The organism is Streptomyces sp. GQFP, from assembly GCF_021545335.1.
Classification (GTDB): Bacteria; Actinomycetota; Actinomycetes; order Streptomycetales; family Streptomycetaceae; genus Streptomyces.
In genome coordinates this window covers 7,774,617-7,889,959 of record NZ_CP089312.1, presented here as the reverse complement: position 1 = coordinate 7,889,959, position 115,343 = coordinate 7,774,617, and the positions used below count along the sequence as shown (strand labels likewise).

The 115,343-nt window shown below is 70.7% G+C and carries 90 protein-coding genes and 3 pseudogenes (2 of these 93 cut by a window edge); 52 read left to right on the top strand and 41 right to left on the bottom strand.

The window, feature by feature from the left end; translation table 11 throughout:
• From LUX31_RS35615 to LUX31_RS35605, 3 genes are all read right to left on the bottom strand, one after another.
• On the bottom strand, positions 1-287 hold the 5' end (the start) of the coding sequence (locus LUX31_RS35615) for a sugar ABC transporter ATP-binding protein (RefSeq protein WP_235479425.1). It extends 1,252 nt beyond the left edge of the window; the window shows 287 of its 1,539 coding nt (coding positions 1-287); the start codon lies at positions 285-287; its stop codon lies off the left edge, out of view.
• A 138-nt stretch (positions 288-425) separates the two neighbouring features.
• A complete protein-coding gene (locus LUX31_RS35610; protein WP_235479424.1) occupies positions 426-1,433 on the bottom strand; it encodes an ABC transporter substrate-binding protein in 1,008 nt (335 codons plus the stop codon).
• Between the two features lie 103 nt (positions 1,434-1,536).
• The gene (locus LUX31_RS35605; protein WP_235480172.1) at positions 1,537-2,532 is read right to left on the bottom strand and encodes a LacI family DNA-binding transcriptional regulator; all 996 of its coding nucleotides are present in this window, start codon (positions 2,530-2,532) and stop codon (positions 1,537-1,539) included.
• Between the two features lie 496 nt (positions 2,533-3,028).
• Here LUX31_RS35605 and LUX31_RS35600 point away from each other — a divergent pair, with 496 nt between their 5' ends.
• The 9 genes from LUX31_RS35600 to LUX31_RS35560 all read left to right on the top strand — a co-directional run bounded on the left by LUX31_RS35600 (position 3,029) and on the right by LUX31_RS35560 (position 15,092).
• Positions 3,029-4,186 carry a mandelate racemase/muconate lactonizing enzyme family protein gene (locus tag LUX31_RS35600; RefSeq protein ID WP_235479423.1) on the top strand — a complete coding sequence of 386 codons (1,158 nt, stop codon included), beginning with the start codon at positions 3,029-3,031 and terminating at the stop codon, positions 4,184-4,186.
• Positions 4,183-5,187: a zinc-dependent alcohol dehydrogenase gene (locus LUX31_RS35595; protein WP_235479422.1), complete on the top strand. Its 1,005-nt coding sequence runs from the start codon at positions 4,183-4,185 to the stop codon at positions 5,185-5,187. Before LUX31_RS35600 ends, LUX31_RS35595 begins: the two co-directional genes overlap by 4 nt.
• A gap of 130 nt (positions 5,188-5,317) precedes the next feature.
• Entirely contained in the window at positions 5,318-6,286 is a 969-nt protein-coding gene (locus tag LUX31_RS35590) for a hypothetical protein (RefSeq protein ID WP_235479421.1), read from the top strand.
• Positions 6,287-6,451: 165 nt separating this feature from the next.
• Entirely contained in the window at positions 6,452-7,564 is a 1,113-nt protein-coding gene (chvE, locus tag LUX31_RS35585; protein ID WP_235479420.1) for a multiple monosaccharide ABC transporter substrate-binding protein, read from the top strand.
• A 32-nt stretch (positions 7,565-7,596) separates the two neighbouring features.
• Positions 7,597-9,147 (top strand): multiple monosaccharide ABC transporter ATP-binding protein, encoded by a 1,551-nt coding sequence (gene mmsA, locus LUX31_RS35580; protein ID WP_235479419.1) that lies wholly within the window; start codon positions 7,597-7,599, stop codon positions 9,145-9,147.
• On the top strand, positions 9,144-10,391 hold the full coding sequence (mmsB, locus tag LUX31_RS35575) for a multiple monosaccharide ABC transporter permease (RefSeq protein ID WP_235479418.1): 1,248 nt from the start codon (positions 9,144-9,146) through the stop codon (positions 10,389-10,391). The genes mmsA and mmsB overlap by 4 nt, the downstream gene beginning before the upstream one ends.
• Positions 10,392-10,464: 73 nt before the next feature.
• Positions 10,465-11,511: an aldose epimerase family protein gene (locus tag LUX31_RS35570; protein WP_443046030.1), complete on the top strand. Its 1,047-nt coding sequence runs from the start codon at positions 10,465-10,467 to the stop codon at positions 11,509-11,511.
• A 210-nt stretch (positions 11,512-11,721) separates the two neighbouring features.
• Positions 11,722-13,308, top strand: a complete 1,587-nt coding sequence (locus tag LUX31_RS35565; RefSeq protein ID WP_235479416.1) for a pyridoxal phosphate-dependent aminotransferase — start codon at positions 11,722-11,724, stop codon at positions 13,306-13,308.
• A 188-nt stretch (positions 13,309-13,496) separates the two neighbouring features.
• Positions 13,497-15,092 carry a substrate-binding domain-containing protein gene (locus LUX31_RS35560; RefSeq protein ID WP_235479415.1) on the top strand — a complete coding sequence of 532 codons (1,596 nt, stop codon included), beginning with the start codon at positions 13,497-13,499 and terminating at the stop codon, positions 15,090-15,092.
• An 18-nt stretch (positions 15,093-15,110) separates the two neighbouring features.
• Here the strand turns inward: LUX31_RS35560 and LUX31_RS35555 are convergent, their stop codons facing one another.
• The 4 genes from LUX31_RS35555 to LUX31_RS35540 form a co-directional block, all read right to left on the bottom strand.
• Complete coding sequence (locus tag LUX31_RS35555) at positions 15,111-15,632, bottom strand: DUF3500 domain-containing protein (RefSeq protein WP_235479414.1); 522 nt, start codon at positions 15,630-15,632, stop codon at positions 15,111-15,113.
• A 50-nt stretch (positions 15,633-15,682) separates the two neighbouring features.
• A complete protein-coding gene (locus LUX31_RS35550) occupies positions 15,683-16,102 on the bottom strand; it encodes a PIN domain nuclease (protein ID WP_235479413.1) in 420 nt (139 codons plus the stop codon).
• Complete coding sequence (locus LUX31_RS35545) at positions 16,102-16,344, bottom strand: type II toxin-antitoxin system VapB family antitoxin (RefSeq protein ID WP_235479412.1); 243 nt, start codon at positions 16,342-16,344, stop codon at positions 16,102-16,104. The genes LUX31_RS35550 and LUX31_RS35545 overlap by 1 nt, the downstream gene beginning before the upstream one ends.
• 95 nt (positions 16,345-16,439) lie before the next feature.
• On the bottom strand, positions 16,440-16,919 hold the full coding sequence (locus LUX31_RS35540; RefSeq protein WP_235479411.1) for an ATP-binding protein: 480 nt from the start codon (positions 16,917-16,919) through the stop codon (positions 16,440-16,442).
• A gap of 159 nt (positions 16,920-17,078) precedes the next feature.
• On the opposite strand from LUX31_RS35540, the gene LUX31_RS35535 reads away from it, so the two are divergent.
• The 5 genes from LUX31_RS35535 to LUX31_RS35515 all read left to right on the top strand — a co-directional run bounded on the left by LUX31_RS35535 (position 17,079) and on the right by LUX31_RS35515 (position 20,325).
• Positions 17,079-17,918, top strand: coding sequence for a helix-turn-helix domain-containing protein (locus tag LUX31_RS35535; protein ID WP_235479410.1), 840 nt, complete (start codon positions 17,079-17,081; stop codon positions 17,916-17,918).
• Positions 17,915-18,157: a DUF397 domain-containing protein gene (locus LUX31_RS35530; protein ID WP_235479409.1), complete on the top strand. Its 243-nt coding sequence runs from the start codon at positions 17,915-17,917 to the stop codon at positions 18,155-18,157. Before LUX31_RS35535 ends, LUX31_RS35530 begins: the two co-directional genes overlap by 4 nt.
• Positions 18,157-18,444, top strand: coding sequence for a hypothetical protein (locus tag LUX31_RS35525; RefSeq protein WP_235479408.1), 288 nt, complete (start codon positions 18,157-18,159; stop codon positions 18,442-18,444). Before LUX31_RS35530 ends, LUX31_RS35525 begins: the two co-directional genes overlap by 1 nt.
• Positions 18,445-18,512: 68 nt before the next feature.
• A complete protein-coding gene (locus tag LUX31_RS35520) occupies positions 18,513-19,427 on the top strand; it encodes a hypothetical protein (protein WP_235479407.1) in 915 nt (304 codons plus the stop codon).
• Positions 19,428-19,554: 127 nt separating this feature from the next.
• On the top strand, positions 19,555-20,325 hold the full coding sequence (locus tag LUX31_RS35515; RefSeq protein ID WP_235479406.1) for an intradiol ring-cleavage dioxygenase: 771 nt from the start codon (positions 19,555-19,557) through the stop codon (positions 20,323-20,325).
• Positions 20,326-20,409: 84 nt separating this feature from the next.
• On the opposite strand, the gene LUX31_RS35510 is transcribed toward LUX31_RS35515, so the two are convergent.
• Positions 20,410-21,051, bottom strand: a complete 642-nt coding sequence (locus LUX31_RS35510) for a DUF4360 domain-containing protein (protein WP_235479405.1) — start codon at positions 21,049-21,051, stop codon at positions 20,410-20,412.
• Between the two features lie 366 nt (positions 21,052-21,417).
• On the opposite strand from LUX31_RS35510, the gene LUX31_RS35505 reads away from it, so the two are divergent.
• Positions 21,418-22,245: an intradiol ring-cleavage dioxygenase gene (locus tag LUX31_RS35505; protein WP_235479404.1), complete on the top strand. Its 828-nt coding sequence runs from the start codon at positions 21,418-21,420 to the stop codon at positions 22,243-22,245.
• A gap of 37 nt (positions 22,246-22,282) precedes the next feature.
• Here LUX31_RS35505 and LUX31_RS35500 read toward each other — a convergent pair whose 3' ends face one another.
• The 3 genes from LUX31_RS35500 to LUX31_RS35490 all read right to left on the bottom strand — a co-directional run bounded on the left by LUX31_RS35500 (position 22,283) and on the right by LUX31_RS35490 (position 26,240).
• Positions 22,283-23,200 (bottom strand): sulfite exporter TauE/SafE family protein, encoded by a 918-nt coding sequence (locus LUX31_RS35500; RefSeq protein ID WP_235479403.1) that lies wholly within the window; start codon positions 23,198-23,200, stop codon positions 22,283-22,285.
• A 108-nt stretch (positions 23,201-23,308) separates the two neighbouring features.
• A complete protein-coding gene (locus LUX31_RS35495; RefSeq protein ID WP_235479402.1) occupies positions 23,309-25,591 on the bottom strand; it encodes a peptidoglycan recognition protein family protein in 2,283 nt (760 codons plus the stop codon).
• 190 nt (positions 25,592-25,781) lie between these two features.
• Positions 25,782-26,240, bottom strand: coding sequence for an RrF2 family transcriptional regulator (locus LUX31_RS35490; protein ID WP_235479401.1), 459 nt, complete (start codon positions 26,238-26,240; stop codon positions 25,782-25,784).
• 63 nt (positions 26,241-26,303) lie between these two features.
• Between LUX31_RS35490 and LUX31_RS35485 the strand changes: the two genes are divergently transcribed.
• The gene (locus LUX31_RS35485; RefSeq protein ID WP_235480171.1) at positions 26,304-29,279 is read left to right on the top strand and encodes a beta-galactosidase; all 2,976 of its coding nucleotides are present in this window, start codon (positions 26,304-26,306) and stop codon (positions 29,277-29,279) included.
• 13 nt (positions 29,280-29,292) lie between these two features.
• Here the strand turns inward: LUX31_RS35485 and arfA are convergent, their stop codons facing one another.
• Positions 29,293-30,807 (bottom strand): arabinosylfuranosidase ArfA, encoded by a 1,515-nt coding sequence (arfA, locus tag LUX31_RS35480; protein ID WP_235479400.1) that lies wholly within the window; start codon positions 30,805-30,807, stop codon positions 29,293-29,295.
• 184 nt (positions 30,808-30,991) lie between these two features.
• On the opposite strand from arfA, the gene LUX31_RS35475 reads away from it, so the two are divergent.
• Genes LUX31_RS35475 through LUX31_RS35460 form a run of 4 tightly spaced genes read left to right on the top strand, consistent with a single transcriptional unit; the run spans position 30,992 to position 34,914 of the window.
• On the top strand, positions 30,992-31,618 hold the full coding sequence (locus LUX31_RS35475; RefSeq protein ID WP_235479399.1) for a transcriptional regulator: 627 nt from the start codon (positions 30,992-30,994) through the stop codon (positions 31,616-31,618).
• Positions 31,615-32,262, top strand: coding sequence for a toxin-antitoxin system, toxin component family protein (locus LUX31_RS35470; RefSeq protein ID WP_235479398.1), 648 nt, complete (start codon positions 31,615-31,617; stop codon positions 32,260-32,262). Before LUX31_RS35475 ends, LUX31_RS35470 begins: the two co-directional genes overlap by 4 nt.
• Positions 32,259-33,524 (top strand): MAB_1171c family putative transporter, encoded by a 1,266-nt coding sequence (locus LUX31_RS35465; protein ID WP_235479397.1) that lies wholly within the window; start codon positions 32,259-32,261, stop codon positions 33,522-33,524. The genes LUX31_RS35470 and LUX31_RS35465 overlap by 4 nt, the downstream gene beginning before the upstream one ends.
• On the top strand, positions 33,517-34,914 hold the full coding sequence (locus LUX31_RS35460; RefSeq protein WP_235479396.1) for an FAD-dependent monooxygenase: 1,398 nt from the start codon (positions 33,517-33,519) through the stop codon (positions 34,912-34,914). Before LUX31_RS35465 ends, LUX31_RS35460 begins: the two co-directional genes overlap by 8 nt.
• Positions 34,915-34,939: 25 nt before the next feature.
• Here the strand turns inward: LUX31_RS35460 and LUX31_RS35455 are convergent, their stop codons facing one another.
• Together LUX31_RS35455 and LUX31_RS35450 are read right to left on the bottom strand one after the other, a co-directional pair.
• A complete protein-coding gene (locus LUX31_RS35455; protein WP_235479395.1) occupies positions 34,940-35,824 on the bottom strand; it encodes an SMP-30/gluconolactonase/LRE family protein in 885 nt (294 codons plus the stop codon).
• On the bottom strand, positions 35,821-36,594 hold the full coding sequence (locus tag LUX31_RS35450) for an IclR family transcriptional regulator (protein WP_235479394.1): 774 nt from the start codon (positions 36,592-36,594) through the stop codon (positions 35,821-35,823). The genes LUX31_RS35455 and LUX31_RS35450 overlap by 4 nt, the downstream gene beginning before the upstream one ends.
• A gap of 159 nt (positions 36,595-36,753) precedes the next feature.
• On the opposite strand from LUX31_RS35450, the gene LUX31_RS35445 reads away from it, so the two are divergent.
• A complete protein-coding gene (locus LUX31_RS35445; RefSeq protein ID WP_235479393.1) occupies positions 36,754-37,320 on the top strand; it encodes a hypothetical protein in 567 nt (188 codons plus the stop codon).
• A gap of 89 nt (positions 37,321-37,409) precedes the next feature.
• Here LUX31_RS35445 and LUX31_RS35440 read toward each other — a convergent pair whose 3' ends face one another.
• Positions 37,410-38,282: an ATP-grasp domain-containing protein gene (locus tag LUX31_RS35440; RefSeq protein ID WP_235479392.1), complete on the bottom strand. Its 873-nt coding sequence runs from the start codon at positions 38,280-38,282 to the stop codon at positions 37,410-37,412.
• Positions 38,283-38,428: 146 nt separating this feature from the next.
• On the opposite strand from LUX31_RS35440, the gene LUX31_RS35435 reads away from it, so the two are divergent.
• Positions 38,429-39,562, top strand: a complete 1,134-nt coding sequence (locus LUX31_RS35435) for a MerR family transcriptional regulator (protein WP_235479391.1) — start codon at positions 38,429-38,431, stop codon at positions 39,560-39,562.
• 47 nt (positions 39,563-39,609) lie between these two features.
• Here the strand turns inward: LUX31_RS35435 and LUX31_RS35430 are convergent, their stop codons facing one another.
• On the bottom strand, positions 39,610-40,896 hold the full coding sequence (locus LUX31_RS35430) for an RNA-guided endonuclease InsQ/TnpB family protein (protein WP_235479390.1): 1,287 nt from the start codon (positions 40,894-40,896) through the stop codon (positions 39,610-39,612).
• A 28-nt stretch (positions 40,897-40,924) separates the two neighbouring features.
• Here LUX31_RS35430 and LUX31_RS35425 point away from each other — a divergent pair, with 28 nt between their 5' ends.
• From LUX31_RS35425 to LUX31_RS35375, 11 genes are all read left to right on the top strand, one after another.
• Positions 40,925-41,128, top strand: a complete 204-nt coding sequence (locus LUX31_RS35425; RefSeq protein ID WP_235479389.1) for a toxin-antitoxin system HicB family antitoxin — start codon at positions 40,925-40,927, stop codon at positions 41,126-41,128.
• A 144-nt stretch (positions 41,129-41,272) separates the two neighbouring features.
• Entirely contained in the window at positions 41,273-42,778 is a 1,506-nt protein-coding gene (locus tag LUX31_RS35420) for an acyl-CoA synthetase (RefSeq protein WP_235479388.1), read from the top strand.
• The gene (locus tag LUX31_RS35415; RefSeq protein WP_235479387.1) at positions 42,771-44,153 is read left to right on the top strand and encodes a carboxyl transferase domain-containing protein; all 1,383 of its coding nucleotides are present in this window, start codon (positions 42,771-42,773) and stop codon (positions 44,151-44,153) included. The genes LUX31_RS35420 and LUX31_RS35415 overlap by 8 nt, the downstream gene beginning before the upstream one ends.
• A 72-nt stretch (positions 44,154-44,225) precedes the next feature.
• The gene (locus LUX31_RS35410) at positions 44,226-44,594 is read left to right on the top strand and encodes a CU044_2847 family protein (RefSeq protein WP_235479386.1); all 369 of its coding nucleotides are present in this window, start codon (positions 44,226-44,228) and stop codon (positions 44,592-44,594) included.
• Entirely contained in the window at positions 44,591-46,264 is a 1,674-nt protein-coding gene (locus LUX31_RS35405; RefSeq protein ID WP_235479385.1) for a VMAP-C domain-containing protein, read from the top strand. Before LUX31_RS35410 ends, LUX31_RS35405 begins: the two co-directional genes overlap by 4 nt.
• Before the next feature lie 29 nt (positions 46,265-46,293).
• Complete coding sequence (locus LUX31_RS35400; protein ID WP_235479384.1) at positions 46,294-47,331, top strand: AAA family ATPase; 1,038 nt, start codon at positions 46,294-46,296, stop codon at positions 47,329-47,331.
• A 5-nt stretch (positions 47,332-47,336) separates the two neighbouring features.
• The gene (locus LUX31_RS35395; protein ID WP_235479383.1) at positions 47,337-52,214 is read left to right on the top strand and encodes an SAV_2336 N-terminal domain-related protein; all 4,878 of its coding nucleotides are present in this window, start codon (positions 47,337-47,339) and stop codon (positions 52,212-52,214) included.
• Between the two features lie 181 nt (positions 52,215-52,395).
• Complete coding sequence (locus LUX31_RS35390) at positions 52,396-53,433, top strand: rod shape-determining protein (protein WP_235479382.1); 1,038 nt, start codon at positions 52,396-52,398, stop codon at positions 53,431-53,433.
• Between the two features lie 21 nt (positions 53,434-53,454).
• Complete coding sequence (locus tag LUX31_RS35385; RefSeq protein WP_235479381.1) at positions 53,455-54,930, top strand: sensor histidine kinase; 1,476 nt, start codon at positions 53,455-53,457, stop codon at positions 54,928-54,930.
• Positions 54,931-55,110: 180 nt separating this feature from the next.
• Positions 55,111-55,572, top strand: a complete 462-nt coding sequence (locus LUX31_RS35380) for a hypothetical protein (RefSeq protein WP_443046029.1) — start codon at positions 55,111-55,113, stop codon at positions 55,570-55,572.
• A gap of 229 nt (positions 55,573-55,801) precedes the next feature.
• On the top strand, positions 55,802-56,806 hold the full coding sequence (locus tag LUX31_RS35375) for a LysR family transcriptional regulator (RefSeq protein WP_235479379.1): 1,005 nt from the start codon (positions 55,802-55,804) through the stop codon (positions 56,804-56,806).
• A gap of 237 nt (positions 56,807-57,043) precedes the next feature.
• On the opposite strand, the pseudogene LUX31_RS35370 reads toward LUX31_RS35375, so the two are convergent.
• From LUX31_RS35370 to LUX31_RS35325, 10 genes and pseudogenes are all read right to left on the bottom strand, one after another.
• A pseudogene (locus tag LUX31_RS35370) lies at positions 57,044-57,826 on the bottom strand (pectate lyase); the annotation flags it as partial.
• Positions 57,827-57,997: 171 nt separating this feature from the next.
• Positions 57,998-58,387: pseudogene (locus LUX31_RS35365) on the bottom strand (RICIN domain-containing protein); the annotation flags it as partial.
• 262 nt (positions 58,388-58,649) lie between these two features.
• Positions 58,650-59,864, bottom strand: a complete 1,215-nt coding sequence (locus tag LUX31_RS35360; RefSeq protein ID WP_235479378.1) for a vWA domain-containing protein — start codon at positions 59,862-59,864, stop codon at positions 58,650-58,652.
• On the bottom strand, positions 59,861-60,595 hold the full coding sequence (locus LUX31_RS35355; protein WP_235479377.1) for an SRPBCC family protein: 735 nt from the start codon (positions 60,593-60,595) through the stop codon (positions 59,861-59,863). The genes LUX31_RS35360 and LUX31_RS35355 overlap by 4 nt, the downstream gene beginning before the upstream one ends.
• Complete coding sequence (locus LUX31_RS35350; RefSeq protein WP_235479376.1) at positions 60,592-61,521, bottom strand: AAA family ATPase; 930 nt, start codon at positions 61,519-61,521, stop codon at positions 60,592-60,594. Before LUX31_RS35350 ends, LUX31_RS35355 begins: the two co-directional genes overlap by 4 nt.
• A gap of 12 nt (positions 61,522-61,533) precedes the next feature.
• Positions 61,534-62,274: an XdhC family protein gene (locus tag LUX31_RS35345; protein WP_235479375.1), complete on the bottom strand. Its 741-nt coding sequence runs from the start codon at positions 62,272-62,274 to the stop codon at positions 61,534-61,536.
• A gap of 9 nt (positions 62,275-62,283) precedes the next feature.
• On the bottom strand, positions 62,284-64,713 hold the full coding sequence (locus LUX31_RS35340) for an aerobic carbon-monoxide dehydrogenase large subunit (protein WP_235479374.1): 2,430 nt from the start codon (positions 64,711-64,713) through the stop codon (positions 62,284-62,286).
• Complete coding sequence (locus LUX31_RS35335; protein WP_328285740.1) at positions 64,710-65,231, bottom strand: (2Fe-2S)-binding protein; 522 nt, start codon at positions 65,229-65,231, stop codon at positions 64,710-64,712. The genes LUX31_RS35340 and LUX31_RS35335 overlap by 4 nt, the downstream gene beginning before the upstream one ends.
• 5 nt (positions 65,232-65,236) lie before the next feature.
• Positions 65,237-66,127, bottom strand: a complete 891-nt coding sequence (locus LUX31_RS35330) for an FAD binding domain-containing protein (protein WP_235479372.1) — start codon at positions 66,125-66,127, stop codon at positions 65,237-65,239.
• Positions 66,128-66,283: 156 nt separating this feature from the next.
• Positions 66,284-67,201 (bottom strand): DUF4231 domain-containing protein, encoded by a 918-nt coding sequence (locus LUX31_RS35325; RefSeq protein WP_235479371.1) that lies wholly within the window; start codon positions 67,199-67,201, stop codon positions 66,284-66,286.
• A gap of 242 nt (positions 67,202-67,443) precedes the next feature.
• Between LUX31_RS35325 and LUX31_RS35320 the strand changes: the two genes are divergently transcribed.
• The 5 genes from LUX31_RS35320 to fxsT (LUX31_RS35300) all read left to right on the top strand — a co-directional run bounded on the left by LUX31_RS35320 (position 67,444) and on the right by fxsT (LUX31_RS35300) (position 76,192).
• Positions 67,444-67,653, top strand: coding sequence for a hypothetical protein (locus tag LUX31_RS35320; protein WP_235479370.1), 210 nt, complete (start codon positions 67,444-67,446; stop codon positions 67,651-67,653).
• Between the two features lie 145 nt (positions 67,654-67,798).
• A complete protein-coding gene (gene fxsBH, locus LUX31_RS35315) occupies positions 67,799-70,051 on the top strand; it encodes a radical SAM/SPASM protein FxsBH, inactivated beta-hydroxylase extension form (RefSeq protein WP_235479369.1) in 2,253 nt (750 codons plus the stop codon).
• Positions 70,044-70,811 (top strand): aminoglycoside N(3)-acetyltransferase, encoded by a 768-nt coding sequence (locus LUX31_RS35310; protein ID WP_235479368.1) that lies wholly within the window; start codon positions 70,044-70,046, stop codon positions 70,809-70,811. The genes fxsBH and LUX31_RS35310 overlap by 8 nt, the downstream gene beginning before the upstream one ends.
• A gap of 108 nt (positions 70,812-70,919) precedes the next feature.
• Positions 70,920-72,263 carry a TIR-like protein FxsC gene (locus LUX31_RS35305; protein ID WP_235479367.1) on the top strand — a complete coding sequence of 448 codons (1,344 nt, stop codon included), beginning with the start codon at positions 70,920-70,922 and terminating at the stop codon, positions 72,261-72,263.
• The gene (gene fxsT / locus LUX31_RS35300; RefSeq protein WP_235479366.1) at positions 72,260-76,192 is read left to right on the top strand and encodes an FxSxx-COOH system tetratricopeptide repeat protein; all 3,933 of its coding nucleotides are present in this window, start codon (positions 72,260-72,262) and stop codon (positions 76,190-76,192) included. The genes LUX31_RS35305 and fxsT (LUX31_RS35300) overlap by 4 nt, the downstream gene beginning before the upstream one ends.
• Positions 76,193-76,215: 23 nt before the next feature.
• On the opposite strand, the gene LUX31_RS35295 is transcribed toward fxsT (LUX31_RS35300), so the two are convergent.
• The 4 genes from LUX31_RS35295 to LUX31_RS35280 form a co-directional block, all read right to left on the bottom strand.
• Positions 76,216-77,091, bottom strand: a complete 876-nt coding sequence (locus LUX31_RS35295; protein ID WP_235480169.1) for an alpha/beta fold hydrolase — start codon at positions 77,089-77,091, stop codon at positions 76,216-76,218.
• Between the two features lie 147 nt (positions 77,092-77,238).
• Positions 77,239-78,627: a hypothetical protein gene (locus LUX31_RS35290; RefSeq protein ID WP_235479365.1), complete on the bottom strand. Its 1,389-nt coding sequence runs from the start codon at positions 78,625-78,627 to the stop codon at positions 77,239-77,241.
• A gap of 113 nt (positions 78,628-78,740) precedes the next feature.
• On the bottom strand, positions 78,741-79,997 hold the full coding sequence (locus LUX31_RS35285) for a sensor histidine kinase (protein WP_235479364.1): 1,257 nt from the start codon (positions 79,995-79,997) through the stop codon (positions 78,741-78,743).
• Positions 79,987-80,664: a response regulator transcription factor gene (locus tag LUX31_RS35280; protein WP_235479363.1), complete on the bottom strand. Its 678-nt coding sequence runs from the start codon at positions 80,662-80,664 to the stop codon at positions 79,987-79,989. Before LUX31_RS35280 ends, LUX31_RS35285 begins: the two co-directional genes overlap by 11 nt.
• Positions 80,665-81,145: 481 nt before the next feature.
• Here LUX31_RS35280 and LUX31_RS35275 point away from each other — a divergent pair, with 481 nt between their 5' ends.
• Both LUX31_RS35275 and LUX31_RS35270 read left to right on the top strand, forming a co-directional pair.
• Positions 81,146-82,243, top strand: coding sequence for a magnesium and cobalt transport protein CorA (locus LUX31_RS35275; RefSeq protein ID WP_235479362.1), 1,098 nt, complete (start codon positions 81,146-81,148; stop codon positions 82,241-82,243).
• Positions 82,244-82,316: 73 nt separating this feature from the next.
• Complete coding sequence (locus LUX31_RS35270) at positions 82,317-82,853, top strand: hypothetical protein (RefSeq protein ID WP_328285718.1); 537 nt, start codon at positions 82,317-82,319, stop codon at positions 82,851-82,853.
• Here the strand turns inward: LUX31_RS35270 and LUX31_RS35265 are convergent.
• A complete protein-coding gene (locus tag LUX31_RS35265) occupies positions 82,844-83,398 on the bottom strand; it encodes a DUF6174 domain-containing protein (RefSeq protein WP_235479361.1) in 555 nt (184 codons plus the stop codon). The two genes, LUX31_RS35270 and LUX31_RS35265, sit on opposite strands and share 10 nt — an antisense overlap.
• Before the next feature lie 278 nt (positions 83,399-83,676).
• Here LUX31_RS35265 and LUX31_RS35260 point away from each other — a divergent pair, with 278 nt between their 5' ends.
• The gene (locus LUX31_RS35260) at positions 83,677-84,432 is read left to right on the top strand and encodes an NPP1 family protein (protein WP_235479360.1); all 756 of its coding nucleotides are present in this window, start codon (positions 83,677-83,679) and stop codon (positions 84,430-84,432) included.
• A 13-nt stretch (positions 84,433-84,445) separates the two neighbouring features.
• On the opposite strand, the gene LUX31_RS35255 is transcribed toward LUX31_RS35260, so the two are convergent.
• A complete protein-coding gene (locus LUX31_RS35255) occupies positions 84,446-85,477 on the bottom strand; it encodes a LacI family DNA-binding transcriptional regulator (protein WP_235479359.1) in 1,032 nt (343 codons plus the stop codon).
• 326 nt (positions 85,478-85,803) lie between these two features.
• On the opposite strand from LUX31_RS35255, the gene LUX31_RS35250 reads away from it, so the two are divergent.
• From LUX31_RS35250 to LUX31_RS35235, 4 genes are all read left to right on the top strand, one after another.
• Positions 85,804-87,009 carry a cation:proton antiporter gene (locus LUX31_RS35250; protein WP_235479358.1) on the top strand — a complete coding sequence of 402 codons (1,206 nt, stop codon included), beginning with the start codon at positions 85,804-85,806 and terminating at the stop codon, positions 87,007-87,009.
• Positions 87,010-87,141: 132 nt separating this feature from the next.
• Positions 87,142-88,032 carry a hypothetical protein gene (locus tag LUX31_RS35245; RefSeq protein ID WP_235479357.1) on the top strand — a complete coding sequence of 297 codons (891 nt, stop codon included), beginning with the start codon at positions 87,142-87,144 and terminating at the stop codon, positions 88,030-88,032.
• Positions 88,029-89,123 (top strand): hypothetical protein, encoded by a 1,095-nt coding sequence (locus tag LUX31_RS35240; protein WP_235479356.1) that lies wholly within the window; start codon positions 88,029-88,031, stop codon positions 89,121-89,123. Before LUX31_RS35245 ends, LUX31_RS35240 begins: the two co-directional genes overlap by 4 nt.
• Positions 89,124-89,199: 76 nt before the next feature.
• Positions 89,200-91,554, top strand: coding sequence for an ATP-binding protein (locus LUX31_RS35235; protein ID WP_235479355.1), 2,355 nt, complete (start codon positions 89,200-89,202; stop codon positions 91,552-91,554).
• A 78-nt stretch (positions 91,555-91,632) separates the two neighbouring features.
• Here LUX31_RS35235 and LUX31_RS35230 read toward each other — a convergent pair whose 3' ends face one another.
• The 3 genes from LUX31_RS35230 to fxsA all read right to left on the bottom strand — a co-directional run bounded on the left by LUX31_RS35230 (position 91,633) and on the right by fxsA (position 96,779).
• Positions 91,633-92,646 carry a hypothetical protein gene (locus LUX31_RS35230; RefSeq protein WP_235479354.1) on the bottom strand — a complete coding sequence of 338 codons (1,014 nt, stop codon included), beginning with the start codon at positions 92,644-92,646 and terminating at the stop codon, positions 91,633-91,635.
• A 74-nt stretch (positions 92,647-92,720) separates the two neighbouring features.
• Complete coding sequence (gene fxsT, locus LUX31_RS35225; RefSeq protein WP_235479353.1) at positions 92,721-96,395, bottom strand: FxSxx-COOH system tetratricopeptide repeat protein; 3,675 nt, start codon at positions 96,393-96,395, stop codon at positions 92,721-92,723.
• Positions 96,396-96,554: 159 nt separating this feature from the next.
• Entirely contained in the window at positions 96,555-96,779 is a 225-nt protein-coding gene (gene fxsA, locus LUX31_RS35220) for an FxSxx-COOH cyclophane-containing RiPP peptide (protein WP_235479352.1), read from the bottom strand.
• A gap of 219 nt (positions 96,780-96,998) precedes the next feature.
• Here fxsA and LUX31_RS35215 point away from each other — a divergent pair, with 219 nt between their 5' ends.
• The 3 genes from LUX31_RS35215 to LUX31_RS35205 all read left to right on the top strand — a co-directional run bounded on the left by LUX31_RS35215 (position 96,999) and on the right by LUX31_RS35205 (position 100,072).
• Entirely contained in the window at positions 96,999-98,324 is a 1,326-nt protein-coding gene (locus LUX31_RS35215) for an FxsB family cyclophane-forming radical SAM/SPASM peptide maturase (RefSeq protein ID WP_235479351.1), read from the top strand.
• Positions 98,321-99,691: an HEXXH motif domain-containing protein gene (locus LUX31_RS35210; protein WP_235479350.1), complete on the top strand. Its 1,371-nt coding sequence runs from the start codon at positions 98,321-98,323 to the stop codon at positions 99,689-99,691. The genes LUX31_RS35215 and LUX31_RS35210 overlap by 4 nt, the downstream gene beginning before the upstream one ends.
• 168 nt (positions 99,692-99,859) lie before the next feature.
• Positions 99,860-100,072, top strand: a complete 213-nt coding sequence (locus LUX31_RS35205; protein WP_235479349.1) for a hypothetical protein — start codon at positions 99,860-99,862, stop codon at positions 100,070-100,072.
• Between the two features lie 18 nt (positions 100,073-100,090).
• Here the strand turns inward: LUX31_RS35205 and LUX31_RS35200 are convergent, their stop codons facing one another.
• Entirely contained in the window at positions 100,091-101,083 is a 993-nt protein-coding gene (locus LUX31_RS35200; protein WP_235479348.1) for an RlpA-like double-psi beta-barrel domain-containing protein, read from the bottom strand.
• 420 nt (positions 101,084-101,503) lie between these two features.
• Between LUX31_RS35200 and LUX31_RS35195 the strand changes: the two genes are divergently transcribed.
• Together LUX31_RS35195 and LUX31_RS35190 are read left to right on the top strand one after the other, a co-directional pair.
• Positions 101,504-102,838 carry a S8 family peptidase gene (locus LUX31_RS35195; RefSeq protein WP_235479347.1) on the top strand — a complete coding sequence of 445 codons (1,335 nt, stop codon included), beginning with the start codon at positions 101,504-101,506 and terminating at the stop codon, positions 102,836-102,838.
• A complete protein-coding gene (locus LUX31_RS35190; RefSeq protein ID WP_235479346.1) occupies positions 102,835-103,083 on the top strand; it encodes a hypothetical protein in 249 nt (82 codons plus the stop codon). Before LUX31_RS35195 ends, LUX31_RS35190 begins: the two co-directional genes overlap by 4 nt.
• A gap of 170 nt (positions 103,084-103,253) precedes the next feature.
• Here LUX31_RS35190 and LUX31_RS35185 read toward each other — a convergent pair whose 3' ends face one another.
• From LUX31_RS35185 to LUX31_RS35175, 3 genes and pseudogenes are all read right to left on the bottom strand, one after another.
• Positions 103,254-103,535, bottom strand: a complete 282-nt coding sequence (locus tag LUX31_RS35185; protein ID WP_235479345.1) for a carboxypeptidase-like regulatory domain-containing protein — start codon at positions 103,533-103,535, stop codon at positions 103,254-103,256.
• Positions 103,532-104,467, bottom strand: coding sequence for a trypsin-like serine peptidase (locus LUX31_RS35180; RefSeq protein WP_235479344.1), 936 nt, complete (start codon positions 104,465-104,467; stop codon positions 103,532-103,534). Before LUX31_RS35180 ends, LUX31_RS35185 begins: the two co-directional genes overlap by 4 nt.
• A 213-nt stretch (positions 104,468-104,680) precedes the next feature.
• A pseudogene (locus tag LUX31_RS35175) lies at positions 104,681-105,199 on the bottom strand (thioesterase family protein); the annotation flags it as partial.
• Between LUX31_RS35175 and LUX31_RS35170 the strand changes: the two are divergent.
• Positions 105,195-105,371 (top strand): hypothetical protein, encoded by a 177-nt coding sequence (locus LUX31_RS35170; RefSeq protein ID WP_235479343.1) that lies wholly within the window; start codon positions 105,195-105,197, stop codon positions 105,369-105,371. The pseudogene LUX31_RS35175 and the gene LUX31_RS35170 sit on opposite strands and share 5 nt — an antisense overlap.
• A gap of 111 nt (positions 105,372-105,482) precedes the next feature.
• On the top strand, positions 105,483-107,963 hold the full coding sequence (locus tag LUX31_RS35165) for a WD40 repeat domain-containing protein (protein WP_235479342.1): 2,481 nt from the start codon (positions 105,483-105,485) through the stop codon (positions 107,961-107,963).
• Positions 107,964-108,078: 115 nt separating this feature from the next.
• Here the strand turns inward: LUX31_RS35165 and LUX31_RS35160 are convergent, their stop codons facing one another.
• Complete coding sequence (locus tag LUX31_RS35160) at positions 108,079-109,806, bottom strand: Imm49 family immunity protein (protein WP_235479341.1); 1,728 nt, start codon at positions 109,804-109,806, stop codon at positions 108,079-108,081.
• A gap of 4 nt (positions 109,807-109,810) precedes the next feature.
• Positions 109,811-115,343 carry the 3' portion of a hypothetical protein gene (locus tag LUX31_RS35155; protein ID WP_235479340.1) on the bottom strand. Its footprint extends 1,367 nt past the window's final position, so only the last 5,533 of its 6,900 coding nucleotides appear in the window; the start codon falls outside the window, past its right edge — the gene reads right to left on this strand; its stop codon occupies positions 109,811-109,813.

The following is a 115,343-nucleotide window of genomic DNA, read 5'->3' as shown; positions in this document are numbered from 1 at the left end:
TTGGGGCAGAGGTTCACCTCCTGGTAGACGGTGCTGATGCCGGCCTGCTGTGCCTGCAGCGGGCTGTCGAAGCGGACGGGTTGCCCGTCGAGGGTGATCCTGCCGCCGTCCAGCGGGTAGACGCCGGTCAGCACCTTGATGAGGGTGGACTTGCCGGCTCCGTTCTCGCCCATCAGGGCGTGGATCTCGCCGGGGAAGAGCCGGAAGTCGACACCCGACAGAGCCCGTACCCCCGGAAACTCCTTGACTATGCCCGTCATCTCCAGGACGGGCCGCGGCTCTGCCATGGCAGCGCTCCTCTTGAATCTTGAATCGCGTAAATCTCGTAATCGCGTTGAGTCCTGAATCGCGTTGAATCGTGAATCGCGTTCAGGCCCGCAGGGAGCCCCCGCTGATGAGGGCTCCCTGCCGATGCGTGCGGTGGGTCAGTACTTGCGGGTGGGGAGCGCGGCCGCCGCCTGGTCCTGCATGAAGTCGCCCTCCTCGGTCTTGATCCAGCGCTCGACCGTCTCGCCGTTCTTGACCTTCTGGACGACCTCCATCAGCTGGGGGCCGAGCAGCGGGTTGCACTCGACGATGGCGTTGATCTTGCCCTCGGACATCGCGATGAAGCCGTCCTTCACGCCGTCGACCGTGACGATCAGGATGTCCTTGCCGGGCTTCTTGCCGGCCGCCTCGATGGCCTGGATGGCGCCGATGCCCATGTCGTCGTTGTGCGCGAACAGCACGTCGATGTCCGGGTTGGACTGCAGGAAGGCGGCCATGACCTGCTTGCCGCCGGCCCGGGTGAAGTCGCCGGTCTGGCTGACGACGATCTTCCAGTCGTCGGCGTGGTCGGCGTCCATGACCTCCTTGAAGCCCTTGGCGCGCTCGATCGCGGGGGCGGCACCGGTGGTGCCCTCCAGCTGGGCGATCTTCACGGCGCCCGTCTTGCCGGCCTTCGCCAGGACCTTCTCCAGGATCTTGGCGGCGCGGCGGCCCTCGTCGGTGAAGTCGGAGCCGACCAGGGTGACGTACAGGGACTCGTCGGAGGTCTCGACGGAGCGGTCGGTGAGGACCACCGGGATCTTCTTGGCCTTGGCCTCCTTGAGCACCGCGTCCCAGCCGGTGACGACCACCGGGGAGAAGGCGATGACGTCGACGCCCTGGGTGATGTAGCTGCGGATCGCGGAGATCTGGTTCTCCTGCTTCTGCTGCGCGTCGGAGAACTTCAGGGTGTAGCCCGCCGTCTTGGCCGCCTCCTTCACCGAGTCGGTGTTGGCGCTGCGCCAGCCGCTCTCGGAGCCGACCTGGGAGAAGCCGAGGACGAGCGCCTTGCTGCCGCTGCCCCCGGCGGTGTCAGAGGCGCTGTCGTCCTCCTTGGCGCAGGCCGCGAGGCCGGTCGCCGCCGCCACGCCGACCGCCGCGGTGAGGAAGTTTCGTCTGCTGAACATGTGTCTTCTCCTTTGAAGAGCCGGCTCGCACAGGGCGTCCAGCATGTCGATCATTGTTCGAGATTTCGACCGTATTGCTGAAGCGAGGACGATCGGGTCGGTGCTAGGGGTTGTACGGGAACGTGCTTGCGCGAACGAGGAGTTGGGGTTCGATGGCGACCTGGGACGTCCCGGAGGGCGTCCGGCCCTCGATGAGGTCAAGGAGCAGGGCGATGGAGCGCGAGCCCACCGCCGAGAAGTCCTGCCGGACGGTGGTGAGCGGCGGGGCGAAGAACTCCGACTCCGGGATGTCGTCGAAGCCGACCACCGCCACGTCCTGGGGTGTGCGCACGCCCGCCTCGCGCAGGGCCCGCAGCACCCCCAGGGCCATCTGGTCGTTGGCCACGAAGACCGCGGTCAGACCGCGGCCCACCCAGCCCGCCAGTTCCTGTCCTGCCCGGTAGCCCGACAGCGGGCTCCAGTCCCCGCGCAGCGGCGAGGGCGGTTCCACCCCTGCCGCTTCGAGGGTCGTCCGCCAGCCGTCGGCCCGGTCCGCGGCCTCCTGCCAGTCCTCGGGCCCGGCGAGATGCCAGACCGTGCGGTGACCCATGGCGAGCAGATGGCCGGTGGCCAGCCGGGCGCCGAGCCGCTGGTCGACGTTGACGCTGGGGATCTCCACGCCGGACCCGGTTCCGACGGCCACCACCGGGAAGGGGTGGCGGAGTTCGGTGAGGGCCTCGACCGCCGAGCGCTGGGGGGCGAGGGCGATCACTCCCTCCACCCCGCCTTCGCTGAGCCGGTCCAGGGCCTCGGACAGTGTCTCGACCGTCAGTTCGCGCAGGCTGACCGTCGAGACGAGATATCCCTCGGCACGCGCGGCGTCCTCCAGCGCGAAGAGCGTGCTGGCCGGTCCGTAGAGCGTGGTGTTGGAGGCGACCACACCCAGGGTCAGGGTGCGCCGGGTCGCCAGGGCCCGGGCGGAGGAGTTGCGGCGGTAGCCCATCTCCTCGATGGCGTGCAGCACCCTGGCCCGGGTCTCGATCCGTACGTTGGGGTGATCCCCGAGGACGCGGGACACGGTCTGGTGGGACACGCCGGCCTGGCGTGCCACGTCGGCCATGGTGGGCGGCCGGAGCTGCGAGCTGCTCTGCGGGTTGCTCACGGCACCTCCCTGGCGATCGTCTGCGGATAAGGCCTGTGCGGGTAAGTCCTGTGGTGCGGGCGGTCGTTTCCGCGCCGCCGACTTCACTCCGGGGCTCCGGATTGCCCCAAGGCACCGGGCGGGAAGGCCATTTGGGGCACTGCCGACATGACTCTCGGACCTCCTTGGATGCCGTCGGGCGACAACTGGTGAACGCGGAGGTCATTGTGAGCGCTAACAATTCATGCCGGTCAAGAGGGCTGCATCAGGAAGGCGTCACGGTTGGATAACGCAGCATGCGGGGGGCGGGAGGGCCGCGGCGCGGCGATGTGGGCGCCGATGACGGCCGTCCACGACACGGCGAAGTGATGTGCGTTCGCCCCATTGACACCCCGGCCAATGCGTCCTTACTGTCGCGACAGCATTTCGAACAGGTGACGATATCTCGAACAGGCCAAAGGACTTAGGGAGTACCGTGCGCATCACGGGAATCAGCACGCACGTGGTCGGGACGCCGTGGCGGAACCTGACCTACGTCCAGGTGCACACCGACGAGGGACTCACCGGCGTCGGCGAGACCCGCATGCTGGGCCACACCGACGCACTGCTCGGTTATCTGCACGAGGCGAAGACCAACCACATTCTCGGCTCCGACCCGTTCGCTGTCGAGGATCTGGTCAAGCGCATGAAGTACGGCGACTACGGCCGGGCCGGCGAGATCGTGATGTCCGGCATCGCCGTGATCGAGATGGCCTGCTGGGACATCAAGGGCAAGGCCCTGGGCGTACCGGTGTGGCAGCTCCTCGGCGGCAAGGTCACCGACAAGGTCAAGGCGTACGCCAACGGCTGGTACACCACGGAGCGCACGCCCGAGGCGTACCACAAGGCGGCGCAGGGCGTCATGGAGCGCGGGTACAAGGCGCTCAAGATCGACCCCTTCGGGACCGGCCACTTCGAGCTGGACCACGAGCAGAGCATGTACGCGGTCTCCCTGATCGAGGCCGTGCGCGACGCGATCGGGCCGGACTCCGAGCTGATGCTGGAGATGCACGGCCGCTTCTCCCCCGCCACCGCCGTCCGCCTCGCCAAGGACCTGGCCCCCTTCAAGCCCGCGTGGCTGGAGGAGCCCTGCCCGCCGGAGAACCTGAAGGCGCTGGAGAAGGTCGCCGCCAAGGTCGACATCCCGGTGGCCACGGGTGAGCGGATCCACGACCGGATCGAGTTCCGGGAACTGTTCGAGAGTCAGGCCGTGGACATCATCCAGCCGGACGTCGGTCATATCGGCGGCATCTGGGAGACCCGCAAGCTGGCCGCGACCGCCGAGACGCACTACGTGCTGGTCGCGCCGCACAACGTGGGCGGGCCGGTCCTGACGGCCGCCTCGCTCCAGGTCGGGTTCACCTCCCCGAACTTCAAGATCCTCGAACACTTCAACGACTTCGCGGACGCGGAGATCAAGAAGGTCGTCTCGGGCGCCCCGGAGGTCGTCGACGGCTACTTCCACCTCTCCGACAAGCCCGGCCTCGGTGTCGAGCTGGACGTGGACGCGGCGGCGGAGTTCCCGCAGCAGCAGGCCCGCTTCGACCTGTGGGCCGAGGGCTGGGAGCAGCGCAAGCCCAAGGGGACCGAGTGAGCAGCGCCGTGGTGATCGAGGCTCCGGGCGAGCACCGGCTGGTGCCGCACGAGCCTCGGCAGCCGGAGGCCGGCGAGGCCCTCGTACGGGTCCACGCGGCCGGGATCTGCGGCAGCGACCGCGAGGTCTACCAGGGCAACAGGCCCGAGGGGTACGTCCGTTACCCGCTCACGCCCGGCCACGAGTGGTCCGGGACGGTGGCGGCGGTCGGGGCCGGGGTTCCGGCAACTCTCGTGGGCCGCAAGGTCGTTGGGGAAGGTTTCCGCAACTGCCAGGTGTGCGACCGCTGTCACGCGGGCGAGACAACGTTGTGCACGGCCGGGTACGAGGAGACCGGGTTCACCGAGCCCGGCGCGATGGCGGCCACGCTGACGCTGCCCGCGCGGCTGCTGCACGTGCTGCCGGAGGACGCGGATCTCACGGCGGCGGCGCTCCTTGAGCCGGCCGCGTGCATCGCGGCCGCCGCGCTCAAGGCGAACGCCGTTCCGGGTGAGCGGGTGGCCGTGGTGGGCACCGGGACGCTCGGGATGTTCGCCGTGCAGTTCCTGAAGGCGGGTTCGCCGTCCGAGCTGCTGGTCGTGGGGACACGTCCGGACCGGGCCGAGCTGTCGAAGAGATTCGGCGCCACGGACTTCCGTACGAAGGACCAGGAGCTCCCGGACGACTTCGACGTCGTCATCGAGACCGCCGGGTCCGCGGACGCCGCGCGTACCGCCGCCGCCCTGCTGCGGCGCGGTGGCCGGCTGGTCCTGACGGGGATCCCGGCGCCGGGTGCGGACGGGCTCGACCCGACGGATCTCGTCGTACGGCAGCTGGAGGTGCACACCGTGTTCGGCGCCGCGCCGGACGCGTGGGCGCACACGGTGCGGGTCTTCGGGGCCGGGCTCCTCGATCCGCTGCCGCTGGTCACGCACGAGCTGCCGCTGGAGGAGTTTCCGCAGGCCATCGAGTTGGTGGGGTCCGGCGACCCGAAGGTGGGAAAGGTCCTGCTGCGGCCATGACACACCCCTGAGCCGTACGCCGGTACGGGGTACCTGACGACCCCGTACCGGCGTACATCCAAAGCCTTGTGCACCCAGAGCCGCGAACCTCGTCCGAAATACCGAACCTGCCGAACCTGAAGGACAGATTGTGACCGACACCACCGCCTCCGCAGCCCGCCGCCCCGGAGAGCAGGCGCTCGCCGCGCTCGGCCTGGACGTGCCCGCACTCGACCCCTCCGACTCCTCCCCGCACACCTTCCCCGGCGGCGGTCGCTGGCGCACCGAGGTGCCCTCCGTGGAGGGGCCCGAGGCGCTCGGCGTCGTCCTCAAGGAGTCCTCGCGGCTCGATGTGCCGATCCACCGGGTCAGCCAGGGCAGCGGTGTCTGGATGCTCACCGACGCCGAGATCACCGAGATGGTGGAGGCGACGGCCGAGCGTGACATCGAGCTGTGCCTGTTCACCGGTCCGCGCGGCACCTGGGACATCGGCGGCTCCACCCGTACCGACTCCAAGGGCGGCGGGCTGCGCGCCCGGGGCCATGACGCGGTCGCCGGGTGCGTCGAAGACGCCGTCAGGGCAACGGAGTTGGGCGTCAAGTGCCTGCTCGTCGCCGACGAGGGCGTGCTGTGGACCCTGCACCGGGCCCGAGTCGGTGGAATCATCCCCGCCGACACGACGCTCAAGGTGTCGGCGCTGATCGGTCCGGTGAACCCGAGCGCGTACGCGGTGTACGAGAACCTCGGTGGCGACTCGATCAACGTACCGAGCGATCTGACGCTCGATCATCTCACCGAGATCCGGCGGGTGTCGGCCGCTCCGATGGACATGTACATCGAGGCGCCGGACGACCTCGGCGGCTATGTGCGGATGTACGAGGTCGCCGAGTTGATCAGACGCGGCGCACCGCTCTACCTCAAGTTCGGGCTGTCCAAGGCGCCCGGGATCTACCCCTACGGGAACCACATGCGCGACCTGACGCTGTCCACGGCCAAGGAGCGGGTGCGGCGCGGCCGGCTCGCTCTGGACCTGCTCGCGCGGCACGGGGCGGACGGCGACATGGCGCCGCTCGGCTCGCGGCTGCCGGGCGCCCTCAAGCGGTTCGAAACGCCTGCATAACGTTACGGACAACTCCCCTTCACAAAACGCGACGGAGTCGAACAGACTCCGACACGACTTCTCTCGGTCTCCTCTCGCTCAGCCTCAAGGGCGCCCGTACCGCCGACCGCTCCCGCAAAAGCTCCAGCTCCAGCTCCTGGCCTCAAGACATCAAGGATGATGATCATGCGTACTCGCAGAGCCGCACTCTCCGCCATAGCCTCCTCCGCCGCTCTCGCCCTCTCCCTCACTGCCTGTGGTCAGAGCAGTGAAGGTGGCAGCGAGGCGGGTTCCGGCGACACCAAGGACGCGACCATCGGTATCTCCATGCCGACCAAGTCCTCCGAGCGCTGGATCGCCGACGGCGCCAACGTCGTCAAGAACCTGGAGGCCAAGGGCTTCAAGACCAAGCTGGTCTTCGGCGAGGACGAGCCGGACCAGCAGGTCTCACAGATCGAGAACATGATCACGCAGGGTGTGGACGCGCTGATCGTCGCCGCGATCGACAACAAGTCGCTGAACAACGTGCTCCAGCAGGCCGCCGACGCCAAGATCCCGGTCATCTCCTACGACCGCCTGATCCTCGGCACGAAGAACGTCGACTACTACGCGTCCTTCGACAACGAGAAGGTCGGCGAGCTCCAGGGCAACTACATCCTGGAGAAGCTCGGCCTGGCGGACGGCTCCAAGAAGGGCCCGTTCAACATCGAGCTGTTCGCGGGCTCCAACGACGACAACAACACGCGGTACTTCTTCGGCGGCGCGATGAAGGTCCTGCAGCCGTACATCGACAAGAAGCAGCTTGTCGTCAAGTCCGGCCAGACCGAGCTGACGCAGGTCACCACCCTGCGCTGGGACGGTGCCACCGCGCAGCGGCGCATGGACGACATCCTCACCGCCTCGTACAAGAGCGGCAAGGTCGACGCGGTGCTCTCGCCGTACGACGGTATCTCCATCGGCATCATCTCGGCGCTGAAGTCGGACGGCTACGGCAGTGCGAGCAAGCCGCTGCCGGTCGTCACCGGCCAGGACGCCGAGGTCGCCTCGGTGAAGTCGATCATCGCGGACGAGCAGTCGATGACCGTCTACAAGGACACCCGCGAACTCGCCAAGGTGGCCGCGAACATGGTCGACTCGGCGCTCAACGGCAAGACACCGGAGACCAACGACACCACGACGTACGACAACGGCTCGAAGGTCGTTCCCGCGTACCTGCTGGTGCCGGTGAGCGTCGACAAGGACAACTACCAGAAGGTCGTCGTCGACTCGGGCTACATCAAGGCGAGCGACCTCAAGTAACCGCCGCACTCTAGGGATTGGAAGGCACGACCATGGCGGGACCCGTCCTGGAAATGCGCTCGATCATCAAGACCTTTCCTGGCGTCAAGGCGCTGTCGGACGTCACGCTGACGGTCCGTCAGGGCGAGGTCCATGCCATCTGCGGGGAGAACGGCGCCGGCAAGTCGACCTTGATGAAGGTCCTCTCCGGCGTCCACCCGCACGGGAGTTACGAGGGGGACATCCTCTTCGAGGGGGAGATCTCCACCTTCAAGGACATCAGGGCCAGCGAACAGCACGGCATCGTGATCATCCACCAGGAACTGGCCCTGGTGCCGTATCTCTCCATCGCCGAGAACATCTTCCTCGGCAACGAGCACGCCACGCGCGGGTTCATCAACTGGAACGAGACCCTTCGGCACGCGTCCCAACTGCTGCGCCGGGTAGGCCTCGACGACCACCCGGAGACCCGCGTCACCGACATCGGCGTGGGCAAGCAGCAGCTCGTGGAGATCGCGAAGGCGCTGTCGAAGAAGGTGAAGCTGCTCATCCTCGACGAGCCGACCGCCGCGCTCAACGACGAGGACAGCGGCAAACTCCTCGATCTCATCCTGGAGTTGAAGAACCAGGGCATCACCTCGATCATCATCTCCCACAAGCTCAACGAGATCCGCAAGGTCGCCGACTCGGTGACCATCCTGCGCGACGGGCGGTCCATCGAGACCCTCGACGTGAAGGCGGCGGAGACCACCGAGGACCGGATCATCAGCGGAATGGTCGGCCGCGACCTCGACCACCGGTTCCCCGAGCGCACCCCGTACGAGGGAGAGGTGGGCGCGGCCCCGGCCCTGGAGGTCCGCAACTGGACCGTGCACCACCCGATCGACCAGCAGCGCAAGGTGGTCGACGATGTGTCGATCAACGTCAAGCGCGGCGAGATCGTCGGCATCGCGGGCCTGATGGGCGCGGGCCGCACCGAACTCGCGATGAGTGTCTTCGGGCGCACCTACGGCCGGTACACGGACGGCACGGTCCTGAGGGACGGCAAGGAGATCCGTACGAAGACCGTGCCCGAGGCGGTCGGCCACGGGATCGCGTACGTCACCGAGGACCGCAAGCACTACGGCCTCAACCTCATCGACACCATCAACCGCAACATCTCGCTCAGTGCCCTGGGCAAGGTCTCCAAGCGCGGTGTAGTCGACGAGCACGAGGAGCGGCAGGTCTCCGAGGGCTTCCGCAAGTCCATGAACATCAAGGCGCCGACCGTCTTCGAGCCGGTGGGCAAACTGTCGGGCGGCAACCAGCAGAAGGTCGTCCTCAGTAAGTGGATCTTCGCGGGTCCCGAGGTGCTGATCCTGGACGAGCCGACCCGCGGGATCGACGTGGGCGCCAAGTTCGAGATCTACACGGTGATCGACAAGCTGGCCGCCGAAGGCAAGGCGGTCGTCTTCATCTCCTCCGAGCTGCCCGAACTGCTCGGTATGTGCGACCGCATCTACACCATGGCCGCCGGGCGGCTCACGGGCGAGGTCCCGCGGGCCGAGGCCACGCAGGAAGTGCTGATGCGCCAGATGACGAAGGACAAAGAGGTATCCCGATGAGCACGGATGTGACCGCCAAGACCCCGGCCCCGGCGCCGCCCGGGAAGTCCGGCGGCTCGGCCACCGGCGGTGGCCTGCTCCAGCTGGTGCTGGACGGCCTGCGCCGCAACATGCGCCAGTACGGCATGCTGATAGCCCTCGGCCTGATCGTCGCCCTCTTCGCGGTCTGGACCGACGGCGACCTGCTGCTGCCGCGCAACGTCTCCAACCTGGTCCTGCAGAACAGCTACATCCTGATCCTCGCGATCGGCATGATGCTGGTGATCATCGCGGGCCACATCGACCTGTCGGTCGGCTCACTGACGGCGTTCGTGGGCGCGTTCGCGGCCGTACTGACGGTGCAGCACGATGTGCCGTGGCCGGTCGCCGTGGTGCTGTGCCTGCTGATGGGCGCGGTGGCGGGCGCGGTACAGGGCTTCTTCATCGCGTACGGCGGCATACCGTCGTTCATCGTCACCCTCGCCGGCATGCTGATCTTCCGCGGGCTGACGGAGATCCTGCTGGAGGGCCAGACCCTCGGTCCGTTCCCGGACGGTCTGCAGAAGATGGGCAACGGCTTCCTGCCCGAGACCGGTCCGGAGACCAACTACCACAACCTCACGCTGCTGCTGGGCCTCGCGCTGATCGTCTTCGCGGTGCTGCAGGAGGTCCGGGACCGGGGGCGCCAGCAGGAGTTCGCGCTGGAGGTGCTGCCCAGGAACATCTTCCTGCTCAAGCTCGTCTCCATCGTCGCCGCGATCCTCGTCGTCACGATGCTGCTCGCCAGCTACAAGGGCGCGCCGATCATCCTGCTGATCCTCGGTGTCCTGGTGGTCGGCTACGGCTACGTCATGCGCAACGCCGTCTTCGGCCGCCACATCTACGCGATCGGCGGCAACCTGCCGGCGGCGAAGCTGTCCGGCGTCCGGGACAAGAAGGTCACCTTCCTGGTCTTCCTGAACATGGGCGCGCTCGCGGCCCTGGCGGGTATGGCCATCGCCGCCCGCCTCAACGCCGCCTCGCCGAAGGCGGGCCTCAACTACGAACTCGAGGCGATCGCCTCGGCGTTCATCGGTGGCGCGTCCATGAGCGGCGGTGTCGGCACCATCCTCGGCGCGATCATCGGCGGTCTCGTCCTCGGCGTGCTGAACAACGGCATGAACCTCCTCAGCGTCGGCTCCGACTGGCAGCAGGTCATCAAGGGCCTGGCCCTGCTGGCCGCGGTCGGGTTCGACGTGTGGAACAAGCGCAAGGTCGGTTCGTAGACAGGTAGTTCGCCGGGGCCTCGCGGGCAGTCCGTCCGCGAGGCCCCTCCGCATGTGGGGAGGCAGGAACACCATGAAGGAACTCTTCGGCAAGCTCGCCGACGGGACGGAGATCCACCGCTGGTCGCTGGAGAACGGCGGTACCCGGCTGAAGGTCCTGTCGTACGGCGGGATCGTGCAGTCCCTGGAGATCCCGGACCGGGATGGCCGGTACGCCAATGTCTCCCTGGGCTTCGACAGCATCGAGGACTACGTCGCCGCCAGCCCCTACTTCGGCGCGCTGATCGGCCGGTACGGCAACCGGATCGGCGCGGGCCGGTTCACGCTGGACGGCACCTCGTACCAACTGTCCGTCAACGACGGCGGGAACAGCCTGCACGGCGGGGCCGAGGGCTTCGACAAGGGGGTGTGGGACATCGAGCCCTTCGAGCAGGGCACGGACGTCGGCCTGCGTCTCCAACTCACCAGTGCCGACGGCGAGATGGGCTTCCCCGGCACCCTCACGACGAAGGTGACCTACACCCTCACCGAGGACGGCGACTGGCGGATCGACTACGAGGCGACCACCGACAGGGCCACCGCCGTCAACCTCACCAGCCACGTCTACTGGAACCTGGCCGGCGGGAGCGGCGGCTCGGTCCTCGGTCACGAGCTGGACATCGCCGCCGCCCGCTACACCCCCGTCGACGCCGGTCTGATCCCGGCCGGTGAGCCGGCCGAGGTCGCGGGCACGCCCTTCGACTTCCGTGCGCCCAAGACGGTCGGCGCGGATCTGCGCGCCGCACACCAACAGCTGCTGTACGCCAAGGGGTTCGACCACAACTGGGTGCTCGACAAGGGCGTCACGGCGGAGCCGGAGCACGTCGCCACGCTCAAGGACCCGGTGTCCGGGCGGACGTTGAGGATCGCGACCACCGAGCCGGGGCTCCAGTTCTACTCGGGCAACTTCCTCGACGGCACCCTCGTCGGCAGCGGCGGCACGATCCACCGCCAGGGCGACGCGCTGTGCCTGGAGACCCAGCACTACCCGGACTCCCCGAACCGGCCGGATTTCCCCTCCACCGTGCTGCGCCCCGACCGGATTTATCGCACGACGACGATCCACTCATTCGGCGCGTAATCTCCATCAGCCATGGTGACAGCAAACGTTACCAACGGTAAGGGTGATGATCGGCTTCACAGGAGTTTCACAAATTCCCATCGAAACCACAGCCGTTGAACAGCGCCCCACAGGTATCCGTATCTAAGGGCGGCCCGCGCTCCCCCGCGCGGGCCACCCAAAGACGGAGGGCCCGTCCTCCCCAACGGGTTCGCCACATACGGAGGTTCCATGGCCGACAACGTCACCTCGCTGTTTCGCAGCACGGCGGCACACAGCCCGTCAATGGCTGCGCTGGCGCGAGAGAGCGACGGGACCGGTCCGGTCGACTTCTGCATTCCCTGCAACCCGTACTTCCCCACCCCCGCCATGATGGACACCATGTCGGCGCGGCTGCGGGACATCATCACGTTCTACCCGAGCGGCGCCGACACGATCACGGCGGAGCTCTGCAATCTGCTCCAACTGCCGCCGCAGGCAGTGGCGATGGGCAACGGCTCGACCGAACTGATCACATGGATCGACCACTTGCTGGTCCGTGAGTCCCTCGCCGTCCCCGTCCCCACCTTCGGCCGCTGGACCGACCAGCCGATGGAGACCGGCAAGCGGGTCGACATGTTCCCGCTCCAGGAGTCCAGCGGGTTCAACCTCGACCTCGCCCAGTACGCCGAGTTCATCCGGGCGCGCGGCACCCGGGTCGCCGTCATCTGCAACCCCAACAACCCCGACGGCGGCTTCCTGCACAAGCACGCGCTCGTGCAGTTCATGGACGCGATGGCCGACCTCGACCTCGTCATCATCGACGAGTCGTTCCTGGAGTTCGCCGACGCGGAGGCCGAACCGAGCGTCGTGCAGGAGGCGATGATCCGCCCCAACGTGATCGTCCTGCGCAGCCTCGGCAAGAACTTCGGTCTGCACGGCATCCGCTTCGGCTACATGGTCGCCAACCCGTCGCTCGCGGGCCGCGTCCGTTCGATGCTGCCGAAGTGGAACCTCAACGCCTTCGCCGAGTACGTGGTGTTCATGCTCAAGGAGCACGGCCAGGAGTACATGCAGAGCCTCCAGCAGGTACGCCGTGACCGCCTCGACATGGCGAGCCAGCTCTCCTCCCTGCCCGGCCTGACGGTCTACCCGTCGCAGGGCAACTTCCTCTTCGTGCGCCTTCCCGTCGGCGCCGAAGGCACCGTGGTCCGCGACCGGCTGCTCACCGAGCACCGCATCCTGGTCCGTGAGTGCGGCAACAAGATCGGCTCGTCCAGCCGCTTCCTGCGCCTCGTGGTACGCCCCCAGGTGGATGTGCGTCGCCTGGTGTCCGGCCTGGAACAGGTGCTCTACGGGAGCAGGAGGGGAGCCGCCGTGCCCGAGCTGGGTACAGGGACCAACTACAGCTCGGGCACGGCGGCGGTGGACCGACTCGTCGGTGCCACCAACGGGGGCGGTATGCCCGGCCTTGCCGCTCAGGCCCTCGGTAGCGGCATGCCGTCCCCCGCGCCCGCCATGCCGATGCCCGCCGCCATGCAGCAGATGCCGGCCGCGATGGCCGCGCAGAGCTACGGCGGTGCGCAGAGCTACGGCGGGGGCATGCAGATGCAGCAGCCCATGCAGCAGCAGCCGCAGCCGGTCCCCCAGCCGCAGATGCAGCAGCCCCAGATGCCGATGGGCCAGCAGCCCACCCCGTCCGGTGTCCCGGCCCGCAACGGCCTCACGGCCGCCCAGGTCCGCGGCACGACCGGACCGGGCCTGGCCCCCGCCCCGGCGACGGGCTGGCCCGCCGCCCAGAGCTGGCCGAACGCGGCGGGCATGGGCCAGGTGAGCTGACCCCGCGTCACGTGCGCAGCTGACGTGCCGTCACCCAGGCCCGGGTGGCGGCACGTTGGCGTTGTCGGTGAACTTCCGGTGGCTCAGATGACGTGAGGGTGAATTGACTCGGTAAGAACCCGGCATCCCTCACACCCCACGGCTCTCCTCCATGAACATGGCCTCTCCACACAACTGAGGAGCGGGCCGTGAACGGCTTTCCCTGGGAGTTCGTCGTCGCCGTCGTAGGTCTGGCGGTCCCGGTCGTGGCGGCCGTGTGGGAGTTTCTGCTCGCCGGCCGCAAACGGCTCGGTTACCGCGTACAGATGGACACGACCGCGACGAACGCGGCCGCCTCACGGCACGCCGGAGTGCTCCGGCAGATGCTGGGCGGCGGCACAACGCTGCGCGAACCGTCGTTCCTCCTGCTCCGGGTCGAGAACAGCGGCTGGGCCCCGATCGTGGACAGCGACTATCAGATGCCCGAATGGGGTCAGGTGGGCGTCAAGGTCGAATGCGAGGGCCGCCGTGTCCGGGGCATGGTCGTGACCGAGCTCAGCCGCGAGGAACTGCGCCCCTTCTTCACCCCGCCGGTCATCGAGGGCCAGGCCGTCGCGACCGAGGTTCCGGGACTCGGGATCACCGACACCGGCTTCGTACTGCCCAAGGTGAAGCTCAACCGCGGCGACCACTACAAGGTGCTCGCGGTCCTGGAGCGCAAGGACGGCGCGACGGCCAGACCGTTCCCGGAACCCACGGTGAGCGCGAGCATCGTGGGCGGTGTGCGGGGAGGCTCGATCAGACGGACCGAGTACTACCCGTTCGCCTCGAAGCCGGTCAGGATGCTGCTCGTGGTCCTGGTGCTGGTGAGCGCCGTGCAGTCATTGTTCACGTTCTCCCGGGACGAGGTCGAGCCGCCGCCCCTGGACTGCACCAAGGGAACGCTCACCCTGTCCGGGTCCACTGCGTTCGCGCCGGTGCTGCGGGAGGCGGCCAAGCAGTACGAGAAGACTTGCCCGGACGCCCGTATCCCGATCACCGCGGACACCTTCAAGGGGAGCGTGGCGGGCCTCAACTCCCTTGCGGCGGCGGGCGGTAAGGCCGACCTGAAGGACAGCAAGGGCCTCGGTGACCGGCTGGCGTTCAGCGACGGCCCCAAGAGCGACGGCCGCCCGCAACTCCTCCCGAGGCCGGTGGCCCTCTCCCTGTTCACCCTCGTCGTCAACAAGGACACCGGCGTCCAGGACCTTTCCCTGACCCAGGTCAGGGAGATCTACGCCGGCCGGATCACCAACTGGCGGCAGGTGAAGGGCAACGACGTGCCGATCCACCTGGTGAGCCGCAACCCGGGATCGGGCACCCGCACCACCCTGGAGCAGCGAGTCCTGGACGACAAGCCGCTGTTGGCGGTGACGGCGAACGACTGCACGTCCCTGGCCGACGACCGCCCGGGACGCTGCGAGGTCGGCGACACCGACACCCTCCTCGACACCGTGGCCACGACCACCGGCGCCCTCGGGCACAGCGACGTCGGCGCCGCCGCGACCCGCGACGACGTCCAGCAGGTCCGCATCGACGGCTACCCGGCCACGCTGGAGGGCGCCGACGAGGGCGCGTACCCGTACTGGCAGACCGAGATCGCGTACACCTACGGGGAGCCGCCCGCGGACTCCGTGGCCGCGGGCTTCCTGCGCTACCTCTCCAACGAGGTCGGCAAGGACATCCTCCGCTCGTCCGGCCACCGCCCGTGCGCGGAACTGGACAAGCCGCTGCTGTGCAGGCCGAACCAGGAGTCGGACAACTGACTGACGGCTGACGATCCGTCAGTGGTCGTTCTCCAGATGGAGCTTGAGCAGATCGACGCCGTAGTCGCCGCCGTTGGGGGTGCGGATGATGGTGTGGATGTGCTGCTGGGTGGGCGTGCCGCCGGGACCGCCCATGCCGCCGCCAGTGCCTCCGGTTGAGGACTTGTTGCCGTAGGCGAGGGGCGACTGGGCGTCGTACTCGATGAGGACGACGGGGCTGTGAACGCGGTAGGAGTAGAGGTCGTCGACGACCTTCCCGTCGGTGGTGACACCGGTGAAGTCGGCGTACTTGACCTCACTGGCTCCGGGCCCCATCCCTCCCCCGCCGCCGCTTCCGGGCCCGCCGGAGGGCATGCCGTTCGGGGGGCCGCCGTACGAGGAGGAGGCACTCGTACTCGCGGAGCCGGAGGAGCCGGAGGAGCCGGAGGAGCAGCCGGTCATGGTCGCCAGGGCGGCGACTCCACCGGTGAGCAGCGCCTTGTTCATGAACCAGCGGCGGCTGCGCTCGGTTTCGGGGGTGCGGGGGCGGTGTGCTGACATGGGGCCACGGTGGAAGGCGAAGCTGAGGGAAACCTGAAGCCGGCCCCAAGTCAGTTGTCGGCGGCGCCCGGGGGAACCACCCATTGGGTCGGCTGTCCGGTGAGGCTGCCGATCATGTCGAAGTCGCCGTCGTAGTGGAGGACGGTCAGCCGGTGCAGTTCCGCGGTGGCGGCGATGAGCAGATCAGGGAGGGACAGAGCCCGGTGAAAACCTGCGTTGAGAGCGTGGCGCTGAGTCTCCAGGGCCCGGGTGAAAGTGTCCTCGTCGCAGGTGAGGTAGTCGAAGGCGTGGAGCCAGGTGCTGATGCGGGTGGCCTCTGCGGTGGTGCGGGCGGAGTGCACCATCTCGTATTCGGTGGGGTGGCACACGGCGAGCAGGTAGCGCTCGTGCAGCGGTTTGAGTACCTCTTTGACCTGCGGTTTCGACCATCGCGCGAGGGCGGACTTGTCGATGAGATAGCGGTCCTGCATCAGGCGGCCTGGCCACCGGTGCGCTTGAGGGAGCCATCGGCGTTGCGAGGGCCGGTGGTCTCGATGATCTCGCTGAAGTCGAGTTCGCCGGAGTCCATGGCGTCGAAGAACTCCTGACGCAGGTGGCGCTTGACGGCATCCTCCATGGCCAGGCGCACGGCCTTCGCCTTGGTCTTGGTGCCGAAGATGCGCATGGCCTCGGCAACCATCTCTTCGTCCAGGTCGATGACTGTTCGGGCCATGGATCTCCGGTCCTTCCGCAGAGGCGTTCCACAGAAAATGGTACCGCATATCCGACACAGGCGATATCGTTTTGCGTCTTTATGCCTGGCGGGAACTACCTCAGCCCCTGCCGCCTCACCAGCGACCCCCACCCCGGTACATCCACCTCGGCCCGTACCGTCTTCCCCGGCGGCTCCCGGTCGAGCACCTCCCACCGGTCCGCCACCGCGTCCACGACGAGGAGTCCGCGCCCCGACTCCGCCAGCGGCGACGGAGGCCGTACGTCCATCGGGCCCGGCGGGCGTGGCCCGCTGCGGGTGTCGGTGACCTCGACGCGGACGCTGCCCGTCATGAGACCGAGCCGCAGCTCGAAGTCCCGTCCGGGGACGCGTCCGTGGGTCACCGCGTTCGCTGCCAGCTCGGCGACGATCAGCGCGACGGCCTCGGAGACGTCCGAGCCGTACGGGATGCGCCAGGCGTTCAGCTGGCCCACGGCGAGGCGCCGGGCGAGACGGGCGCCGCGCGGAGTGGCGCTCAGCCGTTGCCTGAACATACGTACGGTAACCGGGTGTTGAGGGGCTGAAGGTGCGCTCATGAGCCCAATGTGCCGGGCGGGAGCAGCACTTCACCAGGCCGGAGCCGTGTACGCCGGGGCGGCGTACGCGGTTACGGACTGGACAGTACTCATCACCGGGCGTGACCATGGACGGATCGGGTGTGTGCAGCGGGGCGAGTGCGCGAGAGGTGGCCGACGATGGGTGAAGGTGCGTGGGGGACGACGGGTGGCGAGCCGGAGTCCTCGGACAGTCTGCGGACGTTCGGGGCCGTGGTCCAGGCCCTGCGCGAACACATGGGGATGACCAGGAAGGAGCTGGCACAGGCGGTGCAGTTCTCCGAACACACGGTGGCCTCCGTGGAGTTGGGGAGGAGGATGCCGGATCCGGTGTTCGTGGACCGGGCGGACGTGGCCCTGGGCAACACGGGCGCCCTGAGGAAGGCGGCAGAGCATCTGAACCGGCAGCCAGGGCTGGCTGCGTGGTTCCGGCGGTGGGCGCTGTTGGAGGCCAAGGCGATCTCCCTGTGCACCTACGACTGCCGCATGGTGCCAGGGCTGCTGCAGACGAAGGCGTACGTGCTGGCCTTGTCCGCCGATCAGTTGCCGCCGTTGGACGACGCGGAAATCGAGGAACGGTGGGATGCTCGGATCAAGCGCCAGCAACTCCTCACGGAGCGCCCGAACACGGCCTTCAGCTTCATCCTGGAGGAGCACGTGTTCCTCCGGCGCACAGGCGGGGTGGACGTCACCCGGGAACTCATCGACCACGTACTGGATCTCTCCCAACTGCGGAACATCGAGGTCCAGATCATGCCGCTGGTGCAGGAGTCACACTCTGGACTGCAGGGTCCGATCCGCCTGTTGGAGACCCCCGAGAACAGGTGGTACGCCTACAGCGAAGGGCAGGAAAGCGGCCAGTTGATCTCCGACCCGAAAGTGGTCAGCGTTCTCCAGAGGCGATATGCCAGGATGCGTTCACAGGCTCTCACCTTCCAGGACTCCGTGAGCCTGCTGGAACGGATGCGAGGGGAACTATGAGCGGCGAACTGGCCTGGTTCAAGTCGAGCTACAGCAGCAGTGCTTCCGGCGACTGCGTCGAAGTCGCCCTCTCCTGGCGCAAGTCCACGTACAGCAGCGCCTCCGGCGACGACTGCGTCGAAGTCGCCGCCTGTCCCGGTACCGTCCACATACGCGACTCCAAGGACAAGGCCGGTCCCCAACTCGCCCTCTCCCCCACCCCCTGGGCCGACTTCGTCGCGTACGCCGTCAAGGGCTGATGAAGAAGCCCTACTGGCAGTCCTACTGGTACCGCGTGCGCGTCCGTCTCGACGACGAGCAGTGGGCCGGCTGGCAGGGGCTGGGCGGACCGGAGTTCAGCCAAGTCTCGAACGTGGCGTTGCGGGACTCGTCCCTGGAGGCATGGGCCACCGCCTTCCTCGCGGAGGCCCGGAGCGAACTGGACGACCTGCGGGGCGAGTTGCTGATCGAGTGCTTCGACGAGTCGACCCCTGGCGCGGAGACCGAACCCGTGTACTCCGCCCAGGTGACTCTCGGAAGACCGTAGAAACGAACGCATACCGGGTCCGAGGCGTCACAGTCACGACAGCATCAGCGTCGGATCCGGGGGAACCCATGCGTACGCACACCACCCGCACCAGCGCCCAACTCCTGCTCACCCTCACCCTCACCCTGTCCCTGGCCGCCTGCGGCAGCGACAAGGCGGAGAACAGCACCAGCTCGAAGCCCAGCGCCAAAACCAGCAGTCCCGCGCCCCACGGTGGCCGCGCCCAGCAGGTCGCCGACGCCTGGGACGGTTCCGAGGCCGCCAAGGCGTGGCGCGAGGGCTTCTACCCCATGGGCGACACGGCCCCGCAGCCGCCCGACGACGGCTTCCACAGCGAGGACGACCGGGTCGCCCACATGCTGGAGAACTACCTCCTGCGCGGCGAACTCCCCGACACCGCGCCCGAGAAGGGGCAGGTGAAGTGGGCGGACGGAGAATCGCTCACCCTGCCCCTGCTGGACGCGCGGGAGACGTACACCGCCCTGGACCGCGTCGACAGCCCCACGGATCCTCAACTCACGGTCACCGGCGCGAAGTTGGGTGAGATGACGATGGTGACGAGCCGTGGCCCGGCGACCGTGCCGGCCTGGTTCTTCACGCTGAAGGGGTACGACGAGCCGCTCAAGCGGGTCGCCTTCAAACCGTCGAAGCTGCCGAAGCCTCCGATCGGGAAGGCCGCGGGCGGCCGGTCGACGCGTGACGGACTCCAGGAGCTGGGCCGGCTGATCGAGGTGTCCGAGGACGGCCGTTCCGTCACCGTCGTGGCGCACCACGGGTCCTGCGACGACGGCCCCGCCGTGGACGTCCTGGAGACGGACGGCAGCGTGGTGCTGTCGGCGACGGTCCTCGGGGGCAACACGACGGGCGAGATCTGCACCGCCGACCGGCGCGGCGAGAAGATGACCGTGCAGCTCGACCGGCCGATGGGCGGCCGGGTCCTTCTGGACGCGTTCATGGGCCGACCGCTGCCGACCCGGTGGTAGGGGCGACAGAACCTTCCAGCCCTCACAAACCCCCTGTCTCACAAGTGACTTGACGTCCCGTCACTTTGCCGAATTCCCAGCCTTTCGACAGCTCATCGACAGCAACCACCACTAGATTGCCGTGTCCATGACAGAGATTTCGGAAACGCCCCCCACTGCGATCAGGCGCCGCACCGTACTGATCGCGACCGGTGCCACCGCCGCCACCCTGGCCGTGGCCTCCACCGTGCCCGAAACGTCCACCCCCACCGCGGACACCGCCGTTCCGGTCGCCGCCGCGGCCGTCTGCACCCTCACGAAGGAGATGACCGAAGGCCCCTACTACCTCGACGGCCAGTACGTCCGCGCCGACATCAGCGAGGACAAGACCGGCATCCCGCTCGAGCTCACCCTCACCGTCGTCGACGACGACACCTGCGCACCCCTCAGCAACGCGCTCGTGGAGATCTGGCACTGCGACGCCCTCGGTGAGTATTCCGGCTTCGTCGGCAACAACGGCCACAGCGAACCGGACAACGGCACCTTCCTGCGCGGCGGGGTGCTGACGAACTCCAGCGGCGTCGCCAACATCACCAGCGTGTACCCGGGTTGGTACCGGGGCCGCTGCGTCCACATCCACCTCAAGGTGCACACGAACGTCACGCTCACGTCCGACGGCTCGTTCACGGGCGGCCAGGAACTCCACACCGGCCAGCTGTTCTTCGACGAGACGATCACGACAAGGGTGGCGGCGCTCGCGACCTACGCGGCCAACACGGTCACCCGCACCACCCTCGCCCAGGACTCGATCTACGACGAGGGAGGCGCCGCCTCCGGTCTCCTCACCCTTACCGCGCTGGGGAGTTCGACCTCGGCGGGGTACGCGGGGACGCTGACCGTGGGCGTCGAAAGCAGCTGACGCCGGCAGTATCGGCGTAACACCTCACGACAGCGGGGTGTGGACACGACCGTGATGTCCACACCCCGCCTGGTACTCAGACCCTTACTTCGCCGGGCACTGCTGCCAGGCCAAGTGGTAGATCGTGTCGATCTCGCCGTCCGTCGAGTCCATCGCCATGAAGCTGGTGCCCGTCGACGTGCCGACGTTCACCCGAAGCTCCGTGTTGATGTTGAAGTTGCGCTGAACTCCACAGGGAGCCCAGACCAGTTGGGCCCACTCGGTGGTGTCGGTGGCCTGCCAGCTGTCGTTGTACGGGCCGTTGTACGAATGGTTGCGGAACGCCGTGCTCGACGAGCCCTGGAAGTAGTACGAGGCCCGCTGGATGGCGCTCGCGCCCTGCTGGAGGGACGCGAAGCCCCGGTAGTCGGCGCTGGCGATGGCGTACGTGAAGCCCGCCGGGACGTGCACCAGCAGGCTGAGCTGGCAGTTCTTGCGGAACGCCGTCGGGTCGGAGTTGCCGCCCGCCTGGGCGAGGTAGTCGCTGTAGGTGACGGTGAACGCGGTGTTGTCGCCGGAGACGGCCACCGCGGCCGTACCCGCGGGACAGCCGGAGCCGTTCACCGTGGCAACCCTGATGACGATCTTGTCCGGGGGCGGGTCATCGAACGAGTCGGCGCCCTGCGCGGGTACCGCAGCGGCGAGCAGAGCGGCTATCGCGCCGCCCACTAGCAGGCCAGCAGCCATGTTTCTCCCTTTCGTCGTGCTGTTGCGGTGGGGGGTGAGAATCACGCACACAGCCTTCACGTGGTCATGCGCATGCCAAATGCAGACACACGCCCGACCCGACCTGTGATTGAGCAGTGAAGAGTCTGTGAAGGCGGGGCGGTCGCAGCATAGGTGTCGCGACAGACACCAGCCAGGTCGATCCCCGGCCAACCCCGTTCACACCTCGGCCTGTTCCGTCCGTCGATGTAACCCGCAGCCATCGTGACGCCACGCGGAGTGTGCCCCAACTCTGCCCCAAACCAACGGAGTTGAGAGGTAGGTCCCCAGGGCTTTCATAGCCCCGATTTAAGGAAAACCTCAAGTACGCCCCTAAGTTTCCGGAACATGACAGAGAACAAGAACCCCTCCGCAGGCAAACACCGGATCGACAAGACCGTCCAGCGGCGCCGCGTCCTGATCGGCGGCGGCACCGCTGCGGTCGTCGGCGGACTCGCGGTGGCCGGCTTCGCCTCCGCCAGCCCGACCACCACGGCGACGGAGTCCGAGACCTCCTCCACCACCTCCGAGGCCAGTTCCTCGGCCACCACGAGCGCCGTCTGCGTCCTCAACGCCGAGGTCACCGAAGGCCCTTACTCCCTCGACGGCGCCCTCGTCCGTGAGGACATCCGCGAGGAAAAGGAGGGCTTCGAGGTCCAGTACACCTTCACCGTCGTCGACGTCGCCAACGACTGCGCCCCGCTGGAGGGCGCCCTCGTCGAGATCTGGCACTGCGACCACCTCGGCGAGTACTCCGGCTTCGTCGGCGGCAACGGCCACGAGGAGGAGGACAACGGCACCTTCCTGCGCGGCGGCGTGCTCACCGACGCCAACGGCGAGGCCAGCATGATCTCGATCTGGCCCGGCCACTACGTCTCCCGCGCCACGCACGTCCACCTGCGGGTCCACACCGACGTCACGCTCACCGACACCTCGTACACCGGCGGCGAGGTCATCCACACCGGCCAGCTGTTCTTCGACGAGGACATCAACGCGGAGATCCAGGCGACCTCCCCGTACTCGGAGAACACCACCTCGGAGACCACCCTCTCCAACGACAGCATCTACGACGACGGTGGCGCCGCCTCCGGCCTGCTGACGCTCACCGCACTCGGCTCCAGCGTCTCCGACGGCTACACGGCCACCCTCACCGTGGGTGTCGACAGCTCCAGCTGACGCCAGGCCCGCCAGGAGGTCCGAGACCGTAACGGATCTACTGGGCCACGACCGGCCGCCGCTCCTCGGCGTGCTCTCCCCGCCCCGCACTCCCGTCCCTGCGGTGCGCCCGGATCGAGTACGCCAGGGCGGCGGCCCACAGCCCGTACAGCAGTACGTATACGAGGGTGCTGACCAGGCCCGACACCTCCACCCAGTCGCTCCTCAGCAGCGTACGGACGTTGGTGACCACGATGACCCCGCCCACCGCCGAGCCCAGCACCCTCGGCGGGACGAGCCGGACCAGCCAGGCCGCGATCGGCGCCGCGACCAACCCGCCCAGCAGGAACGCGGCCACCCACTGCCAGTCCAGGCCCTGCGAGCCGAGCGAGAGCAGAAAGCCGAGGCTGGCGGCGACCGCGACCAGGAACTCGCTGGTGTCGATGGAGCCGATCACCTTCCGCGGCTCCATCCGGCCCCCGGCCAGCAGCGCGGGCGTCCCCACCGGACCCCAGCCGCCACCACCCGTGGCGTCCAGGAACCCGGCGACCAGCCCGAGCGGCGTCAGGAACCGTTTCCGCAACGGCTTGCCGAGTTGCCCCTTGGGCAGCCCGCGCAGCGTGAACCGGGACAGGACGTACACCCCGAGACCCAGCAGGATCACGGACATCAGCGGCTCGGCGAGTTCCGTGGAGAGGTTCGACAGGACCGTCGCCCCGAGGAACGAGCCGACCGCCCCCGGCACCCCGATCCGCACGACGACCTTCCAGTCCACGTTCCCGAAGCGCCAGTGGGAGGCGCCCGACATCAGCGTCGTACCGATCTCGGCGAGGTGGACGGTCGCGGAGGCGGCGGCCGGGTTGGTGCCCATGGCGAGGAGCAGGGTCGTCGACGTCACGCCGTAGGCCATCCCGAGGCTGCCGTCGACGAGCTGGGCACCGAGGCCGGCGAGGGCGAGGAGTATCAGCGTGCGCATGGGGCGCGACCCTAGGCCCCGGAAATGGGAACAACCTGAGCGCCGTATGAGGACGGCACTCAGGTTGTTCACCTACGGGAGTCGGCGAACCCGACTACTCCAGCCCGACTACTTCAGGTAGACCAGACCGTCCGTCGTGACCGCCGGGCGGCCGGTCGTGCCGACCACCACGATCTTGACCGTGTGCTTGGCGCTCGCGCTCCAGCTCTTCGTCCAGATCGCGTCGCGGTACTTCGTCGTCGACGACTTCAGGTCGACCGTCGCGGCCTTGACCCCGTCCACGAAGACGTTGATCTGGCCGGACGTCGAGGCCCGGGACACCGCGAGGGCGGCCGAGCGGCCGGTGAACGTCCAGGTCAGCGAGGAGTTCTTCGTGGAGCTGGTGTACGACTTGCCGCCCAGGTAGCTGGTCGACGACTTCGTCGTCCAGGTGCCGGTGCGGGTCGCCGAGCTCTCCTGGAGGATCACCGGCGTACCGGCGACCGAGGCGGCCCTGGTGTTGCCCGCCTGGTCGTACGCGGTCATCGACCAGGTCGTGGCCGAGCCGGACTTGGAGGTCAGGGCGGCGCTGGTGACCGTCGGGCCGTACGTCTTGGCGACCGGGGCCGTCAGGCGCACCTCCTTCAGGGCGGCGGTGTCCGTGGCCTTCCACTTAAGGGTGACCGGAACGGCCGTCGTGCTCACCGTGCCGGTGCGCAGGGCGAGGTTCGGCGCGGTGGTGAAGGTGGGCACGGTCGTCTCGGCGACGACGGTCGCGGCCGTGGTGGTCGTCGTCTTGCCGGAGACGTGCGTGGCCCGTACGGACACGGCGTGCGTGCCGAGCGCCAGGTTCACCTTCGCCGAGGTCGCCGTACCGGCCGTGGTGGCGGCGGCCTTGCCGTCGACCAGCACCTCGTACTTGCTGATCAGCGCGGCGGGCGTGGTCGCCGACCAGCCAACCGTTATGGCCGACTTGGTGTACGTCCGCGAACCCGAAGTACCCGCTCCCGTCACCGACTTGAGCGCGAGACCGGAGACCGGGCCCGCCGCGTAGGTGCGGATGGTGGCCAGCTTGGCGTAGAGCTGGGAGCCCGGGCACTCGGTGGCGTAGCCGTCGCCGTGGCCGTGGATGGTCGGGAAGCTGAGCTGGGCGCCCGTGCTCCACGTCTTCTTGGTGCCGTAGTAGTTGTTGCCGGCGGCGCCCGCGGTGAGCGTGGTGGTGGCGGTCGGGCTGACGCCGTACTGGCCGAGCTTCCAGGCGGCGACGCGGGCGACGGAGGTCAGCACGGCCGTCGGCGGGGCGACCAGGTTGTAGTCACCGAGGACGGAGACACCGGTGGTCTGGGTGTTGAAGCCGTAGGCGTGCGCGCCCAGAACGGCCTTGTCGGCCCCGCCCTTGCGGCCCTCGAAGATCGTGCCGCACTTGTCGACCAGGAAGTTGTAGCCGATGTCCTTCCAGCCGTTCGTCTTCACGTGGTACGTGTAGATGCCCCGGATGATCGCCGCGGACTCGGCGCACGTGTAGTTGTTCGTCCCGGCGCTGTGGTGGACGACCACCGCCTTGATCCCGTTGGCCAGGTAGTCCGGTGCCTCGGGGCTCAGCGACTCGTCGGCGCCCCAGCCCGCCCGTGAGGTGATCGGCGGCTTGGCGGCGGTGGACGTCGGGGCGGTCGGGCCGGTGCTCGCCGAGGCGGAGGGCGTGACCGAGGCCGACGCGGACGTCGAGGCGCTCGGGGACACGGACGAAGAGGCGGACGCGGAGGCGCTCGGGGAGACGGAGACAGGGGCGGAAGCAGAGGCCGACGCCGAGTCCGTCGCCGTCGGCGAGGCGGATTCGGTCACCTCCGGTGTCGTCGTCGCGTCCGGCGTCGCGCTCTCCGCCGCCACGTAGGCAGCGGGCTCCAGGTCCGAGACCGAACCGGTGCCGGGGTCGATCATGTCGACGCGCAGGCCCTCGGGCAGTTCGTCGGACGCCTTGCCGTCGACGCGGACCTCGACGCCGTCGGACGCGCCGACCCACGCGGGCTCGGTACCGGCGCGGGTCGCGCCCTCGTCGCCGGGGCCGCTGTCCGTGCCCAGCTCCAGCCAGGACGACCAGGTGTCGGTGCCCGCGTCGCGCGTACGGACCTCGACCTTGCCCGCGATCGTGGCCGACGGGTCGGACCAGGTGACGCCGAGCATGCTGAACGGCTTGGTGTCCCGCTTGGCCAGGGTGGCCGAGTCACCGTCGGCGGCGACCTTCAGCGCCGCCGCGTACTCCTCGCTCGCGATCGGCCCGGACGACGGCTTGCCGTCGTCGGCCGCGCTGTCCGCACCGCCGCCGCTCACACCCTGCACGATCAGAACCCCGGACACTCCGGCGGCCACTACGGCCCCGATGCCCCACCCTCGACGCGATCTCAGCGATCTCATCCCCGTATGCACACCCTTCACCTAGACCCCACCTGTTGCATGCACATGCAGAGGTCAAGGTATCGGGAGAGTGATGGGCGTCAACGACCAACCCGGAACATAATCCGTCACGGTGGTTTACGAGCGCTCCGATGGAGCACGATAAACGGCCCTGAAAGACTGAAAATTTACAGATACCGCTGCTCTACTGCTACGGGTTCTCCCAGGCCGCCGGTTCCGCCGCGAGCCCCCGCACCGGTTCGGGCAGCTCCCCCGCCGCGAGATCGGCGAAGGTCACCCCCTCCAGCACCTTGCGGACGTTGGCGCGCAGCGCGACCCACAGCGGCAGCAGGGGTTCGGCGGGACCGGTGTAGGCGAGGCCGGTCGGGCGTTCGCCGCGCACCGACACGATGGGCCCGTCGACGGCCCGGACGACATCCGCGACCGTGATCGCGTCGGCGGGCCGCGCCAGCCGGTAGCCGCCGTTGCCCCCGCGCCGGGAGTCGACGATCCCGCCGCGCCGCAGATCGCCGAGGATGCCCTCCAGGAACTTGTGCGGAATGGCCTGGGCGGCGGCGACGGTCTCCGCCTTCACCGCACCCTCGTCCTGCCGTACGGCCAGCTCCAGTACCGCCCGCACCGCGTAGTCCGCCCGCGCCGAGATCCTCATGCGGTCATTGTCGGCCGTCGCGGGGTGTGGACAATGACCGGACACGTGTACGAGGAGATCCCGTTGGTGCTGAGCAGACGAACCTTCACCGCAGCCGCCGGTACCGCCGCCCTCGGCCTCTCTCTCGGGGCCAGCGCGGGCATGGGCTCCGGCGTCCCGGGCGGCCCCGGGGAGACGGCGCCCACCGGCCCGCCGCCCGCCCCGCCCACGGCGGACGGCCGCCGGCACACCGTCGGCTTCGACCGCTACTCCCTCCTCGTCGACGGCAGACGGCTCGTCCTGTGGTCGGGCGAGCTGCACCCCTTCCGCCTGCCCAGCCCCAGCCTGTGGCTGGACGTGCTCCAGAAGATGCGCGCGCACGGCTACAACGCCGTCAGCATCTACGTCGCCTGGAACTACCACTCCCCCGCCCCCGGCCGGTACGACTTCACGGGCGTCCGCGACCTCGACCTGTTCCTGCGCCAGGCCGCCGAGACCGGCATGTACGTCATCCTGCGCCCCGGCCCGTACATCAACGCCGAGGTCGACGCGGGCGGCTTCCCCGGCTGGCTGACCGCGACGAAGGGCCGGGCCCGCACCTCCGACCCCACCTATCTCGGGTACGTCGACGAATGGCTGACGGCGGTCAACAGGATCGTCGCCCGCCACCTCTACACCCAGGGCGACGGCACGGTCCTGCTCTACCAGATCGAGAACGAGTACGGCTCGTACGTCACCCAGCGGGCCGGCATCGACTACATGTCCCACCTGTACGCCAAGGTCCGCGCCGACGGCGTCGACGTCCCCCTCTTCCACAACGACCTGGGCAGGAACGGCTACTGGGCCCCCGGCACCTTCGACACCGGCGGCGAGCGCGGACGTTGGCTGTACGGCTTCGACGGCTATCCGGACCCGGACGAACTCCCGCCGGACTGGGGGCACTTCGGTATCGGCGGCAAGAAGGGCGGGGCGACGGCGAGTCCCGGGACCCCGGGGTTCATCCCCGAGTTCGGGGGCGGCTGGTTCGATCCGTGGGGCGGGGCCGAGTTCGACGGCGCGGGATACGCGGGCTCGGCTCGGACCCGGGACGCGGCCTACGAACGGCGCTTCTACCTCACCAACCTCGCCAACGGCATCACCGTCCACAACGTCTACATGACCTTCGGCGGCACGAGCTGGGGCTGGCTGCCCGCCCCGCAGGTGTACACGTCGTACGACTACGGCGCCGCCTTCGACGAGGGGCGCCAGGCGACCCCGAAGGTCGTGCCGATGCACCAGTTCGGCCATCTGGTGCGGTCCGTACCGGAGTTGGCCAAGCTCGACCGGGCCGCCCGGCAGATCCCCGCGGCCGACAAGCGGCTCAAGGTCTACCACCTGACCAACCCGGACACCCACGCCCACGTATACGTCCTGCGCAACGACTCGACCGAGCCGGTCACCTCGACGCTCCCGGTCGCCGGGACCTCCCTGCCGGTCACCGTCCCCGCCTCGGACGCCCGTCTCCTGGCCGCCGGAATCGCCCTGGGGCGCCGGAAGTTGGCGTACTCCAACGCCCAGCCGATGCTGTGGCTGACCGCCGGGCGCCAGGACATCGCCGTACTGACGGGCCGCTCGGGCGAGACGACAGTGACGGCGGTGGAGTGCGCGAGCGAGCCGACGGTGACTGTGCAGACCGGGGCCGCGGAGTTCTCATACGCGGACGGGGTGCTGCGGGTGACCGCCCGACTCGGCGGCCTGACACGGGTGTTGCTGGAAGGGGGCGGAGTCTCGGCTCCCCTCCTGCTCCTCCTCGCCGACGACGAGACCTCCGTACGGCTGTGGCCGCGTGAGACCCCGTCGGGGGCAGTGCTGGTGTACGGGCCCTCGCTGCTGCGGACCGTCGAGCTGCGGGACGGTGTCGTGCGGTTGACCGGGGACACCGTCGATATCACCGAGCTGGAGGTGTGGGCGCCGCGCGGGATCCGTGAAGTGGTTTGGAACCAGCGGAAGTTGACGATCTCGCCCATCGATTCCGGAAATCTGATGACCGAGGAGTCGTTGGCGGGGGTCCCGGAGGTCGTGCTGCCCGCGCTGGGCGGCTGGCGTCGGCGTACGGAGAATCCCGAGTCCGCGCCAGGTTTCGACGACTCCAAGTGGACGGTCGCCGACCGGACTTCGACGTTCAGTACGACCGCCGTACCCGACGGGCAGCCCGTGCTGTTCGCCGACGACTACGGCTTCCACTACGGGGACGTCTGGTACCGGGGCTCCTTCAGCGACGCCACGGGGGCGGAGTCCGTGTCCCTCGCCTACAGCACGGGGACACAGGGGCTGCTGATGGCGTGGCTGGACGGGGTGCCGCTGGGGGCGCACCGGATGCCGGTGCCGGACAAGAAGACCGTGCGGAAGGGGAGTTGGGCGGCCACGGCCACCTTCGACGTACCCGAGAAGGCGCGTACGCGCGGTCGGCATGTGCTGTCCGTGCTGGTGCGGCGGATGCAGCACGACATGGACGGCAAGGCGCTGGACACGCACAAGGTCGCGCGTGGACTGACGGCCGTGAACTTCACCGGTGCCTCTCCCGCCCTGAAGTGGCGGTTGCAGGGCGAGGCCGCTGCCGATCCGGTGCGCGGGCCGCTCAACACCGGTGGGCTGTACGGAGAACGGGAAGGGTGGCATCTGCCGGGGTACGCGGACGAGGGCTGGGATGTGGTCGACCTGCCACGTGCCGACGGACGACGGCAGGGGGTGACCTGGTACCGGACGGGGTTCCGGCTCGCCGTCGATCCGGGGGTCGACGCGTCGATCGGGCTGGAGCTGACCGACGATCCGGCGCGTGCGTACCGCGTCCAGATCTTCCTGAACGGCTGGAACATGGGCCAGTACATCAACGACGTCGGCCCCCAGCACACCTTCGCCCTCCCGAACGGCATCCTGCGCACCCGGGGCACCAACACCCTTGCCCTGGCGGTCCTTTCGGACGGGACGACGGTGTCGGGGCCGGAGCAGGTTCAGCTGACGCTGCTGGGGAGTGCGGCCGGGGGAGTTCCGGTGACGGTGGTTCCCTCCCCCGGCCTTTGAACTGCCGTACGGGCTAGGCCAGTCGGATCACGTTCCACGACAGCGGCTCCAGTACGGCGGTCAGTGTGCCGTCCTGGAGGGTGGTGCCGGTGGCCTGGTGCGGGGTGACTCGCTCGGGGTCGTCCAGGGTGTTGCGGGCGTCCGGGTCGGCGTCGGCGATCGCGCTGTGCTCGACGACGGACGTCAACTCCAGGCCGTTCAGGGCGACTTCGAGAGGCAGCGGCTGTGTGCGGTCGCGGTTGACGGCGAAGACGGTGACCGTGCCGTCGGCGGCGCGTACGGCGGTGGCGTGCAGCAGGTCCGTCTCGCCGTACTTCTTCGTCTCGTACGTCGGCGAGTCCACCCGTACGTCCAGGACCTCGCCGCGCCCGTACTTGCTGGCCTGCGCGAACGGGAAGAACGTCGTCTGGCGCCAGGCCGGGCCGCCCGGCTCGGTCATGATCGGCGCGATGACGTTGACGAGCTGGGCGAGACAGGCGACGGTGACGCGGTCCGCGTGCCGGAGCAGGGCGATCAGGAGCGAGCCGAAGACGACCGCGTCCATGACGCTGTAGTTGTCCTCCAGGAGGCGGGGGGCCTCCTCCCAGTCCCGCGCGCCGGAGTTCTCGATCTCGTGCCACTTCGAGAGGTACCAGACGTTCCACTCGTCGAAGGAGAGGTTGATCTTCTTCTTGGACTTGAGCTTCGCGCCCACGTGGTCGGCGGTGGCGACCACGTTCTCGATGAAGGACTCCATGTCGACGGCGGAGGCCAGGAAGGAGTCGACGTCGCCGTCCTCGGGCTGGTAGTAGGCGTGCAGGGAGATGTAGTCGACGAGGTCGTACGTCTCCGCCAGGACCGTCGCCTCCCACTCGGCGAACGTCGGCATGGACTGGCTGGAGGAGCCGCAGGCTACGAGTTCGACGCCCGGGTCGATCTGGCGCATCGCGCGGGCCGTCTCGGCGGCGACACGGCCGTACTCCGTCGCCGTCTTGTGGCCGGTCTGCCAGGGGCCGTCCATCTCGTTGCCCAGGCACCAGACCTTGATGCCGAAGGGGTCCTTGTCGCCGTGGGCGGCACGGAGGTCCGACAGGGCCGTGCCGGCGGGGTGGTTGGCGTACTCCTGGAGTTCGATGGCCTCGGCGACGCCACGGGTGCCGAGGTTGAGGGCCATCATCGGCTCGGCCTGGGGGCCGATCTTCCTCAGGAAGTCGATGTACTCGGAGAGGCCGAAGCGGTTCGTCTCGGTGGAGCGCCAGGCGAGGTCGAGGCGGCGGGGGCGGTCCTCGACCGGGCCGACCGAGTCCTCCCACTTGTAGCCGGAGACGAAGTTGCCGCCGGGGTAGCGGATCGCGGTGACGCCCAGTTCCCGGACCAGGTCCAGGACGTCGGTGCGCAGGCCCGCCTCGTCGGCGGCGGGGTGGTCCGGTTCGTGGATGCCGGTGTAGACACAGCGGCCGAGGTGTTCGACGAAGGAACCGAAGAGCCGGGGGTTGACCTCGCCGACCTTGAAAGCGGGGTCGAGGGTGAAGCTGGCGGTGCGGGACATGGGTTCCTCTCGTGTTCGACGTGCGGCGTTCGGTATATCGGCATCCGCTCGCAACTTCGAACAAAACCGTAATTTTCCTGGTGTCCGCACGTCAATGGCGTCTACGTCCAACGATCGTTCCGCCGACTCCAACGATCGTTGGATTTTCCTGGTGCGGAGGGGTCGGGGCACGTAGGGTCGGCCCGTGAGTGAGAACCTTTCGGAGCCCCTCTCGAACACCCTCGCGCGTCTTGAAGAGCGCATCGCCGAGGCCCGTCTCGATCGCGCCGATGTGCTGGACGTACGAGGTCTGTCGGCCCGTACCGCTCTCACCGAGGGCGAGATCCAGGCGCTGCTGGCCGGGAGCGCGCAGCCGTCGGCCGACGACATCGAGGGCCGTATCCGGCGCCGGGTGCGCACCCTCCACGAGACGCGGCTCGCGGCGAGCGGCCGCAAGCGCGCCGAGGTCTGCAAGGAGGTCGCGGACGCGCTGTCGATCAGCCCCGAGTGGGCCCGTCAGCTGCTCCTGGGCAAGAAGATGCCGAACGTGCCTGATCTCACCGCGCTCGCCGCGTACTTCGGCGTCGAGCAGGGCACCGGCTTCTTCACCGACCCCGCCCCCATCGTCCTGAACCGTGAACTCCACCGGCTGCTGGAGGAACTCGGCGGCGACGAGGAGGGCCCGCTGGTCCGGTTCGCGACCCGGCACGGCGTCGTCACGCTGGCCCTGCGCGGCCGGCAGCTGACCCCGCGCAAGCAGGAGGCGCTCGCGGTGATGCTCGAAGGGCTGCTGAGCGGCGGCGAGGAGACGGGCGAGGAGACAGAGCGATGACGTCGAGGCGGGGGACGAGGGCGGCGACGAGGGGTGTGCTGGCGGCTCTGCTGCCCGCCCGGGCCGCGCACCGGTTCCGGACCCGGGGCGCGATGCGTGACCTGACCGGCGCGCTCACCGCAGCACTGCGAAAGCGGGAGCAGGACAACGGCCCTTCCGGCGTAGGGGAGTTGTGCCGGGCACTGTGCGAGGAGATGAGCGAGCGGCGCGGGCGGCGCGTCGAGCTGCGTTTCGAGCGCTTCCCCGACGAGATCGAAGTCACCGGTCTGTGGGTGGAGTTCCACGACTTCGACCTGGTGATCGTCGAGGAGCGCGCCGAGGCCGTGCAGCAACTCGTCATCCTGGGCCATGAGTTGTGGCATCTGCATGCCGGGCACTGTCACCACCACAGCGTCGGCGCGACCGCCGCCCGGGTTCTCGCCGACGAACAGTGGGGGCAGGACCGGGCGCTCGCCGTCGCCGCCCGCAACGGCTCCCGCGAGATCGAGGAGGCCGACGCCGAGGAGTTCGGCCATCGCCTCGCCACCGTCTTCCGGCCGTGGGTGGAGGGCCTGGAGGGCGGCCGTACGGCGAGTTCGGGCAGCAGCGCTGTGCAGGCATCCCTCGGATATCGCGGCCGGGGAAGCGGAAACGCGCGGCGATGAACCTCTCCGGCTTCCTGGGCGAGCCGTACCCCGTCCTCGTGTTCGGGACACCGATCGCGGTGCTGACCGCCGCGCTGGTGTTCAAGCTGCCCAGCATCGTCAGGCTGTGGCGCGACCCGCTGCGGCGCGCGGTCGGCGGGCTGCTGCTGATTGCCTGCGGCATCTTCGTCTTCGCGGCGCCGCCGGTCATCGCCTGGACCAACCGGGTCACCGGCGTGCCCAACTTCGCGGCGCCGCTGGTGTACAGCTTCCTCGTCGCGTTCTGCGGCGCGAGTCTGCTGCTGATGATCGCGTGGCGCGGCGGCTACGCCGGAGAGTCGGAGAGATCGGCCAGGGCGCGGTGCACGATGCGATGGGTCGCGGTCGGCCACGCGGGCGTCATCGTCGTGCTGTGGGCCCTGTTCGGGCTCGCGGACGCGTCCGTGGAGCGCCGGCGGGACCTGGACACGTACTACGCCCGTACGCCCTACATGCGCGAGCTGATCGTGATCTACCTGCTCGCGCACACCGCGTCCTGTGTCCTGACGTACCGGCTGATCCGCGACTGGGTCCACACCGCCGGACTCGACGTGTGGCTGCGCCGGGGCCTCAAGTCGCTGGCCGTCGGCTATGCCGCCAACCTGGTGTTCGACGCGGCGAAGGGCACGGCCGTCGTCGCCCGCTGGACGGGCCACGACCTGGACCCGCTCTCCACCGAACTGGCCCCGGCCGCCGCCGGCGCCGCCGCCGTCCTGATCGCGACGGGGTTCGTGCTGCCGCACGCCGGCCAGTATCTGCGCGACCGCCGGCAGATCCGGCGCGGCTATCGTCGGCTCGGCCCGCTGTACGAACTGGTGCGCGCCGCCACCGGCAAGGGCGTCCCCTTCTCGCTGCGGGCCACGCCTGAGCTGCGGCTGACCCGCAGGGAGACGTTCATCCGCGACGCGCTGCTCCAGCTCTCCCGGCACTTCGACGAGGAGGTGCGGCGACGGGCGTACGAGGCCGCGCTGGGCCTGGGGTGCGGGCCGGAGCGGGCGGGGGCACTGGCGGCGGCGGTGACGATCCAGGAGGCGATCGAGGCGCGGGGCGCGTCCCGCCTCTCCTCTCCCCCATCTCTTCAGTCCCCTCATTGTCCCCAAGTCCCGGACCGGGCCACGGACTTGCTCACGGAGCTGCTCCAGGGCATCGAAGCCGTGTCCCAGGTCCTGAGTCACCCCGATGAGATCGAGGCGGTGCGCGCCCTTGCGACCGCCCCAGCAGAGAGCCTGCACGTATATGAGTGATCGACCGTCCCCCGTCAGATCCGCCGTCGTGCTCGGCGGATCCCTCGCCGGACTGCTCGCGGCCCGTGCCCTCGTCGAGTTCGCCGACCGTGTGACCGTCGTCGAGCGTGACGTCCTGCCGGACGGCCCCGAGCCGCGCAGAAACCTGCCGCAGGCCCGGCACGTGCACATGCTGTGGTCCGGCGGTTCCCGGGCCGTCGAGGAACTGGTGCCGGGCGTGGGCGAGTTGCTGCTCGACGCCGGTGCGAACCGGCTTGCGGTCACGACGGACATGGTCGCGCTGTCGCCGCAGGGCTGGTTCCGGCGGTGGGCCGAGTCGCACCACACGTTCCTGTGCGGCCGGGATCTCCTGGACGCGACGGTCCGCGCCCAGATCCTGGACGACGACCGGATCAAACTCGTCGAGCACGCCGAGGCGTTGGGCCTGGAGGGCACCGACGAGGCCGTCACCGGGGTGCGGTTGCGCAGCGCCGACGGCAGCAGGCGCACCCTGCACGCGGACCTGGTCGTGGACGCCACCGGCCGCGCCTCGCGCGCCCCGCACTGGCTGCGCGAACTGGGCCTGCCCGAACCGGCCCGCCGTGTGGTCGACTCGGGGCTCGTGTACGCGAGCCGGATGTACCGGGCGCCCGAAGCGGCGTGGCAGGGCTTCCCGGTGGTCAACGTCCAGGCGGACCCGAGGGGGGACGGTCCGGGCCGGGCGGGTGTCCTCATGCCCATCGAGGACGGCTGCTGGCTGGTCTCCCTGTCCGGCACCCGGGGCGGTGAACCCCCGTCCGACGGCGCAGAGTTCACCCGCTTCGCCCGCGAGGAACTCCGCCACCCGGTGATCGCCGACCTGCTCGCGGGCGCGGAGCCCCTGACGGCGGTCTCCATCACCCGTACAACATCGAACCGCCGCCACTACTACGAGCGCATGGCCGCCTGGCCGGACAACTTCACGGTGATGGGCGACGCGTTGGCCGCGTACAACCCGATCTACGGCCACGGGATGTCGGTCGCGGCCCAAAGTGCCGTGGCGCTACGGGATGTGATCCGGCGTCAGGGCTGGGGCACGCCGGGCCTGGCCGGCCGTATCCAGAAGGCGGTGGCCGAACCGGTCGCGGCGGCCTGGGACCTGGCGACCAGCCAGGACGTCTTCTACCCCGGCGCCACGGACAAGGGCCCCACCCTCCGGGACCGACTGCTGGCGGCGTACGTGGGCCGCCTGATGCGCACGGCCACCGGCAACGGCCGTATCGCACGCCGGGTCACGGACGTGACGTCCCTGGAACGCGGCGCGGAGGCGCTGCTGACGCCAAGTGTCGTACTGGCGGCGGCGATCGGCCCGCTCAAGCCACCGCTGAGCGGGCCGCCGTTGCGACCGGAGGAGTGGAAAGCGGCCGAGTGACCTCGGCTGCTCGGTTTTTTGGGGGTCAACCCGCGAACGCGGGCTGAGCCACCCCCTTGCCCGCCCCCGGTACGACCAGGAGTGAGCCCGACAGCGGGTGGGGTGCTGTCAGGCCCACCCGGGCCGTCGTGATGTACAGGTCCGTGAGGTTCGGGCCGCCGAAGGCGCAGGCCGTGGGGCGGACCGTGGGGAGGGTGATCGTGCGGTCGAGGGTGCCGGACGGGGTGTAGCGGCGGACCGCTCCGCCGTCCCACAGGGCGACCCAGACACAGCCGTCCGCGTCGACCGTCAGACCGTCGGGCCAGCCCGCGCCCTCCTCGATCAGCGCCAACTGGCGGCGGCCCGTGACACTTTGGCCGTCGGCCGACACGTCGAAGACGTCCACACGCCGGGTCGGTGAGTCGATGTAGTACATCAGCCGGCCGTCCGGGCTCCAGCCCGTGCCGTTGCTCACCGCCACGTCGTCCAGGACGGTCGTGACCTCGCCGTCGCCCGTCAGCCGGGACAGCGTCCCGCCGCCCGGCGCCTCGTCGTAGCGCATCGTGCCCGCCCACAGGGAGCCGTCGGGCGCCACCGCCGCGTCGTTCGCACGGCGGCCGGGGGTCGGCTCGCGGTGCAGCCAGCGGAAGCCGTCGGCCACATCGGCATCGGTGCCCTCGGCGTCGTACAGGGCCACTCCGTCGCGCAGGTTCAGGACCAGGCCGCCGGTCGCGCGGGGCTTGGCCGCGCCCACGTGCTGTTCCGTCGCCATGACCGTACGGCGGCCCGTCGACGGGTCGTACGTGTTGACGCGGGAGCCGAGGATGTCGATCCAGATCAGCCGGGACCTCGCCGCGTCCCAGGTGGGGCCCTCACCGAGGGTCGCCTGCGCCTGGACGGCCACTTCGAGGGCGGGCTCGTACGTCGTCATGCCACGCTCCGGTGACCGAGGCGCTCGGAGAGTTCGGCGGCGCCCTTGGCGGCGAGCTGCTCCAGCTCCGAACGGTGGTCGTCGCTCCAGCGGATCATCGGCACGGAGATCGACAGCGCGGCGACCACCCGGCCCGTACGGTCGTGCACCGGCGCGGCGACGCAGCTGACGTCCGGGTTCGACTCCCGGTTCTCGACGGCGACGCCCCGGCGGCGGATCTCGGCGAGGGCCTCGCGCAGGGCCGCCGGGTCGGTGATGCTGTTCGGCGTCATCGCGGCCAGCGGGACGTTGTCGGGGACGCGCGCGCTCAGCTCGTGGTCGGGGAGCGAGGCCAGCAGCATCTTGCCGACGGAGGTGCAGTGGGCGGGCAGCCGGCGGCCGGCCGCCGACACCATCCGGACCGCGTGGGTGGAGTCCACCTTGGCGATGTAGATGACGTCCGTGCCTTCGAGGATCGCGACATGCACCGTCTCGTCACAGGTCTCGGCGACGGAACGGGCCACCTGCTGACCTTCCGCCGCCAGGTCCAGCTGCTCCGCGTAACGGCTGCCGAGCTGGTACGGGCGGACGCCCAGGCGGTAGCGACCGGGCTGGCCGGGGACCTGCACAATGTACGAACGGGCGGCGAGCGTCGTCACCAGTTCGTGCACGGTGGTGCGCGGCAGCTGGAGCCGGCGCACGATGTCCGGGGCGGAGAGCGTCCCGTCTCCGTCCAGGAAGAGCTCAAGAATGTCGAGAGCCCGGGTCACGGCAGGTACGAGGCGTCCCATGACGGCCCCCTCTGTTTTTGTTGCTTTTCGGTGGCGACAGTAATGACGGCGTTCGAGAATGACGGCGTTCGAGATTTCAACAGACGATCGACATGACGAACAGAGCACAGGCTAACCACAAGGACTCGTGCGGGCAATGGGCGCGCAAGGTGGGGGACGATGGTTCGCATGCTGCTCGATTTCCAGCTGGTGCTGCTGCGCCGCATGGCCGACCACAACCCGGACCTGGTGGAGGACGCCCGCCATGAGCTGGGCGTATCGCTCGCGGACATGCGGGAGGCCAACAAGCGCTGGCAGGCGATGGTGCGCTCGCCGCGCTCCCGAGCCGCCGCCTCCCGCTACCGCTCGGTGCTCGGCACCCCCGAGTCGGTGACGTCACGCAAGATCGGCGACCTGGAGTGCGAGGCCTGGCTGTGGCCGGTCCCCCTCTGGCCCGACCTGCGCTTCGAGGTGCTCGTCGCCCCCAACGGCACGGCCTGGAACGAGTGGCTGGTACGAGCCCCGGGCGCCCCCGCCCCCGACCTCCGCACCCTGGACGACCTGCGCCCCTGGTCCTGCACGGTCGACGAGGCCGCCCGCGCCTTCGCCCCCGCCCGCCCCCTGGAGGGAACGGCCCCGACCCGCTGGGGCCTGGCGTTCACGGCACCGGACGGGACGGGGGTACGAAGGGAGTGCGTGGCGGAGTTCACGTGGGGGCTGCTGCAACGGACGGCGCTGAGGGACTGAGGGGGGCCGCGCCCCCGAAGGGGCGCGGGGAACTGCGCGACCAGCCACAACGAGCCCACAGCCGACACACGAGATCCCCTCCCACCCCCTTAGTCGACAGCAGCCCGCAGAACAGCCTCCACAACCCCCACCACAGACCCCGGATGCAGATCGAGAAACAGATTCGGCTCGATCAACTCCAGCTCCATGACCAGGGGTTCACCGTCGTCGCCAAGGACGAGGTCCACGCGGGCGTACAGGAGGGACGAGTTGTCGGGTACGACGGCCAACGCCCGCTCGGCCAAGGCAAGTTCGGCCGGGGCCGGGTCCCAGACGGTGAGGTCGGGATGGGCGACCTTGTCGTCGTCGTACGCCGTACCGGGCGCGAGCACAGCCCCCTTACGACTGGCGTGCAGCAGCCGCCCGCCGAAGAACTGGAGCGCACGTTCCCCGGTGACGTCGATGCTCCCCACATACGGCTGCACCATCGCCGTGAACCCCTCGGCATGCATCCGCGCGAGATGCCGTACGGCCGTCTCCCGGTCCTGGGGCGTGTAGCGGGCGGCGTACCGGGCGCCGGCGCCGGAGGTGGGCTTCACGACGTACTCGCGGTCGTCGGGGAGGTCGGGGGCGTCGCCGGGGGCCAGGTAGGTGGTGGGGACCGTGGGGACACCGGCGGCGGCCAGCGCGCCGAGATACCGCTTGTCCATGTTCCAGCGCAGGACGCCGACCGGATTCGCGACCCGCGTGAGCTTCCCGCACCGCTCCAGCCAGCCCGCGAACTCCTCCGCACGCCAGGTGTAGTCCCAGGTGGAACGGACCAGCGCGAGGTCGAAGGACGCCCAGTCGATGTCGGGGTCGTCCCAGTACACGGCGGCCGTGTCGGCGCCGGCCGCGGTCAACTCCCGTACGAGAACCGGGAGATCGCGGTCCTTGCTGGTCCCCGGACGGGGGTCGTAGGTGACGATCGCGATGCGAACCACGGGGACTCCCTCTGTAAGGCGTGTACTGCCGTACACCACTGATACCGAGTGAAGGTTAACCGCTGCTTGACCTTCACCTTCGGGCAAGCCGCAGCATCGGTGACGGAACGAGGAACGCAGCGGGAAACCAGAGAAGGGGGTGCTCCATGACTCAGCCGGAGATGCTGACGATCGGGGCGTTCGCCAGAGCGTGCCGGCTGTCACCGAAGGCACTGCGGCTGTACGACGAACTGGACCTGCTCCGTCCCGCCCGCGTCGACCCCGACACCGGATACCGCTACTACGCGGCCGAGCAGCTGGAGCAGGCCCGGCTGGTGGCCTGGCTGCGCCGGCTGGGGATGCCGTTGGCCCGTATCCGGCAGGTCGGGGCCATGGAGCCGCCGGCCGCCGCCCAGGAGATCCGGGCCTTCTGGGCCCGGGTCGAGGCGGAGACGGCGGCCCGGCGGGATCTCGCCACGTTCCTCGTCGACCACCTCTCGACACCGCCGAGGAAGGACACCACACCCATGACAGGCACTGACCTGCTCGAACTCCGTTACGCGGCCCGCACCGACATCGGTCTGGTCCGCGCCGCCAACCAGGACACCGCGTACGCCGGTTCACGCGTACTGGCCGTCGCCGACGGCTTCGGCCCCGGGGGCGCGCCGGCCAGTACGGCCGCCGTCGAGGCCCTGAAGTTCCTGGACGCCGAACCGCTGACCGCGGGCAGTGTCCTGAACCTCCTGGAGGACGCGGTCCAGGGCGCCGCCCAGGCGGTCCGGGACATCGCCGGGACCGAGTACGGAAAAACGGGGGACGAGGTGACCGACGACATCGGCACCACCCTCACCGCGATGGTGTGGACGGGCTCGCGCCTGGCCCTCGTACACATCGGGGACAGCCGCGCGTACCTCCTGCGCGACGGCGAACTCTTCCTGATCACCCACGACCACACACTCGTCCAGTCGATGATCGACGAGGGCCGACTGACCCCCGAGGAGGCCGCGACCCACCCCCAACGCACCCTGCTCCGCAAGGCGTTGACGAAGTCCCCGTCCCCCTCCCCCGACCTACGCCTGCACGACGCCCAGGCAGACGACCGCTACCTCCTCTGCTCCGACGGCCTGACCAGGTCCGTACCGGAGAACACCATCAAGCACCTCCTGACCACCGTCCCCGACCCGGACGCGGCCACAGCCGCCCTTGTCGAGGCGGCGAACGCCAACGGGGGTCCTGACAACGTGAGTTGTGTGGTGGCCGATGTGGTGCGGACGGACGGCGGCGCAGTAAACAGGCTGTAGGGTGCGCTGCTGATGATGTACGGAGGGATCTTGACATCCTCCCCCTCTTAAAAGAGAGGGATTCCAACCCAGCTGGGTTGAGGTTCACGGACGCTCGAACGGCTGGTGGCCGTTGTCGTCCCTCCGGCACCGGCTGAGCGCCGGGGACGGGGAATCCCGCCCTGTCCTGCCACGACGTTGGTTGCTGCGTTGGTGTCCGCGTTACAGGTGAAGCCGCACGAGGTACATCGGAAGTCTGCTTGGCTCTCGCGAGACTTCTTGTCGATCCATCCGCAGGCGCTGCACCGCAGAGAGGTGTAGGGGGCGGGTACGTCTTCGACGCGTCCGGGTGCTTTGTGCTCGGTGCGTCGGCGGAGCAGGCCCCAGCCCTGGGCGAGGATCGCCCGGTTCAGCCCGGCTTTCTGCCGCACCTGCTTGCCGGGCTCTTCGATGTTCCCCTTCGCCGAGCGGGTCATGTTCTTGATGTTCAGTTTCTCGAACCGCACCAGGTCGTACGACTTGGCCAGCATGGTTGAGGCCTTCTCGCACCAGTCCTTGCGCCTGTCGGCCTCGCGGGCTTTGAGCTTGGCGACCTTGGCGTAGGCGGCGGTCTTCTTCTTGCTGTTCTTGGGGGAGCGGGCGGCTCGGCGCTGGTGTTTGCGGATCTGCGCCCGCTCACGGGTGGTGAGCTGCGGGCAGTTCAGGTTACGGCCGTCGGAGAGGGCGGCGGTGACCCTGACGCCCCGGTCGATGCCGATGGCCTGGCCATTGCCTGGAGCCTCGATGGGGTCGGGGACGACCGCGAAGGCGATGTGCCACTGACCGTTGCGGAAGGTGACCCGGAATGTCTTCGCCCGGGGCATCTCCCGGGTGAGGCGGAAGCGGACCCAGCCGCATCCTGGCACCTTGGCCTGCGCCCAGTGGCGATTGAGCTTCTGCAGGACGACGGAGCGGCCCATGACCTGCCTGCCGGTCCTCGCGTTCAGTCTGGGCGTGCCGTCGCTCTCGTTCTCGGGTACCCGGTCGGTGCCGATGACCCGGAAGCCCTCGTGCTGGTGCCTCCTGCGCCAGGTTGGTTCACCGAACCCGGAAGTGAACCTGGCGTTCTTGGCCTTCGCGAAGTCCCTGAGTGCCTGCTGTTGCACGTCGGTGTTGCCGTTGCCCAGCCACTCGTTGTCCCGGCGTGCCTCGGTGAGCTGTCTGCACTGCTCGGCGAAGCCGGGCGCGGGCTTTCGCCCCCGCTGCCAGTGGGAGTGCTGTTCGACGGCGAGGTTCCACACGTACCTGGCATGCGCACAGTGGAGGAGCATCTGCTCCGCCTGCTGCGGCGTCGGGTACATGCGAAACCTGGACATGGGACCATTCTAGTCCAAGAATGGTCCCATGAAGCATGTGAATCTAAGACTCCCCGACGATCTGCACGATCGAGCCCGATCTGCCGCAGCAGCGGACGACCGCTCCCTGAATTCCTGGCTGGTGTCCCTTGTGCGCCGCGCCGTCGAGCCGGGCGGCACACCGGACCGCCCTGACGGCGAGCTGGCTGCACCTGCCCCGCAAGGCGGGAGCGGGCATTCGCCCCGGACGTAAACGACCGGGCACCCCGCTGGAAACAATTGGTGGCCGTGGTTCCCCGGTGGTGTGGCTGGTGCTGGTGGTGCCCGGCTGGGGGTGACAGTCGCGACGGCACCTGTTCGACTGGTGTGATGATCGACGATCGAAGGAGTACGACGCGTGTCCTCTCTCTTTCCCGGGCTGACCGACGACCCGACCGGTACGCCGACCGGTGTACCGCACGAGCGGCCCGCCCTGCGTTTCGGCGAGCGCTCGCTGACGTACGCCGAACTCGCCTCCTCGGCCGGGGCACTCGCCGACCGGATCGCCGGGGCGGGCGCCGGCCGGGTCGCCGTCTGGGCCACACCGACGCTGGAGACGGCCGTCGGCGTCGTGGCCGCGCTGCTGGCCGGGGTCCCGGCGGTGCCGCTCAACCCGAAGTCGGGCGAGAGTGAACTGGGGCACATCCTCAAGGACAGCTCGCCCGCGCTCGTACTCGCCACACCGGGTGATGAACTCCCGGCTGCCTTCGGCTCGTTGGAACGCGTCGACATCGACGAACGCCCATCAGCGGCACCCGGGACGAAGGAACCCGCCCCTGCCCCCGCCCCCTCCCCGGACCCCTCCCCCGAAACCCCCGCCCTGATCGTCTACACCTCCGGCACCACCGGCCCGCCCAAGGGTGCCGTCATCCCGCGCCGGGCCATCGCCACCACCCTGGACGCGCTCGCCGACGCCTGGCAGTGGACCTCCGAGGACGTGCTGGTGCACGGGCTTCCGCTCTTTCATGTGCACGGTCTGATTCTCGGCATCCTGGGCCCGCTGCGGCGCGGCGGCTCGGTGCGGCACCTCGGGCGGTTCGGGACGGAGGGCGTGACCCGCGAGCTGAACGACGGGGCGACGATGCTGTTCGGGGTACCGACGATGTACCACCGGATCGCGGAGGCACTCCCCGGCGACCCGGAACTCGCCGGGGCGCTCGGCCGGGCCCGTCTACTCGTCTCCGGTTCCGCCGCGCTGCCCGTGCACGACCACGAGCGGATCACGGCGGCGACCGGGCAGCGGGTCGTGGAGCGGTACGGGATGACCGAAACCCTGATGAATACGAGCGTCCGCGCGGACGGCGAGCCCCGCGCGGGCACGGTCGGCGTACCGCTGCCGGGTGTCGAGCTGCGGCTCGTCGAGGAGGACGGGGCGCCCATCACGGCGTACGACAGCGAGACCGTGGGCGAGATCCAGGTGCGCGGGCCGAACCTGTTCACCGAGTATCTCAACCGGCCCGACGCCACCGCCGCCGCCTTCACCGCCGACGGCTGGTTCCGCACCGGTGACATGGCGGTACGCGATCCCGACGGCTACGTCCGTATCGTCGGCCGGAAGGCCACCGACCTGATCAAGAGCGGCGGTTACAAGATCGGCGCGGGCGAGATCGAGAACGCGCTGCTTGAGCACGCGGGAGTGCGCGAGGCAGCGGTGACCGGCGAGCCCGACGCCGACCTGGGCGAGCGGATCGTCGCCTGGATCGTCCCCGCCGATCCCCAATCTCCGCCGGACGCCGACGAGTTGGCGAACCACGTCGCCGGCCGTCTCGCCCCGCACAAACGGCCCCGGGTCGTACGCTACCTGGACGCCCTCCCACGCAACGACATGGGGAAGATCATGAAACGAGCCCTGCCCAGTGGCTGACCCCGCACCCTACGCCCTCCCCGAACGCCGTTCCGCCCGCGAGATCATCACCCTCGTCTGCGACAGCTCCACGTTCATCGAACTCCCGTATCCGATCGTGGAGTTCAAGGCGGACGGCCCCCTCTCCTGGCGGGGTTACGACGCCTCGCGCGCCCGCGCGACCGCCCGTACCGGCGAGGAGGAGTCCGTCGTCTGCGGTACCGCCCGTATCGGCGGCACCGAAGCCGTACTGATCGTCTTCGAGTTCGGCTTCCTGGGCGGCTCGCTCGGTGAACTTACCGGAGACCGGCTGGAGTTGGCGTACGAGTTCGCGCGCACCTACCAGTTGCCCGTCGTGTCGCTCGTCGCGACGGGCGGCAGCCGGATACAGGAGGGCATGCTCGCACTGACCCAACTCCAGCGCGTGGCACGACAGTCGGCGCTCACCCGCGAGGAGGGCCTCCCGCAGATCGCGGTCCTCCGGGATCCGACGACCGGCGGCGGCTGGGCGACCCTGGGCGCGGGCGCCGACGTCATCCTCGCCCTGCCCGGCGCCCAGGTGGGCTTCGCGGGCTCCCGGGTGCGGCCGGCCGACGCGGACCCGACGGCGTACACGGCGGAAGCGCAGGTGGCGGCGGGCGCGGCCGACGCGGTCGTACGCCCGGAGGCGCTCCGGGAAACGCTGGCCCGCTGGCTCTGGCTGCTGAGCGTCGGTGACAGATCGAGCGACAGGCCGACGGAGGCCGCCCCGCCACCGTCGGCTCTCGCCGCCGCGCCCCTCCCCGTCACCGGCTGGAACGCCGTCCAGCGGGCCCGGTCCCCCCGACGCCCGCGCGCCGACGCCTACTTGGACGCGTACTTCACCCGGCGCACCGCGATCAGCGGCGACCGCTGCGGCGGCACCGACCCCGGTATGGCATGCGGGTTCGGCGAGTGCGCGGTGAACGGGCGGACCGTCGCGTACGCCGCCCAGCTCGGCACGGCCACCCGCCCCGCCGGCTACCGCACCGCCACCCGGCTGATCCGCCTCGCCGACCGGCTCGGTATCCCGGTCCTGACCCTGGTGGACACCCCGGGCGCCGCCAACGACGCGGCCGCGGAGCGCGAGGGCGCGGGCGCGGCGATCGCGGACCTGTTCGGCACGGTCGCCGCGGCCCGTACGCCGGTCACGACGCTGCTGATCGGCGAGGGCGGCTCGGGCGGCGCCCTGGCCCTGGCCGCACCCGGCAACACCTGGGCCACTCCGGACAGCTACTTCTCCGTCATCGCGCCCGAGCTGGCGGCGGCCATCCTCAAACGCCCGGAGCGGGAGGTGCAGGCTACGGCGGATCAGCTCCGGATCCGGCCGCAGGATCTGGTGGAGCTGGGGGTGGTGCGGGGGATCGTGGGTCGCTGAACACGCGGCGCTGCCACGCCCCTTGGGCCACAATGGGTTCGATCACGACCACGACGGGGGAGCGAGCGGCGCATGGGCGGTACGGACGGCCTGGTGGAATTCAAGACGGAGGACGGCGCCGTGGTCGTCGTGGAGGGTGTCGACGACGAGTCCGGTGCCCGGCTCGTCTCACGCGGCGACGGGCCGGTCCAGGCGGCGCGTACCTTCGAGGGCGCGCTCGACGGGGTACGGGCGGCGGCCCAGTCCGCGCTCCGAGTGTTCCGGGACGGTCCGCTCCAACCCGACTCCGTGGAGATCGAGTTCGGGGTGAAGCTCGGCGCGGAGACCGGCGCGATCCTCGCGAAGGGGTCCGCGGAAGGGCATCTGGTCGTCAAACTGAGCTGGTCGCCGGGGCAGGAGTCACGGGCTCCGTCGGGCCCGGAGGCCGCCGGCCCGTCATGAGCAGCGCTGCCTGGCACGCCCGGATCGTCTGCGGGAACGAGGTCGGGGCGGGGTTCCTTGTCTCCGCGCGCCGAGTGCTGACGTGTGCCCATGTCGTGCGGTGGAGCGGCGAGTCGGCCGTGACCGTGACGTTCCCGCACGACAGGGATCTGGGCCTCGGCGAGGTGTCCGCCACCGTGGCCGTTCTCGGGGGCTGGGCGGGCGCGGTCACCGATCCCGGCGACCTGGCGGTGCTGGAGCTGGACCGCGACATCCCCTTCGCCCCGGCCGAGTTCGCGCCGCCCGGGGACGCGTACGGTGATCCGTCGCCGAAGCTGATCGCGTACGGCTTCCCGCGCGGGTACGACGAGGGCACACTCGCCGAATACCGGGCGGCCTCCGAGCAGTTGATCGCCGACGAGTGGATACAACTGGAGTCGTGGACCGCGCACGGACAGCCCCTGGCGGCCGGATTCAGCGGTGCGGCGGTCGTCCTCGCCGACAGTGGCAGGGTCGTCGGCATGGTCTCGTCGGTCGCGGGCGCGCGTGAGGTGCGCAACGGCCGGATGCTGCCCACCCGTGTCATGACCCGCTACTGGCCCGAGCTCGGCGAACTCGTCCCGACCCCCGACCACCGGCCGGCCGTGAAGGAACGTCTGCGCACCTTGGTGCGGCGGGCGGAGTCGGCGCGGTTGGAGTGCGACCCGAACAGGCTGTACGTCGATGCCGTGGGCCCCTTCGGACCGCCGCTGCCGGAGGAGGGGTTCGACCGGCTGTGGGCGGCGGCCTGGTATGTGCAGTGGGAGGTCACCGACCCCGAGGCGGTCACGCGCTTCGCGGACCGGCTCGCGGAGCTGCTGGACGCCCCCGCCCGCCGGGGACCCGCGCCGGCCCCCGTCTGGTCGCCGATCCTCGTCGAGATCGATCACAGCGGCGCGGGCGGCGACCGGGCCAGCGTCGTGGTGTCCGCGTACCGCGACGGACAGCGCAGGGCGGTGGGGGCGCGGCAACTGCCGCGGAGCCGGGTACGGGCGTACATCCAGGAACGCATCGACGAAGCGTTCACCCAACTCACGCCGGGGGCGGAGGAGTTGATCGCGTTCGTGCTGCCCCGAGCGTGGCTGAACGAGCCGGTGGCGCAGTGGGAGTGCGGTGCGGACGACCCGACGCCGCTGGGTTGCGCGTATCCGCTCGTCGTGACGGACCGGTCCCGGCGGCGCGGCGGTGTGCGCCACCAGTTGACCAGGAGGTGGGAGAAGCTGGACGCCGGGTCGGGCACGAGTCTGCACCGGGTCGAGTGCGGCAGCCAGGAGAAGCCGAGCAGACTCCGGCTGCGGCTGCGGCGGGACGACACGGACCTGGCCGGGTTCACGGCACCGCCCGGGGCCGCCGAGGCGCGCTTCGAGGCCACGCTCAACGCGCCGGTCCCGGTGCTGGTGTGGCCGCGTACGGGCTGCCCCGCGCCCGAGCACGACGGCCCCTGCGCCGGCACGGCGTTCCTCGACGAACTCACCGCGTATGTCACCGGTGTCCCGCCCGCTGAACTCCCGCGCCACTTCCTGACGTTGCGCGAGACGGCGGACGCCGCCGACGACCCGGACCGACACTGGGCACGAGACGTACAGCTCCTGTGGGACGACCCGCGCTGCTTCCCCGAACCGACCGCCTCCCCGCACTCGCCCGTCACCTGACTCCCCCTTCCAGACCCTCCGGAGATGCCATGCCTCTGTGGCCCGTCTACACCGGCAAGAACGAGCCGCACGACGGCATCACGAAACTGCCGCCGCCCCCGCCCTGGCGGGCGTTCGACGGCGGGCCGGTGCTCGGCACCCCGGCCGAGAGCGACGACACCTCCGCCACCTCACCGGACCGCACCCACCGCGCCGAGACCTACCAGGCCACCCCGCGGACCGTCCAGCTCGTCAACGCCGCTCTCTATCTGCGCCGCCCGCTCCTGGTGACCGGCCCGCCGGGCACCGGCAAGTCGTCGCTCGCGTACGCCGTCGCGCGGGAGCTGGGTCTGGGCCCGGTCCTGCGCTGGAACATCACCAGTCGCAGCACCCTGCACGACGGCCTCTACCAGTACGACCCGCTGTCCCGCCTGTACGCGGCGAAGCAGACCGCCACGGTGGTGACGGCCACGTCGGCGGAGAGCTCCGCGACGGCCGGGATCGAGGACCATCTGCGGCTGGGCCCCCTCGGCACCTCGTTGCTCCCCTACGCCCGGCCCCGCGCCCTGCTCATCGACGAGATCGACAAGAGCGACCTGGACCTCCCCAACGACCTGCTGAACGTCCTGGAGGAGGGCCAGTACGAGATCCCCGAACTGGTCCGGGCCTCCCGGCACACCCCGGACGGCCGCGCCGAGGTGATGATCGACGGCACCGACGAACGGGTACCGGTCGAACGCGGGCGCGTCCGCTGCAACGCCTTCCCCTTCGTCGTCCTCACCAGCAACGGCGAACGGGAGTTCCCGCCGGCGTTTCTGCGCCGGTGCGTCACCCTGCGCCTGCGCCAGCCGGACGACAGCCAGTTGGCCGGGATCGTACGGGCGCATCTGGGCGAGCCCGACGACTACGCGCGGACCCTCATCGACCGCTTCCTCTCCCGTGCCTCCGGCGGCGACCTCGCCACCGACCAGCTCCTCAACGCGATCTACCTGGCCGGCGCGTCGGGCCTGGGCGCCGATTCCCTCGACGACCTGGCGGAGGAACTGATGCCGTATCTGAGCCGCGCACCGGAGGCCGATGCCTTCTGAGCGCGATGCCCGCCGCACCCGAGCCGTTCGCCCGCCTGGCCGACATCCTGGCCGAGGCGGCCGGCGGGGTGCGCCCGACCACGGTGGAACTGGCCGAACTCCTGTGGCTGGCACGGCAGATGGAGCATCAGCCAGCGTCGTCGGCGCAGGCATCGGTACAGCCGCCCGCGGACCGGACCGACGCCTCCGCGGCCGAACCCGTGCCCGGTGAAGCGGAAACTCCGGAGGAGGCGGCGGAACCCGCCGGTCCCGCCCCGGGCCCGCCCCGCAGGAGGAAGGAGGAGCGGGAGGGGTCCGCACTCCACGACCGTGTCCCCCTCCATCTGCCGGTCACGGCCGCCGCGTCCAGTGACCCGACGTCCCATGTCTCCCTGCTGGCCCCCGTCCCACCGATGCTGCGCCGCCCGCTGGCCCTGCAACGGGCCCTCCGTCCGGTCAAGCGGCACACCGACGCACCGGTCGGCCATGAGTTCGACGAACAGGCGACCGCCCACCGGATCGCCCGCGCGGGCGGCGCCCCCGAGTGGTGGCTCCCGGTGCTGCGCCCCGCCCGCGAACGCTGGCTGAGCCTGCACCTGGTCCAGGACACGGGCCCCACGATGCCCGTGTGGCAGCCGCTGTTCCACGAACTCCACACCGTGCTGGCCCAATCGGGTGTCTTCCGTACGGTGACCGTGCACCGGGCCCGCCCGGACGGCACGGTCAGCGGCTCCAGCGGCCACGCACCGGCGACGGGACGTACCGTGACGCTGCTGGTCAGCGACTGCATGGGCCCTCAGTGGCGAGCGGGCGAGGCAGGCATCCGCTGGTACACGACGCTGCGCCGCTGGTCCCACCGGATGCCGCTGGCCGTCGTCCAGCCCCTCCCCGAACACCTGTGGCGCGACACGGCCCTGCCCACCACGCCCGGCCTGCTGACCGCTCCGTTCCCGGCGGCCCCGCTCTCGGCGCTCACGTTCTCGCCGTACGACCCCTACCCTCCCGACGACGCGGATGCCCGGTACGCCGCCGGAGGAGCCGTACCGCTCCCGGTCCTGGAGCCGGACCCGGCCTGGCTCGGTCACTGGGCGGAGCTGGTGGCGAGGCGGGGCGGCAACCGGATCGCCGGTTCGGTGGCCCGCCTGACGCCCGCCCCGGCCCGGCCGGACGAGTCCGGGGACCTGGCCGACGCCACCCGGTTGCCCGCCGAGGACCTCGTCCTGCGCTTCCGGGCGACCGCCTCTCCCGAGGCCTTCCGGCTCGCCGGCCATCTGGCGGTGGGCCGGCCGGATCTCCCTGTCATGCGCCTGGTCCAGGCCGCGGTCGAACCGGCCCCGCGCCCACAGCACTTGGCGGAGATCATCCTCAGCGGGATGCTCACGACCACACCGGGACCACCGGGTTCGTACGCCTTCCGGCCGGGCGTCCAGGAGCTGCTGCTCCGCGGTCTGCCCCGCAGTGCGCGGGGGCGCGTCACCCAACTCCTGGAGCGGACAGGGGCGTTGATCGACGAACGGGTCGGGCTCGCGCGAGGGGAGTTCCGGGCGAGTACGCCGTCGGCGTCCGGTACGGAACGGATGGCGCGCAGCGAGCCGATCGCCACGGTCAGCCGGGAGAGCGCCCGGCGGCTGCTGGGAGGAGCGGACACGGGGTTCGCGGGCGGCCGGTACCGGTTCGTGGAGGGGTCCGGGGCGGACGACGGGCTGCGGCAGGCGGAGGACACGGAACTGGGACGGACGGTGTCGGTCCGGACGCTGCCCGCGCCTCGCGACGAGGCGGCCCGGCGGGCCTTCCTGCGCGATGCGGCGGCCTTCGCCGGGATCGAGCACCCGAATGTGCTGGCGGTGCACGACTACGGCGTCGAGGACGGCCGGCCGTACGTCGTCATGGAGCGGCCGACGGCCATCACGCTCAACTCCCTTGCCGGGCCCGACGACTGCCGACTTCCCGCGGCGCTGCTGCTCTCGGTGGGACAGCAACTCGCGGAGGGGCTCAGGGCCGTGCACCGTGCCGGTCTCGCCCACGGCCGGCTCGCGATGACCCGGGTCCTCCTGCTGCCGGCCGGGACGGTCAAGCTCATGCCCGGCGCCCTCGGGCAGATCGTGGACCACGGGCAGGAGGAACAGTCCGCCGATCTGCGCGCACTCGGCGTGCTGCTCTTCCAACTGGCCTCGGGCAGGGAGGCCTTCGCCGGTACGAGCATCAAGGCATCGCTGTTCACCGCCCTTCCGCCCGGCGAGACGCAGCGCTCCTTTACGTCCGCTCTCACCGGACTGCTCTCAGAAGACCCCGCCGCACAGCAACAGGGCCGGTTCCTGCTCTCGTCCATCAGTCCCGTCCTCGTGGCCGACAGGACGCTCCGCTACTCCCTGCTCGGCCGCCCCGCCATCAGCCGCGGCAAGACGAGGCAGCCGAGCCTCGACCATCCCGCGACGCTGGCGATGCTGTGCATGCTTCTCCTCCAGCACGGCCGCGAGGTGACCCACGTCCGACTCGCCCAGGGCATCTGGGAGGGCCTGCCGGTCGACGCCGCACGGGCCCTGCTGGAGGGCTGCGCCGCCCGGCTCCGCACCGCCCTGGGCCCCGGTGTCCTGGCCACTCTCCCCAACGGCTACGCCCTGCACACCAGCACGGACTTCGTGGACGTGATCCGGTGCGAGCGCCTGGTGAGCCAGGCGGAGACACGACGCGCGGCGGGCGACATCGCGTCGGCCCGCGGCCATGTGAACGACGCGCTGAAGCTGTGGCGCGGTGTCCCCCTGGAGGGCGTCCCCGGCCCCGCCGCCCACGCCGCCCGCTCCCGGCTCGACGACCGCCGGCTCTCCCTGCTCGCGACCCGCGCCGAACTCGACATGGAACTGGGCGAGTTCACACAGGTCTCCGTCGACCTCGCCGCGCTCGTCCTGGAACACCCGTTCCGCGAGGACTTCCGGCGACTGCAGATGATCGCGCTCCAACGGCAGGGCCGCGTCGAGGAGGCCTTGGAGGCGTACGAGGACTACGAGTCCGCTGTCGACTCCACTCTCCAGAGCCCGGAAATGCTGTTTCTGGGACGGGAGTTGCGCGCCGAGTACCGGGAGGGGACGGGAGAAGGCGGCTCGCCCTACGAGTACGAGGAGACTCCGAACGCCGGATCGCCGTACCGCTTCCTGTCCGATCCCGACGAACTGCCGGACAACCCGTGGGACGACGGCCCCGACGACGTGTACGACGAATACCGCACCGCCGCCGTCTTCTACCGCTTCGCCGACGGCCCTCAGCCCGCCGAGACGCGCGCCCTGCTGCACCGGACGGTGACGCGGCTGCTGGCGGCGAGCGGTCTGGAGGGTGGCGAGTACGAGCTGCTCACGCACGACGAGGGCTGTGCAGTGCGTATCAGGGACTGGGGGGCCGTACTCTCCCTGCTTCGCGTGACGCTTAATCAGATTCGTTACAGGGTCGCGGAGTTGGACGATGCCCGACTGCGCGTGTCCTTCCTCGTCCTCCCTGTCCTCTCGCCGGACCAGGGCACCGAGATGTCCCGCACGGCAGCGGCGATGGACGTGCTGAACGCCTCGGACGCGGATGCCGTCGTCGCCGTGACCGCACCCTCCGCGGACCTCCTGGAAGAGGAGTTCGGCTCCGCCGCCCCGCAAGAACTCCGGCACGCTCTGGGCTCCGACCGGACGGACGCCCCGCCGACCGCATGGCACCGCCCTTTCCACCGGTCCCGGTTCATCGGCTCCGACCTGCACCTCTTCCCCACCGCCCGGGGCCCCTACCCGCTGCCGGCAGGCGGCGCACGCCCGGTGCCCGAAGACGCGGACACAGCCGTCGTCTACGGGTTCCCCCGCAATCGGCTCGACCGCGCCTGGGCCCCCAACGCCCTGGGCTACTACGAGGTCGACCTCGCCCCGCACAGCAATTGGCTCAACGTCCTGGGGCCCACGCTGAACGGAGTCCCCGTCTTCAGGGCCACCGGGAAGGTCACCTGGCGGATCTCCGACCCCGTCGACGCCCTCTGGCACACCGACTCCGGAACCGTCGACGCGATTCACAGCCGCCTGTCCTCGGCGCTGGGCGACATCACCGTCACCTATCCGCCCGCACACATGACCAAGGCCCAGGCGGCACTCGACGCCGGCCTGGCCCGGCACACCGTTCCCGGCCACGCACTCTCCTGGGAGGTCTCGCTGAGCACCCCCGCCGCGGCCACCGCACCGACCCCACCCTCGCGGGGCGAACCCTCCATCGCCGCCGCCATCGCCGGCGCCGACTCCGTCCTCCTCGGCTTCAACGGCCCGCTGGCCCGCCTGTTCCGGCCGGACGAGGCGACCGAAGCAGCCCGCGAACTCGCCCGCCACCTGGCCGGGCGGAACAGCGGAGAACCCCCGCTTCCCCCACCCGAGAGCTTCACCGACCCGCTCGACCTCCTTCGCGCCTTCGCGGAACACGACCTGGCGGAGGAGGTGCGCCTGCGGCTGGACGAGATCGAGCTGCACGCCGTACGCACCGCGGAGCCCCGGCCGTACGCCGATCTGCTGGTCCGCACCCTCGACACGAAGGGCGTGGGCGTGGCCGTCGTCACCGACCATGCCACGGAGACGGCCGAGACCTATCTGCGGAACCGCGACCTGATGTCGAGCGTGCGCGGTGGTGCGCACGGCCGGGCCACCGGTCCGACCAGGCTCATGCCGCACCCGCACTGTCTGCTGATGGCCCTGGACCAGCTCGGTACTCCTGCCTCCCGCACCCTCCTGGTCGGCTACTCCGCCGCCGAACGGCAGGCGGCCCACGCCCTCGGTCTGCCCTTCATCGCCTTCGCCCGCGACAACCAGGCACAGCACCAGCACAGCGCGCCCAACGGCGCCCCCCTGCTCGTATCCGGTCTGCTGCCGCTGCTCCTGGCGGCCCAGGCGCGTTGAGCCACAACCCGCCGATCGCCTTATCTTTTATTCACTTCGGACATAAGAGACAAATACCCATACGGCGGCACCCCGCCCGGCCCTCTACAACAGGCGCCCCCTCCCCCACCCCCCGCACGATGCCAGTGGAGGCCCGTCGACCGGTGGGCCCGTACGGTCTGCGCTCTCGGGAGGATCTGCCATGACCGTCAGTCTGGAACAGATGCGCCGCTGCCATTTCGCCGTCGACCTCGGGGCCGCGCGGACCCGCGTCTACGTCAAGGGGGCCGGGCTCGTCGTCGACCAACCGTCCGTCGCCGCCGTGAACACCAGGACCGGCGCGCTGATCGCGGTCGGGGAGTTCGCCGAGAAGATGACGGGACGTACGCCCGACTACATCCGCGTCGTGCGGCCCGTGTCCGGTGGGACCGTCGTCGACATCGAGATGGCGCAGCGCATGCTGCGGCATCTGATCGGCGACAAGGTACGGCGTACGCTGCGCCGCAAGCCCTTCCTGCGGGCCGCCGCCTGCTACCCGCACGACGCCGACCCCCTCGCGCAGCGCGCGACCATCGAGACGCTCGTCGGGCTGGGCGCCCGGCGCGTCGAACTCGTCGACACGCTCATCGCCGCCGGCGTGGGATGCGGACTGCCCGTCGAGCAGCCCGAGGCGACCATGGTCATGGTGTGCGGGGCCGCCGCCACCCAGCTCGCCGTGCTCTCCCTCGGCTCCATCGTGACCGCCGAGCGGATCCCGGTCGGCGGCGAGGCCGTCGACCACGCGATCGTGCAGCATCTCCGGCATCAGCACGAGCTGATGCTGCCCAGTCAGTCGGTACGTCCGCTGCAGCTCGCCCTCTCCGGCAACGGGCTCACCCCGCACGGCCCGGAGTCCACCGAGATCCACGGACGGGACGTCGCCACCGGCCTCGCCCGTTCCGTCCAGGTCGACACCGCCGCCGTGCGCGACGCCATCCAGACGCCGCTGACCGCCGTACTGGACGGGATCGGCAAGGTGCTGCGGGACTGCCCGCCGGACCTGGTGGCCGACCTCGCGGACCGCGGGATCATGATGGTCGGCGGCAGCGCGCTGCTCCCCGGCCTCGACCAGATGCTGCGGCAGGCCACGGGCATGCCGGTGCACATCGCCGAACGGCCGGACGTGTGCGCGGTGCAGGGCCTCGGGTACATGCTGGAGGGCAAGATCGAGCCGCTGGTGCTGGATCCGCTGGCCACCTGAGCCGACGGTACTCCCCGTCATATGTCGGGCGACGCGCCGCTGTCTCCCCCGCTCCCGCCCCGTCTCGAAGCCGTGCTCGGCATCGGTACCGATCTCGAACTGCGCGCCACGCTCCAGCACATCGTGGACGGCGCCGCCGAGTTGACCGGTGCCCGGTACGGGGGGCTCGCGATGGCCGACCCCGGGCACGACGGTCTCGTGGAGATCCGCAAGGCCGATCTGGGGCGCGCCGAACGGGCGGGCATCACCGTCATCGACGTACCGATCCTGGTGGAGGGCGGGGAGTTCGGGCGGCTGTATCTCGCCGAGAAGCTCGACGGCAGTCAATTCTCCGACTCCGACCGGCAGTTGTTGAGCGTCCTCGCCGCGCAGGCCGGTATCGCGATCGGCAACGCCCGGCTGTACGAGACCGCCCGGCAGCGCGAGCGCTGGATCGAGGGTGCCGCCGCCGTCACCACCGCGCTGCTCACCGGCGGGGCCGACGACGACGCGTTGCTGACCGTCGCGGACCGTGCCCGGCTGCTCGCCGACGCCGCCGCGGGGGTCATCCTGCAGCCGACGGACGAGGGCGGTATGGAGGTCGTCACCGCCGCCACGCTCGACGGCGACGATCCCGGTGACGGCGACATCGTGGGGACCGTCATCGCGCCCGGGAGTCCTGTTCTCAGCCAACTGCTGGGCGGGGAACCCGTGTTCGTCGACGACTCGGCGACCGACCCGCGGCTGACGACCCCGGTTCGGCACCGGTTCGGGCCGAACATGCTGCTGCCGTTGCAGGCCGAGGGGCGGCTGATCGGGACGCTCGCGCTGCCGCGCCGGCGCGGGGAGCGCCCGTACACCGACACAGAGAAGCTGCTCGCGACGCAGTTCGCCTCGCAGGCCGCCCTCGCGCTCGTCCTCGCCGACGCCCGGCGCCGGCGCGCCCGTCTCGCGGTGTACGAGGACCGCGACCGGATCGCCCGCGATCTGCACGACCTCGTCGTCCAACGGCTGTTCGCCACCGGCATGATGCTGGAGTCCACGCAGCGCCGTGCGGTGGGCGACGACAAGGTGCGCGAGATTCTCGGGCGGGCGGTCGACGAACTCCAGGCCACCGTCCAGGAGGTCCGTACGACCATCTTCGCTCTCCAGCAGCCCCCGGCCGACGCGCCAACCACCTTGCGCGGCAAGGTACTTCGGGAGGCGGCCGGTGCGGCGGCGGTGCTCGGCCGCCGGCCTTCCGTCCACTTCACCGGACCCGTCGAGCACCGCGTCCCGGCCCCGGTCGCCGCCCAGCTCCTCACCGCTCTGCGCCGCGCGCTCGCCACCGCCGTACGGCGTCCCGGTGTCACCCGGGTCACGATCACGGTCGACGCGACGGCGGTCCTGCCGGACGGACGGGACGGGGTACGGCTGACGGTCTACGGCGATGGCGGCAGCGGCGACGGTACGACGGGCGCACGCGCGGGTACGACCGCACTCTGGCAAGCCCCGCTCGGAGACGGCACTCTGGGGTGAGGTGACGGAACGTAGACGGCGGAGGGGCAGTCAGTGACGGACATTGACACGCGTAACGGCACGCTCGTCGGCACTCGCTTCGGCACGTGCATCGACACGGGAATGGATCTCGGCAGGGACCCTGGCAGGAATACCGGCAGGGGTACGCGTGTCGTGGCGCGTGTCCGTACGCGTATCGGTGTGACCGGGCATCGTTCGATCCCCGCCGCAGTCCTGCCGTCCGTGCGCACGGGCATCCGCCGACTGCTCCAGGGCGACGAGGAGTTGGAGGCGCTGAGCAGCCTCGCCGCCGGGGCCGATCAGCTGTTCGCCGACATCGCCCTGGAGCGCGGAATCCCGCTCACGGCCGTGATTCCCGGTATGGACTACGAGGCCCACCTCGGCGACGCGGACACGCGGGCCTCGTACCGCCGACTTCTCAACTCCTGCCGTACGCGCGTGAATCTGCCCGTCGAGGCGACGCACGAGGAGGCCTATTTCGCGGCGGGCCGCTGGATCGTCGACCACGTCGACCAGCTGGTCGCGGTGTGGGACGGGCTGCCCGCGCGGGGGCTCGGCGGCACCGGGGACGTGGTGGCGTACGCGCGGCGCACGGGGGTCGCGGTGACGGTGCTGTGGCGGCCGGGGCTGCTGCGGTCCTGACGTCGGGGCGGTCGCGGTTTGCGGGCTTGGGGCGGTCGCGGTTTCCGGGTCTCGGGGCGGTCGCGGATTCCGGGTCTCGGGACGGCCACGGATTCCGGGGCTCGGGGTGGCCACGGATTCCGGGTCTCGGTCCCTCCGGTCCGGGGCATGGCTCTTGGCGAACTGGTGCGCTAATTTGTGGTGCAGGTCACCGGTGAATGGGCACCCGTGGTGAGCGGGGGAGGTTCTGTTGACCCCGGCACAGCTGCGGGCCTTCTCCGCGACCGTCCGGCTCGGCTCCGTGAAGGCCGCCGCGGCCGAGCTCGCCGTCACCGAGGCCGCCGTGTCGACGCACGTCGCGCATCTGCGCAAGGAACTCGGCGACAAGCTCTTCACCCGGACCGCCCAGGGGCTCGCGTTCACACCGGGCGGGCTGCGGCTCGCCAGCCGGGCGGCGGAACTGCTCGGGCTCCAGGACCGTACGATCCTCGAGGTCCGGCAGGCCGGTTCCGGCCGACGGCTGTTGCGGGTGGCCGCGTCGAGTCTGTTCGCGGAGCATGCCGCGCCCGGTCTCATCGAACTGTTCGCGGGGCGTGCGGACGATCTGGACGTCGAGCTGAGCGTGCACAGTCCGCAGCGGTTCGGCGCGTTGCTGGTGAACCGGGCCGTGGACGTGGCCATCGGGCCGCCTCCCGCCACCGCCACCGCCACCGCCGTCGTCGGCGACGAGAGCATGCCTGTGGCGATGGCCATGAACTGCACCCCCTTCCTCAACTACCAGCTGATCGCCGTCGTGGGACCCGACCATCCGCTCGCCACAGGGGCCGCCGGTGGTGCGGGGGTACGCGAACTCCGCGAGCAGACCTGGCTGTTGGGGCCGTCCGCCGTCGGCCGGGTCGGCATGGTGCCGTCCGTGCTGCGCTGCCTGGGCGTTCCCGAGCACAACCAGCGCATCTTCCAGAGCCATGCCGCCGCGGTGGAGGAGGCCAAGCGTGGGAAGGGGGTTGCCCTTGCGGTGGCGTTCGCTGTCGCGAAGGACATCGCCGGGGGTGGGCTATGCCGGCTCGACGCGCCGGCCCTCCCGGCCCGCGGCTCGTGGAACGTCCTCGCCCTCGCCGACCGCGAGGAGCCGCCGACGGCCGCAGAGCTTCGGCGGTTCGTCACCACGCCTCGGGCCATCCAGGCGATGCTGCGTGGTACGGGGGTTACTGCGGGGCGGTTTCGGCCGGCCATTCACGTGACTCTGTGGAGTTGAGGGATCCGCTGCGCATGTGGTTCGTTCGCTGCCGGCCGGTGGGGGCTGGTCGCGCAGTTCCCCGCGCCCCTGAAGGGCGCGCTCGCGCGCCCGGCGTTTCCGAGGCCGCCCACGACATCGGCCCCCACCGCCGCGGCCTGGCGGTGAGGGCCGAGGGGTGCTCAGGCCCCGTGCCCTGAGCACCTTCGTCGCGCGCCCTCGTCCGGGGCGCGCAGGCAGAGACGGATCACTGGTGGATCACTTGTACGTGACGTCCGAGGTGCTGTAGCGGCAGTGCGTGGCGTCCGGGCCGTTGCCGAGGGACGAGGGTTCGGCGCCGGTGGAGTTGCCCTGGAAGCGTTCGCAGATGACGATCTTCTTGCTGCTGTCGCCGACTACCGTGACCCCCGAAATCGTGGCCGTGTCGCCGTAGTTGGCGTTGATGCCGACCAGGACCTTGCCCGGGCTGGTCGCCTGGACGTTCTTCACCACGATGTGGCGCTCGAACTGCGTCTTGCAGTTGCCGCACGAGCGGACCAGCTTGCCGAAGTCGGCGACCTGGAAGTTCTGGACAGTGAGCGTGCCTGCGCCGTTGAACTGGAAGACCTTGTCGTCCGCGTTCCGCGCGCCGCCGCCGGAGACGAGGTACGTCGCCGAGGCCGACTTGCTCTTGAACGTGGCCGCGTCCTCGCCGACGTCCTCCCACCACACGTTCTGGAGCGTGCAACTGCCCAGGCAGTGAACGCCGTCGGCAGCCGGGGCACCCAGGACCACGTTCTTCAGGACGGCACCGTCGGCGAGTTCGAAGATCGGGCCCTGGCTCTCGTCCTGGTCGGCGCTGCCGAGGTCACCGGAGCCGTAGAAGCGCTTGAGGCCGCCGTCGTACGTACCCGAGACCTCGATGCTCGCGGTGACCGGCTCCACGCCGGCGACCGTGGGCCACGCGCCGAGCGTCGTCTCGCTGGCGGAGTCCGTTCCGGAGGCCGGGGTGGTGGAGGCACTCGCGGACTTGCTCGCCGAAGCGGAGGCCGAGGCAGAGGTAGAGGTAGGGGTAGAGGCAGATGCCGATGGGGACGCGGACTTGGAGGCCGACGGAGAGGCTGACGCCGACTTGGTCGCCGAAACCGAAGCCGAAACCGAAGCCGACGGTGACTTCGTCTCCGACGAGCCGCCGTCCTCCGCCACCAGAGTCCAACTCTTGCTGCTCGCCTTGTCGCAGGAGTTCTGCTGCGCCAACCCGTCCTTGATGTTGAGGCACTTGGCGCTCTTGGCGTTGACCAGGTGGTACGCGTCGCCCACCGCCGTCAACTTCCACACCTGCGACGTGCCGCCGTCGCAGGTCTGCTGCTGCACCGCCTTGCCCGCGGAGGCCGACGCGCCCTTGACCCCGGCGCACAGTGCGCCGACCACGCCCTTGACCGTGAACCCACCCTCGGCGTCGGCCAGTTGCCAGGTCTGCCCGGCGGCCGAGTCGTCGCACGAGGCCGTGCCAAGCTGCGCACCGCTCGCGGTGGTCGAGGCCGCCCCCGTCAGACAGGTGCTGTCGGCCGCGTTCACCAGGCGGTATGTCCCGGCGCCCGGGCTGGACGCGGACGCCGTCATCAGCACCCCGCCCGCGACCGCGCCACCGCCCAGGGCCACGACCAGCGCACCGATCAGTACGCCCCTGCGACGGCTCGTTCTCTTGCGGCGCGGTCCGCGCCCCACTGCTCTCTTGCCCACGTCGTCACTCTCGTTCGGGAGTTCGCGCTGTTCCGTTTCCGACGCCCGTCTGTCGCCACCGGTGATCCAGGGGTTGCCGCGTCGACGGAACTTTGTGGGAACTGTGCGCTTCCTGAGTGAGAGTGAGGTGACTGCCGAGTGGTCAGCGGGAGTTCGCGGCCCCGAGGCGCGCCACCTCGCCCGGCACCCGTAGCAGCGCCCCGAAGCTGTCCGCCGGGAGGAGCAGGTCGACGTACGGCAGTGCGGTGGACATCGTCGTCGTACGGGGTTCGAAGCCCGGGGCGGCTGCCCTCGGGTTCAGCCAGATCACCGTGTGGGCGCGGCGCCGCAGCCGGGCCATGGCAGCCGCGAGCCGGTCGGGCGGATCCCCGTCCCAGCCGTCCGAGCAGATGAGGACGACGGCTCCGCGCAGGGTGCCGCCGTGGTGCGAGGCGAGCAGGGTGGCGAGGCAGTGCGCGATCCGGGTGCCGCCGAACCGGTCGCCGACCCGCTCGGTGGCCTCGTCGACCGCCGCCTCGGCCGAGCGGCGTCCGAGGACCGTGGTGAGCCGGGTCAGTGTCGTCGCGAACGCGAACACCTCGGCGTCCGTCGTCAGTGCGAGTGCCCGCATCAGATGCAGATACGCGACCGCCTGCGGCTGCATCGACCGGCTGACGTCACACAGCACGACGACCCGGCGGGGCCGTTGCACCGGCCCCGTCCGCACCAGCCGCACCGGCTCCCAGCCCGTCCGGCGGGCCCGCGCCACGGTCTCCCGGATCGCCACACGCGGCCCACCGGCCCGCACCGCGTACCGCCGCGACCGACGCCTCGGCCACTCCCCCAACGCCCTCTCCAGCCACCGCCCGAGCAACTCCGCGTCTGTCGGGGCAAGTTGCTCGAACGGCGTGTCCACCGAACCGGCCAGTTCACTGGGCAGCCGTTCCGGTACGGCGGTCAGCGCGCGGTCGTCCCGCTGGTCGGCCCCGGTGACGGCAGGCGGGAGGGTGACCCAGGGCAGGCCCGAATCGCCGGTAGCCGCGATGGAGTTGGGGGACGACGAGGGGCGGCCTTTCTCGCCCGTCGGCGTACGTCCGTTCCGGCGCGCGTGCGGGTCCATGGCAAGCACCGCCTCACCGAAGACACCGGCGAACACCTCCTCGAACGCGGCCAGTTGGCCGTACTCACGGACGAGGGTGACCCGAGCCGTCCAGTACAGCGCCGTCCGCGAGGCCGGTGGAACTGCGGCCAGCGCCCGTACGAGGTCCTGCGTGGCGGTGAGGCCCACGGGCACGCCCCGCTCACGCAGCCGGGTCGCGAGCGCGACGACGAACGCGGCCCGGTCAACTGCGGGCAGTACAGGCCTGGTTGACGTCACCGGACCAGAAGGTAGATCACCACGGCCACGACGACTGCGGCTACGGCCACCGGGATCAGCCGCCTGCTGACGGACCCTCCGGCCAGCCGCATCAGGTCCAGCGGTTCCTGCGCGGGCTGCGGCGACACGGCCACCGGGACCGGAGCCTGTGCCTCTGCCTGTGCCTCTGCCTGTGCCTCGGTCTGCGCCTCGGTCTGCGCCTCGGTCTGCGCCTCGGTCTGCGCCTCGGTCTGCGCCGGCGGCTTCGGCTCCGCCGCCGGCGCCGGCGCCTCCGCCTCTTCCGCGTCCGGCGTCAGGAGCTGCGCCTCCACGTTCTCGATGAACTGGGCGAACAGTTTCTCCGAGATCTCCTTGATCATCCCGCTGCCGAACTGGGCCAGTTTTCCACTGATGTTGAGGTCGGTGGACACCGTCACGACCGTCCCCGCGCCCTCCGCCCGCAGCCGGGCGTCGATCGTCGCCGACGCGTTGCCCGCCCCGCGCGTGTCCTTGCCCACCGCGCTGATCACCGCGTGATGTGCCGCCTCGTCCTTCTCCACGAAGCGTGCCGTGCCCGCGAATTGGCTGATCACCGGCCCGACCTTCACCTTCACCCGGCCCCGGTAGACCTCGTCCTCCACACCCGTGAGCTGGGCGCCCGGCATGCACGGGGCGAGGCCCGCCAGATCCGTGAGTGCCTGCCAGGCCCGCTCGACGGGCACGCCGACCTCGAACTCGTTGTCGATCTTCATGGTTTCCTCGCTTGTCCGGGGTAGCCGAGCTCTTCGAGGGCCTCGGTGACGGCGATACGGTCGTCGGGGCTCTTGGCGACGGCGCTGAGCGTGGCGACGATGTCCCCGCGTGCCAGCCGCGCCACCCGCAGCGCGGCCAGGGCCGACACCCAGTCGATGGCCTCCGCCATGCCCGGCGCCTTGTCCAGGTCCAGCGCACGCACCCGCCCGATGAACTCCGTCGCCGACGCGATCAGCGGCTCGTTCGCCGCCGGTACCGAGCGGCGCAGGATCTCCACCGCGCGTTCGGGGGCCGGGAAGTCGATCCAGTGGTACAGGCAGCGGCGGCGCAGCGCGTCGTGCAGCTCGCGGCTGCGGTTGGAGGTGAGGATCGCGACGGGCGGCCGTACGGCGGCGAAGGTGCCCAACTCCGGGACGGTGATGGCCGATTCGCCGAGGAACTCGAAGAGCAGCGCCTCGAACTCGTCGTCGGCTCGGTCGATCTCGTCGATGAGGAGGACGGGCGGCAGTGGGCCTTCGTGGCGTACCGCGCGCAGTAGCGGCCGGTCGAGCAGGAACTCCTCGGTGAACAAGTCCGTTTCCGTCAGCCGCTGTTGATCGTGGCTGCGCGCCTCCGTGAGCCGGACCGCGAGCAGTTGACGCTGGTAGTTCCACTCGTACAGCGCCTCCCCCGCCGTCAGTCCCTCGTAGCACTGCAACCGGATCAGCGGGGTGTCCAGGGCCTCGGCGAGTGCCTTCGCCGCGCTGGTCTTGCCCACGCCCGGCTCGCCCTCCAGCAGCAGCGGCCTGCCTAGGACGGTGGCGAGGAAGAGGGCGGTCGCCGTGCCCTCGTCCACCAAGTACCCGACGTCGTCCAGCCGTTGGCGTACGTCGTCGGCGTCCTTGAACAGGACCGGCGGCACGGGCCGGGCGGGCGGTTCGGACATCGGGGCCACCCGTCAGTCGCCGCGCACAGTCATGGGCTGAGGTGTCCGCCGTACGGCCGACACCACCTCCGCCAGGATCGAGAGCGCGATCTCGGGTGCCGTGCGCGCGCCGATGTCCAGTCCGGCCGGGGTGTGGATCCGGGCCGACTCCCCTTCCGCCAGGCCGAGTTCCTCGATCAGAGCCGCGCTCCTGCGCCTGCTGGCGACCAGCGCGATGTACGGGACGTCGGCGTCCAGGGCGGCCCGCAGCGCTTCGGCGTCCCCTCTCCCCTGACCGGCCACGACCACCGCCACGGTCTGTTCGGCGGGCGGGCCGTCGGGGAGGGAGCGTGCGGTGGCGTAGCCGAGTACGTCGGCGAGGGCGATGAACGCCTCGGCGATCGGGGTGCCGCCCACGACCTCGATCAGCGGGGGCGGCAGCACCGGCTCCAGGAAGATCTCCAACGCGCCGCCCGACAGACAGTGGTTGACGACGACCTGCGCTCCGGGGGCGGGCGGGAACTCGGGCTCCCCCTCGGGCAGGACCCGCAGCAGCAGCGGCCCACCGCCGTGCAGGGCGTCGAGTGCCGCCGTACGCACGGAGCCCTCCGCGCATACGCCGCCCACGAAGCCGTCGATCGTGCCGTCGCCGTACACGATGGCCTCGTCGCCGGGGCGGGCGGACGCGGGCGCCTGGGCGCGCACCACTCGGGCGTGCACGAACGGCACGCGCCCTTCGGTCAGTTCACGCGCACGAGCACTCACTGTTTTCATGACGACCCCTCAAATAGGAGGCATGGGGCGCCCGTTCATCGCCTCCCACACCCGGGAGGGCGTGAGCGGCATGTCGGCGTGCCGGATGCCGTACGGCTTCAGCGCGTCGACGACCGCGTTGACGATGGCGGGCGGTGAGCCGACCGTGGCGGACTCGCCGACGCCCTTGGCGCCGATGGGGTGGTGCGGGGACGGGGTGACGGTGAATCCCGTTTCCCAGTCGGGGACTTCGAGGGAGGTGGGGATGAGGTAGTCCATCAGAGAGCCGCTGAGGCAGTTGCCGTCCTCGTCGAAGGAGATCATCTCCATCAGCGCCATCCCGACCCCGTCGGTCAGACCGCCGTGCACCTGCCCCTCGATGATCATCGGGTTGATCCGGGTCCCGCAGTCGTCGACGGCCACGAACCGCCGTACGGTCACCTTGGCCGTCCCGGGGTCGATGTCGACGACGCAGATGTAGGCGCCGTGCGGGTAGGTGAGGTTCTCGGGGTTGTAGCAGATCTGCGCCTCCAGGCCGCCCTCGACGCCGTCGGGCAGGTCGCCGGCGCCGTGCGCGCGCATCGCGATGTCCTGGATGGTGACCGAGGCCTCGGGGTCGCCGGTGACCCGGAAGGAGCCCTTCGCCCACTCCAGGTCGGCGACGGACACCTCCAGCATCGAGGAGGCGATGAGCCGCGCCTTGTCCCGGACCTTGCGGGCGACCAGCGCGGCGGCGGCACCGGAGACGGGCGTGGACCGGCTGCCGTAGGTGCCGAGCCCGAAGGGTGTCTGGTCGGTGTCGCCGTGCACGACGTCGATGTCCTGTGGCGGGATGCCCAGTTCCTCGGCGACGATCTGCGCGAACGTCGTCTCGTGGCCCTGCCCCTGCGTCTGCACCGACAGCCGCACGACCGCCTTACCGGTCGGATGCACGCGCAGTTCGCAGCCGTCGGCCATGCCGAGTCCGAGGATGTCCATGTCCTTGCGGGGCCCGGCGCCGACCGCCTCCGTGAAGAACGCCACCCCGATGCCCATGACCTCACCGCGGGCCCGCTTCTCGGCCTGTTCGGCGCGGAGTTGGTCGTATCCGGCGAGCTGCTTGGCGAGTTCCATGGTGGGCGCGTAGTTCCCGGAGTCGTACACCCAGCCGGTCTTGCTGCGGTAGGGGAACTGCTCGGGGCGGATGAAGTTCTTCAGCCTCAACTCGACTGGATCCACGCCTAGTTCGTACGCCAGACAGTCGACGATCCGCTCGACGAGGTAGACCGCCTCGGTGATGCGGAACGAGCAGGCGTAAGCCACCCCGCCCGGGGCCTTGTTGGTGTAGACGGCCGTCATCTTGCAGTAGGCGGCCTCGATGTCGTAACTGCCGGTGAAGACACCGAAGAAGCCGGCCGGGTACTTCACGGGCGCCGCCGTGCCGTTGAACGCGCCATGGTCCGCGAGGACGTTGGTGCGGATGGCGAGGATCCTGCCGTCGCGGGTGGCGGCGATCTCGCCGCGCATGACGTAGTCGCGGGCGAAGCCGGTGCTGATCAGGTTCTCCGCCCGGTCCTCCATCCACTTCACGGGCTTCCCGGTGAGCAGCGAGCCGACGATCGCGCACACGTAACCGGGGTAGATCGGCACCTTGTTGCCGAAGCCGCCGCCGATGTCCGGGGAGATGACCCGGATCTTGTGCTCGGGCAGTCCGGCGACGATCGCGTAGAGGGTGCGGTGGGCGTGCGGGGCCTGGGTGGTGGACCAGAGGGTGAGGCGGCCGTCGACGGCGTCGTAGTCGGCGACCGCGCCGCACGTCTCCATGGGCGCCGGATGCACCCGTGGGTACACGATGTCCTCGGTGACGACGACGTCGGCGCGGGCGAACGCGGCCTCGGTCTCGGCGGCGTCGCCGGTCTCCCAGTCGAAGCAGTGGTTGTCCTCCTTGCCCTCCAAGTCGTCCCGGATGACGGGTGCTTGGGGCGAGAGGGCGGTGCGTACGTCGATCACCGGGTCGAGTGCCTCGTACTCGACGTCGATCAACTCCAAGGCGTCCCGGGCCGCGTAGCGGTCCTCGGCGACGACGAAGGCGACCTCCTGACCCTGGAAGCGGACCTTGTCGGTGGCGAGGACGGCCTGGACGTCACCGGAGAGGGTCGGCATCCAGGCCAGTCCCTGTTCGGCGAGCGCGGCACCGGTGACGACGAGCCGGACCTTCGGGTGCGCCTCGGCCAGGGTGGTGTCGACGGACACGATCCGGGCGTGCGCGAACGGCGAGCGCAGGACGGCGAGGTGCAGCATGCCGGGGAGCTGGAGGTCGTCGACGTAACGCCCCTTGCCGCGCACGAAGCGGGCGTCCTCCTTGCGGAGCATACGGCCGTGGCCGCAGGGCTTCTGGTCGTTGTCGACGAAGGCGGTAGGCCTGCCGTCCTGGCCGTCCTGGCTGTCGTGGGCTGAGTCGCGCCCGGCGACGGTGGTCATGAGACACCCCCCGGACCGCTCGCCAACTCGTCCGCCGGTTGCTCGGTCCGGGTCCCGGCCTCCTCCGCCGCGGCCCACCGCACGGACCGGACGATGGTGGCGTACCCGGTGCAGCGGCAGATCTGCCCGGAGATCGCCTCGCGGATCTCGGGCTCGGAGGGGTCGGGGTTGCGGTCGAGAAGAGCGCGGGCGGTCATCATCATGCCGGGCGTGCAGAACCCGCACTGGAGCCCGTGGCACTCGACGAACCCCCGTTGTACGGCGTCGAGTTGACCGCCGGGCCCGGCCAGCCCCTCCACGGTCCGCACCTCGTGCCCGCCCGCCATGGCGGCGAGGACGGTGCAGGACTTGACGGGCTCGCCGTCCAACCACACCACGCACGTACCGCAGTTGCTGGTGTCGCAGCCCCAGTGGGTGCCGGTCAGGGCGAGATGGTCGCGCAGGAAGTGGACGAGGAGCAGCCGCCCCTCGATCTCCCGGGTGACCTCGTCCCCGTTGACGGTCATGGTGACCTGCATGCGCGTCACACCCCCTGTCCATCGGTTCCGTGGATCCTGGCCACGGCCCTGCGCAGCACGCGCACGGTCAACTCCTTTGCCAGGTGCCGCTTGTACTCCGCGCTGCCCCGCCGGTCGGTGACGGGCGAGCAGGCCTCGGCGGCGATGTTCCCCGCCTGCGCGTACAGTTCCTCGCCGGGCGGCCGGCCGCGCAGGGCGTCGCCGATGCCCTCGATCCCGGCGGTGTTGGGCCCTACGGCGGCGAGTCCGACCCGGGCGTCGGCGACCAGTCCGTCGCCGTCCAGCCATACGGCGGCCCCGGCCGACACCACCGCCCAGTCCCCGGCCCGCCGTTCGACCTTCTCGTACGCGCTGGACCCGTTCGGCCGGACCGGGAGACGTACCTCGGTGAGCATCTCGGCGTCGCCGACCGCCGTTTCGTACGGCCCCTGATGGAACTCGCCCATGGGGACGACCCGTTGGCCGTCCACACCCTGGATCACACAGCTCGCGTCGAGCGTCGTGCACACGGCGGACAGGTCCTCGGAGGGGTCGGCCTGGCAGAGGGAGCCGCCGAGCGTGCCGCGGTTGCGGACGACGGGATCGGCGATGACGCGTTCGGCGTCCCGGAACACCGGGAAGGCGGCGGCGAGTTGGTCGGACTCCAGGAGTTCGCGGTGCCGGGTCATCGCGCCGATGCGGATCAGTCCGGGCTCGGCACGGATGTAACCCAGCTCGCCGTGCAGGTCGTTGATGTCGATGAGGTACTCGAAGTTGGCCAGCCGGAGCTTCATCATCGGCAGCAGACTGTGCCCGCCGGCCACCAGCCGGGCGGTGTCGCCCAGCCGGTCCAGGAGGGCGACGGCCTCCGGGACACTGCCGACGCGCCGGTACTCGAACGGAGCGGGAACCTGCATACCGCATCCCCCCTGACTTCCCCGTGTCAGTCGTGCGGACGTGGTGTCCGGGGGCACTTCACCGCTTGCCGGTGAGGTGTGTCAACGGCTGATTAAGCGTTCACTTAACTCGCTCGGCTCCCCGGCGGTGCGGACATCGGCGGTACGGACGCCGGTTCAGCTCCCGAACCTGACCACCCAGTCGGTGTGCTGCGGCGAGACCAGCCGCTCGGCGTCCGCCACCGCCTCGGCCCAGCCCGACTTCGTCACCGTTTTGGTCATCGTGATCCGCAGCATGTCGAGATCATCCTTGATGAGGCCGTACGCGTACGCCAGCGGCCGGTGCCTGCGTACCTCCTGCCACGCCACACCGGCCGCAGCGGCGGCACTGAGCAGGCCGGTGAGATCCCAGCCGTCGATCACCCCGAGGGCCCTGAGCCCGGCGGAGAGCAGGGCGAGCAGGGTCAGGACAGCGGTGACGGACGACCAGTGGACGGAGGAGCGGTGGGTCTGGGCGGCCTTGTTGCGGTGCCAGACGAACTGTTCGAGGAGCCGGTCGCGGAGATAGATGTCCCGTCGCGCCTCGAACGGTTTGGCCCGCACGGCCCGCATGGCCGGGGTGATCTGCGCGATTCCCCGGGCGCGGGTCCCGTAGCGGGAGTCGTCGGCCCACCCGACCTTCCGGAGTTCCGCGAGCCGCGCCTCCATCCGCTCGGCGAACAGCCCGTCGGGATCGGCGACCCCGGTGTGGAAGGGCCCGCCGTGCACCATGTACTGCCAGGCCAGCGACTTGAGCAGCTCGGCGACGTCCCGGTGGGCACGCCAGTGGGCCCGGGCCCGGCGGCGGGCGGTGTGCAGGCCGATGGCGATGGTCGCCGCGTACAGCACCGCTGCCATTGCCGCCGGGACATGGCTGTCGAGGCGTTCCGCGAGCATGGCTGTGGTGGTGGCCAGCAGAAGGGTCACGAGCTGGGTACGGACCGCGCGAAACGATTCTCCTTGCCTGGCCAGCGCACGATGGTCACTAATCCGGAAGAGTGGCGGCAGGTCAGCGTCACTCAAAGTCACACTTGGCCCTGGAGTTCCAGTCCGCATGGTCCCCCCGTACGGCTAGAAGCGAACACCTATGGAAATTCTCGCTCAAGTGCGCGAGAACTGCACACCCCCCGGTATGCGTTCGACTGCACTGCATGATAGCGTCCGCGCGAGAAGTGTCAGCTCAGGTCTCAGGCTGTCCAAGAACGTCTACGGGTCCTAAGTGATCATCCCAACCTTACGACGGGAACGGGATGGTGCTGGGACCTGTTCCCTCGACGAAGTGGAGCTATGAGACAGCCATGAACGAAATGAACATCGAGGTCACGGCAATCACGTCGGCATCGGCAGCCGCAGGCACCTCGACCCTTCTCCGTCCGGCACCCCGACGGCACACCCCGCTGGTGTCCGTCGCCACCGACAAGGCCGCCGCCATCAAGTCGACCGGACGTTTGACGGACGCCGCCGGATGGACCTCGAAGAAGCCGATCACCTTTGATGCCGCGATCTGAGCGGCAGCAGTCCCGGTGACCTGGGGCTTCCCGGCAATCCCACTGCCGGGAGCCCTGGCCCCCCACACCCGGGCATCCCAACTTACCCGGTGCGGTGTGGAGTTGGTGGCACCTTAGCCGGTCGCGGAGCCCTAAGCTATGCCGGGTGACTCAAATCCAGGAACTGGTCCTGAAGATCCACAGCAGATGCAACATCGCTTGCGATCACTGCTATATGTACGAGCTGGCCGACCAGAGCTGGAAATCGCGGCCGACGGTGATCTCCGAGGACACGGTCGCACACGTCGCACAACGTCTCGCGTCCTATGCGAAAACCCATCGACTCGATTCCGTGTCGTGCATTCTGCATGGCGGAGAGCCCCTCCTTGTGGGTCCCAGACGGCTCCGCGACATCTGCGCGGAACTCACCCGCATCCTGTCTCCCGTCACCACCGTAGACCTCCGTATGCACACGAATGGAATGCTGTTGCACGGGCCCCAATTGGAGGTCCTCCGCGAATTCGATGTGAAGGTCGGAATTTCTCTCGACGGTGATCGCGTAGCAAATGACCGGCATCGTCTGGACCGGCGGGGACGCAGCAGTTACGACAAGGTTCTGGCCGGCATCGAACGGCTGCGCGCACCGGAATACCGGCACCTTTACATGGGGCTGCTCTGCACGGTCGACATCAAGAACGATCCGGTCGCGGTCCATGACGCGCTCACCGCTCTCGCCCCGCCCCGGATCGATTACCTTCTGCCGCATTCGACCTGGGACAGCCCGCCTCCCCCCGGAATCACGGATTCCCCGACCCCGTATGCCGAATGGCTGCTGAGGATCTTCGACCGCTGGGAGGAGCAGGGCCGCCCGATGAAGGTCCGCACCTTCGACTCGGTGCTCAGCACCCTGCGCGGCGGCCCCAGTCTCACCGAGGCCATGGGGCTGGCCCCGTCCGATCTCGCGGTCGTCGAGACCGACGGCACGATCGAACAGGCCGACTCCCTCAAGGCCGCCTACGACGGGGCTCCGGCCACGGGGTACGACGTGTTCCGGCACGGCTTCGAGGAGTACGCCCGCCATCCCGGCGTACAGGCACGGCAGTTGGGCATCGAGGGGGTCAGCGAGACCTGCCGGCGGTGCCCGGTCGTCGAGTCCTGCGGGGGCGGGCTCTACGCGCACCGGTACAGCAGCGAGCGGGGTTTCGACAATCCGTCCGTGTTCTGCGCGGACCTGCGCGCCTTCGTCGAGGGCGTCGCGGAGCGGATCACCGAGCGCGAACTCGCACCCGCCCTGCACGACGCCGGTGAACTCGCCTTCGCGCAGGGCAAGTTGACACGTAACCTGCTGCGGCTGACGAACGACCGCGCGGCCGGGGACCCCGGCACGACACCGAGCTCCGAACCCGGCTCCGACTGGGACGGCGCCTGGCAGGCGCTCCTGCGCCTGGACGCCGACGACCGCACGGGAACCGAGGTGGACGCGGTGCTCGCGCACCCCTACACCCGTACCGCGCTGCGTCTGGCCTGGGACGGTCCCGCCGAGCCCGCGCTGCTCGCCCCGCTGGTGGTGGCCTCGGCCGCCCGGGCGAGGGCCGGGGTGACGCTGGCGTGGGAGCATCCGGCCGCCCGGCTGCATCTGCCGACCCTGGGCACCCTGGAGCTGCCCGGCCCCGGCCGGGTCGAGGTGACGACGGACGCGGACGGCATCCTCGTACGGCGTACAGGGGACGAGAGCGAGGAGCGGGTCCTCTTTGACGGCGCTGGCAACTCCTGGAGCGGGAGCGCACGTTGGCGGGCCCTGCACGTCCTTCCGCTTCCTCTTGCTCCCGTGAGCGGCGGCGGGCCGCTGATCGACGACGCCGATCCCTTCCGCGACTGCTTCTCCTCCCCCGTCACCGAGCCGCTCGACCTCAGTGAGCGGGACGGCTTCCTTGAGCTGCTCGGGCGGTGCCACGCGCTGCTGGACGAGCGGCTGCCGGGCTGGTCCACCGATCCGCGTGTCCTGGTCGCCACGGTCGTGACCCCACTGGCCAAGGGCGCCGGAGTCCAGCTGGGCCGGCACGCGCCCGGTGCTCTCGGGGTCGCCGTCGACACCGAACCGGAGGAGTTCGTACGGCAGTTGCCCCGGCTCGGGCGGCGGGCGCGGCTCGCCGCGCTGCGGGAGACGACGGATCTTGCGGTACCGGGGAGCCGGGCCGATCGTCTGCTGGACGAGGCGAGTGAGGCACTGGCGTCGGTCCCCGACATGAGCGCCGTGCACGGGCCCGACACGGACGGGCGGGCCGTCGCTCTCAAGGAGGCCCACCGCGCGCTCACCGAACTGGACGCGCTGCCTCAGCGGCAGCTCACCGGCACCGGGGCCGCACTGGCCAGCCAGCTGTGGGCCGAGTGGCGGGAGAGGACGGGCGAGCATGGCTGACCTCGCTGAACTCATGCTGCTGCTGCGGACGTTGGGCGTCCGCCGGGGCGGAGTCCTGATGGTGCACGCCTCGCTGCGGGACAGCGGGCTGCGGGACACCGAGGTGCGGGACGCCCTGCTCGACACCCTGGGGCCCGAGGGGACGCTGGTCGTGCCCGCGTTCACGCAGGAGAACTCCCGTACCTCGCGCGCCCATCGGGCCCTGACCAGCGGGCTGAGCGAGGACGAGCGGAGGGAGTTCGAGGCGTCGATGCTGCCGTTCGAGCCGTTCACCACGCCCTGCCGGGCGTCCATGGGAGCACTGGCCGAGTGCGTCCGCACCAGCCCGGGTGCCGTACGCAGCGCGCATCCCCAGACCTCGATGGCCGGTATCGGCCCGCGTGCCGCCGAACTCCTCGACGCGCACGACCCGCACTGTCTGCTCGGGGAGCGTTCGCCACTCGCCCGGCTGTACGCGGCGCGGGCCCAAGTCCTTCTGCTCCGGGTGGGATTCGAGGTGTGCAGCGTGTTCCATCTCGCCGAGTACCGGACGGATCCGCCCCGGCCCCGACGGACGTACGAGTGCGTGGCCGGGGAGAAGGGCCACTGGATCTCGTACGAGGACACGGCGCTGAACGACAGCGGTTTCGCCGCGCTGGGGGGTGAACTTCCCGGAGAACTCGTCGAGTTCGGGGAACTGGCCGGGCGGAAAGCGACTTTGGTCGAGATGCGGCCCGCCGTCGACTTCGCGCGTGACCGGATGTCCGGATATCGCCATTGAATGACGCGAAACCAACGACACGTACGGCCAGGTCGTCGGGCACATTGTTGGTCCGGCCAGATGACGCCGTCGGCGGGGTGAGGGCATCGTCAACGGGCAGGGGGGCGCGTGAACATACCCGCACGGGTACACGGGGCGGACAACCGGCCCTACTTCTTTCTGAGTTACGCGCACACACCGGCGTGGGGATCGGGCGGAGGCGATCCCGACCACTGGGTGCGGGTGCTCTTCACCGATCTGTGCGACCACATCATGGCGCTCACCGATCTGCCCGCGGGCGCCGCCGGTTTCATGGACCGGGAGATGCGTTCCGGGGACGGCTGGCCGGAGAAACTCAGCGAGAACCTCGCCACCTGCCGGGTATTCGTGCCGCTCTTCTCGACGCGCTACTTCACGAGTGAGATGTGCGGGCGGGAGTGGTTCGCGTTCCACGAACGCATCCTGCGCGCCCGGAACACCGGCGCCGGGGACGTGCCCGCCATCGTCCCGGCGATGTGGACGCATGTCGACTACGACCAACTCCCGGATTCCGTACGGCACATCCACTTCGACCAGGCCACCTACGGGGACCGGTACGCGACCCACGGGATCTACGGGCTGATCAAGCTGAAGCGGCTGCGCGACGAGTACGAGGAGATCGTGCTCGACCTCGCCCAGCGGATCGTGCGGGTCGCCCACGACTCACCGCTGCCGCCCAGCAGACCCCGGCCGTACGAATCCACACCCAGCGCGTTCAAGCCGCGTGGCGAGGGACCGCGCCGGATCCATCTGACGGTGGCCGCGCCGACCCGGGACGGTATCCCCGAGCATCGCGACAAACGCCCGTACGGCGAGGACGCGCAGGACTGGAACCCGTACCACTCCGAGAGCACCCGGCCGCTGCCCGCCCTCGCCGAGGAGCTGATCCGGTCGCTGGACTACCGGATCACGATCTCCTCCTTCGACGACGAGGACCCCGGCGGGCAGGACGACGGCGACGCGGAGGTGTCCGCGGGCGCGGCCGGTGACGACATCGAGAAGGCGCCGCCCGGACGGCCCGGCATCCTGCTCGTCGACCGGTGGTCGCTCACCGACGCGGACCGGCAGGAACGGCTGCGGAAGTTCGACCTCGGCGCCCGCCCCTGGATCAGCGCGATCGTCCCCTGGAACCGGTCGGACGTGCAGTGCCACAGCGAGGAGGGCAGGCAGCTGGCGGCCGAGCTGGAGCGCACGCTGCCGCTGATCCTCGACCGGGGCCGCCGCACCGACTGCCGGATGGCCGTCAACGGCGTACCCAGTCTCAAGGCCTTCACCGATGTCCTGCCGACCGTCGTGGCGCACACGACCCGGCAGTACCTCAAGCACGCGGTGGCTCACCCGCCCGCCGGCCCGCACGTGCCCCGGCCCCGTCTGATGGGCCCCACCCACCCGCCGTCCCCGGAGGCGGGAGACGACAACGGAGGAGAAGCATGACGACCGTGCAGGACGGACGGATCATCACCTTCTACTCGTACAAAGGGGGCACGGGCCGCACGATGGCCCTGGCCAACACCGCGTGGATCCTGGCCGCCAACGGAAAGCGGGTCCTGGCCGTCGACTGGGACCTGGAGGCGCCCGGCCTGCACCGCTTCTTCCATCCGTTCCTGGACACCAACGCGCTGGCCGCGACCACCGGTGTCATCGACATGATCAACGACTACGCCTGGGCCGCGACCACCGGAACACAGCGCTCCGGCCCCTGGCACCTGGACTTCGCGGACGTCGAACAGCACGCCATGTCGCTCACCCCAGAGCGCCTGGGGCTGCGCTTCGCGGACGGCGGCTCGCTCGACTTCCTCTCCGCGGGCCGCCAGGACCGCTCGTACTCGGCGAGCGTGTCGTCGTTCGAGTGGGACAACTTCTACGAGCGGCTGGGCGGCGGGACCTTCCTGGACGCGCTGCGCGACAACATGAAGGCGTCGTACGACTATGTGCTCATCGACAGCCGGACCGGGCTGTCGGACAACGCGGACATCTGCACGATCCAGATGCCGGACGTCCTCGTGGACTGCTTCACCCTCAGCGACCAGTCGCTGGACGGCGCCGCCGCCGTGGCCCGCAGTGTCCAGGACGGCTACCGCCAGCGCCGGATCCGGGTGCTGCCCGTACCGATGCGCATCGACGAGGGCGAGAAGGAGAAGGTCGACGCGGGGCGGGCGCTGGCCCGGCTGAAGTTCGACGGGCTGCCGACGAATCTCGACGGCAGTGAACTGGGCCCCGAGGAGCTGACCGCGTACTGGGGCAACGTCGAGATCCCCTACCGGCCCTACTACGCCTACGAGGAGACCCTCGCCACCGTCGGCGACGAGAGCGGTATCGCCAACTCGCTGCTGTCCGCGTTCGAACGGCTCACCGCGGTCATCTCGGAGGGCACGGTCACCTCGCTGCCCGCGGTCCCCGAGCCCGTCCGGCTGCGCTGCCGCGACGCGTTCCTGCGGCGCCGGCCGCTGGCCACCACGGCGGACATCGTCATCGCGTACGCCGGGGAGAACCGGATGTGGGCGGAATGGATCGAGGCCCTGCTGAAACGATCCGGCTGCAATGTGCTGCCGCACGACATCTCGTCCGGCCCGGTCGCCCGCCCGGACGCCTCGACCCGCACCCTCGTCCTGTTGTCCAACGCCTTCCAGAAGTCCCGGTACGCGGACGCCGTCTGGCGCGCGCTGAGCGACTCCGACCCCGACACCCCGCACGGCACGATGGTGCCGCTCAGGGTCGACGACGTCCGGCTGCCCACCGCGTACCTCGACCACAACCCGGCCGACCTGCACCGGCTCGACGAGGCGCAGAGCGTCCTCGCGCTGCTCAGCGCCGTCGATCTGCACGGACAGCCGGTCGGCTCCGGGGCCGGGGGCCCGCGCTTCCCCGGCTCGAAGCCGGCGCACTGGAACGCGCCCCAGCGCAACAACACCTTCACCGGCCGCAACGTCATCCTCGACCTGGTCCGCGACCAGCTCGGCAGCGGTACGACCGCCGTGGTGCCGCAGCCGCTCGCGCTGTTCGGGCTCGGCGGGGTCGGCAAGACGCAGGTCGCCATCGAGTACGTGCACCGGTTCATGGCCGACTACGACCTGGTGTGGTGGACCTCGGCCGAGCACGAGGACGACGTCGTCGCCTCCCTCGCAGAACTCGGCGCCCGCATCGGCGCGCCCAGCCGCGACGACATGACCCAGGCGAGCCAGGAAGCCGTGGAGATGCTGGCCAGGGGCATGCCGACGAAACGGTGGATCCTCGTCTTCGACAACGCCGACGACCCGGCCTTCCTCGCCCCCTACATCCCGCAGGGCGGCGGCCACGTCCTCATCACCTCCCGCAACCAGGCGTGGGCGCAGCAGGGGGCGTCCATGCCGATCGAGGTGTTCCTGCGCGAGGAGAGCGTCGAACACCTCACCCGGCGGGCCTCGGGGCTGAGCACCGGCGAGGCCGACCAGGTGGCGCAGGCGGTGGGCGACCTGCCGCTCGCGGTCGAGCAGACGGCGGCCTGGCTCGCCGAGACGGCCACCCCGATCGACGACTACCTGCGCCAGCTCGCCGACCAGACCACCGACGTACTGGCCCTCAACCAGCCCGCCGAGTACTCCCACTCGGTGGCCGCGACCTGGAACATCTCCATCGCCCGGCTCAAGGAACGTTCCCCCGCGTCGGTACGGCTGCTCCAGCTGTGCGCCTTCCTCGCCGCCGAGCCGATCTCCTCGCAGCTCCTCTACAGCAAGGAGATGATCGACGCCCTGAAGCCGTACGACGCCTCCCTCCAGGAGAGTCTGCTGCTCGGGCGGGTCATCCGGGAGATCGGCCGGTTCGCGCTCGCCAAGGTCGACCAGGTCAGCAACAGCATCCAGGTGCACCGGCTGGTGCAGGCGGTGATCCGCGCCCAGCTGACCGAGGAGGAGCAGCGGGAGGCCCGGCACGTCGTCCACACGGTGCTGGCCGGGGCCCGCCCGGACGGTGACGAGCCGATCGACGACCCGGAGACCTGGCCGCGTTTCGCCGTCATCTGGCCGCACCTCACCGCCTCCGACGCCCGCAACTGCGTCGACGCCGGGACCCGCCGGCTGCTCATCGACCGGGTCCGCTACCTCTGGAAGCGCGGCGACTTCCCCGGCGCGCAGCGCCGCGCCGAGGAACTCCTCGCCCACTGGAAGGAGTTGCTCGGCGAGGACGACGTCCAGTACCTCTATCTGCGCTGCCAGCTGGCCAGTGTGCTGCGCTCCCAGGGGCGTTACGTGGAGGCCCGCGACATAGACACCGAGCTGCTGGCCCGCCAGCGCCAGGTTCTCGGTACGTCCCATCCGCACACGTACGTCACCACCTCCAACCTGGCCAGCGACCTCGCCGCCCTCGGCGAGTACCGGTCGGCGGTGGATCTCGCCCGGGAGGCGCACGACGGGTTCAGCCAGATCTTCCACGAGTCGCACCGCCGTACCCTGAGTGCCGCCAACAACCTGGCACTCGCGCTGCGGATGGTCGGCCGCTACAGCGACGCCCGGGCCATCGACCAGGAGACCCTGGACCGCCGGATGGAGGTCCTTGGCCCCGACCACCCCTACACGCTGGCCTCCGGCGAGCGCCTCGGCCGTGACCTGCGCGAGGTCGGCCGCTACTCGGAGTCCGTCGCCCGGCTGTCCCAGACGTACGACGCGCACAAGCGCATCCTCGGCAAGGAGTTCCCGGGCACGCTTCGCTGCGCCAAGTCGCTGGCGGTGTCGTTGCGGCGGGCAGGCCAGTTCGAGGACGCCCGCCGGCTCACCATGGCGACCCGGGCCCAGTACCGCGCCCAGTACTCGAAACCGACCCCGGACTCCCTGGCCTGTGACCTCAACCTGGCCGCCGACCTGTTCGCGGCCGACGAGCGCGAGGAGGCCCGTGAGGCGGCCCGGGCGACAGTGGCCGAGTACATGAAGGTGCCGGGCGAGGCCCACCCGTACACCCAGGCCGCGCTCAACAACCTCGGGATATTCCACTGGGGCTGCGGCGACAGCGGGCTCGCGCAGGAGGTGTTCCGGAAGGTGCTGCCGCGCATGGCGGAGGTTCTCGGCGAGCACCATCCGCACACCCTCTTCTGCGGTGTCAACTACGCCAACGTCCTCGCGGGCGAAGGACAGTTGGAGGAGGCGCACGCGCTGGAGGAGAAGGCGGTCACCGTCCTGCGCACGGTCCTCGGCCAGCACCATCCGGAGACCCTGGGCATCGTCACCAACCTCTCCCTGACGCTCACGGAACTGGGCCGCGAGGAGGAGGCGGGCCGACTGCGCGACGAGGCCCTGAAGGAACTGCGGCTGCAGCTGGGCGAGGAGAACGGCATGACACGACTGGCGACGGAGAAGAAGCGCATATACCGGGACCTGGAGCCACTGTCGGTGTGACGTCCTGGGACGTGTGACGGCCGTCAGCCGAGCCTGTCCCCGAGCAGCCAGCCGATCACCCGGGGCAGTGCGCGCACCGCCGCGAAGTGGGCCGCCGTCGGCTCGACGACCGCCCTGGCCCGGGGGATGCGGGCGGCGAGCCAGGAGGCGTGGGCGGGCGGCGAGAAGACGTCCTGCCCGCCGTGCCAGAGCAGGACGGGCACGCGGATGTCCGCCGGGTCGAACCCCCAGGGGCCGGTCAGGGCGAGGCCGTCGTCGATCCAGCCGTACGGTGAAGTGCGCACCGCCTCGCGGAAGTTGCGCAGCATCATCGAGCGCATCGCGGTGTCCGAGACGATCGAGCGGTCGTCGTCGGTCAGATCGCTGCGGAGTTCTTCGAGGAGCTTCGCCGGGTCGCTGCGGATGGCCGCCGAGCGTGGGATCAGCCGGGCCGCGAACCGTTCCGGGTCGGTGGAGGCGGTCCGGAACTCCTTGACGTTGGAGGGGGCCATGCCCGCGAACCAGTCGAGCCCCTCCGCGTCCCTCGGCGCGAGCCCGACCAGCGCGGCGGCGCGGGTGACCCGGTCCGGCAGCAGCGCGGCGCAGGCGAGGGCGTGCGGGGCGCCGCCGGAACGGCCGGCCACGGCGAAGCGGTCCAGGCCGAGGGCGTCGGCGACATCGCGTACGTCGCTCACGACGTCCGCGACGCGGCGGCCGGGGCGGCGGTCGGAGCCGCCGTATCCGGGGCGGTCGTAGCTGATCAGGCGGGCGCCGCGCTGGTAGAGGAACATCGAGCGGGGCCTGGGGCCGACGCGGCTGCCGGGCATGCCGTGCAGAAGGAACACGGGGTGGCCCCGTGGATCCCCCGAGACCTCGATCCGTAAGCGCCGCCCGTCCGCGGTCCGCACATGGTCAGACACCACCGCCGAGTCCCCCTCCCGCACGCTGCCCGATCCCTGCCCGGATGCCCAGAGGGCGAAACGAGCGGAATGGTCAAGTACCGTGCAGAACAATGTACTTGACGGTACATCACCTCATGTCCCACCTCAGGACTCCCGCCTCAGGACTCACTGGGCCACGCGCTCTCCGTCTCCGATCCTCCCGATGTCCGCCAGCAGCCGGGGGACCAGTTGGCCCGCCTTCGTGACGTCCTCGCGGTCCGCCGCGTCCCGCGCCGCCGCCAGGTCGGTCGTCAGCGTGTTCGCCGCCGCTGCCGGCGTCCCCTCCCGCAGCCGCTCCCAGGCGAGTTCGAGGGCGGTGACGTCCCCGGCGACCGCGCCCGCGTCCCCGGCCGCGGCGTCGATCCCCAACTGCCGTGCCCACAAAGCGAACCGGTCCGCGTCGACGGTGCGCACCGACTCGTAGCGCAGCCGCAGGTCGGTCGTGTTCTGGGCGACCCGCAGTGCGGCCGAGCGGTTCTCCGGGGCCTTGGCCAGCGTGTCGAGGTCGCGGTTCATCTGCCGCTCCAGCAGGGCGGGTACGTCGTCCGAGGCGCGGTACGCCGTCCACGCGGCGCGGGCCGCACGGGCCGTACCGGCGCCCGGGTCGGTGTGGGCGGCACGCACCGCGCGCTCCAGGGCGGTGAGCCCGGCCGGGACCGGGCCGGACTTCGCGTCGGTCGGCACAGCCAGGGAGACCGCCTCCAGGTCGCCCTCCTCGGTGGCTGTGCCGCCGGTGGAGAACTCCCCGTACCCCGGCGCGAAGACCTTGTCCTCCGTCGAGCCGTCCATGTGCAGCTCGCGCACGGTCATCGCGCCCTCGACCTTCCCGTACGGCCCGTCGACGGTCTGGTCCACGGCCCGGACGGTGACCTCCTCGAAGACGACCTCGGGCAGGTTCTCGGGCCGGTACACGTCCCCCTTCTCCGGCCGCGCCGGCATGATCATCGCGGCGGGAGCGCCGTCGCGGCCGGCCATCCAGGTGCCGTCGGTGTCGGCGACGACTCCGTCCTCGTAGTTGAAGACGTCCTCGCCGAGATACCAGACGGAGCCGTCGTCGGCCTGGGCGAACCAGTCGAGGGCGACCTCCTGGACACGGCCGTCGGAGTAGGCGGCGTACTGCTGGATCAGGGCCTGTACGGACGTGCCGTCGTCCAGGGTGATCTTCTTCGTGCCGGGCAGTGTGCTGACCTCGGTGCGGAAGGGCTTGCCGTCGACCTGGCCGCCGTAGATCGTCTGGTCGACCTCGCTGGTGGGGTGCAGCGGGTTGGTGACGGGGGTGGGGTGGGTGAAGCGGGGCTCGGTGAGGTCGACGCGGTCGCCGGCGGGTGCGAGCAGGAGGCAGTCGGGGCCGGGGCGGCCGGTGTCCTCGTCGACGACGTGGACGCAGGGCTGCGACTGCGCCGTCCGGGCGCCCGACCCGGTTGCCGTCCCTCCACACGCGCCGGCCAGCAGGACGGCGGCGGTGACGGCGGTCGCGGGCAGCAGGACCTTGTGCTGGGTGCTTCGGGTGTTCATGACGGCCTCCTCGGAAGCGTGCCGTACCCCGAGCGTGCGCCACCGGCCCTGAACAGACGCTGAACGGACCTGAACGGGGTTCAGGCCCCCCTCAGCCCCTCCCTCAGTCCCCCTCAGTCCTCCTCCGCCTCCGGCAACGTCACCGTGAACCGCGCTCCGCCCAGCCTGGGTGCCGTCCCCACCGTCACCGTGCCCCCGTGCGCCGCGACCAGCTCCGCGACGATGGCCAGGCCGAGCCCGGTGCCGCCGGCCCCGCGCGAGCGGGCCTCGTCGAGCCGGACGAAGCGTTCGAAGACATGGGCGCGGTCGGCCTCCGGAACGCCGGGCCCGTCATCGTCGACGTACAGCCGGGCCCGCCCCTCCGCGCCGCCGAGCGTGAAGACGACCCGGGTACGGGCGTGCCTGGCCGCGTTCTCGCCGAGGTTACGGACTACCCGCCCGAGCGCCTCCGCGTCACCGAGGACGCGTACGGCCGAGACACCTCTGCTGTCCACCCGAAGACCCTCACTTTCCGCCTCCCGCAGCCGGCGAGCCTCCTCGAACACCAGGTCGTCGAGGTCCACGGCCCGGCGGCGCAGGGCGATCGCGTCCTCGTCCGCGCGGGCGAGGAGCAGCAGGTCGTCGACGAGACGCTGCATGCGTACGGCCTCCGCCAGCACCGTCCCGGCCAGCGCCCCGGCGTCCGCCCGGTGCGGGTGGGCGAGGGCGACCTCGGCATGCTGTCGTACGGCGGCCACGGGCGAGCGGAGTTCGTGGGAGGCGTCGGAGACGAAGCGGCGGCGCGCGGCCTGGGCGCGGGCGATCCGGACCAGTGCCCGCCCGACGGCGGCCCAGGTCGCGGCGGCGGCGAGGACGAGCAGCACCGGCAGCCCGATGAGCAGCAGCCGGGTGACGGTGGCGGTGGCCTCGGCGACGGCGGCGGGGGTACGGCCGTCCAGCACGACGAGTTCGCGGTCGCCGTCGCGTGCGGCGACGGCGACGACGAGGAAGGGGTCCTCGTCGAGCGGGGTGTCGACCTCGGTCGTGGCGCCCCCCTCGATCCGGGCGAGCGCGGGCAGCCCCTCGACGTTGGCACTCGCCGCGACCACGGCACCCTCGGCGTCGACGACCTGGAGGAACTCCTCGTCGGGGTCGGTGACGGTGGGCGCGGGCACCCCCTTTCCGGCCTCGATCACCCGGGCGACCTCGGTGGCCCGGGTCCGGGCGGCGTCCCGTACGTCATTGCTGAGCTCGGCCCGCAGCACGAGGACGAGCGTGACGCCGCCGACGACCAGCGCGAGCCCCACGGCCAGCACGGCGACGACGGTGGCCCGCACGCGCACGGCCCGCAGCCGCCGCCGCTCCGCCGTCCCAGCTGCTTCACCGGTCATCGGCCACCAGCCGGTACCCGTGCCCCCGCACCGTCGTGAGCGAGTGCCGCCCGAAGGGCCGGTCGACCTTGTTCCGCAGCCGCCGTACGTACACCTCGACGATGTTCGGATCGCCCTCGAAGTCGTCGCCCCACACGTGATCGAGAATGGTCCGCTTGGACACCGCCTCGCCGGTGCGGCGCAGCAGGAACTCCAGCACGGCCAGCTCCCGCGCGGTCACCTCGATGTCCCGCCCGGCCCGGGTCACCGTACGGCTCGCCGGGTCGAGCCGCAGATCACCGGCGGCGAGCACGGCGGGCCGCGCCGGGGTGCCTCGGCGCAGCAGCGCCCGCAGCCGGGCCAGGAGTACGGCGTACGACACCGGCTTGGTCAGATAGTCGTCGGCGCCGGTGTCGAGCCCCTCGACCTCGTCCCACTCGCCCTCCTTGGCGGTGAGCATGAGGATCGGCGTCCAGTCGCCCTCGCCGCGCAGCTCGCGGCACACGCGGTAGCCGTTGAGCCGCGGCAGCATGATGTCGAGGACGATCGCGTCGTACGCGTTCTCCCTGGCCAGCCACAGCCCGTCGACTCCGTCGAGCGCGACGTCGACGGCGAACCCCTCGGCCTCCAGCCCGTCCCTGAGCCCGGCCGCGAACCGCTCCTCGTCCTCGACGACCAGCACGCGCATAGGGCTCACGGTATGACGCGACGCCACGTTCAGCGCGCTCGGCATACTTCTCCGCCCCCGCCGCCCCTACCCGTCCCATCCCTGGGGGCTCCGCCCCCAGACCCCCGCTGTCGGCCTGAACGGCCTCGTCCTCAAACGCCGGACGGGCTGGAGGGTGGGGCGGCCGGGTGGGTGGGAAAGTCGCGCTCAACGCGCTTGTCCTCAAACGCCGGACGGGCTGGAGGGTGCTGGCCGGGGCTGGAGGGTGCCGGCCGGGGCTGCAGGGTTGCGGTCGGGGCTTGATCTTTCAGCCCAGGCCCAGGTATTTCAGCCCGTCCGGCGTTTGAGGACAAGGCCCGTTCAGGGCCGTAGCGGGGGTCTGGGGGCGCAGCCCCCAGAAGGATGGGACGGGTAGGGGCGGCGGGGGCGAGATCCATCCCCTGACCACCCTTTTACCCCCGCCTGGCACACTGTCCGAACCACCCAACCAAGGAGCACCCGCATGTCGATGGTCGGCAGCCTGCGCAAAGTGGCCCGCCTGGCTCGGCGTGCGCGGCGGCGGGTGGACCTCAGTCATCCCGCCCGTTCACCGCTCGGCTCGGCCGTCGTCAACTGCGTGATCTACCGGGACGGTGTGCGCCAGGACACCGCCCCCACCGTCGAGGAGTCCGTCGCCCGCGTCCGCAAGCACAACCGCGGCTTCGTCTGGCTCGGCCTGCACGAGCCCTCCCAGACGGAGTTCGCCCGCGTCGCCGAGTTGTTCGGGCTGCATCCGCTCGCCGTCGAGGACGCCGTCCAGGCACACCAGCGGCCCAAGGTGGAGCGGTACGGCGACATCCTGTTCGCCGTGTTCAAGACGGTCTGCTACGTCGAGCACGAGGAACTCACCGCGACCAGCGAGGTCGTCACCACCGGCGAGATCATGGTCTTCGCCGGCCCCGACTTCGTCGTCACCGTCCGCCACGGCCGGCACGGCTCCCTCGGCCCCCTGCGCGAGGACCTGGAGGCCGACCCGGAGCAGCTCGGCAAGGGCCCGGCCGCTGTGCTGCACGCCGTCGCCGACCATGTCGTGGACGACTATCTGCACGTCACGGACGCCGTCCAGGACGACATCGACCAGGTCGAGTCGGACGTCTTCTCCCCGCAGAGCCCGCGCACCGCCGACGCCGGCCGTATCTACCAGCTCAAGCGCGAACTCCTCGAACTGAAGCGGGCGGTCGTCCCCCTCGCCCGCCCCCTCCAGACACTGGCCACCGAGCCGATGCCTTCCATCGAGCCCGCGATACAGGCCTACTTCCGGGACGTCGCCGACCACCTGATCCGCGCCACCGAGCAGATCCACGCCTTCGACGCCCTGCTCGACTCGATCCTCCAGGCCCACCTCGCCCAGGTCACCGTCGGCCAGAACGAGGACATGCGGAAGATCACCGCCTGGGCCGCGATCATCGCCGTACCGACGATGGTCTGTGGCGTCTACGGCATGAACTTCGAGCACATGCCCGAGCTGCACTGGCGCTTCGGCTACCCGCTCGTCCTCGGCGTCATCGCCACCGCCTGCTTCTTCGTCCACCGCGGCTTCAAACGCAACGGCTGGCTGTGAACGCGGTCCGCCGCCCGTCCGTATCCCCTGTCGAGTAGTACGTCCGCCGTACCACCCGACCTGGAGAGGCGCAGTGTCCCAGCAGCAAACCCGGCGACCGTTCCCCCGCAGGGCCGTCGCGCTCGCCGCGCTTCTGACGGCCGTCGTCCTGCCCCTGACCACGGCCTGCACCTCGGACACGAGCAAGGCGGATAAGGCGGATAAGAAGGCGTCGGAGTCCATGACTCCCGCCCCCGTCGCCGCCGTGGTCGCGCCCGCCAAGGTCGAGGTGATCGCCCAGCTGACGGGCTGCACGGTGAAGATCCGTACCGACGCGGACGAACTGCGCGAGGGTGTCTGCCACACCGCCCCGGGCGACTACCTGATCACCACGTTCCCCGAGGAGAAGTACAAGCTGACCTGGCTGGACAGCGCGGCCATGTACGGCGGCAAGTACCTGGTCGGCACCAAGTGGGTCATCAGCGCGGCCCCGAAGCTCCTGGAACCGCTGCGCCAGAAGGTGGGCGGCACGATCGAGGACCTGAGCGTGCAGGGCAGCCAGGGCAGTTCCGGTCAGGGTGGCGCCGCCAGCCAGGGGCCCACCCCCGAGGGCACCGCCGGTCAGGGCTGAGTCGCCGAAGCACCAGAAGCACCCGAAGCCCCCGTGGTGGCCTTCTTGTTCCCGGCCGGCTCGTAGTCGCTGATCACGTACGACTCCTCGTCGTCGATCGTGTCCTTCAGCGGGTCCAGGGTGATGCGTTCGGGGTGCCCGTCGGGCGCGTACGCCGCCTCCGCCGTGTCCGCGCCCTCCTTGTGGGCCCGGGCCAGCCGGTCCAACAGGCCGCCGATGGTGGGCACTTCCTCGGGTGCCCGCTGTACGGCGGCCCGCCCGCTCTCGTCGAGCCCGACCGCCTTGGTCACCTTCCCGTCCCGGACGGTCACCCGGAACGTGCCGATGAGGCTGCGCTCCCCCTCGCTCGACGTCAACGTGTAGGCGTACGCGGCGGGTTCCTCCCAGGACTCCGCGAACGACGAGAACGAGGACGACGGGGACGACGGCGCCGGTGCGGACACCGAGGCCCCGGAGTTCCCGCCGCAGCCGACGGCCGCGCACATCAGCCCCCCGACCAGCACGACGGACGACAGCCGGAATCGCGTCGATCGGACCGAAGCCATGGTGATCCCCCTGTACAAGTGAACGCGCCTACCGCCCAGCGACTGCCCCTATGACTACGACGCGATTCCGCCGGAAACCGTTCATCCGGGAAGCGGAGGGTCTCCGGCCGCATGCCCCCGCGCGCCCCAACTCCCCCAACCACACTATTGGTTGAGTTTTCATCACGGTGACACCTGCCAACGATCAGACCGTCGGGCAACAGGGCAACTTTGATCCGGGCACGCCAACCGGACCGTTGCCTTCCCCCCGCCACCCCCACGGTCATCAGGAGCACGCAGTGAAGATCACCTCGCGCGTCCGCAGAGCCTCGCTGGTCCTCGGCAGCGCCGTCGCGCTGGTCGTCGCCGTTCCCGGGAGCGCCTTCGCCGCCCCGCCGTCGGCGCTGCCCGCCAACGCCGACACGCTCGAGAACACGTGGCAGCCGGCCTACGACTACGACACCGACGGCTGCTACCCCACGCCGGCCATCGGTCCCACCGGAACGGTCAACGGCGGTCTCAACCCGTCCGGTTCGGTCAGTGGCGAGTGCCATGACACCTCGGACCTCGACAACACCAACGGCTACTCGCGCGAGAAGTGCAACAACGGCTGGTGCGCGATCATGTACGCCCTCTACTTCGAGAAGGACCAGGCGACGATCGGCGGCCACCGGCACGACTGGGAACACGTCGTGGTGTGGGTGCAGGACGGCGCGGCCAAGTACGTCTCCACGTCCGCGCACGGCGAGTTCAACACCTACGCCGCCGGCGCGGTCCTCTGGGACGGCAACCACCCTAAGATCGTCTACCACAAGGACGGTGTGAGCACCCACACCTTCCGGCTCGCGGGCTCGAACGACGAGCCGCCGGAGAACGCCTACGGCACCTGGCAGTACCCGGACCTGGTCGGCTGGAACGGCTACCCGGCCGGTCTGCGCGACATCCTGAGCGCGTACGACTTCGGCAGCGCCAACTTCGGCCTCAAGGACGCCAACTTCGCCGCCCACCTCACCAAAGCCCTGCCGTCGGGCATCTCGTTCGACCCGAACGCCTGACAGGACCAGGGCTCTACGCCGGGCAGCCGCACGACGTCCGGACGACCAGGCGGGACGGGAAGCGTCGGGTGCGGTCCGTCCCGCCGCCGGGCGTGACCGTGTCCAGGTCCGCGTCGAGTGCCATGTCCACCGCCGTACGGGCCATCGCCTGGCGGTCGGAGGCGACCGTCGTCAGCGGCGGGTCGGTCATCGCCGCCTCCTTGACGTCGTCGAAGCCCGCCACCGCCAGCTCGCCCGGTACGTCCACGCCCAGTTCACGGGCCGCCCGCAGCAGGCCGATCGCCTGGTCGTCCGTCGAGCAGAACACGGCGGTCGGCCTGCCGGGGGCGGCGAGCAGGCGCAGGGCGATCTCGTAGGTGCCGTACCGGTCGTAGGGGGCGCGGACGAGGAGCCCCTCGGTGGAGCGGCCCGCGTCGGCCATCGCCTTGCGCCAGCCCTCGACATGGTCGGCGACGGGGTCGCCGGCCCGGGGCTCCGACTCGGGTCCGCCGAGGCAGGCCACAGCGGTGTGACCGTGCTGGAGGAGGTGCCGGGTGGCGATCCTGGCACCCTCGATGTCATCGGTGACCACGGCGAACTTCCGTACGGACGCGGACCGTTCGTGCATCAGCACGACCCGGGTGTCCATGGTGTCGATCTCGGCGGCGGCCCGGTCGCCGAGGCCGAGACTGACCAGGATCAGCGCCGACACCCGCATCCCCAAAAAGGAGTGAAGGTAACGGAGTTCGCGCTCCTCCTGGTAATCGGAGTTGCCGACGAGGACCATTTTTCCCCGGTCGGCGGCGGCGCGTTCCAGCGCGTGCGTGATTTCCCCGAAAAATGGCTGACGGGCGTCCGGAACGATCAGTCCCAGGAGGTCCGTACGACGGCTGGCCATGGCCTGGGCCACCCGGTCGGGCCGGTATCCGAGCTCTTTGACCGCTTCGAGAACGCGTCTGCGTTTCTCCGCGGATACGGGCCGTGGGCCATTGTTGACGACGTAACTGACAACCGCGCTGGAAGTTCCCGCGAGTCTGGCGACGTCGTCCCGTGTCACCTTTGTCACCGGGTGAGTGTACGGGCGCCAAATACCCTGCTGGAAAGGAAGGTTGGCTTTCGGCCAGGCCGGTGTGCCGGGTTCGCGGACGGCCGCGGCCGGGCATCGTGAAGGGGAGGAGGACAGGACGGGACGGCAGCGTCGCCGGCCCGTCGGGTCGCGTACCGGCCAGGGGTCGTCGACGGGCGCGGCGGAAGGCCGATCTTCGGCTTCTCCCCGGGCACCGTGGCCCCTACCATTCACCTGCCCCGCGGCGGTCGCACACGCGCCGCCGGGAGAACGTATCCGGCCGTGCCGGACGCCGGGCGGGGCCGGAGCGGAGGGGGGAAGAGGCCATGCGGGCATCCCTGCGCACCCGTTTACGACAGCTGCCGGTACGACGTCTCCCCGAGGTGGTCCCCGGCATCGTGCTCGGCGGGGCCGGCCTGCTGGTCCTGGGAGTACTGGCCGGTCTTGCGGTCGACGTCTCGGCGCTGACGAGTTCCGGCGCCTATGTGTTCGGGGCGGCGCTGCTGCTCGCGGTCGGCCTGTACGGGAGCACGTACTCGATCGATCTCAAGGCGCTGCGGGCCGATCTGCGCGGTGTGATCGCCGCCGTCACCCTGGGTGTGGTCCTGAAGGCCGGTCTGATCGCCGGCACGATGGTGCTGGTGTTCGGGAAGCCGGAGTATCTGGTGCTGGGCATCGCCGTCGCGCAGATCGACCCGCTGTCCGTCGCGGCCCTGACCGGCAAGGGCCGGATGTCGCCGCGCGCCCAGTCGCTGCTGACGGCGTGGGCCTCGTTCGACGACCCGATGACGGTCCTGCTGACCCTGTATCTGGCGGGGTACGCCTATACGGCCGCCGGACACGAGGGCGCCCCCGAGATCAGCCGGGGCGCGGGCGGCGACTACGCGACCGGGCTCCTCTTCAACGCCGTACTCCTGGTCGCCGTGGTGCTGTTGTGGTGGGCCGGGCGGCGGGCGGTGTCGCGGTTGCCGGACGTGCCGGCGGTCCGGCGCACGAAGGCCGGCGGCGCCGTACTGCTCGTCGGGGCGATGCTGGTGCTCGCGGCGCTGAACCAGCTGATGCTCGGGGTGGCGCTGGCCGGGCTCGTCCTGCGGGCCGGGGTGCTCGACAAGGCGGTCGGCCGGGCGGTCGGCGGCGCCTTCCTCGCCGCGTTCCTGACGCTCGGGCTGCTCCTCTCGCACGGGGTGGAGCTGTGGCCGGGGTTCGTGCTCGGCGTGGCGGCGTTCGCGGCGCAGGCGGTGGTGGCGTTCGGCGTGATGCCGTTGTTCGTACGGGGGTTGGAGCGCGGCGACCGGATCGCGCTGGGCCTCGGGCAGCAGAACGGCATCACGGCCGTACTGATCGCCCTGACCCTGGAGCGCGACTTCCCTGGCACCGCCTCGATCGTCGGCCCGGCCGTGATCACCGTCAACCTGCTGCACGGCACCTCACAGGCGCTGCGGGCGCGTCCGTCCCGGCGGGAACTCTCCTCCGAAGGTGAGCGTCACCCTTCGTACGAGCAGGATGCCGAGGACGAACAGTCGGTCGCGTAGCCGGAGTTCGGCTGCCGGAAATGTGGGACAGGCAGCGGCCGTGGGGAATGCAAGACGTACGAGACCTGATGGCGTACGAAGTGCCGGTACCGGACGGGGGAGACGTTGATGAGGCAGGCGAGGAGATCAGGTGTGCGAGGGGTGCCACGTGGTGGCACCCGGCCGCTGAACCGGAGTGCCCGGAGCATCGCTCCCCCGGGCCGCCGACGGCAGGTCGTGACCGGGGCGGCCCTCCTGCTGCTGGCCGCAGGTGCCGGGCCGGCCTTCGCCGTGTCCGCCGGGGACGCCAACTCACCTGAGCGGGACGCCCAGTTGGTGTACTGCCTCGCGCCGGCCCACCGCACCGACCTGCGCACGGCGGCCGTCCGGCTGGGACTGTTGAAGGCCGACGCCGACGTCACGCCGGAGCAGTGGGCCAAGGACCACGGCGACGACTTCGGGCGGGCCTGCGCCGCGCTGATGGCCGCCGAGTCGGACTCGCCGGGGACGGCCGCGCAGGCCAAGGAGGCGGACAAGGACGGCTGGCTCATGACCGCGCTCAAGCAGCTGCCCCTGCTTCTGCTGGGTGCGCTGCTCACCCTGGGCGGCCAGTCCTACGAGCGCGGCTCGGCCGAACGGCGTTCGCTGCGCCTGGAGTTGAGGACGACGGAGAACGCGTACCGGGATGCCGTACGGGAGTACCTCGACACGTACGGAGTGTCCTACGCCCGGGCGGACCACTCGCCGGTGCGCTCCGCGCGGGAGGCGCTGACCGCCGCCCTCTCCCGGGTGCCCGGCCCGGCCGCCCGGCTCGCGGCGGCGGAGCGGATCGCCGACGGGCTGCCGCTGGCCGAGCCGTTGCCGAGGAGCGGCGACTATCTGCTCGACTCGGAGACCCGTACCCGTATCGCGAACGAGGAACACACGGCCGTGGCGAGCTGCCTGCGCTCCCTGCCCGAACTCAACCGCTCCTTCCCGTACTGGAGTTGGCGGACCCGGCGGCCCGGTTCCGCGCAGTCCGGGGCGTCAGGGGGCGCCGAATGATCGGGCCGCTCGACGAGACGGAGAACGCGAACCCCTTCGGCGTGTACGTGCCGGAGAGCCGGGACCGGCTGCCCGCGACGCACGTGCGGCCGAAGGCCGACCATCCGCTGGTGCCCTGGAAGGACGAGAGCCATGTCCACCAGTGGGTGGACGTCGACCACGCCCGGGAGCAGCTGCAACTGTTCGAGGCGTGCCTCCAGGAGGAGTTGCCCGGACTGCTCGACCCGGAGGCGCGCCGGGGGCATCTGGTCGTGGTGACCGGGCCGGTGGGCATGGGCAAGACCACACTGATCCACCGGTGCGTGCACTGGGCGCAGGAGTACATCGAGGGTCTGGTGCGTCCGGTGGTGGCGATGGCCGGGGGCTACGAGAACCTTGGGGACAAGGTGAGTTGGGACCGCCGGGGCGACTTCGCGCAGACGCCGGAGATCAACACGGCGATCCGCGACCGGATCGTCGAGACGCTGGAGCGGGAGTTCCCGGGGGTGTCGCTCGACCCGACGTTCACCGGTGACGACGTACCCAAGGCGTTCAGCGCCATCAGCAAGCTGCTCGCCCAGCAGAACGGTCTGCTGTTCGCGATCGTCCCGCACATCGACTGGCGGGACGCCGGGGGCGAGGTGCGGACGAACTTCCTCAAGACGTGGCTGAGCCACGCGGAGAGCCGGATCGTACTGTTCGTCGAGATCAGTCACCAGAACCCGCGAACGGCGGGTGAGGTGATCGCGGGCCTGCCGCCGAACACGGCACTCACCCATCTCTCGCTCGGATCGCTCGCCACGGAGGACACCGTGAAGTTCACCGAGACCGCTCGCGGCGGCCATCCCGACCCCGAGGACACCGTGCCGTCGCTGGCCGCGATCCCGAGCCAGGGGCAGGGACAGGGACAGGGTGCGGAGTCGGCCCCCGACCCGTGGAGCCTCGCCGACGTACGGCATCTGCGCCGGGAGTGTTTCCGGGTCGCCGAGCGGCAGAGACTCGCGGGCGGCCGGGTACGGGTGACCGCAGCCGACCTCGCCGCACCCACCCTCGATCCCGCGGACCTGGGCCGTACGCCGCCTGCGGGCCGCGCGCCCCGCAGACCCGCCTAGCCGGGGGTTCCCGACGCACCCGTTCCACCCGTACACAGGAACCAGGAACCAGGATCCGTACACAGGAACCGAACAGATGTCCTCGCCAGACTCGCTGTACCGGCAGTACCCGCCGCACCCGCTCGCCGCTCCCAAGGCCGACACCGGACACACGAGGAGTGCCATCGTGACGCCGACCAGTGGACACACCTGGCACCGCAATCCCTTCCCGCTGAGCCCTGTCGTGCGCCTGGGACCCATGTCCGACCTGGGGGACGCGCGGGTCCGGGCGGCCGACTCGGGCAACGCCCACATCGACACCCCGCTCATCGAGGACGTCGAGTCACTCGTCGACGACTACTTCGCGCCGCCCGCCGCCGGTGGCCGGCGCGGCCGGGCGATCGCCCTCGTCGGCGAGTTCGGCCTGGGCAAGAGCCATGCCCTGCGCCGGAGTTACCAGACGATCCGGGCCCGGCACCCCGAGACGGCGACCTGGATCGTGGACGAACCGGCGCAGGACATGGGGCGGCTCTACCGCGACCGGCTGCGCGGGCCCGGCGACACCGAGCAGGGCAAGCGGGCCTTCGAGGAGCTGGTGCGGGACTACTACGCCTATGTGACGGCCGGCTGGGTCGGCGGCGAGGACGACGACCCGCGCCGCGGCACCCTCCGGGAGATCGCGACCGGGCTGCGCGACCGCGTCCTCGACCCGGACAAGGTGGTGTCGGCCCTGCGCTACGACCCCGAGGTGATCCACGCCGATCTGCGCGGCACCCTGGGCGAGGTCACCGAGCACCGCAGGTTCTCCAGCGCCCTCGCCCTGCTCCTGGAGCCGCCGTTCAACCGGATGGTGTGGAACTGGCTGAACGGCGCGGAGCCCGCCGAGCCGCTGCGCGAGCGTGGCATCACGGAGGCGATCGGCCCGTCGGAGGGGCCCCCGGACAACGCGGCCGGCATCGACCGGGTCTTCGACGCGCTGACCGTGCAGGGCTTCCTGCACGGCCGGGTCGGACGGCCGTACGTCCTGCTCCTGGACTCGCTGGAGAAGGTCCTGGACTGGCCTGACGACAGTCGGCGCGCGTTCATCGACGCCTTCGAACGCCTCATCAACATCTATACGAGCCACGGCGGTCTGCTGGTGTTCTGCTCCTCGCCCGACGGGCTGCGGGCGCTGCGCCAGAGCGTGCACGAGCGGGTGGTGCAGTTGTGGCCGACGGGGCTCGACCAGGACCGTACGGGGGAGTTGGTGGCCCGGTATCTGGCCTCGGGTGAGGAGGCGGACGACGACTCGGGCGAGGGAGCACCGGCCTCCACCGGCCCCTTCGACGACGAAGCGCTGCGGCTGCTCCACGAGTTGACCGAGGGCGTGCCGCGCGAGGTGCTCAAGACGTGCCGGGAGGCCTGGCAGCTCAGCGAGGACCGCGACGGTGTGGTGAGTCGGGTGCCCGGCGCGACGGTCCTGCGGGCGGTACGGGCGCTGCACGAACGCGTGTCGTACCAGCGGGTGTTGGGCGATGTGCACGACGCCCTAGACCTGGGCCAGTGGCGGATCGCCTCCCGTGATCCGGTGCCGGCCAGGCTCGCGCGCTCGGCCGGCGGCCGGGAGGAGGTCCTGTACTGGCTGTCGCCGGCGCCGAACGCCTACATCGCGGTGATCTACGCCCGCTCGCTGCTCCTCGCCGACGACGTCGAACGGATCGTCACCCAGGTGAACGGGTTGCGCGGTGCGGTGCGCCCGGGCCGGTTCGAGGCGCTGCTGGTGGTCAACGGACTGGTGTCGCACGCGATGCAGGACCGGCTCGGCCGGTCGATCGGGTCCCGCCCGCTGGTGTACCGGCAGGGCCGGTTCCCGCAGAGCGTGCACGAGGCGCTGCTGCAGCTGGAGCGGCGGCTCGTGGAAGAGGGGCGGGAGGAGGATCTCGCCGAGCTGGGCGAGCGGATGCGGCGGAATCTGGAGCAGCAGACTGCCCATCTCGACGAGATGCGGCGCAATTTGGCCGCGATGACGTTGGAGGCGGCGCGGCCGGCCGCCGTACCGGCGGTGACGGGTGGGCGGGCGGCTCCCGAGCCGGAGCCGCCTGAGGAGTTGTCGGGGGCGGTGTGGCGGCGGTTCCGGGACGCGTTGGCGATGCTGGAATCGGTGACGCGGCGGGCTGCGGCCGGCTCGGCGGAGTTGCGTGTTCTGGGTTGTGCGACGTTGGTGAGGGCGTTGACGGAGGAGTTTCGGGGGGCGGTGGCGGCTTGGGCCCGGGGGGCCGCGCCGGGTGTGCCGACCGAGGTTCAGTTGAGGGAGCTTCGGCGGATTTGTCGGGAGTACGAGAACGCGGTGGAGGTGTTGCCGGTGCATTTGCTTGGGGGCGCGGAGCATCCGAATCCGCTGACCCCGGCTCGTACGGTGGAGGTGCTTGCGGAGGAGGTTTGGGGGACTTTGAGTGCGCCGGTTGTTTCTTAGGGCGGCGATGGGGGTGCCTCGACAGGTGGTCGGCCGACTGCGGCGCCATCGTGGCTTGTCGCGCAGTTCCCCGCGCCCCTAGGGGGTTGCAGGGAGCGTCAGTTCGCCTGTGACCTCGGCCAAGGCCGCCAGCCTTCTCTCCGCGTTGCCGACCTGACGCTGATCGAGGGTTACGCCCAGGAGGAAAGCTCGGGGTGAGGTCCAGTGGACGTAGACCGCTCCCTCCTGGACGTCCAGGACCAGGCGGTCGACCGAGGCGCCGCCGCCGGGGGGTGGGGCGATCAGGTCCAGGGCGTCCTTGAGGCGGACGAGGTGGCCGCGGAGGCTTCGGGAGAGGTCTCGGTAGGCGGTGCGGCGGGTGCGGACGCTGACGTCCATGAAGCGGGGGCCCAGTTCCTGGCTGTCGAAGACGTCGCCGACGCAGACCAGCGTCCAGTCCCGGTAGTAGCCGGCGTACTGGAGGTCCGTGGTGTTCACGTGGGTGCGCCAGAGGTCGCGCAGCCGCTGCTCGTACACGGTGTCCGGGGCTGCGGCCGTCCCGAAGTCGACCTGGGGGCCCGCGGGTGCTTCGCCGGTCTGGAGGTGGGCCTTCGCCTGTGCGTCGCCGCCGAGCAACTCGTCGGGCAGGCCGTGCACTTCGGTCCGTATGCGGGCGGTGAGCCGGTTCATCGCCTCGTCCATCTCGGGCACACCGCCGGGTACGTCCGTCACCGCGGCCAGGAACTCGTCGGGGCGGGCCCGGCCGCCCCACAGGCCGGCGCGCCCGCCCGCGAGGACCGTGCGCATCAGCTCGCCCGTCTTCAGCGGGCGCAGGACGGCGCCGAGGTCCTGGGCGCACAGCAGGAGTCTGCTGCCGGGCAGCGACTCGTTGTGCGCGTCGTCGCCGTTCTCGGTGATCAGGCTGGAGAGCGGGGCGCGGTCGGTGCGCAGGACGGCGAAGTCGAGGATGCCGTTGCTGTAGTGGGCCAGGGAGCGGATCGCGGACGTCCGTGCGACGGTCTCCTCGCACAGCGCGGTTATCAGGCCGTGGCGCTTGGGGGTCCAGTGGGACTCCTTCAGCGTGGTGCTCGCGTGCGGTGCGGGGGCTGCCACGGGTGCTCGCCTTTCGCTATACGTCATCAGTCATACGTCTTCGGGCAATTGCAGTTGATTACGGCCAATTACCGTTATACGTCGGGCAGTTCCAGGTCGATGTCGTACCCCGAGGGCGGGACCGGCCTGGTGGGGTCGGTGCCGGTGAGGTGGTCCAGGTGGGCGCGGACCCGGCGGCCGCCGAGGCGGTGGGCGATGCCCAGGTCACCGAGGCGGGCCAGGGCGGTGCCCGCGAGTTCGACGGCCTCCTCGGTGCGGCCCGCCGAGGCGAACGTGGCGGCCAGGGAGTTCTCCGCGACGGCGACCCAGGGGTGGGCGCGGCCCAGCTTGTGGGTGAGGAGGTTGAGCGCGCCCCGGCCGACCTCCTCGGCCAGCCGTACGTCGCCGGTGGCCCGCAGATAGACGCCGTGGCGTACCTCGCCGAGGCCGGTGTAGGGGTGCCCGGCGCCGAACCACCGGCCGAGCGTCTCCACGCACTGGCGGGCCTGGTGTTCGGCCTCGTCGGCCTTGCCGAGGGCGTGCAGGTCGGCGGCGTAGCTGAACCGGCAGCGCACGGTGTCGAAGCGGTCGGGGCCGAACCGGTCGACGTACAGGCCGAGGGCGCGCAGGTCGCGTTCGTGGGCGAGTTCGTAGCTGTAGAGGGGGTCCTTGAGGGCGGGGAAGCCGTCGGCGAGCCGGCGTTCGCTGATCGCGAGGCCGACCTCGGTACGGAGCCGGACGAGGTCCCAGGTGTCGCCGTACCGGCGCAGCTTCTGGCGCAGCAGGTCGCGGGCCTCGCCGTCGCGTCCGGCGGCGCGGTACAGGTAGGCGAGGAGTTCGGCGGCTTCCCAGGCGACGGGGTCGTCCTTGCCGCCGACGGCCTGCCGGTAGCGGAAGCGGTCCTGGATCGCGGTCAGGGCGGGGGTGATCCGGCCGGTGAGCGCCTCGGTGAGGGCGAGGTTGTGCTCGGCCTGGATGGTCGCCGGGTGCTGTGGGCCGAGCAGCAGGGTGAGGCCGTCCAGGACGGGCCGCAGTTGCAGCAGGGCGTCGTCGAAGCGGCCGAGGGCGCGCAGGGTGGCGGCGTAGGAGTCGGCGGAGAGCAGGGTGCGCGGGTGGGTGATGCCGAGGAGCCTGCGGTGGCCGCGCAGCGCGTCCTGGGCGATCTGCCGGGAGAGGTCGTAGTCGCCGCGCAGCCGGTGGGCGCGGGCGACGAAGTTGAGCAACCGCAGGTATTCCGGGGACTGTTCGTCGCCCGCGTCCTCGTCGTCGGTTCGCCACTGCTCACGGGCGCGCCCGGCGATGTCGAGGAGGCGGTCGAGGTCGGCGGCCTCGGCGCGCTGGCCGAGGGCGTTGAGGTGGCGCAGCAGCGAGCGGCGCACCCGGGGCCTGGGGTCCTCCCACAGGCGCAGCGAGAACACCTCGCGGGCCCAGTCGGCGGGCAGGTCGGGGCCCTGCGGGGCGTGTTCGGACAGGACGCTGCGCAACACGGACTCGATGTGGGCGCGTTCGTCGGGGTCCATGCCGGCGCGGATCAGGTCGCGCAGCCCGTGGTGCTGGACGAGGGGCTGGCGGGTGCGGTCGAAGTCGACGTCGAGCAGGCCGACTTGGGCCAGCGCCCACAGGGCGACGCTGACCATGTGCTCGTCGGGCAGCAGGGTCTCGGTGCCGGCGGGGGCGGGCGTCGCCGATTCGTCGTCGTGGGCCAGTTCGGACAGGATGCGGCGCGAACGCAGCAGCTCCAGGCCCATGCCGCGTCCGGTGAGCAGGGAGGCGGCGCCCAACAACCAGCCCACGGCGTCGCGTTCGGGGCTCTCGGCGCTCCAGGCGAGCGCGCCGGGCGTGGTCCGTACGACACGCCGGGCGACCTGCACCATCACCTCGACGGGGCTCACCGCGTCGCGGGTGCGCAGCAGGTCGGTCTTGCCGGCGCGGTACTCGGCGAGCAGGTCGCCGACGGCGGCACGGACGGCGGCGTCCTGGTTCATGTGGTCGTCGCGGCGGTGCGCGGCGGTCCGCTCGGCCAGGCAGTGGCCGGCGATGTGCAGGGCCTGCGGGACGGAGTCGACGACGCTGCCGATCTGCCGGGCCTGCCGTTCGGTGATCTCCGGGACCTTCTCGGCGAGCAGCGCGCGGCTCTCCTCGGCGTCCATCGGGGCGATGGGGAAGGGCCGCAGATGCGGCGGCCGGACGTCTCCGTCGGGGTCGGCGCCGGGCGGTGCGGTCCGGCTGGTGACGAGGACATGCCCACGCTCGTGCGGCACGGGCAGCAGGCCGTGCAGTTCGACGGGGTCGGTGACACCGTCGTACACGATGAGCCAGCTGTCGGCCTCGGCGTCGGTGCGGGAGAGCCGGGACAGCAGCCGGGAGATGCCGTCCTCGTCGGTGCCGACGCGGTCCTCGGGCGCGCCGAGGCGCCCGGCGAGCCGGCCGAGGCCGCGTTCGACCCGGGTGCGCTCCCAGGCGCGCACCCACCACACGACGTCGTACGAGGCTCCGTAGCGGTGGCACAGTTCGTGCACGGTGTCGCTCTTGCCCCAGCCGCTGGGGCCGTGCAGCACCAGGCAGGCGCCGTCGCGGGCGGCGCCGCGCAGCTCCTCGTGGAGCGTGCCGAGGAGTCCTGGGCGGTCCACGAAGGCGGCGTTGCGCGGCCCCACGTTGGTGGTCTCCGGCAGGCGCGGGAACCCGGCCCCGCCACCGCTGTTGTCGCCGGGTTCGGGCGCACCGAGGCCGAGGCCGGTGTAGAGCGCCCGCAGGGCCCCTTCCTCGGTGGTGTCGCGCAGGTCGATCCGCTCGTGGTGGGCGGCCTGGGTGTGCGGGAACGGCTCGTCGACGAGCAGGATGCGGACGTCGGTGTGGGAGAGGGCGCCGATCTGTTCGAGGAGCGTGTCGTCGGCGTCGTCGGGCGACAGGAAGAGCAACGCCGAACCGGGATCGGGCCGTTCACCGGCGTACGTATCGGCGCGGCGCAGTTCCGTCCGCACTCCCTTGACGGCGAGCCGGTCGCGCAGCCACGCGGCCCACAGGGCGTGCCGGGTCGAGTGGACGACGGTGACATCGGTGAGGCGGGCGGTGCGGCGGGCGCGCAGCCAGTCGGCGAGCTGCTCGTAGTAGGGGCGCAGCCCGCTGATCGTGCCGGCGTCCTCGGCGTCGACGGCGAGGCTGCGGCTGTCCTGGTAGAGCGGGTTGTACGGGATCTCCAGGAACGGGATGTCGGTCGCGCCGAGCGCGGCGGCGACCGGCGCGAACTTCCGGCGCACCCGCTGGCGTGCGTCGCGCAGCCGGTCGTGGACACCGACGTCGCTCTTGAGGCCGAGGGTGAGCAGTCGTACGGGACGGTCGCCCCGGCGGGTCATCAGGTCCTCGGCGAGTGCGGCGGCCCCGTCGATGGACCAGGCGGTCATCGCGAAACAGACGACGAGCGTGTCGGCGTACGCGGCGAAGCGCGCCGGTTCCGTCGTCTCGGAGGTGTCCGGTACCGGGGCCTCGACGAGGAGATGGTCGTACTCGGCGGCGACGGGGGCCTCGGCGAGGTCGGCGAGCCCGGGTCCGCCGGGGGCGGTCGCGGTGTGCACCCGGCCGGGTTCGGGGTCGGGCAGGGGCGCGCTCTCGCCGGGTTCACCGTGGCGGCCGTCGACGAGGAGGACGCTGCGGTTGGTGTCGGCGAGGATGTCGGCGACGTTGCGCAGGGTCGTACTCAGGCCGAGGTTCTCGGAGGTGGCGAGGAAGACCGCGAACGGCCCCGGCCGGTCAGGGGTGTTGGCGTCTGGCATGACTTCTCCGCTCGGCGCGGCGGTGAACAAGGGAAACAAAGGGGATAAGTGGATCAAAGGAGCTAAAGGGTGCATTCAGGGAGCGCCAGTATAGGACTCCGCACACCTGACTGACGGTGTCCGACCCCCTCCCGCGTGCCATGACGCGCGCCCCGCGTCTCATACGCTCTCGCTGTGCCCGGTGACGAAGGGGTTGCCCTCGGCACAGCTGTCGTACACCCGGCGCAGCAGGGCGCCGAGCACCGAGTCGGGCAGGGCCTCGATGTCCTCGGGCGGCAGGGCGGCGAGGTCGAGAACGACCGACTCGACCTCGGGCTCCGGGCTTTCGCCCGCTCCCGCTCCTGTACCCGCCCCGGTGGGGGCGGTGCCGTCGGCGACTGCCATGCAGGTCACTCCATGGGGTGTCGGAGGATCTCGGGACGGTCTTCCAGCGTAGCGCCGCCAACTGCCCTCATGGCAGGCGCCGGAGACCATGAGCGTCCCTCAACTTCCCTCCAGTCGACCTTGGTTGGCTCATTCATGATGTTGACGCTGAAGTTTCCCCGCGCGAATACTGACCGAAATACAGGTCGAACGCCGAACAGAGTGCGCCGGGGGAAGCGGATGAGCCGACCGCCACCGCACCGCGCCGAACCGCCCTGGCCGAGGGCTGCCGACGTGGCGGCGCGCCGGGCGGCGGGCTGGGTGCCGTCTCCGCTGCACTCCTTCGTCCTCAAGGTGCACAGCCGCTGCGACCTGGCCTGCGACTACTGCTACATGTACCGCTCCCACGACCAGAGTTGGCGCTCCCAGCCACGCACGATGACCCCGGCGACCCTGACCCGCACGGCCGAACGCATCGCAGAGCACCTGTCCACGCACGGGACGACCGAGGCGGGCGTGGTCCTGCACGGCGGCGAACCGCTCCTGATGGGCGACGAGGCACTGACCCGGACGGTACGCACCCTGCGCACGACGGCAGGCGACGGAGTACGCCTGCACATGACCCTGCAGACCAACGGCCTCCGCCTGACCGAGCAACGCCTGGACCTGCTGGGCGAGTTGGGCGTACGGATCGGCGTGAGCACGGACGGCACCCGCGCGGCCCACGACCGCCACCGCCGAAGCGCCGACGGCCGGGGCAGCCACGCCCGGGTGGAGGCAGCCCTGCGCCGCCTTTCGACCGAGCGCCACCGCCCCCTGTTCGGCGCCCTGTTGTGCACGATCGACCTGCGCAACGACCCGATACGCACGTACGAGGCATTGCTCGCACACAACCCCCCGACGGTCGACTTCCTCCTCCCCTTGGGCAATTGGCAAACCCCACCGCCCGGCCTGGACCCGACCGGCCGACGCACTCCGTACGCGGACTGGCTGTGGGCGGTCTTCGAACGCTGGTACGGCGCACGGACCAAGGAGACCTCGGTCAGGCTCCTGGACAACCTCTTGGCCCTGCTAGTCGGCGCGACCCCGCAGACGGAGGCACTGGGCCTGTCCCCGGTCCGCTACGCCGTGGTCGACACGGACGGCTCCCTCACCCAGGACGACACCCTGCGCACCGCATACGACGGCGCCGCCCGCACCGGCCTCGACATCCACCACCACTCCTTCGACACTCTGCTCCTCCACCCCGGCATAGCGGCCCGCCAGTGGGGCGCGGCCGCCCTCTCCACCACCTGCCGAGCCTGCCCCCTCCACCAGGTCTGCGGCGGCGGCCACTACGCCACCCGCTACGCCCCAGCCACCGGCTTCGCCAACCCGAGCGTGTACTGCGCGGACCTGACGGAGCTGATCGGACGGGTACGGGGCCGTCTGGGCGCGGATTTGGGGGAACGGGAACTACCCCAGAGGGGCGCGCCCCAAAGGGGCGCGGGGAACTGCGCGACCAGCCACAACGAACCGGCACCCGCCAACGCACAGAACCCCCCGAGCTCAAAGGCGCCCGCATGACCCCGCCGCCACACCGCATGCCGGCCGCCCTGTTCGACGCGATCGCCACAGGCACCGGCGGCGCCCAAGCCCTGCGCCTACTGACCCGCACCGAACACAGCAGACGCCTCGCCTGCGCATACGCCGTGACCGTGGCAGCACGGCACACCGGCGGCGAGATCGCCGACGCAGCCGAACACGCCTGGACCCTGTTCACAGACGTCACCCGCACAGCCCCCGACGCGGCGACGGCAGCCCTGACCCACCCCTCGGCGGGCCCGGCCCTGTTCGGCCTGCTGGCCCACCTTCGCCACCCGGACGGTCAACTCCCGCCTCCCGTCCACTGGTTCACCGCCCTCGCGGTGTCAGCGGCGGCCCGTGCGGGCCTACCGACCCGAGCCGAACTACCACTCACCGGCCCCTGGCTGGCCCTGCCGTCCCTGGGCCGGGCCCACTTCCCCGACGCCCGCCCCGGCGACCGCGCCGAGGTGCACATCGACGGGGCGGGCCACTGCCACATCATGGTGCGGGACGACAGCGTGACGGTGCCCGGACTCCCGTACAGCAAAGGCCCATCGCACAACTCCCCCAGCACCACCCCCCGTTGGCACGCCCCCCACCTCCTCACCACCCTCGACGGCGGCGCCCCGCTCCTCCTCGACACCCTCGACCCACCCTGCTTCCCGCACTCGGCGCCCCACCCGGAGGGTCTCGGCGCCACCGAGGCACGCCGCTGGGCCACGCACGCCCAGGCCGCGTGCCGGCTCCTCCGGGCGGACCATCCCGAGGTGTACGCCGAACTGGCCGCCGGGCCACACCTGTTGGTGCCGCTGACCCGCCCCGGCCACGGCAACAGAAGCGGCAGCAGTGCCGAGACCTTCGGCTGCATGGCCCTGTCCCCGCCGACCTCGGCGACGGGCCTCGCGGTGACGCTCACGCACGAGTTGCAGCACAACAAACTGGCGGCGCTGCTCCACCTCTTCGACCTGTTCGAACCGGGCGGCCCCGAGCGGTTCTACGCCCCCTGGCGCCCCGACCCACGCCCCCTGCCCGGCCTGTTCCACGGCGCGTACGCGCATCTGGGCGTCGCCCTCTTCTGGGAGCGCCGCCGGGAGACGGAACCCGACCCGGCGCTGCGCGCCACCGCGCACGCCCAGTTCGCCCGCTGGCGCCTGGCCGCCCACGAGGCGACCACCGTCACCCTGTCCTCCGGCCGCCTCACCCCCCTAGGCCACCACTTCGCCGAGCACATGCTGACCACCCTGGACACCCTGTGCGCCCTGCCGGTCCCCGCCCCAGCCCTGCACCACGCCGAATCGGCGGCCCACGCCCACCGCACGGCTTGGCGGAACCGGAACGGAGACGCGGCCCGAAGGTTGTCGGCGTGAGGCCGTGTCCGCGCCGATGCGCGCGCCCTGTCACCCGTCGCTCACCAGCACGTCCAGTACCCGGGCGACCTGGAGAACACCCGGGCACTGACCGCGAAGGGCGGCGCAGGCCCCGAACACACCCTGACGGTACTGGCGTTCTGCTACGTCGGCGACGACCCCGACGACGTGGCACGCACCCTGCACCCGCACACCGAGGGCCACGGCGACTGGCTGGGCCGCCCGCAGGACCAGGTGTTCACCGTCTCCGGCACCGCCTCGGAGGCCGCCGGGGACATCGGCGCGCTGTCGACGGCCGGCGCTGACACGGTCGTACTCCGGATCGTCGGCGCGGAACCGCTGAGCCAACTGGAGTCCGTACTGCGGGCGTTGGGCCGCTGAGCAACGGCCGGTGCCGGGTCAGTGGGCGGCGAACTGGACGCTGGTCGGCTGCACGGCATCGGGCCGTACCGCGATCCCGTCGAGCGTCAGCTGCTCCCCGTAGATGTCACTGATCCTGATCGCGCCGCCGCATCCGCTGCCCTGCTCGGAGAGGAAGTAGTTGTACTCGGTACGCGACAGCCGGAGCCAACTGCCGCTGCTGGTACGGACTTCGAGGCGCGCCAGCGGATTGCGGTGGCCGATGACCTGGATACCGCACCAGTACTGGCTGGACCCGGTCTTGTAGCGGACGGAGAGGGTGTCGGCGTTCGCGGGGCTGAGCAGGCTCCAGGTGATCGGGATCCGGCCGGCCACGGGGTCGGCGATCTTGGCGAAGGCCTCGGCGCTGAGGTCGACGTGGCCGGGTGCGCAGTCCCCCGGGCACTCGTTGGTGATCCGGACCGTGACGGACGCGCCGCTCGCCGCGCGGACGAGGATGTACGCCCCGCACGCCATGGACGTCTCGTAGTCGGTGGTGTTCATCGCGGCGGTCATGACGTCGGCGCTCGGCCCGTACGAGCAGGCGTGACCGTCGCCGTTCCCGGCACCGTAGAAGGTGGCGACGCCCGTGTAGTCGACGCCGGGCTTGATCCGCCCCGCCAGGGGCGCCGCACCGGAGGCCGGCCGGGGAGCGGCGGCGGTACGGGTGGCGGCGGCCGACGGCTTCGGGGCCGCGACGGCGGTCCGGGTGGCCGCCGGGGTGGCCTTCTTCGTGGCCTTCGGGGACGCGGACCGGGTGGCGGAGGGCGTCGGGGACGGTGTCGGCTTCGGCGACGCGGTGGGCGGCGCGATCACCCGGGCGCCGGCGGCGGACGAGGCGGCCCCGTACCCGTCGTCGGCCTCACTGCCGGGCCGGAGAGCCATGACCAGGGATATGACGAGCGCGACAGCCGTCACGGAGGCACAGACGAGAACGCCCCGCCGCCGATGGAGGGGAGGGCGCGGAGAACGACGCGAAGAACGGGACGCCACGGCAGAGGTCCTTACCTGGTCCGGAGATCATGTGCTCGACTGCTCGACTGCTCGACTGCTCGACTGCTCGATTACTCGGTGCGAGGCTCCAGTTGAGGCAGCTTCCGGCCCGTAGTCTCCACCGCGCCCGAAAAGGTTGCCGGGGTTTCGGAAATCGTGGTGGTGCCGGTGACGCCTCCGGAACTGCGGCAGCGGTGCCGTGTTGCGGGCCCCTGCACCCGGTGCGACGGTGGACAAGAGGGCGCTGCCGGGACAACGGCCCGGCAGAGAGGGCCCCGTGAGCGACGGGTCGCCCGTCGACAAGCGGCCGTACCGCGCCGCCCCATCATCCCTGCCCCACGATCCGTGGAGCCTGGCGCTGCCGTGTGCATCGGCGCGCGTCCACCGACCCGGGGAAGCACACAGAGAGCGGGAAATTCCATGGCGAACGGACCCTTGGACAGGCACGCCTACGGCGAGCAGCCGGACCGTGACAACGGCACCCCATCGGACCGGGGCGCGGAGTACACCGGTCGGTATGTGGTCCTGCTCGACCCGAACAACCAGGAGAGCGGGCTCAGCGCACTGCGTTCCGCCGCCGACATCGCGCCCGTGGAGCGCGTCCGGGGAGCCGAGACCGCCAACGTCGCCGCGCTCCTCGAGAACCCCGACGTCTCGGTGCAGTTCGAGGAACTCGGCGCCGCCGTCGTCGAGGTGCGGGCCGATCAGCGCCTCTCGCTGGTGACCACGGCCGAGGCCGATCCCTCGATCCTCGCGGCCGAACCGGAGCGCATGGTCTACACCTCGCAGATCATGGCCCCGGACCGGGCGCCGACCGCGTTCTTCCCGTCCTACCGCAGCGACGAGGAAGTGATCGAACGCCAGGCCAACGCCCTGATCGCCGCCGCACAGGGCCCAGCCCTCGACGAGCGGACGTGGACCTGGGGCCTCCAGACGATCCGGGCCAACCTGTCCAGCCTGACCGGACGCGGCGTGAAGATCGCCGTCCTCGACACCGGTGTGGACACCGACCACCCGGACCTGGTCGGACGTATCGAGGAGACGGCCTCCTTCGTGCCCGGCGAGAGCGTCGAGGACGGACACGGCCACGGCACGCACTGCATCGGCACCGCCGCCGGCCCGGCCAACCCCCAGCAGGGACCCCGCTACGGCGTGGCGACCGAGGCCGGGATACTCGCCGGGAAGGTGCTCAGCAACGCGGGCAGCGGCAGCGACGGCCAGATCCTGGCGGGCATGGCCTGGGCCGTCGCCCGCGGCGCACGGGTGATCTCCATGTCGCTCGGCGCCCAGGTCCGGCCGGGCGAGCTGTTCCCCCAGACGTACGAGAAGCTGGCCCAGCGCGCGCTCGAGCGCGGGACGTTGATCGTCGCCGCCGCGGGCAACGAAAGCCGGCGGCCCCAGCTGATCCGGCCCGTCGGCCGACCCGCCAACTGCCCCTCCATCCTCGCGGTGGCCTCGCTGGACAAGGCACTCACGACATCGTCCTTCTCCTGCGGCGCCATCAACGGCGACGGCGGCGAGATCAACATCGCCGCGCCCGGCAGGGACGTGCACTCGGCCGCCCCCGGGGGCGGGTACCAGTCGATGTCGGGCACCAGCATGGCCACGCCGCACGTCGCGGGTGTCGTCGCGCTGCTCGCCGAGGCCCACCCCAACGCCACCGCGGCCGACCTCAGGGCAGGCCTCCTGTCCGGCGCGGCCCCGCTGACCCAACCCGTCGAGGAAGTCGGCGTGGGTCTGCTGCAGGCCCCGTGAGCGGGTCCACACGGTCCGAACCGGTCGGAGTCATCCTCGCGGTTGACCCCGACCGGTTCGCGGACGTGATCGAGGCCGCGCGACGAACCGGTTTGACCGTCACGGGCGAGCAGCCGATCCTCGGCACGCTGTCGGGAACCATCGCCGAGGAACGGATCGCGGCTCTGAAGGCGGTCGACGGAGTCGAATCCGTGGACCGCGACCGCGCCATCGGCCTCCCCCCGCCCGACTCCCCCATCCAGTGAGTCCGAGATCCAGTGAGTCCGAGACCGATCGGCCACACGAACACCCCCCGGTTCAGGGGGTGTTCGTGTGGCCGATCGGTCAGTGTCTGTCAGTGTCGTCCCGCGAGCCCCGCCGGGCCGGAGGCGGACACCTCGAGCCCGCCGGGACCGGACCTTGAAACCCCACGGCCTCAGACGCGGAGCAGCGCCTGGGCCGGTCGATCGCCGCGTGCGGTCACGCTCGCCTCCGAGACGCCGCCGTCCGGTGTCCTGCACTGGACGGTGTAGACGCCGTCGGCGCGGACGGCGAGCGTGAAACTCCCGTCGGCGGCGGACAGCACGGCGATGTCGGGGTACGGCTCCGGTCCGCCGGTGAGGTACACGCTGGCGTCCGGAACGGGGTTGCCGGTCACGTCCCGCACCACTCCGGTGATCAGGCGTACCGACTCGTCACCGCGCCGTCCGTCGGTCATGCGGTCCAGTTCGACAGGTTGTCGTAGACAGGCCTGGTGATCCTGGTACCGGAGTTGGCGGTCGCCCCGCCGTAGGCGTGCACGGCGATGCCGTAGCGACCGCCGTCGACGATGCGGTACACGGCGCTGCCGCTCTGTCCGCCGGCCGTGTCGATGTCGTAGTACACCTTCAACGGGTTCACCGAGCTGATGCCACGGCCGTCGTACCACTGCGTCCCAGGGGGTTTGTCCCCCGGGTACCCGGAGATGTTGGCGACGGACTTGAGCAGATCCGCGTCGGGCCAGGCCCCGAAGCCGAACCATCCGGTGGTGGAGCCCAGTTCCGTGGGGATGATGATGGCGCCGTAGTCGTAGTTCTCGTCCCCGGAACCCGTCCAGCCCGTCACCGAGCGGAAGTTGGTACTGGTGACAGAGCCGTACGGCAGTGTCGTCCCGTTGCGCCCTGGCATGACCTGGATGCTCTTGACCCACCCGTCGCGTCCGTCCACACCGCTGCCCTTGATGTACACCACGTGACCGGCCGTCGCGAGCGTGTGCGGACCGATGAACCACGCGGTGCCGATCCACCGGGAGTTGTCCGCGGCGGTGATGAGCAGCGACGCGTGCGCCCGCCACGGGTAGATTGCCGTGTCCGTGATCTGGACCCGGTCGTCCGGTGGGTGAACGGTCTCGACCACCGGGTGCGCGGGGCCGAACGACGCCTCACCGATGTCGGGCAGGACGACGGTCGGCGCCGTCCACACCTCGGCGGAGAGCGCGTCGTACTCCGGGCGCCGGTAACCCTCCACGTCTTCGAGACCGTCGACCGAACCCGGCGGGGCGGGTGTTCCCGCCACGCCCTCCGACGGGCTGCGGAAGACCGGCTGCTCCGCGGCGAGAGCCGACAGTTCTTCGGGCTGGTTCGACACAGCGGTGTGCTGATCACCTGTCATGTCCGTGGTTCCTCCCTTGGGGATGCCGACGCGCCACGGTCCACCGGTGGCTGCCGGTGAACGGCCGGAAGGATCGGGAAAGGTACGGCAGGGCTCTGCCGACGGCGCCGTACCGCGGCACCATCTCGGCCCACACCCGTACAAACTCCCCTAATAGCCATGATAGGCCCATTCAGGTGATCCGGCATCGGCGTCCACGAGGCGGGGCGGCGCTCAGGACCCGGTTCCGGGGATCGGCCGCACGGTGAGGATCTGCTCCGCCTGGCCGACCGGACCATGGATGTCATACAGGACGCTGCTGGTGAGTCCCTGCCCGGTGGGTCCGAAGGTGACGGTGGTGTCCAGGCCGGTCCACGGGCCTTCGGGCTGGCGGTGCAGGTGGATGGTCAGATCGACGTTGGGGAACATCCAGGCGGTGGGCGGCTGTCGTACGGCGATCCCGTTGGCGGTGTCGACGAGGGAGACGTAGGACGCGAGCGGGCTGCTGGGCTCGCCGTCGACCAGGGCGAGGCTGGTGGAGACCCAGGCCGTCGTCCGGCCCGGCCGGGGCGGGGCGGGCGTACGGAAGTCCAGCGAGGCGATGTACCCGCCGGGCCACAGCTCCGTCATCGGCCACGGGGTGAGCGCCTCGGGCGGGGTGAGCCGGTCGTCGGGACCGCCGGCGACGGCCGAGGTGTCGAGGACGGCGAGGAGCCAGGCACGGGCCCGGACCACCGGGCGGCCGGCTATGAGCAATCTCACCATCGGTTTCTTCGAACGGGTGGGCGCTCCCGCGGAACTCGCGGCGGTCACGGCGAACCTCCCGCCGGCCGTCCTGCAACTCGCGCCGGCCATGAGTGAGCAGGCCAAGGCCACCCTCACCAGCCTTGAGGCGACCGACCACGCAAGGACAGTCACCGACTGAACGCGCACAGCGCATCGGCAACGGTCCTGCGGGCGGGCGCGCCCTCGGCGCCATGCCGAACGGCCCGCGCCGCGAGGGTCGTTGTCAGTGCCGCCCCATAGCTTTGGGGCCATGACTGAACGTTCTGATCATGTGTCCCGGGAAGCGAACTCCTCGCCCGAGCCTGCCTCTTGGCAGGTGGACTGGACGTGCGGTTCCGCGTCCGATCCCCGGCTGCTCCGCTCCTTGAACGGTCATGACGCCCCCGTGGTCGCCGTGGCGACGGCGGTCGTCGAGGGGCGTCCGGTCGTCGTCTCGGCGAGCCGTGACGCGACGGTGTGTGTCTGGGACCTGACGACCGGGGACCGGCTGCATACGCTGACGGCGGCTCCTCCCGACCCGATGTCGTCGTTGTCGCCCGAGTTGCTGGCCCTGGCCACGGTGGTGGTAGACGGGCAACCCCTGGTCCTCACGTGCCACGCCGACAGGACCGCGAGGCTGTGGGACCCGGCGACAGGGCGTTCCGTGGGCGAACTGGCCCTGGGAATGGGGCAGTTGGTCCTGGACGGCCGGCAGGTGATGCTGACCGTCGGGGCGGACCGGACGCTGGGTGTGTGGGACCAGGAGACCGGCGGTCGACTCGGCGTGTTCCCTCACATGGTGGACATAGGGGTACTGGACGGACGCGAGGTCGTTGTGACGTGCCCGCCGGACCACCCCCCGCAGGTGTGGGACCTGGCCACCGGCCGCGAGGTCGGCGAGTGTCTGCCGGCCGAGGGGCCGACGGGAATCAAGGAGTGGGAGATCGCCGTAACCAAGGAGGAGGGGGGCCGGGCCGGGCGGGTGTGGGACATGGAAAACCACGTCCTGCTGGCAGCCGACCTGCGGGAGCTGCTGACGGACGCCGAGTACGAACACGCGGTGTCGGTCCTGTCGTACGCCGACAATGTGTCGACCCTGACGGTCGTCGACGGCCGGGTCGTGGTCGTCGACACCCACTACGACGGTCCACCGGAACTCGTCGGCGACCTCGTCCCCGTCTTCTTTCCCTACGGCCCGTCCCCGACCCTCACCCTGGAAGGGCGCGGTGTCGCGCTCGCCGTGGGCGTGGACGACACCCTGCGCTTCTGGGACCTGCCGGCGAGCCCCATGGACTCCACCGGCCCTGACGGTACGCGGAGCATTCGCAGCATCCCTCTGGAGGCAGCCGCGGGCAAGGAGCTGACCAAGGGCGGTCCGGGAGAGCACGTCGACCTGGCGAGCCTGCTCTCCGCCCGGACGAACGGCCTGGTCGTCGCCGAGTCCGCCTCGGAGATCCGGGTGCGGGACGCCTACCGGAGCCTGCTGCTGGGGGACACGCCCGTCTCCCTCGTCCCCGGTGCGGACGGCACCGTCACGCCTTGGCACGCGCTCGACCCGACGCCCGCGGGCAGTGTCCTGACCGGTCACACCGACCGGGTGTGGGCCATCGACAGCGCCGAGGTCGGGGCGCGCACCCTGGCTGTCACGACATCCCGAGACCGCACCGTACGGGTCTGGGATCTCGCCACCGGCGAACAGCAGGGTGAGCCCCTCACCGGGCACACCGGCCAGGTGTGGGCCGTCGCCACCGTTGTGGTGGACGGACGTTGCACAGCCGTCACCGCAGGGGAGGACCACGCGGTGCGCACCTGGGACATCACCACTGCCCCAGGGGACGGCGGCCGGCTCCGTACCGGACACACCGAATCCGTCCTGGCGGTCGCCACTGCGGTCCTCGACGGCGTCCCCGTGGTCGTCACCGCGGGCGCCGACCACACCGTACGCACCTGGAACCTGACCACCGGCTCGCAGGCCTCCGACCCCCTGAGCGCAGAGGTGTCCGCCATGGCGACGGCGATGGTGGGCGGAGCCCCGGTCGTCGTCACGGCCACTCCCGACGCCACCCTGCACATGGTGGAACTCGCCACCGGCCGAACCATTCACCCCCCGTCCCCCAGCGGCCACGGCAGAGTCCTGGCCATCGCCTCGGCGACCCTGGACGGCCTGCCCGTCGCCCTCACCGCGGGCAGCGATCGCGTCGTGGGCGTCTGGGACCTCACCACCGGACAGCCCCTGGTCCCACCTCTCACCGGCCACTCCAGCCGTGTCACCGCCGTCGCCACCGCGGTTCTCGACGGACGGCCCGTGGCAGTGACGGGCAGTTGGGACAAGACGGTGCGACTGTGGGACCTCGCCACCGCCCAACAACTCGGCGAACCCCTGACCGGCCACACCGACTGGGTGACCGCCGTGGCCACCGCCACCCTGGACGGAGTTCCCGTCGCGATCAGCAAGGCCCGGGACCGGACGATACGCGTCTGGAACCTGTCCACGGGCCGGCAGATCCACGACGCCCAGGTCGCCGAGTCGGGCTCCAGCCACACACTGGCGGTCTCGGCGACGTCCGACGGAGGGCTCGTCGCGGCCTACGGCGAGGACCGCACCGTACGGTTCCACGACCTCACCGCAGGACACCCGGCCGGTCCCGACCACCTGCTCCCCTCCCCCGTGCACGCACTCGCGGCAGCACCGGGCGGACGCTTCGCGGTCGGGTTCGGCCGCGAGGTCGGGGTGCTGTCGAGGCCCTCCTGACAAGCCAGGGACGCGGGGATACGGGGATGCGGGGGTGCGGGGGTGCGGGGCCGAATGCCGGCGTCCAACCCGGGCCGGAGCTGGGGGAACTGATGCGGCAGGCGCTCGCCACGATCTAATCGGCGGTCAGCAAGCGGTAGGGCTTCGGGAAGAACGCCCAGTGATCATCGCACCAGACCAGTCCGTCGTACGAGATGCCTGCGGAGTTTCCGGGAGAGTGGTACTGCCACGCGGCCCACACGCGCGTCGGCACCAGCAGGTTCGCCACCGACCGGTATCCGCCGGGGAAGGGCCGGGACATCGCGTTGTCGTCCGCGAGCGCGCCGGCGGGCGTGAGGTGGATGCGGATCCGCGTACGGTCCACCGGGTGCCGGAAGCCGATCCCGGCGTCCCACATCTGCTCGTACCGCTGCCTGGCGGGCTCCACCATCTCGCGCACGAACACCTTGGCGTAGTCGGCGTCCCGCGGCCGCAGCTCCCGCAGCGCGGCGCCGGTCCGGTCCGCGGCGATCGCCCGCAGAATCGGCTCCAGCTGGACCTGGAGCGCGGCCATCGAGATCCCCGCCTGCACGCGCGGGTCGATCGCCTCCCTCCCGGCGCCCCACTCGCGCAGCATGTCGCGCCAAGCACCCTCCACGGCGGCGAGCCGCTCCGGATCGAACCGCCCCGGCTCAGCGCGGTACGCGGCCCGCCCTCGCTCGTGCAGGAAGCGCGGCTCCGGGCGGGTGCGCGCATCGGCGAGGCAGTCGGCCGCCTCGCTCAGCCAGGCGCCGCGCTGTTCCAGCGGCAGGCCCTCGCCGTCGGCCCGCCCGGCGAGCAGGTCCGCCGCCAACACCAACTCGCCCACGTCGAGCAGGTCGTCGAGCGGGTCCGCGTCCTGTTGCAGCGGTGGCGGCTCCACCGAGACGGTCGCCACCGGCAGGCCCGGCCCGTCCTGGGCGGTGTAGGTCGCCATGAGCCGCCCATCGGCCTCGTGCAGCACATGCGTGCGGCCGGCGCGCGGAAACCCCTCCAGGTCCAGGAACCAGTGCACCTCCTCGGACCGGTGCAGCCGCCCCGGCGGGAAGTGGTAGCGGACCGCGTCGAGGGTCTGGCGTACGTCGCCCCGCACGAGGTCGAGTGGCACCCGCTCCGACTCGATGCGCACGGTCAGCCCCCGGTCGTGCGCCAACGCGGCCAGTCCCAGCACCGGGAGAGCCAGGTGGGACAGCGAGCTACGGCGCCGGTCCTCGGCGCTGTACCGCTCGTCGTACGCCCGCACCGCGGCTGCGAGCGCGTTGTCGAACTCGTCCTGCCGCCGCAGGCCCACCGCTTCTGCCAGGTCGAGCAGCGGCCCTACCTCAAGAGCCAGGTGGTCCCGATCGATGGCGTCCTCCGCCAGATACAGCGCGCGTCGAGCGGCCGCCGAGGCGTCCACGCCCGGAGCCAGGACGGCACGGGCCACCGCGGTCCACTGCGGCGCCTTCCAGCCCAGATCCTCGATCAGGGCGGACCCCGACAGCGCGCTCAGCGCGGCGGCGTCCCGCAGTGCCTGTGCCACGCCGTGCGCCAGGAGCCACACACCGATGGTGAACCCCACCCCAGAGGCCGGGAACGACGACGATCCGCCGGCCAGTGGCACCTCCACCGAGCCGACCCGCCGGACACTGCCCACGGCCGCTGCCGCGCCGGCGGAGGCGATACCCCGCAGCGCCTCGTCCCGGACGGCGATGTCGCCGGTCGCGGCCGCGAGGCACGCCCGCTCGATCTCGGTCTCCAGCAGGTCCACGCCGTGGGCGCCGCTGGGCTCCCCACTCAGTTGGGCATCCCTCAGTCCGCTCCAGAACTCGAGCTTGCCCGTCAAGTCGCTACTGGGCACGCTGCGGACCCCGAATCGAGAGATCAAACTCGCCGACCTCCGGTGGCATCAGGCGTCCTTTCGCGTCTATGGGCTGCTTCACGTAGTAATACTTGACCCGTCCGAGCCTGAGCGCCGCCAGGAGCTTGTCGCCATACTCCGCCCTGCCGGGCAGACCCGAGTTCGACATCGCGTCCGCAAGGCTCAGCAAGTATTCATAACGCCCCTGCTCCACCCTAATAGCTGAATCGTGGAGGCTCTGGCGAGTGCCGAGATCGGCGTCGCCGCCCTTGCATTCGATGAGGACGATCGAGTTGTCGAGGTTCTCGTAGAGCAGATCCGGCAGCCCGCTGCCCTGACTGGTCTCACCCTGGAGGTTCTTGAACACAACTGGGTCGCTCAGATGCAGAACCTCCTCGGCATACTTGGTGCCGGCCAACATGCCGAGCATTTCCGAGGCGTTTCTCGTGATCTTGTCGTAGCGCTTCAACCAGGTGTCCACCTTGGTCTTGCTCAAGCCGAGAAGCGGCGCCATGACGTTGGCCAGTCTCGCCCGCAGCCGCGTGGAGAGCTGCCGGGTTCCCACCCACCGCCGAGACTCCGGGGTGTCCAGCAGAAGGTCGTGCCTGCTGACCGCCTCGCCTTCGAGGAAGCGCGACTCCCAGCCCGGCGTCGGGGCGTCCCGGTCGAGCGTGTGCACCTCTCGGCCGGTGAGCGCCGGGCTCCGCCAGACGGACGTGAGCGCACGGTCGAGGATATCCGCGATATCCGTATGTTCCGAGCGGTACTTGCCCTCCAGCGCGGACCGCAGCGCCGCGCGCTCCGATTCCGCCGGGACCTCGAATCGCCGCGCGGGCCCCCGGCCGGTGACCGCGAGGTCGCCCGCCTCCAGCAGCATCCGCCGGAAGTCGCCGACCACAGCGTCCACCAGATGTACGTCGTTCATCCGCAGCGCCAGTGTCAGCTGACCGGCCAGGTCCGCCGGACTTGGCTGCCGGCCGCCGATCCAGGCCCGGAAGAACGGGTTGTCGCGAACATGCAGCGGATGGTCGGGGCCGGCTCCCACGGGTGCGCTGTCCGAATCTCCGACGATCGCTTTCAGCAGCCGGTGCGCAGGCGAGCCGGACTCCAGGTTTCTGAGCGCGTTCCCGGCCCGCCGTTCGGCCCGTCCGGACGCGCCGGTCTGGCCGAACAGACCAAGGTGCTCCGCGAGGCGGGCCGCGTCGTCGTGCAGCCGGGCGATGTCTGCGGATTGGTCCGGTGCGTCCGCCGCTGCGGCCAGCCTCCTGTGGTTCTCCACCTGACGAGCGATCACCTCGAACTCGGCCAGGCGTCCCCGGTCGTGCGCGGACAACGAGGTGAGGTTCGAGCTGCGCTCGAGCGCGTGCTGGTCCGTCCGCGTTCCGGCCGCATGCGCGCGGATCTCGGCGAACTCGTGAGCGAGCGCCCGCTCGACGTACCGCGGATCTGCGCCGGACGACACCTCGACCTTGTAGTACACGCTGCCGTCAGCCGCCTGGACCCGCTCGTACCTGGCGACCGGCACGCGACCGCCGAGCGCCGCGGCCGGCGTGTCGGTGACGGTGATCTCCACCGCGATCGACGGCGCGTCCCGGTGATCGAGCGTGATCCGCAACGGTGGCGGAGGGGGCTCACTGTGGACGTCGCCCTCGAACTGGCGGTCACCTCTGCCGACCAGGTGAGCCGGCGTGTCCGTCTCGATCTGTCGCTGCACATCGTGCGCGTTGGCGGCGGTCGGCTCGACGGCGTCCCCGCGGAACCGGGAGTCCACCGCCCCCGCCGTTCCGGATGCTCCAGCCGGATGCTCGGCCGTCGGCGGCTCCGGCCCGTCCACCATCGCCCCGCGCGGCACGGGTGGCCGCGCCAGTGGATCGGGGCTGGTCGGCGGCGTCGGCAGCGGGCCGGTCAGGTCCTCCAGCGACGGTGGCCGACGCGGGCCGCCGCGCCGGGGCCCGTCCGGCACAAGGTCGGCCGCCGACGGCTCCGGCCCATCCACCATCTCCCCGCGCGGCACGGGTGGCCGCGCCAGTGGATCGGAGCTGGTCGGCGACGTCGGCACCGGGCCGGTCAGGTCCTCCAGCGACGGTGGCCGGCCCGGGCCGTCGCGCCGGGGCCCGTCCGGTATCCGGCCGGGGCGGTCCCCGTGCCCGGAGACCGGTTCGTGTCCGGCAGCCCCCCGCAGGTTCCGGGCCTGCTGGGCGCGCTGGATCGGCCCCTCCACCGGCCCCGCCGCGCTGTCCTGAACCGCCGACTCCAGGCCGGCCTTGCCCATCTCCGTCAGGATGTCGCCCGCGTCGCCGTGGAACCTGCCCGTCGCCGAGCCCACGCCCAGTTCCACGCCCTTGCCGGTCGCGCCGCCGAGGAACGACGACGTGCCGCGCAGAGCCGTGCGCGCGGCCAGCGAGTCGCTCAGCGCGTCGCCGAGCGTGGGACGTGGGCCACCGGCGACGGCGCGGCCGACCGGCAGCGACTCGAAGGCCTGCGACGTCACCGTGCTGGCCGCGCCGGCGAGCGCGCCGGTCAGCGTGGCTTCGAGCAGCGCCGCGAAGCCGGACCCGAAGCCCTTGCTCCAGGTCGCCTCGTCGAGCAGGGCGCCGCCGAAGCCGCCCAGGCCACCGGTGGCGGCGCCGATCACCAACAAGTCACCGAGGGTGCTGCCGGTGATGCCGCCCATGGTGCCCGCCAGGCCCTCGGCCGACCGCAGCGTGGTCATACCGGCTGCCAGGCTCTGGGTGCCGCCGCGCGCCACGATGGACAGGTGCTGGCCGACGCCCGCGGTCAGCGCCTGCACCGCGGTCATACCGAGGTCGACGGCGGCCTGTTCCCAGCCGTACCGGCCGCCGCTGACGGCACGGTGCACGGCCATCGAGCTGACGCCGGTCAGTCCGGCGATGGCGGCCAACAGCAGCGGGCTGGCCGCGCCGCCGGTCGCGACCGTGGCCACGGCGGCGGCGACCGCGCCGATCACCATGATCGTGGTGGTCAGGTAGCCGGCGTACGTGTCGATCTGGGCGGCGTAGTTCTCGGCCGCCAGCTTGCTCGCGTGTACGGCGGAGGCGAACTCGATCGGGTCCTGGCCCGCGTAGTTGCCGGTTTTCTCGTCGAACGCGGAACCGCCGGGCGCGATGGTGCGGCCCTCGGCGTCGGTCCAGACCGGGTTGCCGTGGTCGTCGACACGGACGGTCGCGCCCCCCAGCGTGGCGTCGAGCCGGGACTTCGCCGACTCCAGCGACTCGTCCGCGAGGCTGCCCTCGGCCAGCGAGGAACCGAGCCAGCCCGTCTCGTCGCGCTGCTGCTGGATGCGGAACGCGGCGACCTCGGCGGCCTCCCGGTCGTTGCGAGGCACACCGAGCAGCGCCACCTCCATCCGCAGCCGGTCGTCGCCGGAGAGCTCGGTGAACATGCCCTCGCCGCCGAACGTACCGAGGTCGTCGTCGAGCGCGGTGCCGGTGAGGTTCTGGTACGAGACGCGCATCGCGGCGATCTCGTCGCGGTCCATCCGTTCGACGAAGCGGAACATCAGTTCTTCGTCGGTGCCGGCGCCCTCCGTGGCGTACTTGACGGCCAGCGCGGCCGTCTCCGGTGTCGGGTACTGCTCGTGGGCGAGGCTGACGGCCAGGTCGCCCGCGTCCTTGTCGTCGCCGTACGCGGCGCTCAGCCGGCCCTCCAGATAGGCCTGCGCCGTCGCGGCCGTGCCGGCCTGGTCGGCGCCGCCGTATTCGGCGGCATACCTCTGGAAGACCTGGTTGCGCTCGTCCAGCGCCTTCTCGCGCTCCGACTCCGGTACGTTCGCGCCCGGTTTGAGCCGCGGGTCGACCAGCGCGGCGTCCAGCTTGAGCATGTCGGGGCCGCCGGGCCGCTGCGTCTCCACGGCGAGCCGGGCCGCGCGCGCGTCCACGCTGTTCTCGCCGCCGTGGATGAGCGCGACCGCGAGGTCCCGGTTCGCGCCGGTGATCTCGCGTGTCTCGATCTGCGTGGTGCCGTCGGGCCCGGCGGTCACCACCTCGATCGGCGCGAGCGCGTACTTCTCGACGGCGGCCGCGGCATCCTGCGGTGAGATCGCGGCCGTGCCGGGCCCGGCGTCGTCGATGATGCCCGCGAACTCCTGCTGCACCGCCACCCGCCGCTCGTCCGCGGTGACCGGGGTACGGCCGCGCTCGGTCGGGGCCTTGCCGTACTCGATGAGGGTGTTGTGGATCGCGTCGAGGTCGCCGGATTGGCGCGCCTCGTCGATCTTGTCCTTCATCCGGTACGCGTCGGCGAGGTTCTGGTTGCCGACGACGAGCGCGTCGAACACCTTCAGGTCGGTGCCGCCAAGGTTGTCGCGGACGTCCGCGAGGGCCTCCGCGCCCTCCGCGCTGCCCTTGAGCTGCTCCAGCTCCTCGGGCGTGAGGTTGCGCATGAGGTCCTCGATGCGCTCTTCCTCGTCGTTGAACAAGCCGGTGGAGGCATCCAACTCGGCTGTGGCGCCCGCGACCTGATCTCCGCGCAGGTAGGCGCGCGCGGACTCGAGTTCCCTGCCGCTGAGCTCGTCGAGCAGCGCCGAGTCGAGCGAGACGCTGTGGTCGCGTGCGAACACCCAGCTCAGCGCACGGCCCTGCGTGGGTGTCAGCCCGCGCAACGCCTTCGACACGTCCGCCTCTTCGGTGCCCATGCCCGAGAACGCGCGCACCAGACCGGCGGCCCGCGTCTCCAGGTTCAGCGTCACCTCGATGGCGGCCGCGCCGAGCGAGCCCGCCAGCCTGGCGGCCGGGTTCAGATACGGCGTGAAGGCCCCGCCGATGCAGTCCTTAAGCTGTTTGCCCGTCTCCGTCTTCCACGCGGTGAACGGCTCGGTCATCGCCGCCTTGGTCTCGCGGATCGCCTTGCCGAACACCTGCGCGAGCGGCATGGCCCACGCGTCCGCGACCTGGCGGACACCGCGCGCCGTGGCCGCGAACGACGCGTCGTGCCCGTGCACGAATTCACCGATCCCCCGCGCGCCGCTTCTCCCCGTCTCGCGCAGCGCGCCCGCCGCTTCCACACGTGCCCGCCCGGCGGCCAGGACCGCGGCCCGCTCAGCTTCGGCCACCGACGTGCCGGTCGACGCGTCGGCCTGGGCCACCAGGCGTTGCTGTGCGACGGCGAGTTGATCCACCTTCGGCCCTGTGTCCGCAGCGGCCTGCTCCGCGGACCGGCGCAGGCTGTCCGCGCCGTTCTCCGCCGCCTGTTCGAGCCCGCCGTGCACCGAGGTGATCATGCGGTCGAACACGGGCAGCCCGGTCTTCGCGGCCGTCTTCAGGCCGGTCAGCTCCGCGTCGGCCTGTGCGTAGGAGCCGTGCAGCAGCCCGTCGGCCTCGCTGATCAGCCGTGTCCGGGCCGCCGTGTGCCGCAACTCGATCGACTCGCGGGCGTCGCCGGCCATCCGGCGCAGCGCCTTACGGCCGTTCGAGGACTGCTCGTCGAGCGCGTCGTGGGCCGCGCGGGTCGCCTTGTCCACCGCGGCCTGGCCCTTGGTACCGATCTCGCTCTTGCGTCGGTTC

What these genes read in the sequence shown, in the direction of transcription:
- LUX31_RS35235 (WP_235479355.1), top strand. Translation starts at nt 89,200, where the DNA reads ATGTCCTCGCCAGACTCGCTGTACCGGCAGTACCCGCCGCACCCGCTC.
- chvE (WP_235479420.1), top strand. Translation starts at nt 6,452, where the DNA reads ATGCGTACTCGCAGAGCCGCACTCTCCGCCATAGCCTCCTCCGCCGCT.
- LUX31_RS35465 (WP_235479397.1), top strand. Translation starts at nt 32,259, where the DNA reads ATGAACCTCTCCGGCTTCCTGGGCGAGCCGTACCCCGTCCTCGTGTTC.
- LUX31_RS35285 (WP_235479364.1), bottom strand. Translation starts at nt 79,997, where the DNA reads ATGACCGGTGAAGCAGCTGGGACGGCGGAGCGGCGGCGGCTGCGGGCC.
- mmsB (WP_235479418.1), top strand. Translation starts at nt 9,144, where the DNA reads ATGAGCACGGATGTGACCGCCAAGACCCCGGCCCCGGCGCCGCCCGGG.
- LUX31_RS35405 (WP_235479385.1), top strand. Translation starts at nt 44,591, where the DNA reads ATGAGCAGCGCTGCCTGGCACGCCCGGATCGTCTGCGGGAACGAGGTC.
- LUX31_RS35335 (WP_328285740.1), bottom strand. Translation starts at nt 65,231, where the DNA reads ATGCAGGTCACCATGACCGTCAACGGGGACGAGGTCACCCGGGAGATC.
- LUX31_RS35385 (WP_235479381.1), top strand. Translation starts at nt 53,455, where the DNA reads ATGTCGGGCGACGCGCCGCTGTCTCCCCCGCTCCCGCCCCGTCTCGAA.
- LUX31_RS35355 (WP_235479377.1), bottom strand. Translation starts at nt 60,595, where the DNA reads ATGAAGATCGACAACGAGTTCGAGGTCGGCGTGCCCGTCGAGCGGGCC.
- LUX31_RS35500 (WP_235479403.1), bottom strand. Translation starts at nt 23,200, where the DNA reads ATGCGCACGCTGATACTCCTCGCCCTCGCCGGCCTCGGTGCCCAGCTC.
- LUX31_RS35470 (WP_235479398.1), top strand. Translation starts at nt 31,615, where the DNA reads ATGACGTCGAGGCGGGGGACGAGGGCGGCGACGAGGGGTGTGCTGGCG.
- LUX31_RS35340 (WP_235479374.1), bottom strand. Translation starts at nt 64,713, where the DNA reads ATGACCACCGTCGCCGGGCGCGACTCAGCCCACGACAGCCAGGACGGC.
- LUX31_RS35605 (WP_235480172.1), bottom strand. Translation starts at nt 2,532, where the DNA reads ATGGCCGACGTGGCACGCCAGGCCGGCGTGTCCCACCAGACCGTGTCC.
- LUX31_RS35525 (WP_235479408.1), top strand. Translation starts at nt 18,157, where the DNA reads ATGAAGAAGCCCTACTGGCAGTCCTACTGGTACCGCGTGCGCGTCCGT.
- LUX31_RS35495 (WP_235479402.1), bottom strand. Translation starts at nt 25,591, where the DNA reads ATGAGATCGCTGAGATCGCGTCGAGGGTGGGGCATCGGGGCCGTAGTG.
- LUX31_RS35610 (WP_235479424.1), bottom strand. Translation starts at nt 1,433, where the DNA reads ATGTTCAGCAGACGAAACTTCCTCACCGCGGCGGTCGGCGTGGCGGCG.
- LUX31_RS35395 (WP_235479383.1), top strand. Translation starts at nt 47,337, where the DNA reads ATGCCCGCCGCACCCGAGCCGTTCGCCCGCCTGGCCGACATCCTGGCC.
- LUX31_RS35545 (WP_235479412.1), bottom strand. Translation starts at nt 16,344, where the DNA reads ATGGCCCGAACAGTCATCGACCTGGACGAAGAGATGGTTGCCGAGGCC.
- LUX31_RS35460 (WP_235479396.1), top strand. Translation starts at nt 33,517, where the DNA reads ATGAGTGATCGACCGTCCCCCGTCAGATCCGCCGTCGTGCTCGGCGGA.
- fxsT (WP_235479366.1), top strand. Translation starts at nt 72,260, where the DNA reads ATGACGACCGTGCAGGACGGACGGATCATCACCTTCTACTCGTACAAA.
- LUX31_RS35490 (WP_235479401.1), bottom strand. Translation starts at nt 26,240, where the DNA reads ATGAGGATCTCGGCGCGGGCGGACTACGCGGTGCGGGCGGTACTGGAG.
- LUX31_RS35210 (WP_235479350.1), top strand. Translation starts at nt 98,321, where the DNA reads ATGACCCCGCCGCCACACCGCATGCCGGCCGCCCTGTTCGACGCGATC.
- LUX31_RS35310 (WP_235479368.1), top strand. Translation starts at nt 70,044, where the DNA reads ATGGCTGACCTCGCTGAACTCATGCTGCTGCTGCGGACGTTGGGCGTC.
- LUX31_RS35510 (WP_235479405.1), bottom strand. Translation starts at nt 21,051, where the DNA reads ATGGCTGCTGGCCTGCTAGTGGGCGGCGCGATAGCCGCTCTGCTCGCC.
- LUX31_RS35515 (WP_235479406.1), top strand. Translation starts at nt 19,555, where the DNA reads ATGACAGAGATTTCGGAAACGCCCCCCACTGCGATCAGGCGCCGCACC.
- mmsA (WP_235479419.1), top strand. Translation starts at nt 7,597, where the DNA reads ATGGCGGGACCCGTCCTGGAAATGCGCTCGATCATCAAGACCTTTCCT.
- LUX31_RS35320 (WP_235479370.1), top strand. Translation starts at nt 67,444, where the DNA reads ATGAACGAAATGAACATCGAGGTCACGGCAATCACGTCGGCATCGGCA.
- fxsT (WP_235479353.1), bottom strand. Translation starts at nt 96,395, where the DNA reads ATGCCAGACGCCAACACCCCTGACCGGCCGGGGCCGTTCGCGGTCTTC.
- LUX31_RS35550 (WP_235479413.1), bottom strand. Translation starts at nt 16,102, where the DNA reads ATGCAGGACCGCTATCTCATCGACAAGTCCGCCCTCGCGCGATGGTCG.
- LUX31_RS35170 (WP_235479343.1), top strand. Translation starts at nt 105,195, where the DNA reads ATGAGCAATCTCACCATCGGTTTCTTCGAACGGGTGGGCGCTCCCGCG.
- LUX31_RS35555 (WP_235479414.1), bottom strand. Translation starts at nt 15,632, where the DNA reads ATGTCAGCACACCGCCCCCGCACCCCCGAAACCGAGCGCAGCCGCCGC.
- LUX31_RS35520 (WP_235479407.1), top strand. Translation starts at nt 18,513, where the DNA reads ATGCGTACGCACACCACCCGCACCAGCGCCCAACTCCTGCTCACCCTC.
- LUX31_RS35535 (WP_235479410.1), top strand. Translation starts at nt 17,079, where the DNA reads ATGGGTGAAGGTGCGTGGGGGACGACGGGTGGCGAGCCGGAGTCCTCG.
- LUX31_RS35195 (WP_235479347.1), top strand. Translation starts at nt 101,504, where the DNA reads ATGGCGAACGGACCCTTGGACAGGCACGCCTACGGCGAGCAGCCGGAC.
- LUX31_RS35215 (WP_235479351.1), top strand. Translation starts at nt 96,999, where the DNA reads ATGAGCCGACCGCCACCGCACCGCGCCGAACCGCCCTGGCCGAGGGCT.
- LUX31_RS35165 (WP_235479342.1), top strand. Translation starts at nt 105,483, where the DNA reads ATGACTGAACGTTCTGATCATGTGTCCCGGGAAGCGAACTCCTCGCCC.
- LUX31_RS35185 (WP_235479345.1), bottom strand. Translation starts at nt 103,535, where the DNA reads ATGACCGACGGACGGCGCGGTGACGAGTCGGTACGCCTGATCACCGGA.
- LUX31_RS35325 (WP_235479371.1), bottom strand. Translation starts at nt 67,201, where the DNA reads ATGCGGACTGGAACTCCAGGGCCAAGTGTGACTTTGAGTGACGCTGAC.
- LUX31_RS35275 (WP_235479362.1), top strand. Translation starts at nt 81,146, where the DNA reads ATGTCGATGGTCGGCAGCCTGCGCAAAGTGGCCCGCCTGGCTCGGCGT.
- LUX31_RS35250 (WP_235479358.1), top strand. Translation starts at nt 85,804, where the DNA reads ATGCGGGCATCCCTGCGCACCCGTTTACGACAGCTGCCGGTACGACGT.
- LUX31_RS35390 (WP_235479382.1), top strand. Translation starts at nt 52,396, where the DNA reads ATGACCGTCAGTCTGGAACAGATGCGCCGCTGCCATTTCGCCGTCGAC.
- LUX31_RS35400 (WP_235479384.1), top strand. Translation starts at nt 46,294, where the DNA reads ATGCCTCTGTGGCCCGTCTACACCGGCAAGAACGAGCCGCACGACGGC.
- LUX31_RS35330 (WP_235479372.1), bottom strand. Translation starts at nt 66,127, where the DNA reads ATGCAGGTTCCCGCTCCGTTCGAGTACCGGCGCGTCGGCAGTGTCCCG.
- LUX31_RS35410 (WP_235479386.1), top strand. Translation starts at nt 44,226, where the DNA reads ATGGGCGGTACGGACGGCCTGGTGGAATTCAAGACGGAGGACGGCGCC.
- LUX31_RS35430 (WP_235479390.1), bottom strand. Translation starts at nt 40,896, where the DNA reads ATGTCCAGGTTTCGCATGTACCCGACGCCGCAGCAGGCGGAGCAGATG.
- LUX31_RS35455 (WP_235479395.1), bottom strand. Translation starts at nt 35,824, where the DNA reads ATGACGACGTACGAGCCCGCCCTCGAAGTGGCCGTCCAGGCGCAGGCG.
- LUX31_RS35540 (WP_235479411.1), bottom strand. Translation starts at nt 16,919, where the DNA reads ATGAGCGCACCTTCAGCCCCTCAACACCCGGTTACCGTACGTATGTTC.
- LUX31_RS35445 (WP_235479393.1), top strand. Translation starts at nt 36,754, where the DNA reads ATGGTTCGCATGCTGCTCGATTTCCAGCTGGTGCTGCTGCGCCGCATG.
- LUX31_RS35435 (WP_235479391.1), top strand. Translation starts at nt 38,429, where the DNA reads ATGACTCAGCCGGAGATGCTGACGATCGGGGCGTTCGCCAGAGCGTGC.
- LUX31_RS35290 (WP_235479365.1), bottom strand. Translation starts at nt 78,627, where the DNA reads ATGAACACCCGAAGCACCCAGCACAAGGTCCTGCTGCCCGCGACCGCC.
- LUX31_RS35240 (WP_235479356.1), top strand. Translation starts at nt 88,029, where the DNA reads ATGATCGGGCCGCTCGACGAGACGGAGAACGCGAACCCCTTCGGCGTG.
- LUX31_RS35530 (WP_235479409.1), top strand. Translation starts at nt 17,915, where the DNA reads ATGAGCGGCGAACTGGCCTGGTTCAAGTCGAGCTACAGCAGCAGTGCT.
- fxsA (WP_235479352.1), bottom strand. Translation starts at nt 96,779, where the DNA reads ATGGCAGTCGCCGACGGCACCGCCCCCACCGGGGCGGGTACAGGAGCG.
- arfA (WP_235479400.1), bottom strand. Translation starts at nt 30,807, where the DNA reads ATGTCCCGCACCGCCAGCTTCACCCTCGACCCCGCTTTCAAGGTCGGC.
- LUX31_RS35565 (WP_235479416.1), top strand. Translation starts at nt 11,722, where the DNA reads ATGGCCGACAACGTCACCTCGCTGTTTCGCAGCACGGCGGCACACAGC.
- LUX31_RS35180 (WP_235479344.1), bottom strand. Translation starts at nt 104,467, where the DNA reads ATGACAGGTGATCAGCACACCGCTGTGTCGAACCAGCCCGAAGAACTG.
- LUX31_RS35570 (WP_443046030.1), top strand. Translation starts at nt 10,465, where the DNA reads ATGAAGGAACTCTTCGGCAAGCTCGCCGACGGGACGGAGATCCACCGC.
- LUX31_RS35350 (WP_235479376.1), bottom strand. Translation starts at nt 61,521, where the DNA reads ATGTCCGAACCGCCCGCCCGGCCCGTGCCGCCGGTCCTGTTCAAGGAC.
- LUX31_RS35450 (WP_235479394.1), bottom strand. Translation starts at nt 36,594, where the DNA reads ATGGGACGCCTCGTACCTGCCGTGACCCGGGCTCTCGACATTCTTGAG.
- LUX31_RS35425 (WP_235479389.1), top strand. Translation starts at nt 40,925, where the DNA reads ATGAAGCATGTGAATCTAAGACTCCCCGACGATCTGCACGATCGAGCC.
- LUX31_RS35345 (WP_235479375.1), bottom strand. Translation starts at nt 62,274, where the DNA reads ATGAAAACAGTGAGTGCTCGTGCGCGTGAACTGACCGAAGGGCGCGTG.
- LUX31_RS35280 (WP_235479363.1), bottom strand. Translation starts at nt 80,664, where the DNA reads ATGCGCGTGCTGGTCGTCGAGGACGAGGAGCGGTTCGCGGCCGGGCTC.
- LUX31_RS35505 (WP_235479404.1), top strand. Translation starts at nt 21,418, where the DNA reads ATGACAGAGAACAAGAACCCCTCCGCAGGCAAACACCGGATCGACAAG.
- LUX31_RS35265 (WP_235479361.1), bottom strand. Translation starts at nt 83,398, where the DNA reads ATGGCTTCGGTCCGATCGACGCGATTCCGGCTGTCGTCCGTCGTGCTG.